Raw genomic sequence first — 108,860 nt, forward strand, 5'->3', positions numbered from 1 at the left:
ATCATGGTCTTTGTCGAGCCGTCCTGGAAGCGTTTGCCGTCGACGTCGAGCCACATTTTGAGGTTCTGCGGGTCGGCGACCTCGTCAGCGGTGACCATCCAGGGACCGGTCGGGCCGAAGGTGTCGCAGCCCTTGCCTTTGTCCCAGGTGCCGCCACGCTCGATCTGGAATTCGCGTTCGGAAACGTCGTTGACGACGCAATAGCCGGCGACGTGGCTCATGGCGTCGGCCTCTTCGATGTAACGGCCGGGCTTGCCGATGACGACGCCGAGTTCGACCTCCCAGTCGGTCTTGACCGAATTGCGCGGGATTTCGACGTCGTCGTCGGGACCGACGATGGCCGAGGTCCACTTGTTGAAGACGATGGGTTCGGCGGGGATGGCAGCACCCGTTTCCGCGGCGTGGTCGGCATAGTTGAGACCGATGCAGATGAACTTGCCGATGCGGCCGACACAGGCGCCGAGGCGCAGGTCTTGCTGCGGCGTCCCGGCTACCAACGGCAGCGTCTCGAGGTCGATGCCGCGCAGGCGAGCGAGGCCTTCGGGCGAAAGCACGTCGCCGGCAATGTCATCGACGGTGCCTGAGAGGTCGCGAACGCGGCCGGAGGCGTCGAGCAGGCCTGGCTTTTCATTGCCCTTGGGGCCGTAGCGGAGCAGTTTCATCTGATATCACCTTGGTTGGAAGAGACCGGAGGCGGCGGGCCGCCTCCGGTGGATTGGATGCGTCAGTCGTAGAGGACTGCTGCGATCTCTGGCTTATCGATGTTCGACTTGTCGTAATAGTAGAAGCCGGTGTCGATGTGCTTTTCGACCGCTTCACCCTTGGCCGCCTTCACCGCGGCCTCGACGGTCTTGTAGCCGATGCCGACGGGGTTCTGGGTGATGGCGCCGGCCATCTGGCCGTCGCGGATCGCCGCCTTCTGCTGGGCGCCCGAGTCGTAGCCGATGATGACGAGCTTGCGGCCCAGTTCCTTGGCGCCGTTGACGACGCCGATGGCCGAGCCCTCGTTGGCGCCGAACATGCCCTTGAGGTCGGGGTTGGCCTGCAGGATCGCCTTGGTGATTTCGGTCGACTTGAGATGGTCGCCCTCGCCATATTCGATTGCGACGATCTCGACCTTCGGGTGGGCTTCCTTCATGCGGTTGACGAATCCGTCGCGGCGATCGATGCCGGTGCGGCTGGTCTGGTCGTGGACGACGAGCGCGACCTTGCCTTCGTCGCCGATCAGCTCGGCCATCTTGTCGGCGGCGAGAGCTGCGGCGGCGATGTTGTTGGTCGAGGCGGTGGCCACCGGGATGTCGCTGTCGACACCGGAGTCGAAGGCGACGACAGGGATCTTGGCGTCCTTGGCCTGTTGCAGGAGCGGGATCGCTGCCTGGCTGTCGAGCGCGGCGAAGCCGATGGCTGCCGGCTTCTTGGCAAGGGCTGCCGCCAGCATGTCGATCTGGCGGTCGACCTGCGATTCCGAATCCGGGCCTTCAAAGGTGACGGTGACGCCGAGATCGGCGGCAGCCTTATCTGCGCCGGCCTTCACGGCCTGCCAGAACTGATGCTGGAAGCCCTTGGAGATCAGCGGGATGTACATCTTGTCCTGGGCCAGCGCGAAGCTCGAGCCGTAGCCCAGGATGGCTGCAGCGCTAATGGCGCCGAGCACGGTGCGTCTAGTGAACATGTTTCCTCCTGATGTTCATTTTCGATGCGAATTGCCTGGAGCGTGTTCGCTCTCTTCTTGGTGTTGGCGCAGCAACGGGCTGCGCGAAGCAAGCCTTCCTCAAAGCCTGCGGCGCCGCAGAATGTCGGTGTAGACGGCGAGAATGATGATCGAGCCGGTGACCACGGTCTGCCATTCCTGGGCGACCGAAAGGATGCGCAGGCCATTGGCGAGCACGGAGATGATGAGTGCGCCGATGAGCGTGCCGATGATGGTGCCGCGGCCGCCCGAGAGCGAGGTGCCGCCGATGACGACGGCTGCGATGGCGTCAAGTTCGTAGCCCTGGCCGAGGGCGGGCTGGGCCGAGTTGAGGCGCGAGGCGATGAGCAGGCCGGCGATGCCGCAGATCGAGCCGGCAAGCGCGTAGACGGCGATCTTCCAGCGGTCGGTGTTGACGCCCGAAAGCCTGACCGCTTCCTCGTTCGAACCGAGTGCGAAGGTGAAGCGGCCGAGAATCGTGCGCTCGAGGACGAAGCTCGTCGCGATGGCGACCAGGAACAGGATCAGCACGCCGTTGGGGATGGGCAGGCTTGGGAGGACGGTGCCGATCAACGAGCCTTGCGAGATCTGGGTGAAGCCGGGCGTGTTGTTGAAATAGATCGGCCGCGTACCGGAGATCACCAGCGACAGGCCCTTGAGGATCAGCATAATGCCGAGCGTGGCGATGAAGGGCGGGATCTTGAGCTTGGCGACGAAGGTGCCGGATAGAGTGCCACTGCAGGCGCCCGCGAGGATCGCGGCCAGCACGCCGAGGCCGAGCGGCATGCCCCAGAAGGTCAGCACCACGCCCGCACAGACGGCGCAGAAGGTCATCAGCGTGCCGACCGACAGGTCGATGCCGCCTGTGATGATGACCAGTGTTGCCGCGATCGCCAGCACGCCGTTGACCGACGTCGCCTGCAGGATGGCGATGATGTTGGACGTCTGCATGAAATTGGGCGAGGCAATGGAGAAGACGACGACCAGTGCAATCAGGCTGGCGAAGGCCAGAAGCCGGTGCTGCGCGCCCGAGAAGCGGGCGCCTGTCGAGACGTTCGCGGTCGATGCTGTCGCACTCATTTGGCCTCTCCCTTTGCCGGCTTATTGTTTTGCTCGCCCCTCAAGGTGGCGAGATGCATGATCTCCTCCTGCGAGGCACCGGAAGGCAGGATGCCGGTCAGCCGGCCTTCGCACATGACGGCGATGCGGTGGCTGAGCCTCAGCACTTCGGGCAGCTCGGAGGAGATGACGATGATGGCGCGGCCCTGCTGGGCCAGCGCGTTCAAGAGCTTGTAGATCTCGTTCTTGGCGCCGACGTCGATGCCGCGCGTCGGCTCGTCGAAGATCAGCACCTCGCAGTCGCGCAGCAGCCATTTGGCGATGACGATCTTCTGCTGGTTGCCGCCTGAGAGCAGGCGCACTTCCTGGCGGTCGGACGGCGTCTTGATGGCGAGCTGGTCGATGTAGCGGACGGCGGCCTGCTGCATGGCCGCTTCCCTGAGCAGGCCGCCGGGGCCGGCAAAGCGGGAAAGGCTCGCGAGCACGACGTTGTTGCGCACGTCCATGCCGGTGGCGAGGCCGAAATGCTTGCGATCCTCCGAGAGGTAGCCGATGCCGGCGCGCACCGCGTCCTCGGGCTTGCGGATGTCGATCTTCTTGCCGTGCATGAAGACGTCTCCGTGGTCGCGACGGTCGGCGCCGAAGATGGCGCGCGCCACTTCGGTGCGGCCAGCACCCATCAAGCCGGCGAAGCCGAGGATCTCGCCCTTGCGGACCGAGAAGGAGACGTCGCGGATCTCGCTGCCTCGGCTGATGTTCCTGACCTCGAGCACGACCTCGGAATTGGAATGGTCGGGCACGACTGGGCGTTCGTCCGACAGCGCGCGGCCAACCATCATGGCGATGATCTTTTCGACCGGGGTCTCGGCTGCGGGAACGGTACCGATGTATTCGCCGTCGCGCATGACGGTCGCGCGGTCGGCGATGCGCTTCAGCTCATCCATCTTGTGGGAGATGTAGACGATGCCGACGCCCTCGGCCTTGAGCCTCGCGATGATGGCGAAGAGCTCGTTGATCTCCGCGTCGTTCAGGGCTGCCGTCGGCTCGTCCATGATCAGCACGCGCGAGCGGTAGGACAGCGCCTTGGCGATCTCGACCATCTGCTGGCGAGCGATCGTCAGCCCGCCGACCGGCGTGCGCGGGTCGAGCTTGAGGTGCATCGAGGCAAAGATCTCGGCCGCATCGGCGTTGAGCCTGGCTTCGTCGAGCAACAGGCCGCCGGCCTTGCGCGGCTCACGACCGATGAAGATGTTCTGCGCCGCCGTCAGATGCGGCATCAGATTGAGTTCCTGGTGGATGATGCCAATGCCGAGGTCTTGCGCCTGGCGCGGCGAGTTGATTTCGACCGGCTTGCCGTCGAGCAGGATCTCGCCGCCGTCACGGCGATAGATGCCGGCGAGAATCTTCATCATCGTCGACTTGCCGGCGCCGTTTTCGCCCATCAGCGCATGGACCTCGCCCGGGCGCAGGTCGAGCTGGGCATTGTGCAAGGCGCGCACGCCGGGGAAGGATTTTTCGATGTCCTTCATCGCAACGAGGGCGGTCATGCGCGGCCTCCCTCGATGCCGTAGAAACGGGCTGCTGTGCCGCCGAGGATCGCCGCGCGCTCTGACTGGCCGAGGCCATCGAGCAGGCGGGCGGTGACCTCGTCCCAGAAGGCGAACGGGGCGGCCAGCGTCAGCACCGGCCAGTCCGAGCCCCAGATCAGCCGATCCGGCCCGAACCAGCCGAGCAGGCCGTCGACGGTGGGGCGCAAGGCAGCCACCGCCGCCTCGGGCGTCGACCGGCTTTCGGCCGGCAGTTCGGTCAGCAGGCCCGAGAGCTTGCAGCAGAGATGCGGATGGGCTGACAGTTCGGCCATACCGAGCTTCCACAGTGCGTGGCGCGGGTCATCGGTGGGAGCGGCGAAGGAGGGCTTGGCGGCATGGTCGATGACGACCGGCAGGTCAGGATGCATCTCGACGAAGCGCCGGAGCGACTCGAGATGCTGGGGCAGCACCAGCGCATCGAAACGCAAGCCAAGACGCTTCAGCGCGGCAACGGTTTTTGCGTTCGGGCGGGTGGCGATCCAGTTGACGTCATCAAGATCCTGCAGCATCGGCCGCACGCCTTTGAAAATCGGATTGGCGGCGAAACGTTCGAGGGTGGTTACGCTGTCTGAAGACGACAGGTCGACCCAGCCGACGATGCCGGCGACATCAGTGTCGTCGCGGCCCTGGTCGAGCAGGAACTGCGTTTCGGCTACCGTTGGCGCTGCCTGGACGAGGATGCGCCTGGCGATACCGGCGGCCCGCGCCAACGGGCGCATGTCGACTGCGCCGAAGTCGCGGTAGATCGGGGCGAGATGAGCGGCGTCTGGTGTCAGCCAGCCATAGTCGCCGCGCTTGAGCGCCCAGTAGTGGCAGTGGCCGTCGATCCTTGCGATCATGGCCGCCGCTCCGCCTAAATCGTGACGCCGCCGTCGACCAGGACCGCCTGGCCGGTGACGAAGCGCGACTCGTCGGACAACAGGTAGACGACCAGCGGCGCGATATCGTCGACGGTGGCGAGCCGGCCGATGGGCTGGCGGGCGATAAAGTCCTTCTCGGCCTGCACCGGATCGGCGGCGGCGGCGATGCGGCCGCGCAGCGAGGGGGTGTCGACGGTGCCGGGGCAGAGCGCGTTGCAGCGGACGCCGCGGCGCACATAGTCGGCAGCCATGCCCTTGGTGAAGCCGATCACGGCTGCCTTGGTGGCGCCGTAGAGCAGCCGGTTGGGGAAGCCTTTGATCGATGAGGCCATGGAGGCCATGTTGAGGATCGACACCGCGCCGGTCTCTTGGGCACGTTCGAGCATGCCGGGTAGGAATGCCTTGGTGGTGCGGTACATGCTCTTGACGTTGAGGTCGAAGCTGAAATCCCAGTCTTCGTCGCTGCAGTCCATGATCGTGCCGTTGTGGACGAAGCCGGCGCAGTTGAAGAGCCCGTCGAGCGGGGACTGGCCGGCGGCGAAGCTTGCTACGGCCTTCGCGTCGCGCACATCGAGACGGTGTGCCTCGATGTTCTTGTGCTCGGCCGAAAGCGCTTTGAGCGCGTCATCATTGATGTCGGTGGCAATGACACGGGCGCCCTCATTGGCGCAGGCCAGCGCGCTGGCGCGGCCGATGCCCTGGGCAGCGGCGGAAATGAAAATGCGTTTCCCGCTTAGTCGCATAACCGTCGCTCCTCCCAGCAAACTGCTTGCGCTTCTGTCTATATACGAACATACTATTCATAAATGAACCGGCCTTGCAATGGGGAATCGTGAAGCCGGTCGACCGGGAGGATTTCGCGTCATGCCAAAAGGGCCGGCAAAGACCGCCAACAGCGTGGACAAGGACGAGCGCTACCGCGCGCCGGCACTGGACAAGGGGCTCGACATTCTCGAGCTGCTGTCGGAGCAGCCGGGTGGCCTGACCCGCGCCGAGATCGGCGAGGCGATGGGGCGCGGACCGAGCGAGGTCTATCGCATGCTCGAACGCCTGGTGGCGCGCGATTTCGTCAGCCGCTCGCCCGAGGGCGATCGCTACGCGCTGACGATGAAGCTGTTCATCCTCGCCCACCGCCACCCGCCGGTGCGCCGTCTGGTGGCCCGCGCCCAGCCGCTGATGGATGCGTTCTCGATCGCCGCCGGCCAGTCATGCCATCTGGTGGCGCCCGACCGTGACGCGGCGCTCGTGGTGGCGCATGCCAGCCCGCCCGGCAACTGGGAATTCGGCATCCGCATCGGCGCTCACATCGATCTTCTGACCACCAGCTCAGGGCACATCCTGCTGGCCTTCCAGGACGAGCATTCGCAATCCGAGGCGGCTGCGCGCTGGGAGGGGACTGCGATGGCCGAAGCGCGGGAAAAGCTGGAGCCGGTGCTGAAGGCCTATCACGAGACGGGCCACCGTGTTGGGCCGAGCCAGCAGATGCGGGCCATCGAGGACATCTCGGTGCCAATCCTGTCGTCCGACGGATTTGCCATCGCGGTGCTGACCTGTCCCTACATACAACGACTTGATGACCGGCAGGCCGATATCGATCAGACGCTGGTGCTGCTCAAGGATGTGGCGGCGAAGCTGTCGCTGTCGTAGGCAGGCAGGGGCTTTAGCTCTGAGCATCGGAGAGTTCTGCGCAACCCATCACCCTCACCCGTAAGGACGGAGAGAAGGTGCCGGCAGGCGAATGAGGGACGGCTGCGCCCCCTTCAAGGGAATTGCTGGCCTTGTGCCAATGAGGGTGGACTTCACGCCCCCGGCGGCACGACGCCCTTGCGCACGGCGAAGTCGGCGTAGAAGCGGCGTTCCTGGGTCTGGATGACTGCGTAGGCTTTCTTGGCGCGCTCGTAGAAGGCGAAGCGTTCGATGCCGACCATCTTCGTGGCCGTGCCCGCGATCAGCTTGCCGACCTCGCGCTGGACCTCGGGGATTTCGTCCGGCTTGCCAACCACTTCCATGCGGCCGAAGGCGTCGTCGACGAAGGTGTCGACCGGCATCACCGACAGCACCGCCTTCATGACGCTGACGATGTCGCCATCGATGCGCAGCGGCCGGCCAAAGACGGTCTGCCTGGCCATCGCGTCGGCCGGAAAATTGGCGTCGGCAATGATCAGGTCGTCGCCGTGCCCCATGGCGCGGAGCACGTAGAGGACGTCGGGGCCGAGCAGCGGGTCGATGCCAAGGAGCATTTTTTCACCTGTGCGGTTGAGGATGCGGAGCGGCTGCCCCTGCACTCCAGAATTGCAGGCCCAGAATTGCAGGCAAGTGAGGCCGCGCGCAAGCCGCCCGTTCTTGCGTTTCCTTCGGGCGGGAAACGGCTCCCGTCGCCCCGGAATCGCCTACGCGCCGCGCACAAAACCTTCGGAGGCGACGAGCAGGTTGCGCGTGTAGTCCTGCGCCACGTTGCGCGTGGCGAGGTCGCCGGCCTGCAGCCGCTCGACCTCCTGGCCGCCCTGCATGACCATCAGGCGTTCGCACATATGGGTGATGACGCCAAGATCATGGCTGACCATGATGAAGGTGAGCTTGCGGTCGCGGCGCACCTGTTCGAGCAGGTTAAGCACTTCGGCCTGGACCGAGGCGTCGAGGGCCGAGGTCGGCTCGTCGAGCAGCAGGATCGACGGTTCGAGGATCAGCGCACGGGCAATGGCGACGCGCTGGCGCTGGCCGCCCGACAGCTGGTGCGAATAGCGGAACCGGAAACTCGAACCGAGGCCGACCTCGTCGAGGGCGCGCAGGATGCGTTTTTCGGTGTCTCCGAAGCCATGGATGTCGAGCGGCTCCAGCAGCAGCCGGTCGACCGTCTGACGCGGATGCAGCGAGCCGTAAGGGTCCTGGAACACCATCTGGACCTGGCGGTAGAACGTCTTGTCCCTGACCTTGCCGAGGCGCTGGCCGGAGACGTCGATGGTGCCGCCGGAGACGGGCGCGAGGCCGGCCACGGCGCGCAGAAGCGTCGACTTGCCCGAGCCGGATTCGCCGACCAGGCCGAAGGATTCGCCTGCGTTGACGGTGAGGCTGACATCCCTCAGGGCGATGAAGTCGTCATAGACGACGCGCAGTCTGTCGATTGAGAGGGCATGGGTCACAGCATCCACTCCGGCTTGCGGTCGAGCACCGGCAGCGGATGCCTGTTCGCGCCAATCCTGGGCATGCAGTTGAGCAGGCCTTGCGTATAGGGGTGTTGGGCCTGCGACAGCTCCGAGGCCTTGAGCTCCTCGACGATCTTGCCGGCATACATGACGATGACGCGGTCGCAGAAGGTCGAGACCAGGCGCAGGTCATGCGAGATGAAGACCAGGCCCATGCCGCGGTCGATGACGAGGCGGTCGAGGATGCGCAGAATGTCGAGCTGGACGGTGACGTCGAGCGCCGAGGTCGGCTCATCGGCGATCAGAAGTTCAGGGCCGGCGATCAGCATCATGGCGATCATGGCGCGCTGGCCCATGCCGCCTGAGACTTCGTGCGGATAGAGATCGAAGACACGCTTGGGATCGCGGATCTGGACCGCAGCCAGCATGTCGAGCGCCTTGTAGCGCGCCTCCGACGTCGAGACCCGCTCATGTGTCTTCAGCGTTTCGACGATCTGGCGGCCGATGGTCATGACCGGATCGAGTGAATATTTCGGATCCTGCAGGATCATGGCGACGCGCTTGCCGCGCAGCGCCCGCCGCTCGCCGGCCGAGGCCTTGAGCAGGTCGATGCCGCTGAACTCCAGCCGCTGTGCCGAGATATGGGCATGCTCTGGCGTGAGTCCCATGATGGCGCGGCCGGTCTGTGACTTGCCGGAACCCGACTCGCCGACGATGCCCAGGCGTTCCTGGCCGAGCGAGAAGGTGACGCCGCGCACCGCCTGCACCGTGCCGGAGCGGGTGGGGAATTGGACGCGCAGGTCCTCGACGTGGAGCAGGTCGCTCATTGGCCGCTGCTCCGGGGATCGAGGGCGTCGCGCAGGCCGTCGCCGAGCAGGTTGAAACCGAGGCTGACGATGAGGATGGCGGCACCGGGTGCGGCGGCAACCCACCACTGGTCGAGGATGAAGCGACGACCAGACGCGATCATCGCACCCCATTCGGGCAGCGGCGGCTGGGCGCCTAGGCCGAGGAAGCCGAGACCGGCGGCAGTTAGGATGATGCCCGCCATGTCGAGCGTGACGCGCACGATCAGCGAGGAGATGCAGAGCGGCATGATGTGGCGCAGCACGATGCGCATCGGCGAGGCGCCCATCAGCTTGACGGCGGCGATGTAGTCGGAGTTGCGCACGGTCAGCGTTTCGGCACGTGCAATGCGCGCATAGGGCGGCCATGACGTCAGCGCGATGGCGATGATGGCGTTGCCGATGCCGGGTCCGAGGGCCGCGACGAAGGCCAGCGCCAGCACCAGCTTGGGGAAGGCGAGGAAGATGTCGGTGATGCGCATCAGCACCGCGTCGACCCAGCCGCCGGCATAGCCGGCGACCGTGCCGACCAGCAGGCCGATGGGGGCGGCGATGACGGCGACCAGCACCACCACCTGCAGCGTCAGGCGCGAACCGTAGATCAGGCGCGAGAGGATGTCGCGGCCCTGGTCGTCGGTGCCGAGCCAGTAGGTAGAGCTCGGTGGCAGCAGGCGGGCGTTCTTGAGGTCGCCGATGTAGGGCGAATAGGGCGCCAGCAGCGGCGCGAAGGCCGCCACGAACAGCAGGCCGAAGATCATCAGCATGCCGATGAGAGCCAGCTTGTTGGCCGCAAAGCGCTGCCAGGTGAGATAGGCGCGGCCAAGTCGGGCTTGCGTCCGCGATTGCGGCCGGTCGGTGAGAAGCCATTCGCGGCGGGTCATAGCGGTGTCACTCATCGGATGCGCGTCCTCGGGTCGAGCATGCGGTAGAGCAGGTCCGACAGCAGGTTGATGCCGATGAAGACCGAACCGATGACGATAGTGCCGCCGAGCACCGCGTTCATGTCGGCATTCTGCAGCGAGTTGGTGATGTAGAGGCCTAGGCCGGGCCAGGCGAAGACCGTCTCGGTCAGCACCGAGCCTTCGAGCAGGCCGGCATAAGAAAGCGCAATGACTGTCACCAGCGGCACGGCGGCGTTGCGCAGCGCGTGGCCCCAGATGATGCGGCGCTCGGACAGGCCCTTGGCGCGCGCTGCGACGATGTACTCCTGGCTCAGCTCGTTCAGCATGAAGGAGCGCGTCATGCGGCTGATATAAGCGAGCGAGAAATAGCCAAGCAGCGAGGCCGGCAGGATGATGTGGGCGAAGATATCCTTGAAGGCGGTCCAGTCGCGATTGAGCATCGCGTCGAGCAGGAAGAAGCCGGTGATCGGGGTGAAGGTGTATTCGAACACCACGTCGATGCGGCCGGGGCCGGCAGTCCAGCCGAGGCGCGCGTAGAACACCAACAGCGCCAGGAGGCCGAGCCAGAAGATCGGCACCGAATAGCCGATGAGGCCGATGATGCGGACGATCTGGTCGGCGAGGCTGTCGCGCTTGACCGCGGCCAGCACGCCGAGCGGAATGCCGACGGCAGCACCGATGATCGTGCCGAGGGTGGCGAGTTCCATCGTTGCCGGAAAGACGCGGCGGATGTCGGCCATGACGGGATTTGTGGTCAGCACCGAAGTGCCGAAATCCCCTGACAGCACGCCTTTCACGTAGAGATAGAACTGCTGGTAGTAGGGCAGGTTGAAACCCATCTCGATGCGCGTGCGCTCGACGACATGCGCCGGCGCGCGGTCGCCGACGATGGCGAGCACGGGATCGATGGGCACGACGCGGCCGATGAAGAAGGTCACGGCGAGAAGACCGAGATAGGTGGTGCCAACGATCACCAGGAAACTGGCGACCGCCTTGAGAATGGCGGAGGCGCGCCGGTTGGCGCGCCTCGCTGGCGTCTGTGTGTCAGCGGTGCTCAATGGTCAGATCCTTTTGCGCACGACCCCCTGAGGTCGGAGGTCATGCGCAGACTCGCATGGTTACAGCGGTGCTTGGCGCGCCCTGAGGACGCGCCGTCGCGAAGGATCATTCCTTGGTCACGGGAGCGACGAAATTCGAGTCGAAATTCGGCCCGAGCTTGTAGTTCTTGACGTTGCCGCGCAGGCCGGCGACCTCGGTCTGCTGGAAGACGAGGACGAACGGGCTGGTGTCGAGGGCTGCCTGCTGCAGTTCCTTGTACATCGTGGCGCGCTTATCGTTGTCGCGCTCAAGCAAGGCGGCCTTGGTCTTCTCGGTCAGCTCCGGCACGTCCCAGGCGTTGCGCCAGGCCAGCGTCTTCACCGTCCCGTCGTCGGCATTGTTCGGGTTGGAGGTGAAGGTCTCGGCGTTGGAGTTCGGATCCCAATAATCCATGCCCCACTGACCGATATACATGTCGTGGTTGCGGGCGCGGTACTTGGTCAGCGTCTGCTTGCCGTCGCCGGGGATGATCTCGAGCTTGATGCCGGCCTGGCCGACGGTCTGCTGGAAGGACTCGGCGATGCCGGTCACCGGTTGGGTGTTGCGTACGTCCATGGTGACGGTGAAGCCGTCCTTCAGCCCTGCCTTTTCGAGCAGTTCCTTGGCCTTGGCGACGTCGAATGTGAAGGGGTTGGAGTCGAGTGCGCCGAGCACGCCCTTGGCCTGGTAGGTCTGGCGGATCTCGCCGATGCCCTTGATCAGGGTCGAACCAATGGCGTCGTAGTCGACCAGATACTTCAACGCTTGGCGCACTTCGGGCTTCGCCAGGTTCGGGTTCTTCTGGTTCATGCTGATGTAGTAGACCGTGCCCTTGGGCGCGCTGGTGGTGGTCAGGTCGGCCTTCTTGGAGATGGCTTCGAGATCGCCCGGCTCGAGATTGCGGGCCACGTCGATGTCGCCGGCCTCAAGCATCAGGCGCTGCGTCGCGCTTTCCTTGACGTGACGATAGATGACGCGGGCAAGGGCTGCCTTTTCGCCGTAATAGTTGTCGTTGCGTTCGAGGACGAGGATCTCGTTGGCGCGCCAGTCGCGGATCTTGAACGGACCCGAGCCGGCATAGCCGGTCTTCAGCCAGCCGTTGCCGAAGTCGTTGTCGAACTTGTAGTCGTCGGTCGGCGTGACCGGAGCGACGTGCTCGAGCACCAGCTTGCTGTCCATGACGGCGCCGACGGTGGCGGTCAGGCAGTTCAGCACGAAGGACGGCGCGTAGGACTTGTCGACGGTGAAGACGAAGGTGTTGTCGTCGGCGGCCTTGGCCTTTTCGGTGACGTTGTCCTTGGTCAGGCCGAACTGGGTGAGAATGAAGGCCGGGCTCTTGTCGAGCTTGACGACGCGCTCGAACGACCAGGCGACGTCCTTGGCAGTGATCGGGTTGCCCGAGGCGAACTTCAGGCCTGGCTTGAGCTTGAAGGTGTAGGTCAGGCCGTCGTCGGAGACGGTCCAGCTTTCAGCGACGCCGGGACGTACCTTGGTGGTGTCGTTGATGTCGAGACGCACCAGCATGTCATAGGCGTTGCCAAGGAATTCGGCCGGGCTGAGTTCGAAGGACTCGGCCGGGTCGAGCGTGATGGTGTCGTCGATGGCCCAGGCCTGGACCAGCGTGTCGGCAGGCGTGACGGCCAGTGCCGGCGCGGAAAGCGCCATGACCGACAGGGCTGCGCCAGCAAGCATCAGACGGAAGTGCCCGTTCATTTTTCCGATAAACATGTCTTTCAGTTCCCCAAGTTGACGAAGTGTTTTTGTCGTTACGCCGCTTCATGCCAGGCCGAGCGCAGAACCCTCAGCCAGTTGTCGCGGCAGATTTTCTTAAGGTCGGCGTCACCGTAACCTGCACCAGAGAGGGCGGCAACGAGCTTCTGCAGGCCGGCGGCGTCGCCGATCTCGGCCGGAATGGTGGCGCCGTCGAAGTCGGAGCCAAGCGCCACGCAGTCGATGCCCATGCGCTCGACCATATAGTCGATGTGGCGGATCATGTCGGAGAGCGGGGTGTCGGCGCTCTTGGCGCCATCCTCGCGCAGCATGGTGACGGCGAAGTTCAGGCCCACCACGCCCTTGCTCTCCTTGACCGCGTCGAACTGCTTGTCGGTCAGGTTGCGGCTGATCGGCGTCAGCGCATGCACGTTGGAGTGGCTGACGATCAGCGGCTTGTCCGAGAGCTTGGCGACATCCCAGAAACCCTTTTCGGTGATGTGTGCGAGGTCGATGGCGATGCCGATGCGGTTGCATTCCTTGACCAGCCGCTTGCCGGCTTCGGTTAGGCCGGGGCCGGTGTCGGGGCTCGATGGGAAGGCGAAGGGCACGCCATGGCCGAAGACGGTGTTGCGGCTCCACACCGGGCCGAGTGAGCGCAGGCCGGCGGCGTAGAACACGTCGAGTGCCGCGAGATCGGCGTCGATCGGCTCGCAGCCTTCCATGTGCAGCACGGCGGCAAACTTGCCTTCGGCTTCGGCCGCCTCGATGTCTTTGGCGTTGCGGCAGATCTTCCAGCCGCCGGCGCGCTCGACGCGGAAAGCAATCGAGGCCATGTCGAGCGCGATGTCGAGCGACGGCGCGCGCTCTAGCGGCTTGCATAGAGGAATGGCATAGTGGCCGTTCTCGTCACGTACTTCGTCGGGCATGCTGGCGGAGGTGATGTAGATGGCGCAGAGACCGCCAGCTAGGCCGCCTTTTGCGGCGCGCGGCATGTCGATGTGGCCCTGATGGGTGCCCTCGATGAACTCGGACACTGGATCGGCGCCCTTGGCGGCATTCTGCCACAACCGGAAAAGCACGTCGTTGTGACCGTCGAAAACTGCCTGCATTACCCACTCCTGTCAGTGGGGGGCAGTTGAAGGATGACAGGCCGGGCGAGTCAACATACCGAAAGGCGTGCCTCCAGGCCCGAAACCCCGGTTCCGCTGGGGAATGCATGCCCAGGACCAACACTAACCCATGCCTGGACCACTCGCGCCTGAAAGGGCCGCTACGGTCCTCAAACAGGCTGGATATCAGGGGTTGGCGGCTGTCGGGCGTCTCGGCGGGTGACGTTGGGGCAGTGCCGTAACCCTGTTGGACGTTGTGTCGTGGCGCTTTTTTGTGCAGGCGGGTCGGGCGCGGTTGATTAGCCGTGCATCACATTGCCGATCCATTCATCACGACAGGACATATTCATTATGACAGAAGGCAGTCTTCTTGATCATGCACTCGTGCGCCTCGACGAGGCGGCAAAACATCTGAACGTCGATGCAGACGTGATCGAGAAACTGAAGTTTGCCCGCGAGACGACCAAGGCGCGCCTGATGATCCGCATGGACGACGGCTCGCGAAAATCCTTCCTGTCGTGGCGCTGCCGCTATGACGACACCCGTGGACCGACCAAGGGCGGCATCCGCTTCCATCCGGAATCGACCGCCGACGAGGTCGAGATGCTGGCCTTCTGGATGACCTTCAAATGCGCTGTCATGAACCTGCCTTATGGCGGCGGCAAGGGTGCGGTGCAGGTCGACCCGCGCAAGCTGTCGAAGGCGGAGCTCGAGCGCCTGTCCCGTTCCTACATCCAGGCCTTCGCCCGCATCATCGGCCCGGACCGCGACATTCCCGCCCCCGACGTCTACACCAACTCGATGATCATGGGTTGGATGGCCGACGAATACAGCCAGATCGTCGGCCAGGCCTCGCCCGCCGTCATCACCGGCAAGCCGCTGGCGCTGGGCGGTTCGCTTGGCCGCGGCGACGCCACCGCGCGCGGCGGCTACTATCTGGTCCGCCATCTCGCCGACGACCTCGGGCTGAAGGGCAGCTTGCGCATCGCCGTGCAGGGTTTCGGCAATGCCGGCCAGCACATCGCCCGCCTTCTCGCCTCTGACGGCCACAAGATCGTCGCCGTGTCGGATTCGGAAGGTGCGGTGCAGGCGTCCGGCGGGCTCGACATCGAGCGCCTCTTCACGGCCAAGAACAGCGGCCGTTCGGTAACCTCGACTGCTGGCCATGGCGGTCACGAGCTGCTCGACGGCAAGGCGCTGGTGGGCGTCGACTGCGATATCCTGGTGCCCTCGGCGCTGGAGAACATGATCCATATCGGCAACGCCGACAGCGTCAAGGCAAGGATCGTGCTCGAACTCGCCAACGGCCCGGTGACCTCGGAGGCAGATGCCGTCCTGGAGAAGAAGGGCGTCGTGGTGCTGCCCGACATCCTGGCCAATGCCGGGGGTGTGACTGTCTCCTATTTCGAATGGGTGCAGAACCGCCAGGGCTTCTACTGGCAGATCGAGGAGATCCACGACCGCCTGCGCGCCATCATGGAGCGCGAGGGTCGTGCCATCTGGCAGGTTTCCCGCAACAAGGAGATCTCGGTGCGCACGGCTGCCTATGTTCATGCGCTCGGCCGTCTTGCCGAGGCGATCGAGGCGCACGGCACGCAGAGCTACTTCGACAGCTAAGACAAGACACGCCGCCGGATCGACATGGCCCGGCGGCGTGGCGCGTTATTTTTCCGTTGCTGCGGGAAAGGTCTAGGCGTACGGCTTGGCTCGAAAGCCTGACTGATCCCCAGACAACCCATGCCTTGCAGGCAGAACCGGCGGCACGACAATGTCCTTCATTCCCGACTGGTCGACCATTCTTCAGTTTGCGGTCGCCACCTTCATCATCGCCATCACGCCCGGCCCCGACATGACCTTGTTCGTCGGGCGCGCGCTGTCGGAAGGCCGCAAGGCGGGCTTTGCCTGCATGGCAGGCGCTATGACCGGCATCGTCATCCACACGACGCTGGTGGCGCTCGGCCTGTCGGCGCTGATCGTCGCCTCGCCGCAGGCCTTCATGGCGCTGAAGATCGTCGGCGCCGGCTATCTGGTATGGCTTGCCTTCCAGGCCATCACCAAGGGCTCGGCGTTTTCGCCTGACACCACCAAGCGCGAGCCGCGCTCGGTGTTCCAGAACTGGGCGACGGGCCTCGGCATCAACCTGCTCAACCCGAAGATCATCCTGTTCTTCATGACCTTCCTGCCGCAGTTCGTTTCGGCCCACGACACCAATGCGCCGGGCAAGCTATTCTTTCTCGGAGGCATGTTCATCGTGCTGTCGCTGCCGGTCGTGGCGCCGATGGTGATCGCCGCAGACAAGTTCGCCGGCCTGCTCAAGAAGAGCCCGCGGGTGACACGCATCGTCGACTATCTCTTCGCTGGCGTGTTCTCGGCCTTTGCGCTGAAGATCCTTACGGCGCAGGCGAAGTAGGGGTGTCCCTGAGCGCGCCGGCGAAGCGGCCGGTGACGAACCAGTAGACGATGCCTCCGACCAGGCCGCTGCCAAGGATCGATACCGGCAGCAACGGGTCGCGATAGGCGAAGGCGCCTTCGCCGCTCTGGTAGGCGAGGCCGATGAAGACCAGTGCCACGAAGCCGCCCGCCAGCGCGTAGAACAGCCAGTCACGCTTGCCGAGCAGTTCGGCAAGCAGCATGACCACGACTGCGGGAACGAAGGCGAAATAGGCGACGAACAAGGCGAAGAAGGGGATGGTGACGACCATCGAGCCGCCTGCCACACCCTCCGGAATGTCAGGGGCGAAGAAGCCGACCGCGCCGAGGAAGATGACATTGAGGAAGGCGCTGGCGGCGAGCGCCGCCGCCGCGTAGCCCAGCACCATGTGGGCGAACTTGCCGAGATAGATGAGGACGCGGCTCACGCCTCGCCGTGCCCTGCGATCATCATCGCTTCGAGCGCCAGGCGCTCGGTCTTCTTCATACGCTCGGATTCCGACTTGAGCTGGCCGCAGGCGGCAAGGATGTCGCGGCCGCGCGGGGTGCGGATCGGCGAGGCGTAGCCGGCATTGTTGATGTAGTCGGCGAACTTCTCGATCGTCTCCCAGTCCGAGCACTGATAGTTGGTGCCTGGCCAGGGGTTGAAGGGGATCAGGTTGATCTTGGCCGGCACGCCCCTGAGCAGCTTGACCAGCGCCTTGGCGTCCTCGAGGCTGTCATTGACGTCCTTCAGCATCACATATTCGAAGGTGATGCGGCGGGCGTTCGACAGGCCGGGATATTTGCGGCAGGCGTCGATCAGGTCGGCGAGCGGATACTTTTTATTGATCGGCACCAGCAGATCGCGCAAATCGTCGTTGGTGGCGTGCAGCGAGATCGCCAGCATGACGCCGATCTCCTCGCCGGTGCGGAAGATTTCCGGCACGACGCCGGAGGTCGACAGCGTGATGCGGCGCTTGGACAGCGCCAGCCCATCGCCGTCGGAGGCGATCAGCAGCGCCTTCTTCACCGCCTCGAAATTGTAGAGCGGCTCGCCCATGCCCATCATGACGATGTTGGACACCTTGCGGCCTTCCGCCGGCACGATGGCGCCAGCGGGGGTGTCGCGGTCGGGGAAATCGCCGAGCCGGTCTCGCGCCGTCATCAGCTGCGCCAGGATCTCTTCCGCCGTCAGGTTGCGCACCAGCTTCTGCGTGCCGGTGTGGCAGAACGAGCAGGTCAGCGTGCAGCCGACCTGGCTGGAGATGCAGAGTGTGCCGCGGCCTTCCTCGGGAATGTAGACGGTCTCGATCTCGACCGGCCGGCCGGCGCCGCGCGGCGGAAAGCGGAACAGCCACTTGCGCGTGCCATCGGCGGAAATCTGCTCCTCGACGATCTCGGGACGCGCGATGGTGAAGTGCTTGGCAAGCTCGGCGCGCAGGTCCTTGGAGATGTTGAACATGTCGCCGAAGTCGGAGACGCCGCGGACATAGAGCCAGTGCCAGAGTTGCTGGACGCGCATCTTGGCCTGGCGTTCGGGGACGACGCCAGAGGTGACGAGAGCTTCCGCGAGTTCCTCGCGGGTGAGGCCGATCAGCGACTCCTTGACGGGCGCAGCAATTCGGGAGCGCAGCGCGTCGCGGGTGGCATCGGTGGTGAGGTCGAGCGAAACGGTCATTCGGGCTCAGCTAGCTATAGATATCGGCAAATGTAGGATTTTGGGGCCACATATCACAGGTCTGGCTCTGCGTCACGTTTTGGCGGCCATGCATTTGTGACTGGGCTTCGTTGCTTGTTAAGGATCGGGCTGCGATGCTACCTGGATGAGCAACATCCTTCACATCGCCCTGGTGGTGCTCGGCGTCAACCTTGCTGCCTTCATCGCGTTTTGGCGCGACAAGCGGCTGGCCTGCGCGGGCGCGCGCCGCATTCCCGAAAAGACTTTGCTGTGGCTTGCCTTCGTCGGCGGCAGCGTGGGAGCGGTGGCAGCGCAGCACCTGTTTCGTCACAAGACTCGCAAGGAGCCGTTCCGCTCGCGGCTCTACGCCATCGTCGCTCTGCACGCGATCGCCGTCACGGCGCTGGCAATCTGGCTGGTCGCGCCGCAATGGGTCGAGGGTCTGATGTCGCTGTCGCGTGGGCCGGAGGTCTCTTGAGCCGTCAAACCAGGGACAGAGCGTAGCGCTGCTCGAGGCGGCCGGTGCGGAGATTTGGCACGGGCGTGCCCGAAGCATGCCAGCCCATGCGTTCGTAGAGCCTCACGGCGCGCTGGTTGTCAGCATAGACCGAGAGCCGGACCTCGCGAAAACATCTTCCGTCCAGCCGTTCCGTCAGTGCGGACAGGAGTTCGCGGCCGGCACCATCGCCCCAGTGGTCAGGATCGACACCGAGATAGTGCAGCTCTGCGGTATCAGGTTCGCCGGGGATCGGGGCGATGGCGGCAAAGGCTGCTGCCCGGCCAGACGCGGTCTCGGCAATCAAAAGCAGAGCGCCTGGACCCAGCACTCTCGCTATCACCGGCCGCGCCTCCTCAAGCGTCGCCGGCTTGTCGTCTCCGTCGCGCGCAGCGGTGGCGCGCGCCCAGATCGATGCCGCGGCGTCGAGATGGGTAGCTGTGCCGTCGATGATCCTCATCGGAACCCCTCAACAAAAAAGCCGGGCGCATGGCCCGGCTTTCGAAACTGACTCGCGCTGCGCCTACTTGCAGGTGGTGATCGACGTCAGTGCCGCCGAAATGCCCTTGAGCGAAAAGACGTAGCTGGTCGGGTTGCCGCGGCCGGACTTGGCGGCGACCTTCATGTCGGCGCCGGTCTTCATCGCTGCGATCAGGGCAGGCTCTTCGGCGGCATTCTCGACCCAGGCCGACTTGCCCTTGGTGAACATGGAGAACGACTTGTCGCCGATCGTGACGGTGACCTTGGAGTTTTCCTGGAAATTGTAGCCGGCAATGAACTGCGGTTCGAACGACACTTTCTGGCCTGGGCGCTGGCTGACGAAGAAGAACATGTCGCCATGGTCGAGCGTCGGCGGCTGCTTGTCGGTCGGCACCGTCAGCACGTAGCAGACCTTGCCGTTCTGCGCCTGGTAGCTGTAGGTGCCCCAGGCATTGTGCTGTCCGATCTTGGTCGCCGACTGGGCCAGCGCGGGCACTGCCGAAACGGCAAGCGCCAGACCCGTAAATGTAGCTATCAATCCGCGCATTGGTTTTCCTGTACTTCAAATGGAGCGGGGGCAGGCCGGCAGCGCGCCCACCCGTTCGCTTCATTTTGATTTAATCTGGGTTACCAAAGGGTGAATCGCCCCACGAAAAGCAACATTCGCCCGCTGGTACCGTGGCCTGTCCCGTCGCGCGCAGGCACGACAGCTTGTCCCTTGCTCGGTTGAAGCCCGAGAAAGCGGCAAGAGTTTGACTTTTCATTTCATGATGAAACTAGGGGTCATGGTAAGCAGGGGAGGCGCTGAAACAGCCCGACCGCGCTCACACGTCCTGCGTCAAGGCTTCCCGCGCTGCAAGCCTGTGGGCGGGGGTGATATGAGCGCGCACGGCTGCAAACGCCGCCGTCAGCACGGCGATGTCGTCGGTGAAGCCGATGCCCACGAGCATATCGGGGACAGTGTCGAAAGGCAGGATGAAATAGGCAAGTGCCGCCAGCAGGATGCCCCTGGCGCGCAACGGCGTTTCCTTGTCCATGGCGCAATAGTAGCCGGCCACCACCTCCTCCATGAAGGGGATGTGGCGGGCTGCGGCCTTGGCCTTGCGCCAGAATTTTTCACGCACCTCGCCTTCGTTCGCGCCGATGCCGGCCGCGTCGTTGCGGAAATGGTCAAATCCGGGGAACTTCACCATCTGGGCAATCTCTCCTTCGGCACAGAATGTGGGAAAGCGCTGCCCCCGCTGCAAGATCGGTCGCTCAGGAACCGAAATAGGCGTTCATACGCTTGGCCAGCTTGAAGTCGAGTTCGGTAAGTCCGCCGGCGTCATGGGTGTTCAGCTTGACGTCGACGGTGTTGTAGACGTTCGACCAGTCGGGGTGATGGTCGAGCTTCTCGGCGGCAAGGGCTGTGCGGGTCATGAAGGCGAAGGCTTCGCTGAAGGTCTTGAACTCGAAGCGTCGCGACATCGACAGGCTGTCGCTGGCAAGTGTCCAGCCGCCGAGCGAAGCCAATCCGTCCTTCAACTCGGCAGGCGTGAGTTTCTCTCTGGTCATTTCGCGCTCCCATGGGTAATCGAGTATCTGTTTCAGAGCGCTCGCTGTCTTCGAATGCAAGAGGCTCTAGGTCTGTTCTAGGCAATTCCTGACGGAACGCCGCTTTCGCGGTTGTCCTGGAATTGCTGCAGCATAGCGCGGGAACGATGGTCGAGAAGCCGGTAAAATCCATCCTGTTCGTCTGCCTGGGCAATATCTGCCGGTCGCCGTTGGCCGAAGGCGTGTTCCGCGCCGTGCTTGCCGAGCGTGGGCTTGAGACGGCGTTTTCGATCGATTCGGCCGGCACCGGGGGCTGGCATGCGGGCTCGGCGCCCGATCCGCGCTCGATCGCCGTCGCCCTGCATCACGGCATCGACATATCCGAGCAGAAGGCGCGCAAGGTGACCTTGGACGACTTCGACGACTATGACCTCATCCTCGGCATGGACGGTTCGAATGTCGACGATTTGCACCGCCTTGCGCCGTCAGGTTCAGTGGCGCGAGTCGAACTGTTCCTCGGCCATGCGACCGGGCGGGCAAAGGATGTTCCCGATCCCTATTATGGCGGCGAGGGCGGCTTTCTCGACGTCTACCGCATGATCCGCGAGGCTTCCGAGGCGCTCGCCAGCCGGCTCGCCGCAAGCGAGTCGACGCCGTTGAGCCGCCAGGCCTCCTCGACGATGTAGGGGCCGCCGCCGACGCTGTCGCGCGACGACATCAGAACGAAGCGGCCGACCCGGAACGGTACGGTGGCGAAATTGCCGCGTGCCGAGAGGTAATGAGCCACGTCGAGCGGGCTGGTGTTGCGCAGCCGGGCGAGCGTGACATGCGGGGTGAATTTGCGCGGGTCGGACGGTACGCCCAGGCGCTTGCAGATGCGTTCGATCTCGGCCTGCAAGGCGTTGAGTTCGGGCGAGGGGGTGACGCCCGCCCATACCGCATGCGGCTTCTTCTGCCCGAAAGCGCCGACACCCGAAAGCGTCAGCGAAAAGCTCGGGCGGTCGACACGGTCGAGCGCCTCGACGATCTCGTCGGCAACATGACCTTCGACATCGCCGATGAAACGCAGGGTGAGGTGATAGTTCTCGACGTCTATCCAGCGGGCGCCTGACAGCCCTCCCCTGAGCAGGGAGAGCGATAAGGCCGCATCACGCGGAACTTCGAGGGCGGTGAAAAGTCGCGGCATGGCCAGGCTCCCTTCTCCTCGAATCGAAATTCGTAGCCTCAGCGAATCATCGATTAGACGGCCGGGCAAGCTGTTTGTTCAGCCGTTGCTGAATAGACAACGTTTGTGACGGACAAGTGTTGCAGCGATGCATGGCTGCCGGTTAACGCCTGATCATTTGCCGGCAATCGCCTTTTCGACAGTCGGCAAGGCGCGCTCGACCATGCGGTCGATACCTGTCGCGTTCGGATGCATGCCATCCTCGAGCAGCAGCTTGGGATCGCCGGCGACGCCGTCGAGGAAAAAGGGATAGAGGGTGGCGCCGTACTTCTCCGCCAGCTTCGGATAGATGCTGCCGAACTGTTCGCCATAGGCGTGGCCGAGATTGGGGGCGGCGACCATGCCGGCCAACAGCACTGGGATTTTGCGCTCCTTCAGCCGCGCAAGCATCTTGTCGAGGTTCTGCTCGACCAATGCCGGGTCGATACCGCGCAGCATGTCGTTGGCGCCGAGTTCGAGGATGACCAGTTGCGTGCCGTCCGGGATCGACCAGTCGAGACGGGACAAGCCGCCGCTGGTCGTGTCGCCGGAGACGCCGGCATTGGTGATCACCACATCGTGACCGCGCCTGCGTAGCGCGGCCTCCAGTTTTTCGGGAAAACCCTCGCCGGGCCCAAGCCCGTAACCGGCCATCAGGCTGTCGCCGAAGCCAACGATGCGGAAAGGTTCCGCCCAGGCGGGAAGCGCGGCCGCAAGCATCAGCAGGGCTGCGGCAAAGAGTTGTTTGAAAGCCATACAGTCAGACCCGATATGACGAAGACGATCCCCGCCCTTCAGTTTCCATATAGGACGAATTTGCCGTGACAGAAGCCGTCATCGAACTGAGGGATGTATCGCTCACACTGGGCCAGGGGGCCTCATCGGTCCACGTGCTGAAAGGCGTGAGCCTGGACGTTGCTGCGGGCGAAGCGACCGGCATCGTCGGCCCGTCAGGGTCGGGCAAGTCGACGCTGCTGATGGTGCTGGCCGGGCTGGAGCGCGTCGACGCCGGCACGGTGAAGATCGCCGGCGAGCTGCTCAACGGTCGCAGCGAAGACCAGATCGCCGCCTTCCGCGGCCGCAACATTGGCATCGTCTTTCAGTCGTTCCACCTCATCCCCAACATGACGGCGCTGGAAAATGTCGCCGTGCCGCTGGAGCTTGCCGGCAAGCGCGATGCGTTTGCCATCGCCGAGCGTGAGCTCGCGGCGGTCGGCCTTGCAGACCGGGTGACGCATTATCCAGGCGAGCTTTCCGGCGGCGAGCAGCAGCGCGTGGCGATTGCCCGGGCGCTGGCGCCGGAGCCGCGCATCCTGATCGCCGACGAACCCACTGGGAATCTCGACCAGGCCACCGGCCGGCAGATCGCCGACCTGCTGTTCGCCAAGGCCGCCGAGCGCGCCATGACGCTGGTGCTGGTGACGCACGACCCGGCGTTGGCCGCCCGCTGCGACCGCCAGGTGGCGATGCGGTCGGGGCGGATCGAGACTGCGACGGTTGCGCCGCTGGCCGAAAAGGTTCGGGCATGAGGGTGGGTGTTGCTGCCGCTGTCGGTTGCAGGGTTGTGCCGGGCGCTGAAAGGTTTGCGGGACAGCGCCCCCCTCTGGCCTGCCGGCCATCTCCCCCACAAGGGGGGAGATCAGCTTTCATCGCGTCCTCGGCCAACTTTCAGTGTCGCAGCAAGAGTGGCGGGAGCGCCGCTTCTAATCTCCCCCCTCTAGGGGGAGATGGCCGGCGGGGCAGAAGGGGGCAACGTAGAGAGCTTAAGCTTCGGAATGAGGCGCTCCCATGCTGAAGGATCTGCCTCTCGCCTTCCGATTCGCCTCGCGTGAGATGCGCGGCGGATTGCGCGGCTTTCTCATCTTCCTGACCTGCATCGCGCTTGGCGTAGCGGCGATCGGCGGCGTCAATTCGGTGGCTCGCGCCATTACCGCGGGTGTTGCCAGCGAGGGCCAGGCGCTGCTCGGCGGCGACATACGTTTCCAGCTGATTCAGCGCGAAGCGACTGATAAGGAGCGCGCATTCCTCGATAGCCTCGGCACGGTTTCGCACAACGCCGGCATGCGCTCCATGGCGCGGCTGGAGGACGGCTCCGACCAGTCGCTAGTCGAGGCCAAGGCGGTCGACGACGTCTATCCGCTCTACGGCCAGCTGTTGACGGAGCCGGCGCTGCCGCGCGCCGAACTGTTCGCCGAAAAGGCCGGGGCCTATGGCGCGGCGGCACCCGATCTGCTGTTCGAGCGCCTAAAGCTCAAACTCGGAGACCGCATCAAGCTCGGGGCTGCGACTTTCGAGCTGAGGGCCAAGCTCGTCACCGAGCCGGATGCGGTGTCCGACGGATTTGGGTTTGCGCCGCGGCTTCTGGTGTCAATGGATGGGCTGACCGCTTCGGGGCTGATCCAGCCCGGGAGCCTGGTCGAGCACGCCTACAAGGTGCGGATGCCGGTGGGCACAAGCGAGGCCGAGGTGACGGCCGTGCGCGAGCGCGCCAACGCCGAATTTGCCGAGGCAGGCTGGAGCGTGCGGACCCGCACCAATGCGGCGCCGGCCCTGTCGGCAAATATCGAGCGTTTCTCGCAGTTCCTGACGCTGGTTGGCCTGACCTCGCTGGTTGTCGGCGGCGTCGGCGTGGCCAACGCCGTACGCGCCTATCTCGACGGCAAACGCGGCGTGATCGCCACTTTCAAGAGCCTAGGCGCATCGGGTGGCTTCGTGCTGTCGGTCTATCTGATCCAGATCCTGCTCATCGCCGGCCTCGGCATCGCCATCGGCCTCGTGCTCGGCGCGCTGATGCCGTTTGCGGCAAGTGCGGCGCTGCAATCGGTCATCCCGGTGCCGGCAGAGGCCGGCGTCTATCCGGCGGCGTTGGCGATGGCAGCACTGTTCGGCGTGCTCGTGACGCTTGCCTTCGCCATCCTGCCCTTGGGGCGGGCTCGCGATGTACCGGCGACGGCGCTGTTTCGCGAAATGGGCTTCGAAGGCCGCGGCATGCCACGCTTCGTCTATGTGGCGACGGCGCTCGGTATTGCCGCAGCATTGGCCCTGCTCGCCATCTGGTTCGCCGGCGACCGGCGCATCGCTACCATCTTCGTCAGCGCGACTGTGTTTTCGTTCCTGGTGCTCAGGGTGGTGGGGCTGGGCGTGCAATGGCTGGCGCGGAAAAGCCCAAGGGTGCGTTCGACGGCGCTGCGGCTTGCCATAGGCAACATCCATCGCCCCGGCGCGCTGACGCCTTCGGTGGTGCTGTCGCTGGGCCTCGGACTGACGCTTCTTGTCACGCTGGCGTTGATCGACGGCAATCTGCGCCGCCAGATATCAGGCAGCCTGCCGGAGCGGGCGCCGAACTTCTTCTTCGTCGACATCCAGCCCGGCGAGGTCGACGACTTCGCCAAACTGGTCGAAACAGAGGCACCCGGCGGCAAGCTTGTGCGCGTGCCGATGCTGCGCGGGCGCGTCATGGCGCTCAACGGTACCGAGGTGCAGAAGCTCAACGTGCCGCCTGAAGGGGCCTGGGTGCTGCGCGGCGACCGCGGCCTGACCTATGCCAAGAACATTCCCGAGAATTCGACGCTGTCGCAGGGCACGTGGTGGCCGGCCGACTATACGGGTGAGCCGCTGGTGTCGTTCTCGGCACAGGAAGGACGCGAGCTCGACCTCAAGCTCGGCGACACGGTGACGGTCAATGTGCTCGGCCGCAACGTGACGGCGAAGATCGCCAATTTCCGTGAGGTGCAGTGGGAAACGATGGGCATCAACTTCGTCATGGTGTTTTCGCCCAACACCTTTGCCGGCGCGCCGCACAGCTGGCTGGCGACGCTGACGGAGCAGAAGGCCGCTCCCGCCGACGAAGCGAAGATCCTGAACGCGGTGACGCGCAGCTATCCGGCGATCACCACGGTCCGGGTCAAGGATGCGCTCGATGTAGTGAACCGGCTGGTCGCCCAGCTCGGCACCGCCATTCGTGCAGCTGCGGGCGTGGCGCTGATCGCCTCGGTGCTGGTGCTGGCCGGGGCGCTTGCCGCCGGCAACCGCGCCCGTATCCACGATGCGGTGATCCTCAAGACACTCGGGGCGACGCGCCGGACGCTGATTGCGGCGTTCTCGCTCGAATACATGCTGATCGGGCTTGCCACCGCCGTCTTCGCACTTGCCGCCGGCGGTGTCGCGGCCTGGTTCGTGGTTGCGCGAATCATGACGCTGCCGTCGCAGTTTCTGCCCGAGGTGGCAGTTGCGACCATCGTCGCGGCCCTGGTGCTGACTGTCGGCTTCGGCCTGGTCGGCACCTGGCGGGTACTCGGCCACAAGGCGGCGCCAGTGCTTAGAACCGAGTAATTCGAGGCGCCTTTCAAGGCTTGATCAAGTGCATTTGTATGAGAAATGTTGTCTCACGTAGCGTTTCACATGGTAACGGGCCTTGTTCTGGCCTGAAATAAGCATCATATTTGGCCACAGGCATGCTGGAGTCCCGCCAGCGGCGCCTGGGCGTATGCCCGACACCCGACGGGGCAGAAGCAACAGAGGAAACCATGTCTGACTTCAGAAATTACCAGACGCGCATGGCGACCACCGGTGCCCGCACTGATGCGTCGATCGATGAAGGCCTGCGCGCCTACATGCTCAAGGTTTACAACCTTATGGGCCTGGGCCTGGTCATCACCGGTATTGCGGCGTTCGCAACGATGATGCTGGCGACCACTAACGACCCGGCGACCGCGGTTGCGACGCTGGGCAACGGCAAGATGCTGACCAGCCTTGGCGTGGCGCTGTACGGCTCGCCGCTCAAGTGGGTGGTCATGCTGGCTCCGCTCGGCATGGTGTTCTTCCTGAGCGCCCGCATCCAGTCGATGAGCGTCTCGGGCGCGCAGACCGCATTCTGGGTCTTCGCCGGCCTGATGGGCCTGTCGCTGTCGTCGATCTTCCTGGTCTATACCAGCGCAAGCATCGTGCAGACCTTCTTCGTGACCGCGGCCGCCTTCGGTGGCCTGTCGCTGTTCGGCTACACGACCAAGCGCGATCTGACGGCCATGGGCACGTTCTTCGCCATGGGCGTGATCGGTCTTCTGATTGCGATGGTGGTCAACATCTTCCTGCAGTCGTCGGCCCTGCAGTTCGCCATCTCGGCGATCGGCGTGCTGGTGTTCGCAGGCCTGACCGCCTACGACACGCAGAAGATCAAGGAAATGTACTTCGAGGGTGACGACGTGCTCGTTGCCGGCCGCAAGGCCATCATGGGCGCACTCACGCTCTACCTCGACTTCATCAACCTGTTCTCGTTCCTGCTGTCGTTCCTGGGCAACCGCGAATAAGCAGATTTCGAGAGTTGGAGCATCCTTTGCGTGTCCAGATGGCCACGCGGCGCTCCAAGCCTGGACCATCAGACTTTGGAAGGGCGGCCAATGGCCGCCCTTTTCATTTGCGCCGAGCTTTGCTCTAGTGGAGGCAGAAAAATGGACTGCCTAAAAAATGAGCATCACAATACGCCACGCGCTTGCTGACGATCTCGACCGGATCGCCGAGATCTATTCGGACGCCGTCGTCAACGGCACCGCCACCTACGAATTGGAGCCGCCGACAAAAGCGGAGATGCACAGCCGCTACGACGCGCTGACTGATGACGGCTACCCCTATCTGGTCGCCGAGCGCGACGGTGCGATCGTCGGCTATGCCTATGCCGGGCCATTCCGGGCGCGGCCGGCCTATCGCTTCATCGTCGAGGATTCGATCTACATCGCGCCCGAGGCCAAAGGTGCGGGCATCGGCAAGGCGCTGATGCAGGCGCTGATCGACGAATGCACTGTCTTGGGCTTCCGGCAGATCGTCGCCGTCATCGGCGACGGCCATGCGGCGAGCGCTTCGGTGAAGCTGCATGAGAGGCTGGGCTTCCATCATACCGGTCGCATGGAAGGCTCGGGCTACAAGCACGGGCGCTGGCTCGACACAGTGTTCATGCAGTTGTCGATGAATGGCGGCGCCACCACGCAGCCGGATCCGAACTCGACGCCGGAGCGCCGCTTTCGCGCCAAGGGCGGCAAGGGCTGAGGCCCGGAGCAGACGGAATACCGCTCGGCACTTTCCTGGAATTGCGCTATGCCGATCCGGAGATCAGCGGCACGAAGCGCACGTCGGCCAGCGCCTCCTCGGGGAAATCGTCGTCGGCCTGCCTGACGATGCGCACCAGCCGCTGATAGCCGAGCGGGCCAAGCGGCATGAGAAGCCGCCCGTCAATCGCCAGTTGCTGTTTCCAGGCCGGCGGCACCGTGCGTGAACCGGCTGCAGAAAGGATCGCATCGAACGGCGCCCCGGCTTCATGGCCACGGGTGCCGTCTCCAAGGATCACCGATACGTTGGCATAGCCGAGCCTCTGCAGGCGCTTTCGTGCCGCATCGGCAAGCACAGGCAGGCGCTCGATGCTGACGACACGCCCGGTGATCTCGGCCAGCACCGCCGCCGCATAGCCGGAGCCGGTGCCGATCTCGAGCACTTTGTGGCCCGGCAGCAGCTTGGCGGCCGAGATCATCAAGGCAACGATGTAGGGCTGGGAGATGGTCTGCCCCTGGGCGATGGGGATTGCCGTATCCTCGTAGGCGTAGTCGCGCAGGTGCTGCGGCACGAAGGCCTCCCGCGGCACGGCCGACATCGCCTCCAGAACGGCAACGTCGCTGATGCCGCGCCGGGCAATCTGGGTTTCGACCATTCTGAGGCGCGCCTGCCGGTAGTCGATCATGGCCTGCCTGCCGATCTCAATTAATCGAGTTCAGGCCTTGAAGTTCCCTTCGCGAGACCTTCCGTAGCGTCCGAAGGATGTTGCGGTGCGACATTCTTGCTGCATTGCACAAAATGCAAGGCACCTATGCAATATCAACACTTTAAAAGCGGGCGCTGCGGAGCTAAATATCAGTCATCGAATTTGTCGGGCCTACCTCCTCCCAGGTTCCGACGAATAGGTCAGTGTCTACCTCCTCCCAGGCGCTGGCCACAAATACGACACCCGCCGGACCTCCTCCCCCGGCGGGTGTTGTTTTTTCAGCCCCTCCCCAAATGCCCAAAAAGACCGACCTGGCCTCCTGCTGCTGGGCCACGGCGATGCAATGCGCCGGACAGCGCGCGTGCTGCAATCAGCACAGTGGCGTTCGGGTGGTCTTACAGGCTATAGGCAGTGCCAAGCGTCTCCCGGCCCAAGCGTCCAGGAGAAACGAAACGATAGCGCTCCGGCCAGCGACGAATGAGAACAACACGCTGACGCCTTGGGGTGGGTGAGGAACGAGGAAAGGAATTCAGCATGAACGTGACCAGCGAAACCGCTGTGCTTCTCGAGCGCCTCGGCGTTGCCAAGGCCGATTTCACCGGTGGCGACCTGATCGTGCGCAGCCCAGTGACGGGCGAACAGATCGGCGCGCTGACGTCGATCTCGACCGACGAAGCCGGCAAGGCCATCGAGCGCGCCGACAAGGCCTTCAAGGCCTGGCGCAACGTGCCGGCGCCGAAGCGCGGCGAACTCGTCCGCCTTCTGGGCGAGGAGCTGCGCGCCGCCAAGACCGATCTCGGCCGCCTGGTGTCGATCGAAGTCGGCAAGATCCCGTCGGAAGGCCTGGGGGAAGTCCAGGAAATGATCGACATCTGCGACTTCGCCGTCGGCCTGTCGCGCCAGCTCTACGGTCTGACCATCGCCACCGAGCGTGCAGGCCATCGCATGATGGAAACCTGGCATCCGCTTGGTGTCGTCGGCGTCATCTCGGCCTTCAACTTCCCCGTGGCCGTGTGGTCGTGGAACGCAGCGCTTGCCTTTGTCTGCGGCAACTCGGTGGTGTGGAAGCCGTCGGAAAAGACGCCGCTGACCGCGCTGGCCTGCGAGGCGATCTTCAAGCGTGCGGCAGCCCGCTTCGGCACCGACGCGCCCGAGGGCCTGTCGCAGGTGCTGATCGGCGACCGCGCGGTCGGCGAAGTTCTGGTCGACAACCCCAAGGTGCCGCTGGTTTCGGCCACCGGCTCGACCCGCATGGGCCGCGACGTCGGCCCGCGCCTGGCCAAGCGTTTTGCCCGCGCCATCCTCGAGCTCGGCGGAAACAATGCCGGCATCGTCTGCCCGTCGGCCAATCTCGACATGGCGCTGCGCGCCATCGCCTTCGGCGCCATGGGCACTGCCGGCCAGCGCTGCACCACCATGCGCCGCCTGTTCGTGCATGACAGCGTCTATGACACGCTCGTTCCGCGCCTGAAGAAGGCCTATGAGAGCGTCTCGGTCGGCAGCCCGCTGGAGAGCTCGGCGCTTGTCGGTCCGCTGATAGACAAGGCCGCCTTCGACGGCATGCAGAAGGCGCTGAAGGAAGCCGGCGAACACGGCGGCAAGATCACCGGCGGCGCCCGCGTCGACCAAGGTCATGACGGCGCCTACTACGTCAAGCCGGCGTTGGTGGAGATGCCCGGCCAGGTCGGTCCGGTTCTCGAAGAGACCTTTGCGCCGATCCTCTACGTCATGAAGTACTCCGATTTCGACGCCGTGCTCGACGCGCATAACGCTGTCGGCGCCGGACTGTCGTCGTCGATCTTCACGCTCGATCTGCAGGAGGCCGAACGCTTCCTGTCGGTCGAGGGTTCCGACTGCGGTATTGCCAACGTCAATATCGGCACCTCGGGCGCCGAAATCGGCGGCGCCTTCGGCGGCGAGAAGGAAACCGGCGGCGGTCGTGAGTCCGGCTCGGACGCCTGGCGTGCTTACATGCGCCGCGCCACCAACACGGTGAACTATTCCAAGGCACTGCCGCTGGCCCAGGGCGTGTCGTTCGACATCGACTAAGCCGCAGCCAAGCCTGCCAAACATCAAGCGCCGTCCGCCAACGCGGGCGGCGCTTTTGTTTGTCGGGTCAGATCGCAAGGTCGGGGACTGTCCAGCCGGCCAGTTCGGCCTGTGCCGACGAGGCGATGGGCAGCAGCCGGCGCGTCTCCAGGTCGAAGCAGATGGCAACCACCTCCATGGTGCCGAAAGCGCGGCCGGAGAACGGATCGAGCATCCAGTTGACGATGTTCATGGTGCGGCCGTCGGCGCGGGCAAGGCCGGAGCGCACCTCCCAGCAGTCACCGCTTTCGGGGAGGTCCTGCAGCCGGATCAGGAATTCGAGTGCTGCGGCGCCGAAATGCGGGCCGCTGCGGTCGCTGTGGCGGGCGCAGAGTTCGCGCAGCGGCGTGATGATGTTGCGGACGCTGTCGGCGACGGCCGCGACGAAGGCTTGCGGCTGCATCCTTCCATGGGGATCGCAGGATTGCTGGAACACCGCGCCTTGGCCGAGAAGGCTCAGCCCGAGGTGTTCGGCTCGGGCGCCCGAGGCCGTCGTCATAGCGGGCAACTCACCCACGCTGCGCGCCATGGCCAGCCTCGGTGTTTCCACCAGTTCGGTCGCAATGCGCGCGGCAAAGGCTTCCGGCCATGGCCGTGCGATACCGTCCACAGCGGCGGCATGGCTGAGCCCGACGCGAAAGGTTGCGGCGCAGTCGCCGGTGGCGCTGTCGAACATCATGGCGACGACCTCGGCCGAAGTGTCACCGAGGGCAGTGAAGCCGGCTGAGATATGCATCGACGTTGCGGCGCGGGCCTCACGCAGGAAGCGAATATGCATGCTTTGGACGGCGAGTGTCGTCGCGGATACGGGGGCGAACAGGTGCGGCAGGCCGGCGAGGCCGAACAGCATGGCGATGGCCTCCATGCAGCGCGCCACATAGAAGCGCGTGTTCATATGGCCCATCTCGTCGCATTCCCAGGTGGCGACGCCGCCGCGCCAAACATCGCGCAGCCCTGACATGCCCGCCGTCATGGACTTCCTCCCCGTGCTTCCCGATCAGGCGTAGCGGCAACTGTCTGCCGGTTCATCGTCGCATCGGACGATGTCCAGGCGGAGCGGCTTCGATGCGGCAGATCAAAGAATTTGTCGCAGCGTGGTCTATTTTCGCTGCGGGGCCATCGATGCTATCAGTGGCCTCCGAAGAATAGGGTCGCGACGCTTGGTCGGATTTCGCCGCAGAGGAACAAGGTTCGGGGTCGCGCTCGCCGCGGCGCTGATGCTTGTCCTGCAGACGGCGGCGGCAGCACTCGCGCTTGGCCAGGGCACGCCGCCGCTCGACATCTTCGGCAATCCGCTCTGCATCACCTCCGCCAGCGGCCACACAGCACCCGCCAAGAGCGAGCATCCGAGCCTGCCCGAATGCTGTACGCTCGGCTGCAATATGTTCTCGATGGCCACCGGCTCGCCGCCGGATGGTGCGGGGTTCCGGGTCGAGCGCCCGCTCGAAGCCAGGATCGTTTTCCAGTCGCCCAGGCTCGATCCATCGATTGCGCCGGAGCATGACCCCGGCAATCCGCGCGCCCCGCCTGTGGCCTGACATGGACTGCCGGATAGAGCTTCTGGCGCAATTCACGACGCATCGCTTTTTTCGTGGAATTGCTCTGGCAGCGGCCGGACGACAACCCCCAATTCAGCCTATCCTGCGCCGCATGCATCGGCGCAACATCACGACACAGGAGTCTTCCATGACCCGTTCCGCTCGCGCCTCTTCGCGCCCGCTTTTCCGCAGCTTCGAAGAGCGCTTCGGCATCGCCGTCTTTGCGCTGCTGATGCTGTTCGCCTCGACCCACCAGCTGCTCGCCCATGGCTTCAAGCTTGGCGATCTCGAGATCGGCCATCCGTGGTCGCGCGCTACCCCTGCCGGCGCCAAGGTCGCGGCCGGTTATTTGACGGTCAAGAACAGCGGCAGCCAGCCGGACCGGCTGGTGTCGATCCAGTCGGACATTTCCGAGAAGGCTGAGATCCACGAGATGGCCGTCGACGCCAAGGGCGTGATGAAGATGCGCCAGATCACCGAAGGTGTCGAAATTCCCGCCGGCGGCGAAGTCGCGCTCAAGCCGGGCGCCTATCACATCATGTTCATCGGCCTGAAGGCGCCGGTCAAAGAAGGCGACAAGTTCTCGGGCACGCTGACCTTCGAGAAGGCCGGCACCGTTACGGTCGAGTTCCAGGCCGACAAGCTGGGCGGCCAGAGCCAGGATCATTCGGGTCACTGACATTATGGGCGCGCGCTTTCCTTCCCTGACCGGGGGCGGCTTTGCCGGCGACGGCGCGCGCCTGCTTGGCCTGATTTTCGGCCTTTTCGTAGCGGCCGCCACCCTTTTCGGTGCGACTGGGACAGCGAGCGCCCACGCTTCGCTGTTGCGTTCGACGCCGGTCGAAGGTGCGGTGGTGCAGACGGCACCTGCCGAGATCGTGCTCGGGTTCAGCGAGACAGTGACGCCGCTCGTCGTCAACCTGCAGTCTCCCGATGGCAGCTCGACACGGCTGACGGCAAGGCTTGCCGGCGCAGACCTGGCGATTGCCTGGCCGGCGTCGAAGGCTGAAGGCACCTATCTCCTGTCCTGGCGCGTCGTGTCCGCCGATGGACACCCTGTTGCCGGTGTTTTGTCCTTTTCGCTCGGCAGCCCGAGTGTCACGCCGCCTCTGGCGCTGGAGCTGAACGACAATTCGCTCCGCCTCGCTATCTGGTGCGCCAGGCTGGTGCTTTATCTCGGCCTGTTCTTTGGCGTCGGCGGCGCTTTCGCGCTCGCCTGGCTCGCGCCGGGCAAACATTTCGGTGTCGGGCCCATTGGTGCGTTTCTGGTGCTCGGCCTCGCTGCGGCTCCTGTCTCCTTCGGCCTGCAGGGGCTCGACGCGCTGGGCGCGCCGCTGTCGATGTTCGGCAGCGCCCTGGCTTGGGAAACGGCTGGGGCGACCAGCTACAGCTTCACGGTGGCCATTGCCTTCATGGCGTTGGCCCTGGCGCTGCTGGCGCTTGCGGTGGAGGCCAAGCTGGCGCGCTTGATATCGCTTGCCGGCCTTGTCGGCGTTGGCGTCGCCCTGGCCGCCAGTGGCCATGCCAGTGCTGCCGCACCACAATGGCTGACCCGGCCGATGGTGTTTGTCCATGGTACCAGCATCGCCTTCTGGGCCGGGGCGCTGTTGCCGCTGGCCTTCGCCTGGCGCGAAGGTGGTGAAAGCGCAAAGGCCGCCTTGCGGCGGTTCTCTGTATCAGTTCCCTATGTCGTGGTGGCGCTGCTGGCAGCCGGCCTCGTGCTGTCGGTCATCCAGGTCGAAGCGCCCGCCGCGCTCTGGCGCACCAGCTACGGGCTGCTTCTGTTGGCAAAGCTCGCGCTGGCCGCAGCCTTGCTTGCGCTCGCCGGCATCAATCGCTGGCGCCTGACCAAACCCGTACTGGCCGAACAGGCCGCAGCGCAGCGCTGGCTGGTGCGCAGCATCGTCCTGGAGACGCTGCTGATGGTGGCGATCCTCGGCGTTGTCGCCGGCTTCCGCTTTACGCCGCCGCCACGCGTGCTGGCCATCGAGGCGGCCGAACCGGCCGCGATCCACATTCATACTGCGGAAGCCATGGCCGATCTCGCCATCAGCCCCGGCCATGCAGGCAGCACGAGCGCTTCCATCGTCATCATGACCGGTGACTTCGGTCCGCTCGATGCGCGGAACGTGGAGTTGCGGCTGAGCCAGCCCGGCTCCGCCGAGATCAAGGCGAAGGGCTACAAACCCGGCGACGGCACCTGGCGGATCGACAGGCTCGACCTGCCGGCAGCGGGCACCTGGGCTGTTGCCATCGATGTCGACATTGCGGAAGGGCAAGCGGTGACGCTGGAGGGGGAGGTTGCCATTCGGCCTGGTACCGGCTGGTAGTCGATACGGACGATGTCGCACCTGTAGCGCCGCCTATCGTCCGGGCATCTTTTGCAAATGCCCGGGAGTGCGCGCATGAAAATCCTTATCATTGGCGGAACGGGCATGATCGGCGGCCACACCGCCAACTATCTCAAGGCCCAGGGCAACGAGGTAGTTCTGGCGGCGCGTAAGCCGGCGCCCGAATCGACGCCGATGGCCGCCTATCCGACGATCTATGGCGACTACACCAAGGGTGACTTCTCGGCCGCCGACCTCGCGCCCTTCGACGGTATCCTGTTTGCCGCCGGCAACGACATCCGCCACCTGCCCAAGGGCGTCGACGAGAACGAATTCTGGACCAAGATGCAGATCGAGGGCGTGCCGACCTTCGTCGAGCTGGCGCGCAAGGCCGGCGTGCGCCGCGTCGTCCATATCGGCAGCTATTACCACCAGGTCATGCCCGACCTCGTTCAAACCAATGCCTATGTGCGCGGCCGCAGCCTGGCCGACGAGGGCGTGCGGTCGCTTGCGACCGACGAGTTCAACGTCTCGACGCTCAACCCGCCGTCGATCGTGGGCTACGTGAAGGGCTTGCCGACCAAGCGCTACGAGACACTGATGGCCTATGCGCGCGGCGAGACGCAGATGCCGATCTTTGCGCCGCCTGGCGGCACCAACTACATGTCGGTGCAGTCGCTGGCCGAAGCCATCTGGGGCGCGTTCCAGCGCGCCGAGAGCGGCAAGGCCTATCTGGTCGGCGACGAGAACCTGACCTTCCAGCAGTATTTCCAGTCGCTGTTCGACGCGGTGGGCAATCCGCACCGTGTCGAGGAGCGCAACGAAGAACATCCGCTGCTGCCTGATATGTTCATCGTGCCAGGCCGTGGCAATATCCTCGCCTACGAGCCGGATCCCGAGGAGACCAAGCTGCTCGGCTATCGCCGCAACGACGTGCAGCGGGCGCTGCGTGAGGTCTTCACCCAGGTGTCCGGCCAGTAGGTCGGCGCAGTGTAAGGAGAGGAAAACATGGCAGACGACCAGGCGGCATTGCTGATGTCGGTCGCGCTTCGGAGCGTGTCCGAACGTTACGCCTTTGCAGTGGACAGCGGCGACGGCGACCTGCTCGCCGCGCAGTTCGTGCCTGGAGGCGTGATCGTGTCGCCGCGCGGTACGTTCGAGGGGCTGGAGCAGATCCGCGGCATCCCCGGGATGCTCAAGCAGCGGTATCTCAAGACCTTCCATGCCGTGCTCAACCAGATGCTGAGCCCGGTCGAGGGCGGCGCGGAGGGCGAAACCTACTGCATCGCCCGCCACTACTTCCGCGATCCGGCCGGCCGCTATCTCTGCTACGAGATGACCATCCGCTACCTGGACCGTTTCGCCCGTACCTCCAATGGCTGGCGCCTGGCGCGCCGCGAACTGGTGGTCCTGGGCACCCATACCTGCGAGGCGCAGGAAACGCCGAACTAGCGCGGATTCAGGTGAGGCCGGCCTGCAAATGGCGGCCTTCTGCGTTTCCGGTGCTCACGGACCTGAATCCGGATCGCGCCGGGGAAAAAATACAGACTGCGGAGGACAGCATGTCGGAGGAACTCTCCATTCTCGGGCTAACCGGCAAGGTGGCGCTGATTTCAGGTGGCGGCGCCGGCATCGGCCTCGCCACGGCCGAGCTTTACGCGCGCGCCGGGATGAAGGTCGTGGTTGCCGAGGTCGATCCGGCGCGGGTGGAAACCGCGCGCGTCGCCTTGGGCGACGCCCATCTCGTCGTCGAGGCCGACGTGCGCAAGGCCGCTGACGTGGCTGATGTGATCGAGGCGGTGAAGATCCGTTTCGGCAAGCTCGACGTGCTGGTCAACAATGTCGGCGACTATCTCGGCTTCAAGAAGCCGTTCGAGCAGTCGACCGAAGACGAGTGGAACGCGCTCTACGGCATCAACCTCCTGCATATGTTCCACATGAGCAAGGCGGCGATTCCGCTGATGCGGGCCGGCGGTGCCGGCGGCAGCATCATCAATGTCTCGACCATCGAAGCCTTCCGCGGCATTCCGCTGACTGTCGTCTATTCGGCCTTCAAGGCAGCGATAACAGGCTTTACCCAGAGCCTTGCCGTCGAGCTCGGCCAGCATGGCATCCGTGTCAACGCCATTGCGCCCGAGACCACCAATTCGGCGCAGATCGTGGCGACGCCGCGCGTGCCGGCTGAGAACCGCGACTATCTCAAGCGCTGGTTCCCCATCGGCCGCTTCGGCGAAGGGGCGGATTCTGCCGGTGCGGCCCTGTTCCTGGCGTCGGATACGCTTTCAGGCTGGGTGTCGGGCACGACCATCCATGTCGACGGTGGTGTGCTCGCGGCGGGTGCCTGGTCGCGCCTGCCTGATGAGGCAGGCTGGACCCATCTGCCCATCATCGAGAGCGACGGCTACACGCCACGACCGCACGCCAGATAGCTGATTGGCCTCAGGCCACGCCCTGGCGTCCGAGCTTCAGGCCGGCAGGCTCCACGCTGCGCGGACCCTGCACCGGCCGTGAAGCCTCTGCGGGGCGGATTTCGCTGCGGCCGACGAGGTTTGCTATCTCCGACAGCGGCTGCGGCCGGCCGAAGAGGAAGCCCTGGACCTCGGCGCAGCCTTCGTTGCGCAGGAACTCGAAATTCTCCTGCTTTTCCACGCCCTCGGCCAGCACTGGGATGTTGAGGTCGTTGGCGAGCAGGATGGTGGCGCGGACGATGGCGGCCGACGCCGTGTCGTTGGCCACGTCCTCGACGAAGGAGCGGTCGATCTTGACCCTGTCGAAGGGGAATATTTGCAGCGTCGACAGTGACGAATAGCCGACGCCGTAGTCATCCATGGCGATCGAGACGCCAAGCGACTTCAGCTGACGCACGACATGCAGCGCACGGTCGCGGTCGTCGATGATGCTGGCTTCGGTGATCTCGAGCTCCAGCCGCGACGGGGCGAGGCCGGTGGACAGAAGTGTCTCGTGGACGAGCCGCGGCAGGTCGGATTGCGTCAGCTGGGCCGAGGCGATGTTGACGCAGATCTTGTAGGGCTTGCGCCAGCGGGACACCTCGGCGCAGGCGGTCTTGAGCACCCATTCGCCTATCGGGATGATCAACCCGTTCTCCTCGGCGATTGGAATGAACACTTCCGGCTCGACGATGCCGCGCTCGCGGTGATGCCAGCGCAGCAGCGCCTCATAGGCGCTGATCTCGCCCGACATCACGTCATGCTGGGGCTGGTAATAGAGCTCGAATTCGTCGCGCTCCAGCGCGTGGCGGAGCTCGATGGCAAGCGCGCTGCGCTCGCGCCGGCCTTCGTCCATCGAGCGGTCGTAATAGCAGACCTTGTCGGTTATCGAGCGCTTGGCGCGGTACATGGCAAGGTCGGCAGCGCCGATGAGATCGTCGCTGTCGGCGGCGTGGTCAGGATAGACGCTGACGCCGACGCTGGCGCCGACCGACAGCGTCTTGGCCTTGTTCTGGATCGGATCGAGCACGCTGTCGATCAGCTTGCGCACGAAGCTGTCGATCTCCTCGGTCGAGGTGATGTCCTGCTTGACGGCGACGAACTCGTCGCCACCGACGCGGGCAACCAGCTCACCTGCGCCGGTCAGGCTTTTCAGCCGGCTGGAGACCGTCTGGAGCAGCAGGTCGCCGGCGTTGTGGCCGTGGACGTCGTTGATTTCCTTGAAGCGGTCGAGATCGACGACGATTACGGCGGCCTTGTTACCGCGCGCCTCGCTGCGCTTGAGCATGGCCGGCAGCTTGTCGGAGAGGAAGGCGCGGTTGGGCAGACCGGTCAGCGGATCATGCTGGGCGGCGTGGCGGAAGCTGTCGACCAGTTCGCGCTGCGACCGTGCGTCCATGACGTAGAGCGTCAAGCCGGTGATGACTGCCATGGTGGCGAGTACCAGCACGGCGAGGAATTCGCTGGAGAAGACCTTCGTCGGAACCGGAATGGACGGATCGGGCACGACGGTTGCCGCACCCATGGCGGTGAAGTGCATGGCGCAGATGGCCAGCACCAGTGCCAGCACGGAGAGCGGCTTGTAGTGGCGCACGCTGCGGCGGGAGGCCAGATGCATGGCCAGGGCCCCGAAGGCCAAGGCGAAGAGAATCGACGCCTCGACCAGCGCCATGTCCCATTCGATCCTGCCGGCGATCTCGAAGCCCCGCATGCCGGTGAAATGCATGGCGACGATGCCGGCGCCAATGACGGCGCCGCCGACTTCGGCCGCCAGCCCGCGCGGCCGGGTCGCGGCCAGATGCAATCCGGCGGCGGTGAAGAAGATGGCGATCAGCAGGGACGCGATGGTCAGGGCCGGATTGAAGGCATGGTCGAACGGCAGCCTGTAGCCGAGCATGGCGACGAAATGAGTGGTCCAGATGGCCGCGCCGCAGGCAATGCCCGAGAGTACGATCCAGCCGGGACGAGACTGTGCCGAGATCCTGACTGCGCGCTCGAAGAGCCGCATGGTCATGGCCGCCCCCGCGACACAGACGATCGCTGCTATGACCACGAACGAATAGTCGTGATCGTAAGCAAGACAGGAAATGACCTTAAACATTGCCACGCCCCCACCGCCGGACAATGCTTGCCGGCCAGCCTTGAGGCGAGTGTCTGCTGTAAAAGTGAAAGAAATCCCTAATGTAGAACTGCTTCCGGCAAGTTATCGCAAAGCTGGCCTGTCGGTTTCACCAGGCTGCACCATCCGGCGGAGCTTGCCGCCACCGGCTGCCGATGCGTCTTCGACCTGATCGCAGCGGTTGCGCTGCCTGCGCTTTTCATCGACAAATGCGTGTCGCATGGTCAAGGGAGCTGGGCATGGCCGAGACTAAGAGCAAGCGTTTCGAAGCGACGCTGACGGCGTTGCGTGGGGTCTTGATCGCAGCCGCGGCATTGGTCGCGTTCTTCTATCCGACGCAGGCGGTGCAATTGCTGGTGCTGGTCGGCGGCGGCCTGCTTCTGGTCGACGGCGTGCTCGGACTGGTGACCATCGACCGTTCGGCCGCCCGGACGACCGGCCATTGGGTGGCGCTCATCCGCAATCTCCTGTCGATCCTCGCCGGCGTGATCGTGCTCGCCAGCGGCCTGCTCGTCAGCGTGTTCACGCTGTCGTTCCTGATCGGCATGGTCGGTCTTCTGGCGCTGCTTGTCGGGCTGTTCGAGATGGCTTCGAGCTTTCTCGATGGGGAACGTCAGACGCGGCTGTGGCCGACGCTGGTCGGTGGCGCCGTCTATGCCGTGTTCGGGCTGGCGCTGATGTTCGTGCCGCTGACGAGCGCTGCAACGCTGATGCGCATCGCCATGGTGCTGATGCTCGCCTATGCGCTTCTGCTGTTCTACCGCGCCTGGCGCACGCGGGCAGGCTCTGTTTGAGCCTGCCAGGGTATTGCGGGAGGACGAGCAGCCGGACCGGGCGATCGGGGCTAGCGCCTGATGGCGCGTCCGACTGCGATGAGGATGCATGCGCCGACGAAGCCGGCGGCCAGGTATCCGATCCAGCCTGTGAGCGCGATGCCCACGAGGCCGAGCAGGGCGTTGGCGACAACAGCACCCACGATGCCAAGAATAATGTTCATGAGGAGGCCGGTGTTGCTCTTCATGAACATCTCGGCGAGCCAGCCAGCCAGGCCGCCAATGATGATAGCTGCTATCCAGCCGACTTGTGCGTTATGCATGTAAGTAACTCCAGTAGCGGCGTTCATTCGCCACTAAAGAAATGCTGGCCTCGCGCGGTTGGTTCCATTTCGGTCACAACTTCCATTTGGGGCTGAAAGTGTTCAGCGCAGCCGATGCGCGCCGCCGAAACCGGTCAGGAAGGCGGTCAAATTGTCTCCCAGCGCGTCGCAGAGGTAGCCGCCCTCCTGAACGATGACGGTGGGCAGGCCAAGACGGGCAATGGCTTCGGCAATCCGCGCAAATCCTGGTGTCGATACCTCGAGCCCGCCGAACGGGTCGCCTTCGAAGGCATCCAGGCCCAGAGCCACCACCAGCGCTTCGGGCGCGAAGGCCTCGATGCGGGCGAGGCCATGGCCAAGGGCGTCGATGAACTCGGCGTCTCCCGACTTCCGCGCAAGCGGCAGGTTAAAGTTGTAGCCGAGGCCGGGACCTTGACCGCGCTCGTCGGCATGGCCCCAGAAGAACGGATAGAAGCTGATCGGATCGACATGTACCGAGACGGTCATGACGTCGGGCCGGGCATAGAAGATGCCTTGCGTGCCGTTGCCGTGGTGCAAGTCGACGTCGAGGATGGCGACGCGTGCCGCTGTGGCGCGGAGCCTCTGCGCGGCGATGGCCGAATTGTTGAAGAAGCAGAATCCGCCGGCGACGTCGGTATACGCGTGATGGCCCGGAGGACGGCACAGCGCATAAGCGGCCGGTTCGCCCGACAGAACCGCTTCTGCCGCGGCCGCGGCGCTCCAAGCACTCCAGCAGGCGCTGTCGAATGTCTTGGCCGAGATCGGGCAGGCGGTGTCGGCCATGTGAAAGCCGGCCTGGCCGACCGGGGAGGCGGGGTAGGTGCCGTTGCGGGCGAAGGGGTGGATGTTGGGGATCACCTCCGGAGAGGCTCCGTCCAGGTGCTGCCAGCGCTCGTATATGTGGGCCAGGAAGTGGATGTATTCGGGAGTGTGGACAGCGGCGATGGGTCCCAGGCCGTAATTGCCGGGCCTTGCCACTGCCGAGCCCGCGGCGCGTGCGCCCGACAGCAGGCGTTCGACGCGCTCGGGCTTTTCCGGATTGGGCTTCAGCGCGCCCGCCGACAGGAAATTCCTGGGGTCGTGGCGCTTCTGTTCCTCGGCGTAGAAGGTCTTCATACTCGCTCCCGATCAGTCCTTTGCTGGCTCGCCCAGGGCGACGAAAGCCGGCCCCTGGGCGATGTAAGATCGCTGGTCGTGCGAATGGACAAGGCCGAGGCCGAGATAGAAGCCATGGGCGCGGACATTGTCTTCATCCACCGCCAGTCGCATGTAGACGCCGCCGCGCTCGCGCGACAGCCGGGCGACATGGCGCAGCAGGCTTTCGCCGATGCCCAAGCTGCGGAAGCCCATGTCGACGAACAGATCCTGGACGAAGACGCCCGGGCGGCCGTACCAGGTCGAGAAGATCGGGAAGAACAGGCACATGCCGGCAAAGGCGCCGTCGGCTTCAGCGATAACGGCCTCGAAGGCCCTGGTGTCGCCGAAGCCGAAACGCCTGAGGTCGTCTTCGGTGCAGGACATCTGTCCGGTTTCGCCGAGATGTTCGGCAATGCCCTCTATGCCCGCCATCAGCAGGGGTGCATCGTCGACGGTGGCTGGTCGGATGAGAATGTTGGTCAAGCGTGCTCCAGTCGCCAGCAGCAGAGCCCATGGCCCGCACTGCGAAGATGTCGAGCGCCATTGATAGCATCGGCGCCTGACAGGGCGATGGAAATTGCTGGTCTGGCCGCAGGGATCGGGCCGCCATGGCCCGATGCGCCCCAAAAGGCAGGTTTGTTCAGGCTTCGACCAGCTTGAGACGCTTGTCGAATACGCCGAGAACACGAGCCAGCTCGTGACCGCGCTTGAGGATCAGGCCACCGGCGGCAATCACGCTGAAAGCACCCTGCTTGCGCGCCAGCTTGGGATCCTTGACGATCTGGTAGAGTGGCGTTTCGCTGGTTCGGCGAAAAACGGAGAAGACGGCGCGGTCGCTCATGTGGTCGATTGCGTAGTCACGCCACTCGTTGGCGGCGACCATGCGGCCGTAAAGCCTGAGAATCTGATCCAGTTCCCGTCTTTCGAAAGCCACCGGAAGGTCGAGCCGCTCCCGGCGGGCCTCATGAAGCGGGATCAATACTCCGGATGTCTCTGCATCCTCCGCTCCGGCACCGCGATCGGTCATCAATCGTTCCTTTTGCAGATTCTGACCTAAGGAGAAGGTCGCGCTTTCGGGCCAAAATTGCAACCCCCGGCTAAGAATCGCGGGCCGGAAAGGCCTTTCGACAAGGTTACCGCGACGGTAACGATTGCGAGACAAACTGTTGGAATTGGTGATGATGTGCCACATTCCTGCCGTTTTTTATCCGCGCTGACGCCCCAATGTCCGACGAATTTACACCCGTTGCCTGAGACGGTTCGGTCCGGCACTGGCTCGTAAACCCCAAGCCCCCCGCCCACGGGCCCGAGTCGGATCGAACCAACCTCGGTTCTCCTTTTGGATAGACCAGGTGCGACGATCCCAAGATTCACGGCCGATGCCAGTCCAGCTGGTGTCGGCCTTTTTACATCCGCTGCTGTAAGACGGTGGGACGGCGCACGATCGCCGCGCCGAGAATGGGCCCTGGCAGCCCGTCCTTGCCGACGGCCTGAAGCAGTACGGCACAGCCGCCCTTCTTTTCCACCTCGCTCTTGGGCAGCTCGAAGCGCTGGGCTTTGCCGTGCCACATGCCGGCGGTGTGGAAGTCGGTCACGGCGTTCCAGTAGGTGACGCGGCGGCCCTTGTTCTCGCCGCGCTGCAGGTCGACGGCCATCGGCGGTTGGAAATGCACCACGATCACATGTGCGGGCCCGCCCGCTCCGGCAGCCTCGCCGACATCGATGGTGAAGGTGTCGCTGTTCTGCGTGACCTTGAGGTCGACGCTCATGCCCTGGCCGGTCTGGTTCAGATTGTCGAGGGCCGCGGTCACGTCCTCGCGCTTGGCGCCGCTGACATGGGTGCGGCCGTTGATGACGGCTTGCGGCGTGTAGACCGAGCGCGACCCGAAGGCGCGCATGTAGCCATATTGCCGGTCGGTGTTGTCCTTGCTGCCCAACTGGTCCTGCCAGCCGAGATAGTCCCAATAGGTTACGTGATAGGCGAGCGCCACCATGTCATTCTTGGCGGCGAATTCGGCGAACAATTCGTCGGCCGGCGGGCAGGAATTGCACCCCTGGCTGGTGAAGAGTTCGATCACGCCGCGGGGGCGATCGTTGGGGTCGGCCTTGGCCATGCCGGCAAATCCGGCCACGGCCAGCGCCAGCGCTGCCAGCCGAAAATATCTGCGAGACTCCATGACCAATCCAAATCCTCGGCCGGCGGCACCGGCTTTTTCTTGTCGTTGGCGGAATATGTGGCAGATGCGCCATTCAACGGGAAGTCACGTTGAGGTGAAACTTTTTGCTTTTCGAATATTCCGTAACGTCATGTCTGCGGAACGAAATTTGTTATCGAAACGCTCGACGCGGGCGTAAAGTTGGGGTGGGGGGAACTTGCGATGCTGGAACAGCTCGGCCAACATATCGACCTCTATTGCGAGCGCCTGGGGCCGGGCCTGTGGGCCGAGCCATTGAACGCGCTGAGCAACCTTGCCTTCTTCGCCGCCGGGTTCTGGGGCGTCCGTGAGGCGCGCCGGCTCAAGGCCGGCCTGTTTGCAGAGGTGCTCGGCTGGTGGGTGGTGGCCGTCGGCGTCGGCTCGACGCTGTTCCACACCTTCGCCACCGAAGGTACCAAATGGGCCGACATCCTGCCCATTGCCGGTTTTACGCTCGCTTACACCCTGTTCAACCTGCGCCGCTTCGCCGGCATGAAATGGCCGGCGGCGCTCGCCATTTTTTTCGCCTTCTATCTGGTCGTCGGCACGGCGACCGCCATGGTGCCCGACTGGCTGCGTCAGGCCTCCAACGGCACGACAGGCTATTTGCCTCCATTCCTGGCACTGGTGTTCTTCGGTGGCGTGGTGATCGCCCGCGGCAGCCCGGCCGGCTGGTACAACATCGTTGCAGCCATCATCTTCCTGGGGGCGGTCACCTTCCGGGTCATGGACCCGCTGGTGTGCGACGTGTTGCCTGTTGGCACACACTTCATGTGGCATGTGCTGAACGGGCTGATGCTCGGCGTGCTGATGGCCGCGACCACGCGCTACGCGAAGCCACGTATGAGCCAAGCGCCGGCGATGCAGGTGATGCGGGCCTAGAGCGTTTCCGCTTTTCTTCGAATCGCGAAAACACTCTATCTTTTTTGTTTTGACGCAATTCCGGGCGGAAAACCGCTACGCACTTTTCCTGGAATTACTCCAGGCCGACTCAGGCGCTTGACGCAGCCGCTGCCTGCGGCGCGACCGCGTGACGCTCGGCCCATGCGTCGAGCCACTCGGCGCCCTGCATTTCGATCAGCCGCGACGAGGTGCGGTCGAACTCGAAGGCCTCATGGCCACGCTTGCCGACATAGAGCTTGTCGGGTGTCGCAGCGGCGCTGACCACCAGCCTGATGTGCTGGTCGTAGAGCGTGTCGACCAGAAGGATGAAGCGTTTGGCCTCGTTGCGGTTGGCTTCTGCCATCACCGGCACGTGGTCGACGAAGATCGTCTTGTAGTGCGCTGTTATCGCCAGGTAGTCGCGCGCCGCCAGCGGCTTTTCGCACAGATCGGAGAAGGCAAAGCGGGCGCAGCCGTCGACAGCTGCGGGGACCGCTACCTTGCGGCCCTTGACGGTGACTGTTGCAGGCTCGGCGGGCGCGCCATGGGTGACCTTGGTCCAGGCCTTGTCCATGTCGCGGTCGGCCGTCTCGCCGAGGGGGCTGAGATAAACAGGCACGCGGTCGAGTTTTTCGAGCCGGTAGTCGGTGTCGGCGTCTAGGTTCAGCACATTGGCGTTCTGCTCGATCAGGCCGATGAAGGGCAGGAAGAGCTGGCGGTTGAGGCCATCGCGGTAGAGATCGACAGGGGCGACGTTGGAGGTCGCGACCAGGACCACGCCGCGGGCAAACAGCGCCGCAAACAGGCGCGACAGGATCATCGCATCGGCAATGTCTGTGACCGAGAATTCGTCGAAGCACAGAACCCAGGCGTCTTCGGCGAGTTCGGCCGCGACAGGGGGGATCGGGTCGTCGTCGCGAGAGGTGCCGTTCTTCCGCGCCGCCCGCTGTTTCTGGATGCGGTCGTGCACGTCGGCCATGAAGTCGTTGAAATGGACGCGGCGTTTGTGCTTGACCGGCACGAGCTCGAAAAACATGTCCATCAGCATGGTCTTGCCGCGGCCGACGCCGCCATAGACATAGAGCCCCTTCACCGGGACATGCTGGGGCTTGCGCTTGGCAAAGAGCCAGCCGAGCGCGCTCGACTTGCGCGCCAGCCTTTTGTCGGAAATTTCGTCGATCAGCCGGTCGAGGGCGGCGACAATCGCGAGTTGGGCAGGGTCGCGGCGGACACTGCCCAGTTCGACGAGGTGATCGTAGCGCTGCCTGACGGTCACATGGGTCTGCAGGCCGTCACGCAGGTGCATGGTTCACTCTGACTGCTACGAAGGCCGCGTCAGCGGTTCAGCGAAATCGGCAGGCCGTTCGAGGTCTGCCCGTCGAAGCGACCGGCGCCCGACGAATAGAGCTTGGCCAGCGGCGAGCCGCCTTCATCGTAGAGCGTCAGCTGCTTGCCGGCGACGTTCCACGACTTCACACCGTCGATGGGGGCCGGGCAGCGCAACGGGCCAGCGCGGAAGCCCTGGCCGAACTTGGTCTGCGGTGTCGCCACCTTGCAGCTCTGGCCCGAAACCGAAGCGCTCCACACGCCAGCGACGCTGGATGCGGTGAGGTCGGGCGCGTTGGCGGCAGCGGCACCGCCGTCAGCCGGAAGGGCTGCGACCTGCGTCTGCTGCTGGGGAGCTGCCGGGAACTGCGAGGCGCCGGGGGCAACCGGCGGCGGCAACTGGCCGCTGGTCACGGTGCCTGCCGGTGCAGCCGGCAGCGGGGCCGGCTGGGAATCCATCGACGAAAGGCGCGTACTGGTGCAGCCGGCGGCCGTCATCAACGCCACCAGCGATGCGGCCAGCAGGCCGGTTTTCGAAAAAGCCATTGCAGTCCCTCCGTGGGGCAGTTCTGGGGGCGCCCCCGCGCAATCGATAGCTCGCCTCTAAAGCGGCGAAGTTGGCAGAATTTCAACCGGATATGGTTAAAATAGGGTTTGCGTCGGAACTTGTTGCAAAATTGTCGCAGCGATGTGTTCGGCCGGCAAGACTGGTAATTCGACGATGTTTCCGCCATATAGGCGCCGAACAGCCAAGAGAATTCTGCGCCATGGCCAATGAGGCCCCTTTCGCCAAGATGAACGGGCTCGGCAACGACATCATCGTCGCCGACATGCGTGGTCGTGCGGACCGTGTTACGCCTGCTGCGGCGATTGCGCTGGCGGCCGATCCGGCGACCAAGTTCGACCAGATCATGGCGATCCACGATCCGCGCACGCCGGGTACCGTAAACTACATCGAGATCATCAATTCCGACGGCACCCACGCCCAGGCCTGCGGCAACGGCACGCGCTGCGTCGTGCAGGCGCTGGCTGCCGAGACCGGGCAGAAGGTGTTCACCTTCGAGACGGTCGCCGGCATTCTCAACGCCGAGGAGCATGAGGACGGTTCGATCTCGGTCGACATGGGCATTCCGCGCTTCGGCTGGCAGGACATTCCGCTGGCCGAGGAATTCCGCGACACGCGCGCCATCGAGCTGCAGATCGGGCCGATCGACGAGCCCGTGCTGCATTCGCCCTCGGTCGCTTCGATGGGCAATCCGCACGCCATCTTCTGGGTCGACAAGGACGTCTGGTCCTATGACCTCGACCGGTTCGGCCCCCTGCTCGAAAATCACCCGATTTTCCCTGAGCGCGCCAACATCTCGATCGCCCAGGTGACCTCGCGCGAGACGCTGAACCTGCGCACATGGGAACGTGGCGCCGGCCTGACGCTGGCCTGCGGCTCGGCCACCTGCGCTGCTGCTGTGTCGGCCGCGCGCACCGGACGCACCGGCCGCACTGTGACGGTGACCGTGCCGAGCGGCGGTACGCTCAGGATCGACTGGCGCGCCGACGACCATGTGGTCATGACCGGCCCGGCCGAGTGGGAGTTCTCCGGCAGCTTCGACCCGGCCACCGGCGCCTGGCGCCGCGACCAGCAGGACGTCGCCTGATGGCGGTCGACGTCGTTACCTTCGGCTGCCGCCTCAACACCTATGAGTCAGAGGTGATGAAGCGCGAGGCCAAGGCCGCGGGGCTTGAAGAGCTCAAGGGCGGCGCTGTGATCTTCAACACCTGCGCGGTGACGAGCGAGGCTGTGCGCCAGGCCAAGCAGTCGATCCGCAAGGCGCGGCGCGAAAATCCGGACGCACGCATCATTGTCACCGGCTGCGCGGCGCAGACCGATCCGGCGGCCTTTGCCGACATGGCCGAGGTGGATCTCGTGCTCGGCAACGAAGAGAAGCTCAAGGCGCACAACTACCGGGCGCTGCCTGATTTCGGCGTCAACGACTTCGAGAAGGCGCGGGTCAACGACATTTTCTCCGTGCGCGAGACGGCGGGCCACATGGTCGATGCCATCGAGGGCCGGGCGCGTGCCTTCGTGCAGGTCCAGAACGGCTGCGACCACCGCTGCACCTTCTGCATCATCCCCTATGGGCGCGGCAATTCGCGTTCGGTGCCGATGGGGGCGGTGGTCGAGCAGATCAAGCGCCTTGCCGGCAATGGTTATGCCGAGGTTGTGCTGTCGGGCGTCGACATGACCAGCTACGGCGCCGACCTGCCGGGCGCTCCGCGTCTCGGCAAGCTGGTCAAGACGATCCTGCGCCAGGTGCCCGATGTGCAGCGCCTGCGCCTCTCGTCCATCGATTCGATCGAGGCCGACGAGGACCTGCTTGAGGCCGTCGCAACTGAGATGCGCCTGATGCCGCATCTGCACCTGTCGCTGCAGTCGGGCGACGACATGATCCTCAAGCGCATGAAGCGCCGCCATCTGCGCGATCAGTCGATCCAGTTCTGCGCCGATGTTCGCAGACTGCGCCCCGACATCGTCTTTGGCGCCGACATCATCGCCGGCTTCCCGACCGAAACCGACGAGATGTTCGAGAATTCGATCCGTATCGTCGAGGAGTGCGGGCTGACCCATCTCCACGTCTTCCCGTTCAGTCCGCGCGAGGGCACGCCCGCCGCGCGCATGCCGCAGGTCCGCCGCGACATCGTCAAGCAGCGCGCCGCACGCCTGCGCGCCGCCGGCGACGTTGCATATACGCGTCATCTCGAAAGCCTCAAGGGTTCGCGCCAGAAGGTGCTGGTCGAGCGCGAAGGGCTCGGGCGCACGGAAGGCTTCACCCTCGTTGGGCTCGACCGGGGCACGGCAGGCGAAATTCTGGAAGTCGACATCGCCGGGCATGACGGCGAGCGGCTGACCGCGGCACCGGCCGCCGCGCGCGCGGCCTGACGAAAGCGACCGCATGGCATTCGGGTTCATCAAGAAAGTTTTCTCCTTCGGCAAGAAGGACGCTGTGCAGCAGCCGGCCGAGGACGAGATCCTGCCGCCGCTGAATTTTGAGGCGCTCGATGCGCTGAAGCCGGCGGAGGACGCGCTTGCCGCTGCGGAAACGCCAATGGCCGAGACGCAGGCCGCTCCGGTCGAGGAACCGAAGCCGGAGCTGGTTCCAGTCGTCGCGCCTGAACCGGCGGAGCTGCCGACGCCGGTCGAGCCTGCGCCGCAGCCCGTTCTGCCTGACGAGCCGCAGCCTGAGCCGGACGTGCCCGCCATCGAGCCCGAGAAGCCGTCCGAACAGCCCGTGCCTGCGCCGATACCGGTCGAGCCGGAGCCCGCGCCGGTCGAAGTTCCGGTTCCGCCGGTTGAGCCGTCCGAACCTGACCTGCCCGAGGAAGTTCCGGCGCAACCAGAGCCCCAGGCGCCCGAGCCAACGATGCGTGCTCCCGAGCCGGGGCCGGTCGTTGAAGCGGCCGCGCCGAGCACCGCCGAGGCGTCCCCCTCTGGTCCTTCGGGCCATCTCCCACGCAAGGGGGAGCCGACCGCCACTCCGGTCGCCGACGAAGTGTCGAAACCCGCGGAAACTGTTGCGGCACGCCCTGTCGAGGCGCCCGAGCCGGTCGTTGTAGCGCCTGAGCCTGCTCGGACAGCGGTCGAGGATGAGCAGCCGATTGCCGCGTTGCGCGAAACTGTTGCAAAGCCTGCGCCTGCGGAGCCGGAGCTGGCAGCGCCTGTGTCGGAGCTAAAGCCTGCCGCCGGCAAGGTCACCGTCCAGAAGAAAGTCGAGCAGAAGGCCGAAATCGCCGAAGCGGTCGCCGCGCCTGCGCCGCGCCAAAGCTGGTTCCAGCGCCTGCGCCAGGGGCTGTCGCGCTCGTCCAAGGAATTGTCGGGCAACATCGCCGGCATCTTCACCAAGCGAAAGCTCGATGAAGACACGCTGCAGGACCTGGAGGACGTGCTGATCCGCGCCGATCTCGGCGTCGAGACGGCCCTTCGCGTCACCGATGCGCTGGCGTCGAGCCGCTATGGCAAGGATGTTTCGGACCACGAGGTCCGCTCGATCATGGCAGTCGAGGTCGAGAAGGTGCTGAAGCCGGTGGCGCTGCCGCTGGAGCTCGACCTGTCGCACAAGCCGCATGTCATCCTGGTCGTCGGCGTCAACGGCACCGGCAAGACCACCACCATCGGCAAGCTCGCCGCCAAACTCACCGACGGCGGGCTGTCGGTCATGCTCGCCGCCGGCGACACCTTCCGTGCCGCTGCCATCGAACAGCTGAAGATCTGGGGCGAGCGCACCAAGTCGCCCGTCATCGCCACCAAGCTCGGCGCGGACGCCGCCGGCCTTGCCTATGACGCCTTCGAAAAGGCCAAGGAGGCCGGATCGGACGTGCTGATCATCGACACGGCCGGGCGCCTGCAGAACAAGGCTGAGCTGATGGCCGAGCTCGAGAAGATCGTTCGCGTGCTGGGCAAGCTCGATCCCGATGCGCCACATACGGTGCTGCAGACGGTCGACGCCACCACCGGCCAGAACGCGCTCAACCAGGTCGAGATCTTCCGCAATGTCGCAGGTGTGAACGGCCTGGTGATGACCAAGCTCGACGGCACGGCGCGCGGCGGTATTTTGGTCGCAATCGCCGCCAAACATAAGCTGCCGGTCTATTTCATCGGCGTCGGCGAACAGGTCGACGATCTCGAACCTTTCTCGGCAAGCGATTTCGCCAAGGCGATCGCCGGCGTTGCCTGATCGGGCAAGCCCAGCGACGCGGTAGCAAGGAAGCCAATGAACGCCCCTATTCTCGAACGCGACCCCGCCGACCCGCAACGCAAGAAGCAGGAGGTCAGCCCGATGCTCAAGCTGGTGCTCGAGCTCGGGCCGCTGGTGGTGTTCTTCTTCGCCAATGCGCGCGGCGAGTGGCTGGCGTCGCATTTTCCGACGCTTGCCGAGCTGGGCGGTCCGATTTTCATCGCCACCGGCCTGTTCATGGCAGCGACCGCGATCGCGCTTGCGGCTTCATGGATGCTGACCCGCTCGCTGCCGATCATGCCGATGATCTCGGGCGTGGTGGTATTCGTGTTCGGGGCGCTTACGCTCTATCTGCAGGACGACATTTTCATCAAGATGAAGCCAACCATCGTGAACACGCTGTTCGGCACGATCCTGCTCGGCGGCCTGTTCTTCGGCAAGTCGCTGCTCGGCTACGTCTTCGATTCTGCCTTCAAGCTGGATGCCGAGGGCTGGCGCAAGCTGACTTTCCGCTGGGGGCTGTTTTTCCTCTTCCTCGCCGTGGTCAACGAGGTGGTGTGGCGGTCATTCTCGACCGACACCTGGGTGGCGTTCAAGGTTTGGGGCATCATGCCGATCACGGTGCTGTTCACCTTCAGCCAGATGCCGCTTATCATGCGCCACTCGATCGAGGAACCGGCGCGCAAATAGCGCGCGAGCCAAGCGATCGTTTAACACCTCATTAAGGTGGCATGCGCCCAGTGCATTGCTGCATTGCAGCATCTTATTTTGCGGCGCAGCAGTTCCTATGTCATGTTCGGATCGATCAGGGAGGTCGGTTCAAGCCGCATTGGGCGGCAGACGAAAGGAACGCAAGATGTTGTTCGACAACCTTCTGACCCGCGCGCGCCAGAGCGCCGCCAAGCGCAAGCAGTACAAGCGTCTCGTTGCCGAGATCGACAGCTTCTCGGGCCGCGATCTGGCCGACATGCGCGCCGACCGCAGTGAGATGCTGTATCAGGCCTACAAGCACGTCTACGGCTAAGGCCGAGGCAAGAATGTCCGGCCGGCGTCTGACCGGCCGTTGCGACAAGGCGCAAGGGCACCCTAGGGGATGCCGCAAGCGCCTTTTCTGTTTCAGGCGTGCCGTCCGGCTCAGTGCGCCGGCTTTGTTGCCGTCACGCGTGCATGGGCCCGCTTTAGCCAATAACCGAAGATCGCCGCGGTGATGAAGGCGATCAACCCGTAGATCGCTGCCGGAATCGCCATGGTCGCGTTGTTCAGCAAAAGCGGGCTCAGCGCGATGGCAATCGCTAGCGTGCCGTTGTGGATGCCGATCTCCATGCCGATTGCCGTTGCCTGGCGCTTTTCGATGCCGGCGGCGCGCGGGACGAAGTAGCCGACGCCGAGGCTGACCAGGTTGAAGGCAAGTGCCGCTGTGCCGACGATCGGCCCCCAGATGTTCAGCGTCTCCCACTCCTGGATCAGCGCCACGGCAACCACGGCAAACAGGAACAGCATCGAGAAGATCTTGACCGGCCGTGCCATGCGCTCGGCAAAGGCAGGCCAGCGGCTGCGCAGCCACATACCGATCAGCACCGGGCCGAGCACGATGACGAACACCTGCACCACCTTGGCAAACTGCAGCGGGATCGCCTGCTCGCCCGACATGAAGTGCGCCAGCGACCAGTTGACGATCAGCGGCAGGGTGAGGATCGACAGCGCCGAATTGATCGCCGTCAGCGTGATGTTGAGCGCCACGTCGCCATCGGCCAGGTGGCTGTAGAGATTGGCCGAGGTGCCGCCCGGGCTTGCCGCCAGCAACATCATGCCGACCGCCAGTGCCGGTTCGAGGCCGAAGGCATAGACGATGCCCAGGCAGGCGAGCGGCAGGATGACGGTCTGGCAGAGAAGCGCGACGATCACCGCCTTGGGTTTTTGCAGGACGTTGCGAAAATCATCTGATGTCAGCGACAGGCCGAGGCCGAGCATGATGACACCGAGTGCCAGCGGCAGAAAGATGACGAGCGCGGAACTGTCTTGCATTGACGTCTCCCCCGACAGCCGCTTGCCGCGCCATGGCGGCGCGCCTCTCCCCTACGGCTGTATGAGAACGTAGTGCAAATCCTGGCGATTCGCACGTGTCGCAAAAATGCGGATGCTTCCGGCTATTGCTGCGCCGCGAGCGCCTTTTCGATGGCCGGCATCAGGGTCGTGGTGACAGCCTCGGGCGACAGCGGGCCGACATGCTTGAAGGCGACCTTGCCGTCCTTGCCGACGAGGAAGGTTTCCGGCACGCCATAGACGCCCCAGTCGATTGCCGTGCGGCCATTGGGATCGACGCCGATCGCCTTGTAGGGGCTGCCGAGATCGCCGAGGAAACGGCGGGCATTCTCCGGCTTGTCCTTGTAGTTCAGGCCGGCGATGGAAAAGCGCTGGTCCTTGGACAGTTCAAGCAGAACAGGGTGCTCCTCCCGGCAGGGCGCGCACCACGACGCCCAGACATTGACCAGCGTTACCTTGCCGGTGAAGTCGGCGGAGTTCAGCCCGGGCACCTGCATGCCCTCGAGCGGAGGCAGTTCGGTCTTCGGCGCCATCTGACCGATCAACGCCGACGGCACGACCGAGAGGTCGCGGCCGGAGAGCAGCTGCATCAGGAAGACGCCTGCCAGCAGCAGAAAGATCAGCAGCGGCAGCAGCACGAAGATCCTGCGTGGCCGTGCCGGTTTCTGGCTTTCGATGCTCATGCCTTGGCCCCGCTCTTGTCGGACCGGCGGCGGTGGCCGGCGGCCTCCAGCTCGGCCATCTCGCGCTTGCGGGCACGCTGGTCGGCGAGTATCCACAGGACCAGGCCGGCAATCGCCACTGATGAAACCGCATAGGCGGCGGTGACATAGAGGGCGTGGACGCTCATCGGGCTGTCATCCCAGGGCAAATCTTGATCATGTCGATGTTTCCGACCATGCGCCTCGTTTAGCCGGGGCAGGGCGTGGGTGCAATCGGACGCCGCGCCGCAGCAAGCCAATTGAAGCGAACGTGATCAGTCGGTGCCCGAGCGCAGCGCCACCGCCGCCGCGAATGGCCCGATGACGGCAAGGAACATGGTCAGCGCACAGAGGATGAGGAACGGCGGCGTAAACGGGTCGGGATCGTTGACCGCGCCATAGGCTGCCGTAACGCCGAAGATCAGCACCGGGATGACCAGCGGCAGGATCAGCACCGAGATCAGCAGCCCCCCGCGCGGCAAGACGACGGTGACGGCGGCCCCTGTCGCGCCGATGAAGACGATGGCCGGCGTGCCGACAAGCAGGGTAAGTGCGGCAGCACCGATGCCCACCGGCTCCATGTTCATGAACAGGCCGAGCAGGGGCGCGGCGATGACCAGCGGCAATACGCTCGCCGTCCAGTGCGCCAGGCATTTGACGAACACGGTGAGTGCCAGCATGTGGCGGTCGGCATTGAGCACCAGCAGATCAAGCGAGCCATCCTCGCGGTCGGCCTGGAACAGGCGGTCGAGGCCGAGCAGGCTGGCAAGCAGGGCGCCGATCCAAAGGATCGCCGGGCCAATGCGAGCGAGCAGGTTGAGGTCGGGGCCGACGCCGAAGGGGATGGTGACGACGACGGCGAGAAAGAACAGCACACCCGTCAGCGCCCCACCGCCGGCGCGGACGCCCATTCGGAGATCGCGGAGGTAGAGGGCTAGCATGGGGGAGCTCCGGCGATCTGCGCGGAGAGAGGAGTGCGAAGAAGCGCTAAGCCCTCAGACATGCACCCGCCCCATCTCCAGGGTCTTCACGCCCTCCAGCCCGAGCGGCAAATGCGTCGCGGCGACGACGATCCCGCCAGCCGCGCAATGATCCCGCATCAACCCTGCGAAACGCGCGTCCGAGGCCTTGTCCAACCCTGCCGTGGGCTCGTCGAGCAGCCAGACCGGGCGGTGGCTGATGAGCAGCTTGGCGATTGCGGCGCGGCGCTTCTGGCCGGTGGAGAGATAGCCGAAGGGCAGGTGGCCGAGGTCGTCGAGGCCGACATGCTCCAGCGCCTGGCCAATGCCGAGCTGTCCGTTGCCGGCAAAGCTTTGCCAGAACTCCAGGTTCTCGTTCACGGTCAGCGCCGCCTTCATTGCGTTCTGGTGGCCGAGATAATGGCAGGCCGCGGCAACCGTGGAAAAATCCTCGCCGCCGCCCTCCACGGTGATTCGCCCCGAAGCATGCGGCAGGAGCCCGGCGATCACGCGCAGCAAGGTCGACTTGCCCGAACCGTTGGGGCCGGTGACGACAAGCGCCTCGCCATCGGCGAGCGCAAAGCCGATATCGGCAAAAACCGCCTCGCCGCCGCGTTCACCGCTGAGATTTTCGGCGATAAGCCGCATACTTCCCCCGTCGCCGAGACTATTTCGCTGTCGCTTCGCGTCGCAGCAAAATAGGCGAATCTCCGTCTAGAACTATTCTAGGAAATTCTCTATATGCCACTCGACCATGCCAGCGGTCGGCATGGAAACAGAATTTGCGCCGAACCAGCGCACGCGCCGCCTTGAACGGCTCGGGTTGCTTGGGACCGGACAGCGGAAATGGCCGTACCCGCACCTTTGCGCGTGATTGCATGCCCATCGGAGTCCGTTCCCTTTCAGGCTGAACAGACAAGGATGGATGCTCGTGTCCAAATCTCTAGATAGTTTCAATTGCCGTCGCACGCTGACCGCAGGCGGCGCGGATTACGTTTATTACAGCCTCATCGAGGCTGAGAAGAACGGCCTTACCGGCGTTTCGCAGCTGCCCTATTCGATGAAGGTGCTGCTCGAGAACCTGCTGCGCAACGAAGACGGTCGCACCGTCACCAAGGAAGCCATCCAGGCCGTTGCCGGCTGGCTGGTCGACAAGGGCACCGCCGGCGTCGAGATCGCCTACCGCCCGGCCCGCGTGCTGATGCAGGACTTCACCGGCGTTCCGGCCGTGGTCGACCTCGCCGCCATGCGTGACGGCATCAAGACCCTCGGTGGCGACCCCGAGAAGATCAATCCGCTGGTTCCTGTCGACCTCGTCATCGACCACTCGGTCATCGTCGACGAATTCGGCACCCCGCTGGCCTTTGCCCGCAACGTCGAGCTCGAATACGAGCGCAATGAAGAGCGCTACAAGTTCCTGAAGTGGGGCCAGCAGGCGTTCCGCAACTTCCGCGTCGTGCCGCCCGGCACCGGCATCTGCCACCAGGTCAACCTCGAATACCTCGCCCAGACCGTCTGGACGAACACCGAGGATGGCGAAACGACCGCCTATCCCGACACCTGCGTCGGCACCGACTCGCACACCACCATGATCAACGGCCTGGGCGTGCTGGGCTGGGGCGTGGGCGGCATCGAGGCCGAGGCCGCGATGCTCGGCCAGCCCGTCTCCATGCTGCTGCCCGAGGTCATCGGCTTCCGCCTGACCGGCAAGCTCAAGGAAGGCGTCACCGCCACCGATCTGGTGCTGACCGTCACCCAGATGCTGCGCAAGAAGGGCGTCGTCGGCAAGTTCGTCGAGTTCTTCGGCCCCGGCCTCAGCAACATGACGCTGGCCGACCGCGCCACCATCGGCAACATGGCGCCTGAGTATGGAGCGACCTGCGGCTTCTTCCCGGTTGATGCCGAGACCATCCGCTACCTCAACATGTCGGGCCGCGCCGAAAACCGCATCGCACTCGTCGAGGAATATTCCAAGGCGCAGGGCATGTGGCGCGACGCCTCTTCGGCCGATCCTGTCTTCACCGACCTGCTCGAACTCGACATGGCGTCAGTCGTTCCCTCGATGGCCGGCCCGAAGCGTCCCGAAGGCCGCATCCCGCTCGACGGCATTGCCTCGGGTTTCGCGAGCGCACTGGAAGCCGAGTACAAGAAGACCGTCGACACTGCCAAGCGCTACGCCGTCGAGGGCGAAAACTTCGACCTCGGCCATGGCGACGTGGTGATCGCGGCGATCACGTCCTGCACCAACACCTCGAACCCGAGCGTGCTCATCGGTGCAGGCCTGCTCGCCCGCAACGCCAACCGCGTCGGCCTGAAGCAGAAGCCGTGGGTCAAGACCTCGCTGGCGCCCGGCTCGCAGGTCGTTGCCGAGTATCTCGAGAAGGCCGGCCTTCAGAAGGAGCTCGACCAGATCGGCTTCAACCTCGTCGGTTTCGGCTGCACGACCTGCATCGGCAACTCCGGCCCGCTGCCGGCGCCGATCTCCAAGACCATCAACGACAAGGGCCTGATCGGTGCGGCCGTGCTCTCGGGCAACCGCAACTTCGAAGGCCGCGTGTCGCCCGACGTGCAGGCCAACTACCTGGCCTCGCCGCCGCTGGTGGTCGCCTATGCGCTTGCCGGTTCGGTGACCAAGGACCTTACGACCGAGCCGCTGGGCGAGGATCGCGACGGCAACCCGGTCTTCCTGAGGGACATCTGGCCGACCAGCGCCGAGATCGACCAGTTCATCGCCGAAAACGTCACCCGCGAGCTGTTCGCCCGCAAATATGCAGACGTCTTCAAGGGCGACGAGAACTGGCAGAACGTCAAGGCGCCTGAAGGCCAGACCTACGCATGGGACGACAAGTCGACCTATGTGCAGAACCCGCCTTACTTCGTCGGCATGGGTTCGAAGCCGGGCCAGATCGGCAAGATCGAGGGCGCGCGCGTGCTCGGCCTGTTCGGCGACAAGATCACCACCGATCACATCTCGCCGGCCGGTTCGATCAAGGCGGCGTCGCCTGCCGGCAAGTACCTGACCGACAACGGCGTCGGTGTTGCCGACTTCAACCAGTACGGCACGCGTCGTGGCAACCACGAGGTGATGATGCGCGGCACGTTCGCCAACATCCGCATCCGCAACCACATGCTGGGCGAGAACGGTCGCGAGGGTGGCTACACCTTCCACTATCCGTCGAAGGAAGAAATGCCGATCTACGATGCTGCCATGCAGTACCGCAGCGAAGGCGTGCCGCTGGTGATCTTCGCCGGCGTCGAGTACGGCAACGGCTCGTCGCGCGACTGGGCTGCCAAGGGCACCAACCTGTTGGGCGTGCGCGCGGTCATCGCTCAGTCCTTCGAGCGCATCCATCGCTCGAACCTTGTCGGCATGGGCGTGATCCCCTTCACCTTCGAAGAGGGCACGACCTGGAAGACGCTCGGCCTGAAGGGCGACGAGCAGGTGACGATCGACGGCCTCGAGACGATCAAGCCACGCCAGAAGATGGTCGCCAAGATCACCTTCGCCGATGGTTCGACGAAGGATGTGCCGATCCTCTGCCGCATCGATACGCTCGATGAGCTCGACTACTTCAAGAACGGCGGCATCCTGCAGTACGTTCTGCGCGACCTCGCCGCGTAAGCGGCACTCGCGATTCATGTGAAACAGCCGCCGGAGCTTGCGCCCCGGCGGCTTTTTTTGTCCAGGGCAAGCTGACCGCCGTTGCCGGTGCGCGCTTGCCTTGCGGCCCGTGCCTTCCTACAGACGATGAAGCGCAACTACGGGCAGGCGGGCAAGATGTCGCTGATTTCTGTCGCCATTCTCTTTCTTGCCGGCTTGCTGTCCGGCATCGTCAACGCCATCGCCGGTGGCGGCACCTTCCTCACCTTCGGTGCCATGACCATGCTTGGCATCCCGCCGATTTCCGCCAATGCCACCTCGTCGATTGCCCAGTTCCCCGGCTACATCACCTCGACCTGGGCCTATATCGACGACATCAGGCTGATGTGGCGCGGCGCCATCGCTTTCGCCGTCATCTCGGCAGTGGGCGCGCTGGCTGGCGCGCTGATCCTGCTCTCGCTCGACAATGTCGCCTTCGGAGCGTTGGTGCCATGGCTGTTGCTTGCGGCAACCGCCCTCTTCGCCGCCGGGCCCTGGCTGCGCCCGTCGAAGCTCGCCGAGCGTCCCGAAGGCGCGCCGGCATCGCTTGCCGGGCGCATTGTCCAGTTCTTCACCTCGATCTATGGCGGCTTCTTTGGCGCTGGTATGGGCGTGATGATGCTGGCAACCCTGGGCCTCACCGAGGGCGGCGACTACCACCGGCTCAACGCGCTGAAGAACATGCTGTCCATCGTCATCGCTGCGGTCGCCATCGTCATCTTCGCCTCGGGCGGGGTTGTGGCCTGGACGGCAGCGGCGGCCATGGTGCCCGGCGTGGCGCTAGGTGGCTATGCCGGCGTCTGGGTCGCGCGCCGCGTGCCACAGGTTTTCGTCCGCGCTTTCGTTGTCGCGGTCGGGCTGTTCCTGGCTTTTCATTATTTCATGAAGGGCTGAAGCGCCGCCGCTTCTTCCTTCTCCCAGTTCACGGAAGAAGGTGCCGGCAGGCAGATTCGGACTGAGCGCCTAGCGCTTCTTCTCCACCCGTCCAGCCCAGAGGTCCGGGCGTCGTGCTTGCGTCAGCTTCTCCGCCTCGGAGCGCCGCCATTTGGCGATCTTGCCGTGATTGCCCGAAGTCAGGACCTCGGGGATCGCATGTCCTTCGAACTCCTGCGGCCTTGTGTAGTGCGGGTGCTCCAGGAGACCGCCTTCGAAGCTTTCTTCCTCACCTGATACTTCGTTGCCCATTACGCCGGGCAGGAGCCGCACAACCGCGTCGAGCAGCACAAGCGCCGCCGGCTCGCCGCCGGAGAGGATGAAATCGCCAATCGAGATTTCTTCAAGCTCGCGCGCGTCGATGACGCGCTGATCGACGCCTTCGAAGCGGCCGCACAGGATCACCGCGCCGGGCCCGGCGGCCAGCTCGCGCACGCGCTCCTGGGTCAGCGGCTTGCCGCGTGGGCTCATCAGGATACGCGGGCGCTGATCGCCGTCCGGCGAGGCATGGTCGATAGCCCTAGCGATGATGTCGGCGCGCATCACCATGCCGGCGCCTCCGCCGGCGGGGCTGTCGTCCACGGTCCGGTGTTTGTCTGTGGCGAAGTCGCGGATCTGAACTGCCTCCAGCGCCCAGTCACCGCGCTCCATTGCACGGCCGGCCAGCGACACCCCCAACGCCCCCGGAAACATCTCCGGATAGAGCGTGAGCACCGTTGCGCGAAACATCAGCGATTGCCCCCCGCATCCCTTGGACCGCGCGGGCGAGGTCGGGTGTCGAACTCGCCCTCTTCAGGCGGGGGGCCGAGCTCGTCGTCTTCGCTCTCTACCAGCCCGGCCGCGGCTGTGTCGATGCCGACAAAGCCACCCTTGATGTCGACCACGGGAACGGCCGCCTCGGTGAACGGAATCAGCACGCCCTTGCGGCCCTGATACTGGATGTCGAGGATGTCGCCGCCGCCGAAATTCTGCACGGCGATCACTTTGCCGACCTTGGCTCCGGTCTCGTCGCGCACCTCAAGCCCCATCAGGTCGGTGTGGTAGAACTCGCCGTCGTCGGCATCGTCTGGCAGCGCCGAACGGTCGATGAACAGCTCGAGATTGGTCAGCGCTTCCGCCGCATTGCGGTCGTTGACGCCCTTGAAGCGCACCACCACCACTTCGTTGGCCGGGCGGATCGAAGCGATTTCCAGGCTGCGGCCGTCCTTGGTGTAAAGCAGCCCGTAATCGGCCAGCGCCAGTGGATCGCCGGTGAAGGTCTTCACCCTGAGTTCGCCCTTGATGCCGTGGGCGGCGCCGATCACGGCCATCTGTACTGGATTTTCGAGCTTGGCCATGGCCGCTTCACCGCTTGCTAACTTGGTCTGGTTCACACTGACTTATTCAATCGGACCCCCGCTGCCAATGCAGGAATTCCTCGTCGTCGCAAAACCCGACCTGCAGGCGGCTCGCCAGCGCTGGCTGAAGGGGCTTGCCGGCGAGCGCCGGTTGTCGGCGTTGACCGTCGATGCCTATGAGCGCGACACGCGCCAGTTCCTGCAATTTCTGACCGGGCACAACAGCGGCCCTCCAGGCATTTCAGATATCAGCGACCTGCGCCCGGCTGACCTGCGCGGCTTTCTTGCCGCTCGCCGAAGCGACGGCGCCGGCGCGCGCACGCTTGGCCGCGGCCTTGCAGGAGTGCGCTCGCTTTTACGCTTTCTGGAGCGAGAAGGGCTGGTCAACGCCGCCGGCTCCGCTGCATTGCGCGCGCCAAAACAGCCGAAATCGCTGCCCAAACCTCTGACCGCGGTCGATGCCAAGCGGGTCGTCTCGGCAGGCGAACAATTGGCCGAGGAGCCGTGGATTGCCGCCCGCAACGCGGCCGTGTTGACGCTGCTCTATGGCTCGGGCCTGCGTATTTCCGAGGCGCTCGGGCTTTCCGGCGCCGAGCTTGTCTCGCCTTCCGACACGGTGCTGCGCATCTCGGGCAAGGGCGGCAAGACCCGGCTGGTGCCTGTCCTGCCGGTGGCGCTTGCGGCCGTTGCCGAATACCGCAAGCTTTGCCCCTATCACCTAAGCGCTGAAGCTGCATTGTTCCGCGGCGCTCGCGGCGGGCAGCTCGATCCTGCCATCATCCAGCGCGAGATGCGCAAGCTGCGCTCGGCGCTCAACCTGCCGGATACGGCGACGCCACACGCGCTGCGCCATTCCTTCGCCACCCATCTGCTCGGCCGTGGCGGCGATCTCAGGACCATCCAGGAGCTGCTCGGCCATGCCAGCCTTTCGACCACCCAGGTCTATACCGGCGTCGACACGGCAAGGCTGCTTGAGATCTACGATGCGGCCCACCCGCGCGCCTGACCGAGTTCGAGCCGGACAATTGTCACCACGGCATTAACCGTTTTGCCGCTTTTGACGGCTACACAGGCACAATGAAACGCTTCGTCGCCATCGCCGACCGTGCCTCGCTGCCTGCGCTGAAGCTGCTCGCAGCTGTCAACGTGCTGTTCTTCATCCTGTTCTTCGCCATTGCCTTTCTGGTATCGGGCAAGGCCCATGCCGAGGCACCTGCCTGCAAGGGCAAGGACATGCTGGCCGAGCTTCAGACGAGCGATCCGGCGCTGCTCGCAAAGATCGAAGCGGAGGCCAGGGCGACCATCAACGGCGAAGGACTTTTGTGGAAGCTGGAGAAGCCGGGCCAGAAGCCGTCCTGGCTCTATGGTACCATGCATGTGACCGATCCGCGCGTGACCGAGCTGGAGCCGGCGGCACAGACAGCCTTCGACGCCGCGCACACGCTGGTCATCGAGACGACCGACGTGCTCGACCAGCAGGCCATGCTCGCCTCGCTGATGAAGCAGCCCGAACTGATGATGTTCACCGACAACACAACGCTGACGTCGCTGATGACGCCTGATGAGGTGGCGACGGTGAACGCGGCGCTTGAGGCACGCGGCATCCCACCCGGTAGCGTCACCAAGATGAAGCCATGGATGCTCTCGGCGATGGTGGCACTGCCCGCCTGCGAACTCAGTCGCAAGGCCGCCGGCGCGCCTGTACTCGACATCCTGCTTGCCCAGAAGGCCAAGGCCGCCGGCAAGGACGTCAAGGGCCTGGAAAGCGCTGCCGACCAACTGTCGGCCGTGGCCTCGCTGCCGATCGAGTTCCACATCAAGGGTCTGGTCGAGACGCTCAAGCTCGGCGACCGCATGGACGATGTCATCGAAACGATGGTCGTGCTCTACCAGCGCGGTGACATCGGCATGTTCTGGCCGTTGTTCCGCAACGCTCTGCCGTCGGGCGGCAAGGATGATGAGTCCGGCTATGCCGCCTTCGAGGAAGCAATGGTCACCAGCCGCAACAAGACCATGGTCGAGCGCGCCGGGCCGCTGGTCGGCGCTGGCGATGCCTTCATGGCGGTCGGTGCGCTGCATCTGCCCGGCCCAGACGGCCTGGTCGACCTGTTCCGCAAGGCCGGTTACACGGTTACGGTCGCCGACCGCTGATCTAGCCTTTCGCCACCTGCGCCAGCATCGCCGGCACGATGATGTTGTGGAACGGCATGACGATGGCGAGATAGACGCGCCCGAACAGATTGTGCGGTCTGACCAGCGTCGAGGCGCTGATTTCCTGTCGGCCTTCGCCGAGTTCCTTGATCTCGACCAGAATCCGGAAATCGAGATGGCTGTCATCCAGCCCGAGAACCATGCGCGACTGCGATTGGCTCAGCACCGGAAACATTCCTTTGCGCCCGAGCTGCGGCGACAGCTCCGCCTCGCGCGTCTTCAGCCCGAACGGCCAGACCAGCAGGTTGCGCAGCGCCATCAGCGCCCTGATCCAGGCTGGCCGTTTGCCAAATGCACGCCCGGCTGCGGTATCCGCATCTAGAGATTGTCCTGATACCACGATGACAAAACGGTCGGCGAAGCTGGCGCCGGGCAGGACGTCTGTGGAGGTCGGGCTCGGCACGGCAGGCATGTCGTCTATCCCCGATTGCTGGACTGGTTGCAGCCTAATCCTGTTCCTGGGGCTTGGCGGCGTGGCGAAACGCCGCCTGGGCAGGTTCACTTCCAAATTTTCACAGCAATGTGAAACCGAACGCCATTTCGCGCGTTGATTGCGATGTTCACGCAATGATTGCGGAGCGCATCTGAGGGAGATCTCAATGGTGAACAATCCAGACTCGGGCCCCGGCCAGTCCAGTAGGGGCAGCACATGGCTGATCGCCGTCATCATCGTGTTGCTCGCTGCAGTGGCCTACTACGTCTTCGCGCCGCGGCACGCGGCAACGCCCCCGGCCGCCGAGCCCCCAGCCAGCAGCGCACCTGCGCCCAAGCCGGCTGAACCGGCACCGTCGACCTCGGCGCCGGCACCTGCTCCGGCTGCGCCCGCACCAGCACCGGCAACCCCGGCCCCAGCCACGCCGGCTCCGTCTGGCGGCACCACCACGACGCCTGCACCTTCGGGTGGCGCCATGGCTCCGGCTCCCGCCCCGGCAGCACCCGCAAACTGAGCTTACCCTCAAATACAAACGGCCCGCTCATCGAGCGGGCCGTTCCTGTTTCAGGCGCGTGGCGCAATCTTACATATGTCCAGACTTACATGTGAATCGGCTTGAAGAAGGTGGCCAGGGCCGCCTCCTTGACCGCTTCCGACATGGTCGGGTGGGCATGGCAGGTGCGGCCGAGGTCTTCGGACGAGCCGCCGAATTCCATCAGCACCGCCGCCTCGTGGATCATCTCGCCGGCACCGAAGCCGACGATGTGCACGCCCAGCACCTTGTCGCTGTCCTTGTCGGCCAGCACCTTCACGAAGCCATCGGTGTGCAGCATGGCCCGCGCCCGGCCGTTGGCGGTGAACGGGAATTTTCCGACCTTGTAGGCGACGCCGGCTTTCTTGAGCTCTTCCTCGGTCTTGCCGACCGAAGCAACCTCGGGGCTGGTATAGACCACGCCCGGGATGACGTCGTAGTTCACGTGGCCGGCCTGGCCGGCGATGATCTCGGCGACCGCGACGCCCTCGTCCTCGGCCTTGTGCGCCAGCATCGGGCCGACAACGACGTCGCCGATGGCATAGATGCCGGCAACATTGGTGCGCAGGTGACCGTCGGTCTTGACCCGGCCGCGCTCGTCCATCTCGACGCCGGCTTCCTTGAGGCCGAGGCCGTCGGTGTAGGGCTTGCGGCCGGTGGCGACCAGCACGACGTCTGCCTCAATGGTTTCCGCCGCGCCGCCCTTCACCGGCTCGAAGGTCACTGTCGCGCCCTTCTTGGCCTTGGCGGCACCAGTCACCTTGGAGCCGAGCTTGAACTCGAAGCCCTGCTTGGCCAGCATGCGCTGGAACTGCTTAGCGACGTCGCCGTCCATGCCGCCCAAGATGGTGTCGAGATACTCAACCACGGTCACCTTGGCGCCGAGGCGGGCCCATACCGAGCCGAGCTCGAGGCCGATGACGCCGCCGCCTACCACCACCAGGTGCCCGGGCACCTTTTCCAGCGACAGCGCGCCGGTCGAGGACACGATCACCTTCTCGTCAAAGGCGACATCGACGCCGGGAATGCCGGCGACGTCGGAACCAGTGGCGATGACGATGTTTTTGGTCTCGAGTTCCTGGGTCTTGCCATCAGCGCCGGTGACGCCGACCTTGCCGGCGCCCAACACCTTGCCTGTGCCCTGGAAGCTGTCGATCTTGTTCTTCTTGAACAGGAACGACACGCCGTTGACGTTGGAGGCGACGGTGGCGTCCTTGTGCGCCATCATCTTGGTCAGGTTCACCTTGGGCGCGCCGATCTCGATGCCGAGCGTGTCGAACGAATGCTGTGCCTCGGCCAGCATCTCCGACGCGTGCAGAAGCGCCTTGGAGGGAATGCAGCCGATGTTCAGGCAGGTGCCGCCGAGGGTCGCGTTCTTCTCGACCACGGCGACCTTCAAGCCGAGCTGCGCTGCCTTGATAGCGCACACATAGCCGCCTGGGCCCGATCCGATCACGACGACGTCATATGCCATTTTCTTGTCCTTCTCCTGGGGGCGGTCAGCGGCCGCCGCTCACGTTCAAAATCGAGCCCGTCGTATATGAGGCTGCATCCGACAAAAGCCAAATGACAGCCTGGGCAACTTCTTCTGCCTTGCCTTCGCGTTTCATCGGAACGAGGCCGCGAATGGCGGCGATCCGGTCCGGCTGTCCGCCCGAGGCATGGATTTCGGTATCGATGATGCCGGGGCGCACCGCATTGACGCGCACGCCCTCGGTGGCGACCTCCTTGGCCAGCCCGATGGTGAAAGTGTCGATGGCACCCTTGGAGGCGGCATAGTCGACATATTCGCCGGGCGAGCCGAGCGAGGCCGCAGCCGATGAGATGTTGACGATCGAGCCGCCCGCGCCGCCATGCTGGCTCGACATGCGCTTCACCGCCTCACGGGCGCACAGGATCGAGCCGACAACGTTGATGCGCATCATGCGCTCGAGCCTTTCGGCGCTCATCTCGTCGACGCGCGCCTTCATGTCGACCACGCCGGCATTGTTGACGAAGGCATCCAGCCTGCCGAAGGTCTTGTCCACCTTGGCGAACATGGCGAGTACGTCGGCTTCGTTGCCGACATCGCCCTTGATGGCGATGGCCTCGCCGCCTGATGCCTCCAGCTCGGCCACCAGGGTCTGCGCTGCAGCCGCGTTGGAGGCATAATTGAGGGCCACGCGATAGCCGGCAGCAACAGCCAGCCTGCAGATGGCAGCACCTATGCCGCGGCTGCCGCCCGTGACCAGCAGGACTTTGCCAGCAGTGCTCATTCCTGGCACCCGGCTATCTCGAACACGTCCCACGGCACTTTCGAGAACCCGTCGGGCCCATAGGCCGCCGACATGCGCAGCGAATGGCCGAGATCCGAGAAGATCAGCCTTTTCGGCGCCGGAGCCCCGATGCGCTCGCGCGGCAACAGTCCGACATTACCCTCGGCGTCGACGCTGTAGATGACGCCCTGCCACACCGTGCAGGCGTCCAGTTCCTCGCCGGTCACGTCGCCTTCGGGGCAACGGTGCATCAGCATGCCGTTCGGCCGCGCCACCCCGTCCGACCACATCACCACGCCATCGAGCACGGTGTCGTTGTCGAGCACCATCTTGAAGCTGTTGGTGACGGTGGCCGATTGCAGCGTCGGCCGAAAATCGATCGATGCCGCCTTGTCACGGTCTTCATAGACGGCGAGCTCGATCGGGCATGCGGCATTGGCCGTCGTCGCCGACAGCATCGCCACAGCCGAGATGAGCGCTGCAATACGCATCAGCCGGCCTGCACGGTGGCGAGCTTCACGCCAAGCCCGATGAAGATCATGCCGGTTGCCTTGTTGAACCAGCGGCCCCAGGAAACGAAACGCTCGCGCACCGAAGCCATGGTGAAGAACATCGACACGCCGACGAACCAGGCAATCAACACCACGGCCATCAGCAGGCCATAGACGCCCTTCACCGCTGCAGGGGTCTCGTGACTGACCATGGCCGTGAACAAGGGCACGAAGAACAGCACCGCCTTGGGGTTCAGCGCGTTGGTCACGAAGCCCATCAGGAAGCAGCGCATTGCCGAAACGGTTTTGACGTCATCACTGCCTTGCGGCATGTCGACGGCAGCGAGTTCCATCGGCCCGGCGCGCAGCGCCTTGATGCCGAGATAGACGAGATAGGCGGCGCCCGCCCATTTCAGCATGGAAAACAACAGCAGCGACTTCGACACGATCAGCCCGATGCCGAGGATGGTGTAGCTGACGTGGAACAGCAGCGATGTGCCAATGCCGAAGCTGGTGATGATTGCCGCGCGCCGGCCATGCACCACGCTCTGGCGCACGACCATGACGAAGTCGGCGCCGGGCACCACCAAAAGCACCGAGAACACGGCCAGCAGGCCGGCAAATTCGAATGCGTATTGGGTCACTGCTTCACCCCGTCCGTATTGGCGGCCAGCAGGGCGTTGCCCAGGGGCGCGTTGAACGCCCAGACATGGCCGAACGGATCCTGGATTTTGGCGTAGCGAGCGCCCCAGAACATGTCGTCGGGCTGCATGATAACCTTGGCGCCGGCAGCGACAGCGCGCTCGACCGCGGCATCGACTTCGCCTGCTAGTTTCAGGTTGATGTTGACGGTCATGCCGGCACCGCCCCTGGTCAGCGGCGACAGGACGTCTGCGCCGAATTCGGGAAACTCGTCGTGCAGCATCACTTCGCTGCCGAACATGGCGAGGTTGGCATGCAGCACGCGCATGCCGTCGTCGGCCAGCTGCTCGAAGGTCTCGACCGCGTCGAACGCCCTCTCATAGAAGGCGATCGCGGCCTTGCCGCCCTTGACGCAGAGATGCACCTGGATCGGGGGAATGTCGGGTTCGAAGGCCATATACGGTTCCTGTTGGCGCTAGGAATTTGAGCACAGGGCAAAAGCACGCTCCTGCCCATGTGCACAAGTGCCAGCACCGCTTTGCGCCGCAGCCACGTCGTTCCCCGTCCCGGTCTCAGCTCATCAGCCGGATCAGCATCATCACCAGCCCGACGATCGAGGCGAGCCAGACGACCGTGCGCAGAACTGGCACGCCCGCGGCGTATAGGACGACGTAGACCACGCGCGCTACGATCCACAGCATCGCACCCGTTGCCGCGATGCCGCCGGTCTTGCCGGTCAGCGCCAGTGCCAGCACCAGGGCGATGAAGGCCGGATAGGTTTCGAGCAGGTTGTGCAGCGCGCGCAGCAGCCTTCCGGCGACAACGCTTTTCGAGACGCGATTTTCGTCGCGGGCACTGAACAGATATTTCGGGCCGAGATCGCCGGTGGCAGAGGCCTGGGCGATCACCTGTGCAAGCAACAGTGCCGTGCTCCAGCCAAGCACCCAGATTTCAGTCGATGCTGCAACAGCTTCCATATGCGTTGTCCCCTCGAAGCGAGGCGATTGGCGCCTCGCCATGATCAGTTACAAGCGAAAGTCGTTTATCGGCCGGTCATTTCGACCGGCCACGAAGAATAATCTTCCCTGTGCAGCAGCCGCAACTCAGAGATCGAGAACCAGGCGCTCCGGATCTTCCAGGCTGTCCTTGACGCGGACCAGGAAGGTCACGGCTTCCTTGCCGTCGACGATGCGGTGATCGTAGGACAGCGCGAGATACATCATCGGGCGGATGACGATCTGGCCACCGACCACGACCGGACGATCCTGGATCTTGTGCATGCCGAGGATGCCCGACTGCGGCGCGTTCAGGATCGGGGTCGACATCAGCGAGCCGTAGACGCCGCCGTTCGAGATGGTGAAGGTGCCGCCCTGCATGTCGGCGACCGACAGTTTGCCGTCGCGCGCGGCGAGGCCGAGGCGACCGATTTCCTTCTCGATCTCGGCGATCGACATCTGGTCGGCATCGCGCACGACAGGAACCACCAGGCCCTTTTCGGTGCCGACGGCAACGCCGACATGGGCGAAGTTCTTGTAGATGATGTCGGTGCCGTCGATCTCGGCGTTGACGGCCGGGATTTCCTTCAGCGCGTGCGTCACGGCTTTGGTGAAGAAGCCCATGAAGCCGAGCTTCACGCCGTGCTTCTTCTCGAAGATGTCCTTGTACTTCGAACGCAGCGACATCACCGCGCTCATGTCGACCTCGTTGAAGGTGGTCAGCATGGCGGCCGTCGACTGCGCCTCCTTGAGGCGGCGGGCGATCGTCTGGCGCAGCTTGGTCATGCGCACGCGCTCTTCGCGCGGGGCATCTTCAGTGCTCGACGGGGCGCGTGCAACGACAGGGGCGGCAACCGGAGCTGCGGCAGGCGCCGAAACGCCCTTGGCGATGGCTTCGAGCACGTCGCCCTTGAGCACCTGGCCACGCTTGCCCGAACCGGCGACCTGGTCGACCGACAGGTTGGTCTCGGCGAGCAGCTTGGCTGCGGCCGGTGCCGGCGGCATCTTGCGCTCTTCGATGGGGGGAGCGCCGGCGACCGATGCGGTCTGGGCGATGGCTTCCTTGACGGTCGAGGGAGCATTCGGTGCGGAGGCCTGGGCGACTGCGGCGGGCTTCGGAGCGGCCACAGCACCGTCGGCAGCGCCGATGGTGCCGAGCAGCGCGCCGACGCCGACGGTCTCGCCTTCCTTGACGGCCAGTTCGACCAGAACGCCGGCGGAAGGCGCCGGCACTTCGATGGTGACCTTGTCGGTTTCGAGTTCGACCAAGGGTTCATCGACGACGATCACGTCGCCGGCTTTCTTGAACCACTTGCCGATGGTTGCCTCGGAAACGGATTCGCCGAGGGTAGGGACACGGATTTCGGTAGCCATTTTTTGCCTGTCCGTTCTTTGTTTATTCGCCGAGGGCGTCGTCGAGGAATGCCTGGAGCTGCGCCAGGTGCTTGGACATCAGGCCCGTCGCCGGGGAGGCGGCGGCCGGACGGCCGGTGTAGCGCACGCGCTGGTGCTTGGCGTCGATATGGGCGAGCACCCATTCCAGATACGGGTCGATGAACGACCACGCGCCCATGTTCTTGGGCTCTTCCTGGCACCACACCATCTCCGCGTTGCGGAAACGGCTGAGTTCGGTGATCAGCGCCTTGGCTGGGAACGGATAGAGCTGCTCGACGCGCAACAGGTAGATGTCGTCGATGCCGCGCTTCTCGCGCTCCTCGTAGAGATCGTAATAGACCTTGCCGGTGCAGAGCACGACGCGGCGGATCTTCGAATCCTTGACCAGCTTGATCGGCTCGTTGCCGAGATACTGGGCGTCGTCCCACAGCAGGCGGTGGAACGAGCTCTCGCCCGAGATCTCCGACAGCGAAGACACGGCGCGCTTGTGGCGCAACAGCGACTTCGGCGTCATCAGGATCAGCGGCTTGCGGAAGTCGCGCTTCAGCTGCCGGCGCAGGATGTGGAAGTAGTTGGCCGGCGTGGTGACGTTGGCCACCTGCATGTTGTCTTCGGCGCAAAGCTGCAGGAAGCGCTCGAGGCGCGCCGAGGAGTGCTCGGGGCCCTGGCCTTCATAGCCATGCGGCAATAGACAAACGAGGCCCGACATGCGCAGCCACTTGCGTTCACCAGACGAGATGAACTGGTCGAACACCACCTGGGCGCCGTTGGCGAAGTCGCCGAACTGGGCTTCCCAGAGCGTCAGCGCCTTGGGCTCGGCGAGCGAATAGCCATATTCGAAGCCGAGCACGGCCTCTTCCGAGAGCATCGAGTTGATGACCTCGTAGCCGGCCTGTGCCGCCGACAGGTTGTTGAGCGGGATGTAGCGGTTTTCGTCGCGCTGATCGTAGAGCACGGTGTGGCGCTGCGAGAACGTGCCACGCTCGGAATCCTGACCCGACAGGCGGATCGGATTGCCGTCCAGCAGGATCGAGCCGAACGCCAGCGATTCCGCTGTTGCCCAGTCGAGGCCTTCGCCCGTCTCGATTGCCTGGCGGCGGTTTTCGAGGAAGCGCGCGATGGTGCGGTGGACTTCGAAGTCCTTCGGCACTTCGGTCAGCTTCTTGCCGATTTCCTTCAAAGTCTTCACCGGTACCGCGGTCTTGCCACGGCGCAGTTCGTCCTGGTTGTCGGCGGCGCGCAGGCCAGACCACTGGCCATCGAGCCAGTCGGCCTTGTTCGGCTTGTAGGCCTGGCCTGCCTCGAACTCGGTCTCGAGGTTGGCGCGCCAGTCGGCACGCATCTGGTCGACGTCGGCCTGGCCCAGCAGGCCTTCGTTGATCAGCTTGTCCGCATAGACCTGCACCACCGTCTTATGGGTGCGGATGTTGCGGTACATGATCGGCTGGGTGAAGCCCGGCTCGTCGCCTTCATTGTGGCCGAAGCGGCGGTAGCAGAACATGTCCACGACGACAGGCTTGTGGAACTTCATGCGGAATTCGGTCGCGACCTTGGCCGCGAAAACGACAGCTTCCGGATCGTCGCCGTTGACGTGGAAGATCGGCGCCTCAATCATCTTGGCCACGTCGGACGGGTAGGGCGACGAGCGCGAGAAACGCGGGTTCGTCGTGAAGCCGATCTGGTTGTTGATGATGACGTGCAGCGTGCCGGCGACGCGGTGGCCGCGCAGGCCCGACAGGCCGAGGATTTCGGCGATCACGCCCTGGCCGGCGAACGCAGCATCGCCATGCAGCAAGAGCGGCATGACCTTGGCGCGCTCTTCCTGCGGCACGATCTCGCCACGGGCGCGGCCGAACAGCTGGTCCTGCTTGGCGCGGGCCTTGCCCATCACCACGGGATCGACGATCTCGAGATGCGAGGGGTTGGCGGTCAGCGACAGGTGCACCTTGTTGCCGTCGAACTCGCGGTCCGACGAAGCGCCGAGATGGTACTTCACGTCACCAGAGCCTTCGACGTCGTCAGGCGCATAGGAGCCGCCCTTGAACTCGTGGAACACGGCGCGGTGCGGCTTGGCCATGACGTTGGTCAGGACGTTGAGGCGGCCGCGGTGAGCCATGCCGAGCACGACCTCCTGCAGGCCGAGCGAACCTCCGCGCTTGATGATCTGCTCGAGCGCCGGGATCAGCGACTCGCCGCCGTCAAGGCCGAAGCGCTTGGTGCCCTTGTACTTGACGTCGATGAACTGCTCGAAGCCCTCGGCTTCGATCAGCTTCTGCAGGATCGCCTTCTTGCCTTCGGCGGTGAAGCTGATTTCCTTGTCCGGACCCTCGATGCGAGCCTGGATCCACGCCTTCTCCTCGGGATCGGAGATGTGCATGAACTCGACGCCGAGCGTCGAGCAATAGGTGCGCTTCAGGATCTCGAGCATCTCGCGGATGGTCGCGTATTCGAGCCCGAGCACATGGTCGATGAAGATCGGCCGGTCGTAGTCGGCGGCGGTGAAGCCATAGGCCTCCGGCGACAGCTCGTTATAGTCCTCGAGCGGCTTGGCGATGCCGAGCGGATCGAGATTGGCGTGCAGGTGGCCGCGCATGCGGTAAGCGCGGATCATCATGATGGCGCGCACGGAATCGCGCGTCGCCTGCATCACGTCGATCGGCGAGACCTTGACGCCATCGGCGGCCGCCTTGTCCTTGACCTTCTTCTCGACGACCTTCTCGACCAGGCCCCAGTTGCCGTCGAGCGCCGACACCAGTTCGCCATTGGCCTGCAGCGGCCAGCTCGGCCGCGACCAGGACGCGCCCTTGGCGTTCTTGCGGATGTCGCCGGCGTCGTCCTTCAGCGCGCCGAAGAAGTCGCGCCATTCCTGATCGACCGATTCAGGGTCGTCGAGATAGGCGGCGTGCAGCGCCTCGATGTAGTCGGCGTTGCCGCCATAGAGGAAGGAAGTGAGGGAAAATTGGTCGTTGGCCTGATCTGATCGTGCCATCTGATTTCGGAGCTCTGCTCCGTCTCCTTGTTTTGGTCCTTCGCGCCGTGCCGCCCTGCCGCCGCGTCGCCCCTTGAGGGGGAAGCGCCGACGCCCTCCCCCCGCGCTGTGCAGGGAGAGGGCATTTCAGGTGAGATGTCTGGCGGGCTTGCGCCGCGAAAGACTCCTTCTCAATTCGAGCCGTCAGGCCCTTTTCAGCCCTTGATCGCCTCGACCAGCGTGGTGCCGAGACGTGCCGGCGATGGCGACACGCGGATGCCCGCTGCCTCCATGGCCGCGATCTTGTCCTCGGCGCCGCCCTTGCCGCCCGAGATCACTGCGCCGGCGTGGCCCATGGTGCGGCCTTCCGGTGCGGTGCGTCCGGCGATGAAGCCGGCCATCGGCTTCTTGCGGCCGCGCTTGGCTTCGTCGATGAGGAACTGCGCTGCGTCCTCCTCGGCCGAGCCGCCGATCTCGCCGATCATGATGATCGACTTGGTCTCGTCGTCGGCCAGGAACATCTCGAGCATGTCGATGAATTCCGTGCCCTTGACCGGGTCGCCGCCGATGCCGACGGCGGTCGACTGGCCGAGACCGGCGTTCGTCGTCTGGAACACCGCCTCATAGGTAAGCGTGCCGGAGCGCGAAACAACGCCGACCGAGCCCTTGCGGAAGATGTTGCCCGGCATGATGCCGATCTTGCACTGGTCGGGGGTGACGATGCCAGGGCAGTTCGGGCCGATCAGGCGCGAGGTCGAGCGGTCGAGGCGCGCCTTGACCTTGATCATGTCGGTGACCGGAATGCCCTCGGTGATGCAGACGATCAGCGGGATCTCGGCTTCGATCGCCTCGATGATCGCTTCCGCTGCACCTGCCGGCGGGACATAGACCACGGACGCATTGGCGCCGGTCTTTTCCTTGCCTTCGGCAACCGAAGCGAAGATCGGCAGGGTCTCGCCCTTGGCGCCGGTCCAGTTTTCGCCGCCCTTCTTGGGGTGGATGCCGCCGACCATCTTGGTGCCGTGATAGGCCAGCGCCTGTTCGGTGTGGAACGTTCCGGTCTTGCCGGTCAGGCCCTGCACCAGGATCTTGGTGTTCTTGTCGATGAGAATGGACATGGATCAGTTCCCCTTCACCGCAGCGACGATCTTCTTCGCCGCGTCGTCGAGGTCGTCGGCCGACGTGACGTTCAGCCCGCTCTCGTTGATGATCTTCTTGCCGAGTTCGGCATTGGTGCCTTCGAGGCGCACGACCAGCGGAACCTTGAGGCCCACTTCCTTGACCGCCGCGATCACGCCCTCGGCAATGACATCGCACTTCATGATGCCGCCGAAGATGTTGATCAGGATGCCTTCGACCGCGGGATCCGCGGTGATGATCTTGAACGCCGCCGTCACCTTCTCCTTCGAAGCACCGCCGCCGACGTCGAGGAAGTTGGCAGGCTCGGCGCCGTAGAGCTTGATGATGTCCATCGTCGCCATGGCGAGACCGGCGCCGTTGACCATGCAGCCGATGTTGCCGTCGAGAGCGACATAAGCGAGGTCATACTTCGAGGCCTCGATTTCCTTGGCGTCTTCTTCGGTCGTGTCGCGCAGCTCGACCACGTCGGCGTGGCGGAACAGCGCGTTGTTGTCGAACGAGATCTTGGCGTCGAGAACGCGCAGGCGGCCGTTGGTCATGACGATCAGCGGATTGATCTCGAGCAGGCTCATGTCCTTCTCGACAAAGGCCTTGTAGAGGATCGGGAACAGCTTCTCGCCGTCAGCCGCTGCCTCGCCCGTGAGCTTCAGGGCGCCGTTCAGCGCCTTGAGGTCGGCGGCCGTCACGCCCGCTTCCGGGTCGATGGCGACGGTGATGATCTTCTCGGGCGTGTCATGGGCGACAGCCTCGATGTCCATGCCGCCTTCGGTCGAAACCACGAAAGCAACGCGGCCGACGGTGCGGTCGACCAGGATCGACAAATACAGCTCGCGATCGATGTCAGCGCCGTCTTCGATGTAGAGGCGGTTGACCTGCTTGCCGGCCGGGCCGGTCTGCTTGGTCACCAGCGTGTTGCCGAGCATCTCCTTGGAGAAGGCGACAACTTCCTCGATCGACTTGGCGAGACGCACGCCACCCTTGGCGTCGGGCGACAGTTCCTTGAACTTGCCCTTGCCGCGGCCGCCGGCGTGGATCTGGCTCTTCACGACGTAGAGCGGACCGGGAAGGCTCTTGGCCGCAGCCTCGGCTTCCTCGACCTTGAAGACCGGCACGCCGTCAGCGACGGGCGCACCGAAACCCTTGAGCAACTGCTTGCCCTGATATTCGTGGATGTTCATCGAAAACCCCTTACTTCTTGCCGAGGTTCGGCGCGATCGCCACGCAGGCGTCGCAGAGGCCCTTCACGGCCTCGACCGACTTCTCGAACATCTTCTGCTCGGCCTTGTTGAAATCGATCTCGATGACGCGCTCGACGCCACCGGCGCCGATCACGACAGGAACGCCGACATACATGTCCTTGATGCCGTACTGGCCCGACAGGTGCGCAGCGCAAGGCAGCACGCGCTTCTTGTCCTTGAGATAGGCTTCGGCCATGGCGACCGCCGACGAGGCCGGCGCATAGTAGGCAGAGCCGGTCTTGAGCAGGCCGACGATCTCGCCGCCGCCCTTGCGGGTGCGCTCGACGATGGCGTCGAGCTTCTCCTGGCTGGTCCAGCCCATCTTGACGAGGTCGGGCAGCGGGATGCCGGCAACGGTCGAATACCGCACCATCGGCACCATGTCGTCGCCGTGGCCGCCCAGCGTCATCGCCGAGACGTCTTCGACCGAAACCTTGAACTCGTCGGCCAGGAAGTGGCGGAAGCGGGCCGAGTCAAGCACGCCGGCCATGCCGACGACGTGGCTCTTGGGCAGGCCCGAGAATTTCTGCAGCGCCCACACCATGGCGTCGAGCGGGTTGGTGATGCAGATGACGAAGGCGTTCGGGGCATATTTCTTGATGCCGGCGCCGACCTGCTCCATGACCTTCAGATTGATGCCCAGAAGGTCGTCGCGGCTCATGCCTGGCTTGCGCGGCACGCCAGCGGTGACGATGCAGACGTCAGCGCCCTCGATGCCGGCATAGTCGTTGACGCCGACATAGCGGGCGTCGAAGCCGTCGACCGGCGCGGACTCGGCGATGTCGAGGCCCTTGCCCTGCGGAATGCCTTCGGCAATGTCGAAGAGGACGACGTCGCCGAGCTCCTTGAGACCGATCATGTGGGCGAGCGTGCCGCCGATCATGCCCGAGCCGATGAGGGCTATCTTGTTGCGTGCCATGAAGGAATTTCCCTTTGCCTTTAACGACGCCGTGACGGCGGGTGTGGAACAGGTTTGGGCCAGACAGGCCGCAGGATGCAGCCAGAAAATAGCGGCTCGCAATAGCTCCGTGGCCAAAAAAATTCAACCGATTATTTCCAACCCAACTAATTCAATCGGTTAGAAACAACGGGATTTACGTAAACGTCAAAGTTTTGTGACGAAAATGCAAACAAAATATGAAGAGGGGCGGCGATGACCGGCATCCAGATCCGCAGACTCCTGCCCGGCGAGGAATTGCTGCGCCGCACCTGATGTCTTCGACGGCCCCGTCGATCAGGCCCGGCTGGGCGCCTGCCTGGCGCAGCCGGGCTACCTGCTCTTCGTCGCCCTCGATGATGGCCGAGATGTGGCGCAGGCCGCGGCCATGATCCACCATCACGCCGACGGGTCGCCGGAACTCTATGTCTGTACAATCGGCGTCTCTGATCGATGCCCTCTTTGCTGCTGGCCGCGCTGAAGCCTGGCTCGGCACCGATCCCGACAACCTCCCCGCCCGCGCCCTCTACGAAAGACGCAAGGAGCCGGCAGAGCCGGTGGAGATGTTTGTCATGTATGCGTATGACTTGAGAGCTGAGAGGTGAGAGCCCGAAAGACCGGTCTCTCCGCCATCGGCTTAGGGGAGCTGCCGCGGACCGGCGGTTTTCATGCATGCACGCCATGCGCGTAAAAAAGACGCTGCCAAGGCGTGACAAATGGCGGAAATGGCGCTATGTGCCCGTCCGAACCGGGCGAAAAATCGTCCAGTCCCGTCAACAATGACGGTGTAGTCGCCACTGCCGGAAGGCCCGAAAGGGAGTGAAGGCATAGCCGAGCGGTCATTGGAACTGCAAGGCGAGTGTTGGGCGCTCTGGCTGTCGGAAGAACAAGAAGTGGATTTTTGAGATGGATATCATCCGCCAGCTCGAGGCCGAACAGGCCGCCAAGATCGAAGCCAAGCGCACCCTGCCCGAATTCCAGCCCGGCGACACCGTTCGCGTGCTGGTTCGCGTCACCGAAGGTTCGCGCACCCGCGTCCAGGCCTATGAAGGCGTTGTGATCGCTCGTTCGGGCGCCGGCTTCCAGGAAAACTTCACCGTCCGCAAGATCTCCTATGGCGAAGGCGTGGAGCGCGTGTTCCCGGTCTACTCGCCGATGATCGAGGGCGTCGAGATCGTCCGCCGCGGCAAGGTCCGTCGCGCCAAGCTGTACTACCTGCGGGACCGTCGCGGTAAGTCGGCTCGTATCGTCGAGAACACCGGCGTTCGCGCCCGCAAGCTGAACGACGCCGAGCGCGACGCAGCCAACGCCGAGAAGGCCCGCATCGAGGCCGAGAAGGTCGCAGCCGCCGAGGCGCTGGCCGCCGAGAAGGCCGCTCAGGAAGCCGCCGAGAAGAAGGCTGCTGCCGAGGCCGCCAAGGCTGCCGAAGCCACCGCCGAGTAATCGCTGGCGCTACCAGGTTTCGAAAGGGCGGCTTCGTGCCGCCCTTTTTTGTTTCGGGAGGACGAAAGGTGACCCAAAGAGAATTCGTCGTCCGCAGGCTGGTGGCGGGCGAGGGTGCTGCCCTGAGGCGCCTGCGCATGGCAGCACTCGAAAACGCGCCGCTTGCCTTCAGCTCGAGCCCGGAAGACGAGGCGCACCTGACCGACGCCGATTTCGAGGCGCGGACCAGCCTGCCCGAGCCGGATGCGGTGTATGGCGTTTTTGGTGGCGGCGAGCTGGTAGGCGTCGCGACCTTCATTGGCGAAAAGCGGCGGAAGACACGGCACAAGGGCGCGATGTATGGCGTCTATGTCGATCCTCGGTGGCGCGGCACAGGTGCCGCGCGGGCGCTGGTGCAGCGGGTCATCGATCACGCGACCGAACGCGGCCTTGCGGTACATGCCCATGTGATCGCCGACAACGATCCGGCGTTGCGCCTCTATCTCGGGCTCGGCTTCAAGCCCTTTGGCCGCGAGCCGAAGGCCCTGTTCTGGGACGGGCGGTTCCATGACGAGGTGCTTCTGGTCTTCGGCGCGGACTGAACCCGGCTTTCCGCAGAAGCGACAAAAATCGCAACAAAGACCGGTGCAGGGACCGGTTTGGCGCATCGTCCATGCTTGCAAGCCTATCCGGGACGGCTAAAGTCTCGCGCAACTGACCGGCGCCGCCGGTCCTGTGTTTTTCGGGGATCAGACCATGAATAGCCTCAAATTCGCGCTGGCCGGCGCCTTCGCCCTCATGCTTTCGCCCTTTGTCGCCCAGGCCCAGAGCCTGCCCGACCTCGGCGGCAAGACCGTCACCGTGGTGACCGAGAACGCCTATCCGCCGCTGCAGTTCATCGACCCCAAGACCGGCAAGCAGATCGGCTGGGAATATGACGCGATGGACGAGATCGCCAAGCGCCTGAACTTCAAGATCGAGTACCAGAACACCAGTTGGGACGCGATGATCCAGGCGGTCTCGGACGGCCAGTACCAGATCGGCATGACCGGCATCACCATCAAGGACGAACGCAAGGAAAAGGTCGACTTCTCCGATCCCTATATGCGTTCGCAGCAATTCATGCTGGTGCGCGCTGACGAGAAGCGCTTCACCGACGCCAAGAGCTTCGGTGCCCTCAAGGACGGCCTGATCGCGGCGCAGCCGGGCACCTCGCCCTTCTACACCGCCGTCTACGAAATCCTCGACGGCAACGAGCAGAACCCGCGCATCAAGCTGTTCGAGACCTTCGGCGCTACCGTGCAGGCACTCAAGGCCGGCGACGTCGACCTGGTGCTGACCGACAGCGTCGCGGCGCAAGGCTATGTCGATGCCTCGGAAGGCAAGCTCAAGGTGGTGGGCGAGGCTCTGGGCAGCGAGGACTTCGGCTTCATCTTCAAGAAGGGCTCGGATCTGGTTCAGCCGATCAACGCGGCGATTGCCGCGCTCAAGGCCGATGGCACCTTCGACGCGCTGAACAAGAAGTGGTTCCTCGACTACAAGATGGGCCAGTGATTGCGCTGCCGTCTCCGCTTCGCGGCGGAGACGGCAAACGTCCGGTCAGGCACCGGCTCCGTAGCGGCTGGCACCGGCGTGGTCGACGACATAGAGCCATGTGCCGTCTGCCTGCCTGCGGACGATCTCGGCGGTGAAGCCGGAATAGAGGGTCGTGCCTTCCTCATCGACGATTGCAAAATCGGCGCGCAGCAGCGCCAGGTCGCCATGTTCGACACAGAAGGTGTTTTGCGACCTCATCGTGCCGGGCATGCGCACCAGCCGCTCAAGTTCCTCGGCTATTGCGGCTTTGCCGGCAAAGCCGGCGCCGCCAGGATCGACCAGCAGCCGGGCATCGTCCTCGTAAAGCGCCAGCAGAGCCTCGACAGCGCCGCTGTTGCGGATGGCGGCAAAGGTTTCGTTCATGTCGGCTGGCCGGTAGACTTTCAATGACATTGGCTTTCTCCTTTGCTGCGGACGAAAACATGCCGCTTCAGAACTATCCAAACGGGTATCCCAAATGAATGCAGACATGACCGCGACCAGCGAGCGCGAGGCGCCGATGCCACGGCGGCCGGAGGTGTGCCCGGTCGAGGACTGGCTGTCCTTTCTCGGTCATCGCTGGAACGCGCTGGTTTTGTGGCAGCTGTCGGTCGGCCCGAAGCGGCACGGCAACCTGATGGCACAGCTTCCCGGCATCACCGCCAAGGTGCTGTCGGAGCGGCTGGACGGCCTGTTGGGGCGCGGGCTTGTCGAGCGCGGAGCAGTCGCTGCCTTCCCGCGCGGCGTCGTCTACTCGCTGACGGCGGGCGGACGCCGGGTGGTTGCCCTGCTCGACCAGTTCGAGACGCTGCCGCATTCCTTTGCCGGCCCGCGGCAGGGCGCAGCATGAGCCAGTATCCGGTCAAGAAGGATGATTTTCCTTGGTGGCTGGTGGCTGCCGTGGTCATCGGTGTGGCTTCGGCGGTGACGATCGCGATCAGCGACGTCTACACCCAGATTCTCGGAACATTGGTCAAAGGGCTTTGGGTGACGCTTTTCGTCACCATAGTCGCCTTTGCCATGGCCTCCGCGCTGGGTCTGTTCATCGCCTTGCTCGGACTGTCGAACTCGAAAGTGCTGCGCCAGGTCTCGCGCTTCTATGTCGAGATTATCAGAGGGCTGCCGATCCTGGTGCTGCTGTTCTGGATCGCCTTCGTCGGCGCACCGGCATTCGTGGTTGCTTGGAATTGGGTGACCATACCGCTGCAGTCGGCAGGGTTGATCGAGCCGATGCAGGTACGCGACTTCTCACTTTTGTGGCGAGCGATTATCGCGCTGACGATCGCCTATTCGTCCTTCATCGCCGAAATCTTCCGCGCAGGCATCCAGGCTGTCGACGTCGGCCAGATCGAGGCAGCGAAGGCGCTGGGGCTGTCGCGCTACCAGCGCTTCCGTCTGATTGTCTGGCCGCAAGCGTTCAGGACCATCTTGCCGCCCTATGGCAACGACTTCATCGCCATGGTGAAGGATTCTTCGCTGGTCTCGGTGCTGGGCGTCGCCGATATCACGCAGATGGCCAAGGTCTATGCCTCGGGCTCGTTCCGTTTCTTCGAAACCTATTCCATCGTAGCCTATGTCTATCTGCTGCTGACCGTCGGGCTGTCGCTCAGCCTGAGGGCGCTGGAGCGGCGGATGCGGAGGGATTTCAAGCCATGACCGACGAGGCCGACAAGACCGCGCTCGACATGGTCTATGCGGCGGAGACGGAAACGCAGCTGGCCGCTGCCTATGCGGGCTGGGCCAATGGCTACGACATGGAGACGGCGGCTCTCGGCTACTGCCTGCCTTTCGTGATTTCGGCATGGGTGGCGCGGCATGTGCCCAAGGGCGAAGGGCCGTTGCTCGACGCCGGTTGTGGCACGGGGCTGTCGGGGCCGTATCTTGGATCACTCGGGTATGGCGAGATCGAAGGGCTCGATCTTTCCGAGGCGATGCTCGAGCTGGCGCGGGCGCGCGGCGGCTACGGAGCGCTGACCAGGGCGGCACTTGGCGGGCCGTTGCCATGGGCCGACGGGCATTTCGCCGCCGTCTTCTCGACCGGCGTGTTCACCGCAGGCCATGCACCGGCGTCCAGCCTGGACGAGCTGACGCGGATCACCAGGCCGGGCGGCTTCGTCATTTTCACAGTGCGCGATGTCGTGCTGGACACAGGCGGTTTCCGTGAAAAATTCGCCGGGCTCGAGGCTGCGGGCAAATGGCTGCCGGTCGAGGAAAGCCAGCCGTTCCGGGCTTTTGCCGTGGCCGAACCGTATGTGATGGTGCAGGCATTCGTCTTCAGGGTCGCCTGACTTCAACGATGTCTGAAATGTCGCGCGTCATTCGGCCCCTGCGACCGGATGGCGGATTGCTGGCGCAGGCTTGCCGGTCAACTCTCCGGCCATGTCACAAATCAGCCGCCTGTTCGCCGATCCCCTGTCCCGCCTGCGTCTTGCCGGCCTTGTCGAGGGCACCACGCTTGTGTTCCTGGTGCTGGTCGCGGTGCCGCTGAAGCATCTCGCCGGCTATCCGCAAGTGGTCAGCGCCGCCGGGCCGGTGCACGGCGTCGCCTTCGTGTTCTACGTCGTGGCTCTCGTCGACAATTTTTCCGGCGGTGGTTGGACGGTGCGGGAGATGCTGCGCACCGGGCTTGCCTGTTTCGTGCCCTTCGGCACCTTCCTCAACGAGCGCTATCTCGCCGCCCGGGCGGCCGCCGGCCAATGAGCTACCTCATCATCAAGGCGCTGCATGTCGTGGCGATGGTTGCGTGGATGTCAGGCATGATTTTCGTGCCGCTGACCCTTTCGCGCATGCAGGCGGCCGGCAATATCGACGGCAAGCAGGTGGCGCGCCTGCAGAGCGGCTTCAGCCGGGTGGCGACGCCGGCCATGCTGGCGGTCTGGGCGCTGGGGCTCTACCTCGCCTACAGCGCCGGCCTGCTTGGCGATGCCTGGCTGCACGCCAAGATGGCGCTGGTCATGGCGATGTCGGCATTGCACGGCGTGCTGGCCGGGCAGCTTCGCCAGCTGGCGGGCGCGCGGCTGGCCAAGCCGGCAAAGCTGGTCCTCAAGCTGCATTGGCTTGTCGGAGCGCTGCTTGTGGCCATCGTCGGACTGGCTATCGTCAAGCCGTTCTGATGGAACCTGCGTTGCGATGACGCGTTGGGGGCTGAACCAAACGGAGCCGCCATTGGAACAGCTCGTCGAAGAATTCGGCCATCCGACCTACACTTCATTTCCTGTCATCGTGGCACGCATGCTGCTGGCTGCCGCATTCGGCGCGGCCGTCGGCTTCGAGCGCGAATGGCGCAACCGGCCGGCCGGTTTGAGGACGCATATTCTCGTCTGCGTGGCCGCGGCCACCTTCGCACTGCTGACGATCGAGATCGTGCATGCGCCGATGTTCGGGCCCGAGGTGTTGAAGGACGGTGCGAAGGTCGACCCGATCCGCGTGGTCGAGGCAGTCACCGCAGGCGTCGCTTTCCTTGCCGCAGGTGTGGTGTTCTTCAGCCGGGGCGAGGTGCAGGGGCTGACGACGGGAGCCGGTATGTGGCTGGCCGGTGCCATCGGTCTCGCCGCCGGGCTCGGCCTCTGGCAGATCGCTGCCTTCGTCACCTTGCTTGCGCTATGCGTGCTTGGCCTGCTGCACAGCTTGGAGGTCAAGTTCGACCTCAGCGAGGACAAGCGCGACGAGAAGCCCGGCGTGCGCAATCCGGCCAAGGGCAAGGCTGGCTAGTCAGCCGTCACTTTCGCCGCCTGACCGGGCCGGCGCATCGTCGCGAACCTTTTCGAACAGCTGCCGCAGCGACCGGCGCAGCCTTTCCATTTCCTCCGGGCTGGTCAGTTCGGCCCAGCGGTCGTCGACCTTGCGCCCGGTGGCGGACGCGATCGGGCGCACCGCCTTACCGCGTTCGGTGAGGAAGACCAGCCGGCCGCGGCGATCGTTGGGGTCGGGCCGCCGCTCGACATAACCAAGCTTCTCCAGCTCCTCGACGGCCTGGGTCATGGTCTGCTTGCGCACATGGGCGAGCTTGGTGAGTTCGCTGACCTGGATGCCCCCTGGCGGGGTGAAGGTGAAGACGTTGGCGTGCGGCGGGCGAATGTCGCCAAAGCCTGCGGCATCGAGGGCCGTGTCGACGGCCTGGGTCCAATGCTGGTGGACGAGACGCAGCAACAGGCCGAGCGGCGGATTTTCCGGGATCGTTTCTTTCAAGATGGACAGGTACCTGACTAATTGATATTAGACAGGTACCTTACTATTTAGCGGTCAGAAAGGAAAGCGGATGCCTGAGATCAATGTCCTCGACTCGACAATCTCTTATGCGGATGTGGGAAGCGGTGTGCCGTTCGTGTTCCTGCACGGCAACCCGACCTCGTCGCATCTTTGGCGCAACGTGCTTCCCGGTATCGGAGAAGGCGTGCGCCGTCTTGCGCCCGACCTGATCGGCATGGGCAGCTCCGGCAAGCCTGACATTGCCTACAAATTCGACGATCACGCCCGCTATCTCGACGCGTGGTTCGAGGCGATGGGGCTGGAGGAGGTCGTGCTTGTCGGCCACGACTGGGGCGGGGCGCTGGCCTTCTACTGGGCGGCACGCCATCCCGGGCGGGCCCTGGGGATTGCGGTGATGGAAACCATCGTGCGTCCGATGACGTGGGCCGACTTTTCCGACAGCGCCAGGCCGCGTTACGAAACGCTGCGCGGCGCAGGCACCGGCGAGACCAAGGTGCTGGATGAGAATTTCTTCATCGAGTTCGCCCTGCGCGCCACCGTGCTCAACGACCTGAGCGACGAGGATCTCGACGTCTATCGCAGACCCTATCCGACGCGCGAAAGCCGGCGGCCGCTGCTCGAATGGCCGCGCGCCATGCCGATCGAGGGCGAACCGGCCGACGTGATTGCCCGCATCGAGGCCTATGATCGTTGGCTGGCCGTGAGCGGCGACGTGCCCAAGCTGCTTCTGACCTTCGAAGGCTCGCCCGAGACGCTGATGATCGGGGACGAGATGATCCGCTGGTGCGCCGACAACATCGCCAGCCTGGAGATCGGCAATTGCGGTCCGGCCCGGCACGCAGCGCCCGAGGACCAGCCGGAGGCGATTGCCGCCGCCATTTCGGGCTGGGCCGACCGGCACGGGCTTCGCAACCGCAAAGCTGCGCTGGCCCACACTGCATAGTGGCTCGTGCCGGAATCCTGCTGGCCGGCTCCGCCGCTTGGGCCAGCAGGAGCTTGTGATTGCCGGGACGTCAAAAGATTGATATTGAGCCGCTTATGGAAGAACTGTTTGGAGATCCGGCCTACAAGGGTTTCGTGCTGCAGGACCACAAGCGCCTGCCGTCGCGTTTCTTTGCCCGGATCTCAGGCGCGCTGACCAGCCGACTTATCTAGTCGCCTGCGCCGAGCCGACGGGCCCTTGGCGCGCCCTATTGCCTTCCCCAGTTTCATATCGACGGATCCAAAGCCATGAGCGCACCGCGTACCCTCTACGACAAGATCTTTGACGACCACATCGTCGACCGCCAGGACGACGGCACTTGCCTGCTCTACATCGACCGCCATCTCGTCCACGAGGTGACCAGCCCGCAGGCCTTCGAAGGTCTGCGCATGGCCAACCGCAAGGTCCGTCACCCCGAAAAGACGCTCGCAGTCGTCGACCACAACGTGCCGACCTCGCCGGATCGCAAGAACGGCATCAAGAACGAGGAAAGCCGCATCCAGGTCGAGGCACTGGCCAAGAATGCCGCCGACTTCGGCGTGGAATATTACTCCGAGAACGACAAGCGTCAGGGTATCGTTCACATCGTCGGCCCCGAGCAGGGTTTTACCCTTCCGGGCATGACCATCGTCTGCGGTGACAGCCATACCTCGACGCATGGTGCTTTCGGTGCCTTGGCGCACGGCATCGGCACGTCCGAGGTCGAGCACGTGCTGGCCACCCAGACGCTGATCCAGAAGAAGGCCAAGAACATGCTGGTGCGTGTTGACGGCCAGCTGCCTGATGGCGTCACCGCCAAGGACATCGTGCTTGCCATCATCGGTGAGATCGGCACTGCCGGGGGCACCGGCTACGTCATCGAATACGCCGGTGAAGCGATCCGTGCGCTGTCGATGGAAGGCCGCATGACGATCTGCAACATGTCGATCGAGGGCGGTGCCCGAGCCGGCCTGATTGCACCCGACGAAAAGACCTACGCCTACGTCCAGGACAAGCCGCGCGCGCCGAAGGGCAAGGCGTGGGACATGGCGCTGGAGTACTGGAAGACCCTGCACACCGACGAAGGCGCGCATTTCGACAAGGTCGTGGTGCTCGACGCAGCATCGCTGCCGCCCATCGTCACCTGGGGCTCGTCGCCCGAGGATGTCGTTGCCGTCACCGGCGTGGTGCCGGATGCAGAGGTGATCGAGGACGAGAACAAGCGCAACTCCAAGAAGCGCGCGCTCGACTATATGGGCCTGTCGGCCGGCACCAAGATCACCGACATTGCCATCGACCGCGTCTTCATCGGCTCGTGCACCAATGGCCGCATCGAGGATCTGCGCGCTGTGGCCAAGGTGGTCGAGGGCAAGAAGGTGGCCTCGACCGTCAACGCCATGATCGTGCCGGGCTCTGGCCTGGTGAAGGAGCAGGCGGAAGCCGAAGGCCTCGACAAGATCTTCGTCGAGGCCGGGTTCGACTGGCGCGAGCCGGGCTGCTCGATGTGCCTCGCCATGAATGATGATCGCCTCAAGCCGCATGAGCGCTGCGCCTCGACCTCGAACCGCAACTTCGAGGGCCGTCAGGGCTTCAAGGGCCGTACCCATCTGGTGTCTCCGGCAATGGCCGCTGCCGCTGCGATCGCGGGCCACTTCGTCGACATCCGCGACTGGAACTGAGCACAACGGAAACAAATTAGCGTATCGATCAAAAGGCGGTGGGCGCGAGCCTGCCGCCTTTTCAATTTGTTGAGGATGACTTGAAGGTTACGTGCGCAGCCAGGTCACGTTAACGTCTTTTTCTCGCTGATATGGTTTGGTTCGTCCCTAGGAGACGACTTCAGACGATGAGCGGTGCAGAGTTCATTCTCGCGATCAACGTGTTCGTTGCCGGCCTGCTGGCCGCGTCGTTCATGGCGATCTCGATCTATGACGCCAGGCGCGTTTCCGCGCGCTGGTTTGCGCTGTGCTATTTCACCGGCCTGATCTACATCGCCACCGAATTCGCGATCCCGTGGTTCGAAAACACCCGGCCGATCGCCACCGCCAATTTCGTTGCTTTCCTTGCGACGCTCATCATCATGAATGTCGGGCTGGCGCGCCGCTACGAGATGGCGGCGCCATGGCGCTCGATGCTGCTGTTCCTGGCGCTGGCGACGGTTGCCGTCTACGCGACCCAGGCACTGCCGCGCGATTCGCTGCTTCGGATGATGACTTACCAGACGCCCTACGCTATCGCGCAGGCGGTGGGGGCGGCGATCGTGCTGCGCTCGCGCGGCAAGTTGAGCCAGTTCGACTACGGCCTCGCCGCCGTGCTTCTGGCGAGCGCGCTGCAGTTCTTCTCCAAGCCCTATCTGGCGCTGGCTGTCGGCGGGCCGGGTTCGGATCCGCATCTTTATCTGCAGAGCACCTATGCGATGATCTCGCAGGCGTTGGGCACGATCTTCGCGTTGTCCATCGCGCTGACGCTGCTGGTGATCCTGGTGCGTGACATCGTTGCCGAGGCGACGCACAAGTCGGAGACGGATGCGCTGTCAGGGCTGCTCAACCGCGGCGGCTTCCAGCGGCGCGCCGGCATCGCGCTGCGCGAGGCTGAGCGCCATGGCCTGCCGGTGACACTCGTCATCTCCGACCTCGATCACTTCAAGTCGATCAACGACACCTATGGCCACGCCTCTGGTGACCGGGTCATCGAGGCCTTCGCCCGCTTCATCCACGAATCCAAGGTGGGGCACCACATTGCGGGTCGCATAGGCGGCGAGGAATTCGCCATCATTCTGCCGGGCACGCATCTGGCGGCGGCACGGCTGTTCGCCGAAGGTGCTCGCAGCGCCTTTTCGGCGCTGGCGATTGACGGGCTGCCGTCGAACCGGCGCTTTACCGCGAGTTTCGGCGTCGCCCAACTGATAGCCGGCGAAGTGATCGACCAGCTGATGCGCCGGGCGGACGCCGCACTCTACGAAGCCAAGAAAGACGGGCGCGATTGCGTGCGCGTGGCGCCGGGCAGTTTTGCCGAGGTGCAGGCCGAGACCAACGTCGTACCATTCGGCGGCAAGCCGCCGGCCTGAGCCCGATCAGGCGTCAGTAGCAGCGCAGGAAGGGCTGGGGGATCTCGCCCTCGGAGAAGCCATACATGTAACTGCGGCCCTTGAGCAGCATAGGCGGGCTGTAGCAATGGCGTCCGGCCTGGTCGCCCTGCTGGTCGAGATAGATCACCTTGGGGCCGGTGGCGCCGGTGTAGGCGGCGAGCTTGCGGGCCGAATGGCCCTGGCCGACGACGATGCGCTTGTAGCCGGCAGCACCTTCGACCACGAGATTTCCGAAAGAATCGGCATAGACACGATCCTGCGACCAGCCGCCCGACAGAGCCGGCGAAGATATGGCCAGTGCTGCCGCAAACGCCAGCGGCGTGGTCGCCAGAAATGCCAATACAGGACGCATCGTGCTCTCCATGCTGGCCGGCTAAACGAAACCGGATGCTGCGGTGCAGCTTAATCCTTTCTTTACCTTTGTTAAGGGTCGGGTACAAAAGATTAATAAGTATGGTTAATTTTCTCCTTAGGGCGGGCTGCGACTCGGCTGGCGGGTGGGCGGGGCCGACGCGAAAGTTGCCGTAATCCCAACGAGATGGAGCGAATGGATGCGCAACGGCTACCCACGCGGGTGGTGCTCGCGTCTCTTCAATCGATTGAAGCCGCGATGTGACTAAATAGGTGCGCCAGAACGGTTTTCCGACTTTGACGCGGTGCAAAAAGCGCATTAGAAAGCCCGCAGTTCGACGTCGCAAAACTGTGCGACGACGCCGTATTCAAGCCACGCTCGGACGCAGACCCGGGGGAGCCATGAGCAAATCACAAGCAACCCAATCGCGAGCGCGGCCGCTTTCGCCGCATCTCGGAATCTATCGGCCGACTGTCACCATGACGACGTCGATCGTTCACCGCATTACCGGTTGCGCGCTGTATTTCGGCACGCTGCTGGTTGCCTGGTGGCTGATCGCTGCGGCGACTTCCAGGGAATACTTCGATTTCGTCAGTTGGGTGTTCGGCAGCTGGATCGGCCAGCTCGTGCTGTTCGGCTACACCTGGGCGCTGATGCAGCACCTGCTTGGCGGCGTCAGGCACCTGATCTGGGACACCGGCGTCGGCCTCGAGAAGCACACGGCTTCGAAGATCGCCTGGGCGACGGTGTTCGGTTCTGTCGTGCTGACGCTGCTCGTCTGGATCGTCGGCTACATGCTGCGGGGAGCATAAGATGAGCGGCTCGAGCAACGATATGCGCACGCCATTGGGCAAGGTGCGCGGCCTGGGTTCCGCCCGCGAAGGCACCATGCATTTCTGGCGCCAGCGCCTGACCGCGGTCGCCAACATTCCGCTGATGCTGTTCTTCGTCGGCCTGCTGATTGCCCTCAATGGCGCCGATTACGATGCCGTGCGCGCTTCGCTGGCCAATCCGTTCGTGGCGCTGGTGATGGCGTTGGTGCTGATCTCGGGCCTCTACCACATGCGGCTCGGCATGCAGATCGTCATCGAGGATTACGTGCATGGCGAGGGCGGCAAGCTCGTCCTCCTCATGCTGAACACCTTCTTTACCATTGTAGTCGGCGCGGCCACGTTGTTCGCCCTGCTCAAGATTGCATTCGGAGGCTGATACGGTGGCCAGCAAGTCCAGCGGAGCATCCGCCTACACATTCGTCGACCACAAGTTCGATGTCGTCGTCGTCGGCGCCGGCGGCGCCGGCCTGCGGGCCACGCTCGGCATGGCCGAGCAGGGTCTGAAGACGGCCTGCATCACCAAGGTTTTCCCGACCCGTTCGCACACGGTCGCGGCACAGGGCGGCATCGCCGCCTCGCTCCAGAACATGGGACCCGATTCCTGGCAGTGGCACCTCTATGACACCGTCAAGGGCTCGGACTGGCTCGGCGATGTCGACGCCATGGAGTATCTGGCGCGCGAAGCGCCGGCTGCGGTCTACGAGCTTGAGCACTACGGCGTGCCGTTCTCGCGCACCGAAGACGGCAAGATCTACCAGAGGCCGTTCGGCGGCCACATGATGAACTATGGCGACGGTCCGCCCGTGCAGCGCACCTGCGCTGCCGCCGACCGCACCGGCCACGCCATCCTGCACACGCTCTATGGCCAGTCGCTGAAGAACAATGCTCAGTTCTTCATCGAGTATTTCGCCCTCGACCTGATCATGGAGCCGGATGGCACCTGCACCGGCGTCGTGGCCTGGAACCTCGATGACGGCACTATCCATCGCTTCTCGGCCAAGATGGTCGTGCTGGCCACCGGCGGCTACGGCCGCGCCTACTTCTCGGCAACGTCGGCGCACACCTGCACCGGTGACGGCGGTGGCATGGCCGCACGCGCCGGCCTGCCGCTGCAGGACATGGAGTTCGTGCAGTTCCACCCGACCGGCATCTACGGCTCGGGCTGCCTGATCACCGAGGGTGCCCGCGGTGAAGGCGGCTACCTGGTCAATTCCGAAGGCGAGCGCTTCATGGAGCGCTATGCACCGTCGGCCAAGGACCTTGCGTCGCGCGACGTGGTTTCGCGCTGCATGACGCTGGAAATCCGCGATGGTCGCGGCGTCGGCAAGAACAAGGATCACATCTTCCTGCATCTGGACCACCTCGATCCGGCGGTCCTGCATGAAAGGCTTCCCGGTATCTCGGAATCGGCAAAGATCTTCGCCGGCGTCGACGTGACCCGCGAACCGATCCCGGTGCTGCCGACGGTCCACTACAACATGGGCGGCATCCCGACCAATTTCTGGGGCGAGGTGCTGAATCCGACCAAGGACAATCCGGACCGCGTGTCGCCCGGCCTGATGGCCGTCGGCGAGGCCGGCTGCGCCTCGGTGCACGGGGCCAATCGTCTTGGCTCGAACTCGCTGATCGATCTCGTGGTGTTCGGCCGTGCTGCCGCCATCCGCGCGGGTGAGGTCATCGACCGCGATGCGCCGATTCCTTCGCCGAACGAGGCTTGCGTCGAAAAAATCATGGCGCGCTTCGACCGCCTGCGGAACGCCAATGGCTCGACGCCGACGGCGGTGCTGCGCGAGAAGATGCAGAAGGCCATGCAGGAAGACGCTGCCGTGTTCCGCACGCAGGAATCGCTCGAGCAGGGCTGCAAGCGCATCTCCGAGATCTGGGGCGAGCTCAAGGACGTCAAGGTCTTCGATCGCTCGCTGATCTGGAACTCGGACCTGGTGGAGACGCTGGAACTCGAGAACCTGATGGCCAACGCCATCGCCACCGTCTATGGCGCCGAAGCCCGCAAGGAAAGTCGCGGTGCGCATGCCCGCGAGGACTTCTCCTCGCGCGACGACGCCAACTGGCGCGTGCACACGCTGGCCAATGTCGCGGAGGACGGCAAGGTGACGCTGACCTACCGGCCCGTGCACACCGAGCCGCTGCTCAAGGAAGAAGACGGCGGCATCAGCCTCGCCAAGATCGCGCCGAAGGCGCGCGTGTACTGAGCCATGGCGCTGCCGGCGGCAGGATATTCACCAACGCCGCTTGCGGCCAAGCTCGGCCTCAAGGACGGGCAGAGCGTGGTGTTTGTCGACCTGCCGGACGAACTCGGCGAACTGGCTTCGTCGCGCGACTTTGCGGCGAAGAAGCTGACGGGCTGGTCAGGTCTTGCTGAAGCCGGAGGCGGGCATGACGTGGTCCATGCCTTCACCAGGCGGCGTGCCGACCTCGACGACAGTGCCGAGACATTCAAGAAGATGATCGCGCCCGACGGCGCGGTCTGGATCTCCTGGCCCAAAAAGGCAGCGAAGATCGCGACCGACGTGACGGAAGACGTCATCCGCGAGGTGGTGCTGCCCAAGGGGCTTGTGGACGTAAAAGTCTGTGCCGTGGACGCCGTGTGGAGCGGGCTCAAGCTCGTCATCCGCAAGGAATTGCGCGCCAAGATGTGAGGAACCGATCGTGGTCGAACTGACACTCCCCAAGAACTCGCAGGTGAAGCCGGGCAAGACCTGGCCCAAGCCGGAGGGCGCGACCAATCTGCGCGAATACCGGATCTATCGCTGGAACCCCGACGATGGCGAGAACCCGAGCATCGACACCTATTTCGTCGATGTCGACGATTGCGGCCCGATGGTTCTGGATGCGCTGCTCTACATCAAGAACAAGATCGACCCGACGCTGACGCTGCGCCGCTCATGCCGCGAAGGCATCTGCGGCTCCTGCGCGATGAACATCGACGGTTCGAACACGCTGGCCTGCACCAAGGGTTGCGACGACATTTCCGGCGCGGTGAAGATCTATCCGCTGCCGCACATGCCTGTCGTCAAGGACCTGGTGCCCGACCTCACCAACTTCTACGCCCAGCACCGCTCGATCGAGCCATGGCTGAAGACGGTGTCGCCGGAGCCGGCGAAGGAATGGCTGCAGAGCCATGAGGACCGCCAGAAGCTCGACGGCCTCTATGAGTGCATCCTGTGCGCCTGCTGCTCGACGTCGTGCCCGAGCTACTGGTGGAACGGCGACCGCTATCTCGGCCCGGCCGTGCTGCTGCAGGCCTATCGCTGGCTGATCGACTCCAGAGACGAAGCCAAGGGCGAGCGCCTCGACAATCTCGAGGATCCGTTCCGGCTCTATCGTTGCCACACGATCATGAACTGCGCCCAGACCTGCCCGAAGGGTCTGAACCCGGCCAAGGCGATCGCCGAAATCAAGAAGATGATGGTCGAGCGGCGCGTTTAGTTCGGCGATCGATTGTCGGCTCCGCGCCTGTGGTGTTGCGGCAGCCGAGATCAAGCAGATGATGGTTGAACGCCTGAAGTGAGGCTATAGCGGCTGATATGACGGACACGGACCTTCCCAATCTCACTGCGGTCGAAGCACGCGTGCTCGGCTGCCTGATCGAGAAGAAGGAATTGACGCCCGACGTCTACCCGATGACTTCGAATGCGCTGGTGTCTGCCGCCAACCAGAAGACGTCGCGCGAGCCGGTCATGGCCCTGGAAATGGTCGACATCACCAGGGCGCTCGCTTCGTTGCAGGCGAAGGGACTGGCGAAGCAGCAGTTTGCCTCGCGGGTCGAGCGCTACGAACATCAGATGGCCCAGAAGTTCTCGCTGACACGCAACCAGAGTGCTGTGGTCGGAATGCTTCTGCTGCGCGGACCGCAGACCGTCTATGAGTTGCTCGCCCGCACCGAGCGCATGGCGAACTTCGCCGATGCCGACGCTGTGCGCGGCGAACTCGACATGCTGATCGGCCGCCGGCCGGCGCTGGTCAAGGAGATCGGCCGCGCCCCCGGCCAGCGCGAGGATCGCTTTGCGCATCTGTTGTCAGGCGATGTCGACGTTGCCGCCGTCGCCACTGTTGCGAGCCGAGCACCGAGCACGGCCTCACCCGCCGTGTCGGAGCTTGAGGAACGCGTTCGCCTTCTGGAAGAAGAAGTGGCGGCGCTGAAGGCGCGGCTCGACGCTGTCGGCGGATAAGCGCTCGGCGAACGACAGCGGGTCCGCATCGCTGACCGCTTGGTCGACCTTGTTCCTTTGCATCTGCTATAGCGCTCCGTGTTGATTGGCACGCGAGGGGTGGCAGATTTGATCGATCGGCATTTTCCAGCATCGATGGATCCGGCAATTGTGGCCGAGATCGACAGCCGCCTGGCGGATGTCGCACGTCGTCACCATGTGTCGATTCCCCTGGCAGTCGAGAGCGGCAGCCGGGCTTGGGGGTTTCCATCGCCCGATAGCGACTATGATTGCCGATTTGTGTTTGTCAGGGCGGCCAGCGAGACTTTCACGCTGTTCCCCGAGCGCGATGTCATCGAAATGCCGTTGACTTCGATCCTTGACGTCAACGGCTGGGAGCTTTCCAAGGCCCTGAAGCTGTTGCTCAAGGGCAATGTGGTCGTGGTCGAGTGGCTGACGTCCCCCTTGACCTACCAATGCGACACAACGTTTCGCGAGGCGTTCGCCAAGCTTGCGGACCAGGTCGCTGATCGTGCGTTGACAGGGCGACACTATTACCACCTGGCGGCCAATCACCTCGAACGTTTCCTGGCAACACCGGAGCGGGTGCCGCTCAAGAAGCTTTTCTATGCCTTGCGCCCCTTGATGGCCCTGAAATGGCTGGACGAGAATCCGAACTCGGCAATCGCACCGATGAACTTCCCAACCCTCTGCGCAGGCGTGACTCTTGAACCTGCCGTCGTCGGGGCCATTGATGAATTGATGGCACGCAAGGCCGAAACCCGCGAACTTGGCGAAGGGGAAATACCAGCGCCTATACGGGCTTTCCTGGCTGCGGAGTATCCGCGTGCGCAGACATGGCGAGATGGGGCTGAGGCGCGCCGTCCGGGCAGCGAACGACTTCTCGATGATTTTTGGCGGGAATGGAGCCACAGGCTTGCCCCATCGAACTGATCTGCCGCGCATAGTGGCCTGATACTGGCGAGGCTATGCTGCCCCTTGATCCGCCCGCCGGCACCTTCTCCCCGCGGGCGGGGAGAAGGAAGCTGAGCTGTCTTACGTCCATGCAGCCTCGACGATCTCGCGGGCCATGGCTTCGGCGACAGCGTCGGTGGTGCGGCCTTCGCGTTCGGCGCGCTGGAAAATCCTGGTCAGCGTGCCGGCGATTTGTTCGACGCGCGGCATGACTGCCTCGACATGATAGCCGCCTTCGGTCATTTCGGCTGCGACATTGATGACGCCGCCGGCGTTGATGACATAGTCGGGGGCATAGAGGATGCCGCGCTCGACCAGGCGTTTGCCGTCTTCCGCCGTCGCCAGCTGGTTGTTGGCGGCACCGGCGACGATCCGGGCCTTGAGCAGCGGGATGGTCTCAGCCGAAAGCATGCCGCCGAGTGCGCAGGGCGCAAAGATGTCGACATCGGCGGCAACGATCGCGTTGCCCTCGACAACCGTCGCGCCGAACTTTTCGGCGGCGCGGGCGGTGCGCGTGGCATCTAGGTCGGAGACGGTCAGCACGGCACCTTCGGCATGAAGCTTCTCACACAGCGACCAGCCGACCGAACCGAGGCCCTGGACGGCGACGCGGATGCCTTTGAGCTCGTCGCTGCCGGTGCGGTGGCGTAGTGCCGCCTTGAGGCCGAGGAAGGTGCCTTGGGCCGTAAACGGTGAGGGGTTGCCGCTGCCGCCCTTGGTGGTGCCGCTGACATTGGGTGCACGCTCGGCGAGGAAATCGGCGTCGGCGAGCGTCATGCCCACGTCTTCGGCCGTGACATACTGGCCCTCGAGTGCCACCAGCATCTCGGCATAGGCCTCGAGCATGGCAGGCGTCTTGTCGGTCTTCGGATCGGCGATGATGACCGCCTTGCCGCCGCCGAGCGGCAGGCCGGCGATGGCCGACTTGAAGGTCATGCCGCGCGACAGGCGCAGCGCGTCCGTGACGCCAGCCTCGAAGCTGACATGCGGCCAGATGCGAGTGCCGCCGAGCGCAGGTCCGAGCACTGTCGTGTGGATGGAGACGATGGCGGTCAGGCCGCGCACGGCGTCGCGGCCGAGCCAGACCTGCTCGTGGGCGTCGAAGCCGGGGATACGGGCGGCGTCCGCGGTGATGTCGGTGATTTCGAGGGTGGTGGCGCCGGAAAGCTTGGCCTGGCGCGGTTCGGTGACGTTCAGCATGAGGGTTCCTCCCGGTGGGCTGGTCCCCTCCAAAGCTAAACATTTCGAGCGATCTTTGGTTTCGAAGACGGGCAGCGACGCGACCGTGCATTGCGCCCAGGTGCCTCGTCGCGCAACAAACGAAAAATCCGGCTTGCGAAGAAAAAGTAGGCCGGGCGCGGGTCTGCCCCCCTGCGCCCGGCCCGCTGGACTGCCAGCGGCCATGCCACTGCCCTGGCATGGGGTGCTGTAGCCAGACCTCCTCCTGCGCCGCACCAGGGGTGCCGCGGCAGGGCCGCCTCGATGGGCGACAGGACTGTCGGTCCGCCGCTACCGGTCCGAGGTGTCCTTTGGTTCTTCAGGTTCGCGCCGCGGCCTCGCTTCGGCCTGCTTGGGAACCTTGGTGCCGAGTGCCATGGGGGCGAGGAAGGCACGCGGGTTGAAGCCCGCCGCAGCCAGCGCTGCGAGCGTCTTGAGAAATTGAAGGTGGTGCATGTCCGATTTCCTCGTACCGCCAGGACTGGACCCGCTTCGATTTGCGAGGGGAAATTAGACGGCGGGCGATGCCGTTTCTTGGACTGGGCGGCCCCTTTTTCGGGTTTCGGCGGTACGGGCTTGACCTATTCTTCGGCGCGAAATAGAAAGACGTCCTGCCCGCCTTGGTTGTATCTTGTTGAATAGGCCAATGACCGATTCCGACGGGCAGAACGTCTCCTTCCATATGCTTTCCGATGACCTCCCGGCGCAGGAGCGGCTTGCCGTGCTGCGCGAGGTCTATGGGCGCACGATCCTCAGGGCCGAGCTGGCGCCGGTAAACGATGCGCCTGTTCACATGGACATGCGGGTGCGGCTGCTGCCGGGCGTCGGCATCGCCACCGGCACCGCCTCGCCGATAAGCGTCGGTATCGGCAAGGAGATGATCGACAATGACGACGTCATCCTGCTGGCGGCGATTTCCGGCGGCAGCCATATGCAGATCGGCAGCTTCGAGGAAAGCATCCGTCCCGGCTGCGCGATGTTCGTGCCGGGCGGACGGGTGGGCGCGAACGTCACGCGTCCCGGCTTCACATACGTAAACCTACGATTCGAGCGGAAGGCGCTGCAGCCGCTGCTCGGAGACGTGTCGAAGATGATGATGCGGCCCATCCCGATCGACCAGGGCCCGATGCAACTTCTGATCAGCTACGCAACGGCGCTGCAGAAGCTGGATGTCGCGCTGCCGGGCAATATGGCGCGGATGGCAGCGAGCCACCTTCTCGACCTGACGGCGCTGACGCTGGGGGCTGCACGCGATGCCGAGCAGGTGGCGCTGGGGCGCGGCTTGCGTGCGGCGCGGCTGGCTGCGATCAAGGCCGACATAACGGCACGCAGCGACCTGCGCGGACTGTCGGCCGAGGCGATCGCCGCCGAACACAAGCTTTCGCCACGCTATGTGCGCAAGCTGTTCGAGAGCGAGGGGCTTTCATTCACTGAGTTCGCGCTCGGCCAGAAGCTGCGGCGAGCGCACCGCATGCTGGCCGATCCAAGATGGGCACAGCGCAGCATCACCGACATCGCCTATGAGGCCGGGTTCAACGACCTGTCCTATTTCAACCGGGTGTTCCGCCGGCGCTTCGATGCGACGCCCTCGGAGGTGCGGGCGGACGGCTTGGCCGCCTGAACGATGGATGCGGGCGCCGGATCGCTCCGACACCCGCACAGGATTGGCATCAGGCGAGCTTTGCGTCGAGCGACACCTTGATGGCGCCGAGCGCCTTGGAGACCGGGCAGTTCTCCTTGGCCTTGGAGGCGAGTTCCTGGAACTTGGCGTTGTCGATGCCCGGCACCGTGCCGACCAGGGTCAGCGCGCTTTCGGTGATGCCTGTGCCGGGGATGAGCGTCACCACCGCCTTGGCGTCGAGCTTGGCGGCGGGCGTGCCGTTCTCGGCGAGGAAGTGCGACAGCTGCATGGCAAAGCAGCCGGCATGGGCGGCGGCGATCAGCTCCTCGGGGTTGGTGCCCGACTTGCCGGTCTCGTCCTCGAAACGGGCCTTGAACGAATAAGGCTGGCCCTTGAGCGCACCGCTCTGGGTGTCGAGGGTTCCCGAGCCTTCCTTCAGATTGCCTTTCCAGACGGCATTGGCACTGTGGTTCATGACGTTCTCCATGATTTCTGACGGGGCCAGGTGCGGCAACCGGGTGAGACTATAGCGCCGGCTGCCGCGCCCGCCAGCTTCAAGGCTGAAGGAAAGGCGCGCCCGCAGAAAAAACTGTCTCGCCAAAATGTCTGGATATCGCCCGTCGCATCGTCCTTGGGGAGCCGCAGCATGTCGTTGCGGCTGCCGGAGGATGAGATGCAGATGCTGCCGCATGGCAATCTGGGAAAAGGAATAGTCGGGGCGCATGCTCCCGACGGATGTCATGTGCGGTCATCGGGCGTTGGCCGGATGCTCCTGGCGTTCGGCATCATCCTTGTGCTGGCTTTGCTTCTGGACGCGACGACATTGCGGCCAGTCGCCCGGTCCGCACCGCAGGTGATAGGCTTTCCAATACTGCAAGGGAGCGTGGGATGAAATATCTTTGCCTGGTTTATCATGAGGAACAGCAGCTTGGTGCGCTGTCGCGGGACGCTGCGGCGAAGCTCGACGCGGATTCGCTCGCCTATGACCGGATGCTGGAAAGAAGTGGCAAGCTGATCGCGGCAGAAGCTCTGCAATCGGTTAAGACGGCAAAGACCGTCAAACGCCGCAACGGCAAGAAGCTAGTGACCGACGGCCCGTTCGCCGAGACCAAGGAACAGCTGATCGGTTTCGTGATGATAGAGGCAGCCGACCAGGAGGAAGCCCTGGAGATCGCCTCGAACATTCCCCTTGCCGCCATGGGCCAGATCGAGGTGCGGGCGATCTACGATATTCCGGGATCGTAGGGGCACTTCGACAAGCTCAAGATGTGGGCTCTCGACGGCGCCGGTGTTCGGCGCGCCGCCTACCTTGGTATCGGGAGATCGGACAAGTATCGAAGGCGGAAACGGTCCTCTGGATCGGTCCCGGTTTCACTGGCGTTCCGACGTGAATCTCCAACGCGCGCCTCTCGGGCTGCTCGTTCACGAGAGGGAGTGATGAATATTTCTGAAACCTAAAAGAATAATAGCGTCAATTTTTTGCGGCAACGTTGGCGCGTTGAAGTCATTGACGATTTTACCTATGCTTACCCGGCATCAAGGGGGCCTGATTATTCTGCTCGGCTTGCTGGGCGGTGCGGCGTTCTGGTGGTACAGGATCCGTTACTTGAGTGAGGCTGCAAGCGAAGTTGCCGATGCGGTTGGTCGGGTGCGCGGCTCGGTTCGGCGTAAGCAACTGCGGAAGCAGGCAGAACTCTCACCCCTGGCGACCATTGATGATCCGGTTGTCGCGGCGGCCACGCTAATCATTGCCATCGTCACGGAAGGCATGGCGATTGCGCCGGACCGCGAAAACGTCATCAGGTCCGCGATCTCGGAAATTACCAATGTCGGGAAGGCCGATGAGGCGGTCATCTATGGAAAGTGGGCGGCGTCTCAGATCGACGATGCGAACGTCGTTATTGACAAGCTCGGGCCATTTCTACGGGATTGCCTCAACGAAAGCGAACGGCACCACGTCCTGGATATGATCCGCGACGTTGCCGCCGCTGGAGGCTCGCTCCCGCCCTTGCTCGATCGTCGTGTGCAGCGCCTTCGCCAGAAGTTCGGTTTTCAGGTCAACTAGGACTTGCCTTAGAGTTTTTCCGCTTTTCCACGAGTTGCGGAATCCCTCTATATCTATTGCTATTGCGCAAATCCGGACGGAAAACCGCTGCCCACTCTTCCCGGAATTGTCCTAGATCGCCTCCCCCCTGAGCAGGCGGGGTGTCTCGCCGGTCATACCGGAGGCCTGGCGGATGAAATATTCCTTCAGGCGAGGCACGCGGTCGACGAGGCCGAGGCCAATATCTCTGATGGCGCGGACCGGGGCGATGTCGTTGGAGAACAGGCGGTTGAGCACATCAGTCGTCACGCCCATGCGCACGGTGTCGAAGCGGCGCCAGGTCTCGTAGCGCTCCAGCACGTCCATGGCGCCGATGTCCTGTCCCAAGCGGTCGGCCTCGACGATGGTCTCGGCAAGGGCGGCTGCGTCCTTGAAGCCGAGATTGAGGCCCTGTCCGGCGATGGGGTGGATGCCGTGGGCGGCGTCGCCAGCGAGCGCGAAGCGCGGTGCGACGAAGGCCCGCGCCAGCGTCAGGCCGAGCGGCCAGGCGCGCGGCTTGTCCTCGACGCGGATCTCGCCGAGCTTGAGGCCGAAGCGCTGCTCCAGCTCGATCTCGAAGACGAAGGGGTCGCCCTTGACCAGCTTGTCGGCGTCCTCTGTGCGTTCGTTCCAGACGATGGAAGAGCGGTTGACGCCGTCGCGCGGCTTGAGCGGCAGGGTGGCGAAGGGACCGGCGGGCAGGAAATGCTCCTCGGCGCGGCCCTCGTGCGGACGCTCGTGGGCAACAGTGCAGACGATGCCCGACTGGCCATACTCCCAGCGCACCGTCTTGATGCCGGCCATGTCGCGCAGCTTGGAATTGACGCCGTCGGCGGCGACGAGCAGGCGAACGTCGATGCTGATGCCGTCGGCGAGATGCACCTTGGTGGCGGTCGTGCCGGTTTCGAAGGACTGGACGGCGACGCCCTCGATGATGTCGATGCCAAGCTCGGCGGCGCGGCGGCGCAGGGCGCCGTTGAGCACCTTGTTCTCGACCATGTGGGCGAAGGGCTCGCCGGGCGCGATCTCGCCGTCGAAGGTAAGGAACACCGGTCGTACCGGGTCGGCAGCCTTCGAATCGGTGATGATCATGTCCATGATCGCCTGCGCCTCGGGCTCGATCTCGGCCCAGCAGCCGAGTTGGTCGAGCATGCGGCAGGCGGCGGCGGCGATGGCCGAAGCTCGGCCGTCCTTGCGCCAGACCTCGGCGGGGGCGGCGTCGACGACGGCGATGTGCAGGCTCGGGCGCGACTGCTTCATCGACACGGCAGTGGCCAGCCCGACATAGCCGGCACCGGCAACCAAAACGTCGAGTTGCGTCGGTTTGCTCTGGTCCGTGGCCATGGCCGCTCTCCTCTTATCCGGCTGCCGCCTTGACTCGGCGGGGGCTTCCTGCTGGAAACCGAACGTCTTCCGACCCGAAAGGGGAAAACATGCCTGCCGCCATACAAGAGCTTCTCAGCATTCTCAATCTCGAGCAGCTGGAACACAACCTGTATCGTGGTCGCAGCCCGAAGGTTGCATGGCAGCGCGTCTTTGGCGGCCAGACCATCGCCCAGTCGCTGGTGGCGGCCCAGCGTACCGTCGAGGAAGACCGGCATGTGCACTCGCTGCACGGCTATTTCATGCGTCCGGGCGACATCAACGTGCCGATCGTCTACGAGGTCGATCGCATCCGCGACGGCTCGAGCTTCACCACCCGCCGGGTCGTTGCGATCCAGCACGGCAAGGCGATCTTCTCGCTCGAAGCCTCGTTCCAGCTCGACGAACCCGGCCTCGAATACCAGATGCCGATGCCACTCGATGTGCCGGCACCCGAGACGCTGAAGTCGCAGCGCGAGCTGCTCGAGGAAGCGCCTCACGTGCCCGACATGATCCGCATGTTCTGGGCCAAGGAGCGGCCGCTGGAGCTGCGCCCTGTTTATGCCGAGCACTATTCGAGCCGCGACAAGCTGCCGCCGCTACAGAAGGTGTGGATCCGGCTGACCGGGCCGGTGCCGAACGACCGGCCGACGCGCGCGGCCGTGCTTGCCTATCTTTCCGACATGACGCTGCTCGACACCGCGACCTTCGCGCATGGCCGCGGCATCTTCGATCCCGACATCCAGGCCGCCAGCCTCGATCACGCCATGTGGTTCCATCGCGAGCATTCCCTCGATGGCTGGCTGCTCTACACCCAGGACAGTCCGTCGACGTCGGGCGCCCGTGGCTTCACCCGTGGCGCGCTCTACGCCCAGGACGGCACACTGATCGCTTCGGTGGCGCAGGAAGGTCTGATCCGCCTGCGCACAAAGCCTGCAAAATAGGCATTTTAGTCTTTTTGCTCATTCTATGAGCAGGTGAATTGCTGCACGTGCGAAGACCTGCGCGCGCCTTCGCTTTATTCCTCTTTAAATACATATAGTTAGCCAGTGTCGGCCCAAACTGGCACGGAGCTTGAATCACCTTTTGCACTCACCGGTGGCTTTCGGGTCCGTCGGCGACGTCTGCAATCGCGGGGGACCCGCACCAGCAAGGGGTGAAACCTGATGAAAATCGTGATGGCTATCATCAAGCCGTTCAAGCTCGACGAGGTGCGTGAAGCGCTCACCAATGTCGGCATCCAGGGCCTGACGGTCACCGAAGTCAAAGGCTACGGGCGCCAGAAGGGGCATACCGAGATCTATCGCGGTGCCGAATATGCCGTGAGCTTCCTTCCCAAGATCAAGATCGAAGTCGCCGTTTCGACCGACCTCGTCGAAAAGGCCGTCGAGGCGATCACCGCCGCCGCCAAGACCGGCCAGATCGGCGACGGCAAGATCTTCGTCTTCGGCATCGACCAGGCCGTGCGCATCCGCACCGGCGAAACCGACACCGACGCGCTGTGAGCGGCCAACCAATTCTCATGGAGACCTCAATGCAAATTCCAACCTCATTGAAGACGGCGGCGCGGGCGGCCCTTGTCGGCACGCTCGCCCTGACCGCCCTGGGAACGGTCGTGGCCTTCGCCCAGGAAGCCGCACCCGCGGCCGCCGATGCCGCTGCCGCCGCGCCGGCAGCGGCCGACGTGATGGAGAAGGGCGACGTCGCCTGGATGATGACGTCTTCGCTTCTGGTGTTGTTCATGGCGCTGCCGGGCCTGGCTTTGTTCTATGGCGGTCTGGTGCGCGCCAAGAACATGCTGTCGGTCCTGATGCAGTGCACGATGATCGTGGCGCTGGTGATCGTGATCTGGACGCTCTACGGCTACTCGATGGCCTTCGGCGACGCGCCCAGCCCTTACTGGGGCGGTTTCGGCAAGGCGTTCCTGGCCGGCGTGACGCCTGAAAGCATGGCGGCGACCTTCACCAAAGGCATCGTCATTCCCGAATTCGTCTTCATCTGCTTCCAGATGACGTTCGCCTGCATCACGCCGGCGCTGATCGTCGGCGCTTTCGCCGAACGCATCAAGTTCTCGGCCGTGCTGCTGTTCGTGGCGCTTTGGGTGACCTTCGTCTACTTCCCGATCGCCCACATGGTCTGGGATTCGGACGGCCTGATCTATGGCTGGGGCGCGCTTGATTTCGCTGGCGGCACCGTCGTTCACATCAATGCAGGCATCGCCGCTCTTGTCGGCGCCCTTCTGGTCGGCAAGCGCACCGGCTATGGCAAGGACAACATGGCCCCACACTCGATGACGCTGACCATGGTCGGCGCCTCGATCCTGTGGGTCGGCTGGTTCGGCTTCAACGCCGGCTCCAACCTCGAGGCCAATGGCGGCGCAGCACTTGCCATGATCAACACCTTCACCGCGACCGCCGGTGCCATCATCGCCTGGGTGCTGATCGAAACCTTCGCCCGCGGCAAGGCCTCGATGTTGGGTGCGGCCTCGGGCATGGTCGCCGGCCTTGTTGCCGTCACCCCGGCCGCCGGCTTCGTCGGCCCGGTCGGCGCCATCGTGCTCGGCGCTATCGCTTCGGCCATCTGCTACTTCTTCGTCGCCGTGGTGAAGATCAAGCTTGGCTATGACGACTCGCTCGACGTGTTCGGCATCCACGGCGTTGGCGGCATCGTCGGCGCCATCGGCACCGGCGTCTTCAACGCCAAGGCGCTGGGAGGCGTCGGCTACGGCACGCTGTCGATGGGCGAACAGGTGTGGACGCAGTTCCTCGCCGTCTGCGTGACCGTCATCTGGTGCGGCATCGGTTCGCTGGTGCTCTACAAGCTGGTCGACCTTCTCGTCGGCCTGCGTCCGACTGTCGAAGCCGAACGTCAGGGCCTCGACCTCACCTCGCACGGCGAAGTGGCCTACCATTCGTAACGGCTCCGGCGGTTTGAACGAACCGCCGCATCCTCCCTATCCCGTCGTGCCCGCCACAAGCGGTCACGCCTTTTGGGGCCCGGAACGATCCGGGCCTCCTTTTTTGTCCAGGGATATCAGGCGCTCAGCTGAACAGCGCCTTCACGCGAGGCCACCAGCCGATGGCGGCGCGCACCTGCCGGGCGGCACTGCCACCCCTGACGGCATCGCCGAAATGGCAGTAGCAGACGATATTGTGCAGCTGCCGGTCGGACAGGTCGAAGAACCGCCTGGCTTCGCCATAGCTGTCGTCGTTGAGTCCGGCGGCACGGAAGGCAGGATCCTCGAACGCCACTGTTATGGGCGACCCCTGGGCGCGCATGGTCAGCCGCGCCTCGGGCGGGGCGTATTCGGTGCCGGAAAGCGTGCCCAGACGGCGTTCCGGCTGCCTCTCCAGAAGGTCCGCCCAGCGCTCGAGGCGCTCCTTGCGCGTCATCGGCAGGTAGGGAGTGGCAGTTTGGATTTCAGCTAAGGCCTGCAGTTGCTCGATGCTTTGATGCTTCATCGTCGCCTCCTGGCACGGATTGTTGCTGATCTCTGGGAGATATGGCGCACCCCGGCGGCGGCAAGGCTTGACATTGGCGGCCCATGCAAAAACCCGGAGAGACCTCGCAGCCAAAGGCCGGTCGGCTCGGCCCATTTCAGCGGGCCGTGATGCGCATCGTCATGAACGATGGCTTAACCTTAATGCGGCCTTAACCTTCCCCTCGATAGTCTGGATTCCGAATCTGCCCGCGATGCGTCCGCGCGTGGGTCATGGCATCTATGGACGGGGACAAGCATGCGTTCTGGGGTTTCCTCACCGCTCGCGCTGACCGAAACGGGGCACGGCATCCAGGCATTCGCACGACGCCAGGCCGGCCGCGCCGCGGGGCTTGGCCTGTTCGCCTTCGTTGCCTTCGGCCTGGCCGCGCTTGGCACATGGAACGTGGCCGATCCGAGCTTCAGCCATGCCACCGACAATCCCGTCACCAACGCCATGGGCTATTCCGGCGCGGTGTTCGCCGACCTCGCCATGCAGTTCTTCGGGCTGGCAGCGGTGGCGGCACTCGTTCCGGCCGTCATCTGGGGTGTGCTTTTCGCCACTGCCCGCGGTGTCGACCGCATGCCGAAGCGTGGCCTTGCCTGGTTCGGCTCGGCGCTGCTGGCTGCGGCCATCGCCGGCTGCGTCGGCGCGCCGCCCACCTGGCCGCTGCCGACCGGTCTCGGCGGCGTGTTCGGCGACATGGTGCTGAACATCCCTGGCCTGTTCATCGGCGGCTACCCCACCGGACTGGTGGCGACCGTCATCGGCGTGCTGCTGATTGCGCCCGCGCTGTGGCTGTTTGCCTATGGTGCTGGTCTGCTCAACCGCGAGAACGGCTTTGCCGCCGTACACGCCAAGCCCAAGCCCGACATGCGGGAGCAGGATTTCGCCAGCTTCGACGATGAGGATGACGACGACAGCGAAGGCGTGCTGGCGCTCGGCGCCATCACCCATTGGTGGCTGTCCGCCAAGGCCTGGATGCGTCGCCGTGCCGCCAGGCGGCGCGAGGAGGATGGCTTCGACATGCCGCCGGTCAAGCGCGAAAGCGCCTGGCGGCAGGCTGCCGAGCGCGTCGAGAAGGCCGAGCGCGCCGAAGCGCGGGTCACGCCCGCCGGCCGCGCCCGCGTCGAGCCCGAATTCTTTGCCCAGATGGTGCAGGAACGCGGCGCCTCGATCGACCCCGACGATCAGGATGTGTTCGGCGACGACGACGATTTCGACATGCCGCAGGGTGGCGCGCAGGTGCAGAATTTCCGCACGCCTGCCTCGGCGGGACCGGCTTCGGCGCGCGTGGCAGCACCCGCGCCGCGGCCCGCTCCCGGCGCCCGCGTGCAGCGCGAGGCACAGACGTCGCTGATCGGCTCCGACACGTTCGAGATGCCGTCGCTGCACTTCCTGGCCGAGCCCAAGAACGTGGCGCGCGATCCGAGCCTGTCCAAGGATGCGCTGGAGCAGAATGCGCGTCTGCTCGAGGGCGTGCTGGAGGATTTCGGCGTAAAGGGCGAGATCATCCATGTCCGCCCGGGACCCGTGGTCACGCTCTATGAGCTGGAGCCGGCCCCTGGCATCAAGTCGTCGCGCGTCATCGGCCTTGCCGACGACATTGCCCGTTCGATGAGCGCGATCGCGGCCCGCGTCGCCGTCGTTCCCGGCCGCAACGCCATCGGCATCGAACTGCCCAACGCCAAGCGCGAGACGGTTTACCTGCGCGAGATCATGGCCAGCCGCGATTTCGAGACGACCAAGGCAAAGCTGGCGCTTGCGCTCGGCAAGACCATCAATGGCGAGGCTGTCATCGTCGACATCGCCAAAATGCCGCACGTGCTGGTGGCCGGCACCACCGGTTCGGGCAAGTCGGTGGCGATCAACACCATGATCCTGTCCTTGCTCTACCGCATGACGCCACAGGAATGCCGCCTCATCATGATCGACCCGAAGATGCTGGAACTGTCGGTCTATGACGGCATCCCGCATCTTTTGACGCCCGTCGTCACCGACCCGAAGAAGGCGGTGGTGGCGCTGAAGTGGACGGTGCGGGAGATGGAAGACCGCTACCGCAAGATGTCCAAGGTCGGCGTCCGCAACATCGACGGCTTCAATGCGCGAGTGGCCGCGGCCGACAAGAAGGGCGAGAAGATCTCGCGCACGGTGCAGACCGGCTTCGACCGCCAGACCGGCGAGGCGATCTACGAGACCGAGGATCTCAACCTCGAGCCGATGCCCTACATCGTCGTCATCATCGACGAGATGGCCGATCTGATGATGGTTGCCGGCAAGGACATCGAAGGCGCTGTCCAGCGCCTTGCCCAGATGGCCCGCGCGGCCGGCATCCACGTCATCATGGCGACGCAGCGTCCGTCGGTCGACGTCATCACCGGCACGATCAAGGCCAACTTCCCGACCCGCATCTCCTTCCAGGTCACGTCGAAGATCGACAGCCGCACCATCCTTGGCGAGCAGGGCGCCGAACAGCTGCTCGGCATGGGCGACATGCTCTATATGGCGGGCGGCGGTCGCATCCAGCGCGTCCACGGCCCGTTCGTCGCCGACGACGAGGTCGAGAAGGTGGTTGCCCATCTCAAGCTGCAGGGCGTCCCGGAATATCTCGACGCCATCACCGAGGACGACGGCGAAGGCGACGACGACCAGCCCTCGGGCAAGGGTGGTGGCGGTGGCGGCAATTTCGAGGATTCGGACGATCCCTACGATCAGGCGGTGGCGGTCGTGCTGCGCGACGGCAAGGCGTCGACCAGCTACATCCAGCGCCGGCTCGGCATCGGCTATAACCGTGCCGCCTCGATCATCGAGCGGATGGAGAAGGAAGGCATCGTGGGCGCGGCCAATCACGCCGGCAAGCGCGAGATCCTTGTTCCGACCGAAGACGACAAGATGTAGAATCCTCGGAACCGGCGATCACGTTTTCGCGTTCGGTGGGCGCTCGATGAACCATGTCAAACTTCAGCCCTACTAAGTGCCGATAGAACCGTCCAACTGGAATGAGAGAGTTACCGGCATGAACGATGACATTCGCACCCCGACCCGCCGGCGCCTGCTTGGCCTGGCGGCTGCGATCGCGCTGACCGCAACCCCGCTGATCGCGCTTCAGGCCCCGGCCCAGGCACAGGCAACCGACGCTGCGCAGCGCATCGCCGACCATTTCTCCAGCGTGCGCTCGATGTCTGGCGAGTTCGTCCAGTTCGGCCCGCGCGGCGAGCAGACCGGCGGCAAGTTCTTCCTCGAACGCCCCGGCAAGATCCGCTTCAACTACGAGGCGCCGTCGAACTTCAAGGTGATCTCGGACGGCCAGTCCGTCGTCATCCTGAACTCGAAGATGCGCACCTCCGACCTCTATCCGCTGTCGAAGACGCCGCTGAAGCTTCTGCTCGACGACCGCATCGATCTCAGCGGCAACAAGGTGAAGAGCGTCACCGAGGAGGACGACCTGACGACCATCAAGCTTTCCGACAAGCAGGTGTTCGGCAATTCGACCATCACCATGATGTTCGATCCCAAGTCCTACGACCTGCGCCAGTGGACGATCACCGATACTCAAGGCAAGGACACCACCGTCATGGTGTTCAACGTCAAGGTGGGCGGCTCCTTCCCGGCCGACACGTTCAAGATCGACTACAAGCTCAACCGCGAGCTCAACGCCCGCAAGAGCAACGACTGAGAAGCCGGCTCCGTCCAGCCGGTCATCTGATGCGGCTGGGTGCGTTGTCGGGCTCTTGCCTCGAACCTGCGCGCCTTAGTTGTGGACAGCGGCGCCGATGGTGCCGCTTTTGCCATCGCGACTTGTCACGGCCATCTGGCGCTGTCAGGTTCCGCGCCGAAGTCAGCCGGAACCTGCCATGCCCTTCTCCATCGCCACCTGGAATATCAACTCCGTGCGCCTGCGCATGCCGCTGGTCGAGCGCCTGCTGCTTGAGCGAGCACCCGATGTCCTGTGCCTGCAGGAGACCAAATGTCCCGACGACCAGTTTCCGTCGGCGGGATTCCGCAAGCTTGGCTACGAGCACATCGCCTTCCACGGCCAGAAGGGCTATCACGGCGTGGCGACGGTGGCGCGGCGGCCGCTGGAGATCGTGGAGAAGCGCCGCTTCTGCGAGATCGACGACAGCCGCCACCTGTCGGTGCGGTTCGACGCCGGCGGCAAGAAGGTGACGTTGCATAATTTCTACGTGCCTGCCGGCGGCGACGAGCCCGACACTGAAATCAATCCGAAGTTCCGCCACAAACTCGACTTCGTCGCCGAGATGAACGCCATCCGCGCAGCGCATGACGATGGCTCGGCCTCGGTGCTGGTCGGCGACCTCAACATCGCGCCGCTGGAACATGACGTGTGGTCGCACAAGCAGTTGCTCAACGTCGTCAGCCACACGCCTGTGGAGACCGAAAACTTCGAAGCGATGCGCAAGGCCGGCGAGTGGGTCGACCTGATGCGCCTCAACGTGCCGGACGATGAGAAGATTTACACGTGGTGGAGCTATCGCGCCAAGGACTGGGAAATCTCCAACCGCGGCCGCCGCCTCGACCATGTCTGGTCTTCGCCCAACCTCGCGCCAAGCCTCGCCGGCATCGAAATCCTGCGCGAGGCGCGCGGCTGGGAACGGCCGTCGGATCATGTGCCCGTGATCGCGCGGTTCGACCTGGACTGACGGATTCAGGTGAGGCTACTCCGACTGGCTGACTATCCCGTGCGCACAGCCATTGCGATGGCAAGACAGCGAGCAATCTCCGCGTCACGCCAAGACATTCCAGACCTGAACGCGGTGCGGCCGGGCGCTACTTGCCGAACCTGGGCGCCATGCTCTCGATGCGCGCGATCATGTCCTGGAGGTCTTCGAGGATATGCTGGTGCAGGCTGGCGGCGACCTCGGGGTATTCCTCGAGGATGCGGTGGAACATCTTGCGGTTCAGGCGGATGATTTCCGAATCGACCTCGGCGGCGGCACTGGTAAGGCGGCGGGTGTCGGCGATGAGGGCCAGTTCACCAAGCATGGCGCCGGCGCCGGCCGAGCCCATGTCGGCGCGCACGCCTTCGATCTCGCGGTAGAGCGCGATGCGTCCCGAGATGACGACATAGGCCGAATCGGCCTCGTCGTCCTCGCGATAGAGCTTGCGTTCGGCGGGGAGATGGATGTTCTCCGCGCCGAAGGCCAGCAAACGCAGCTGTTCTTGGGTGAAGCCCTCGAACAGCCTCACGCCGGACAGGATGCGGATGTCATCATCCAGCGCCATTATGTCCCCGACTTCTCAGACCGGCTCCCCTCCCAATCGTTTGCCGGCGGCCCCGCTGCGCCGGTAAAAAAGCCGATCAGGGAACCAGCTTGTATCCGCCGCTTTCTGTCACAAGAATTTCCGCATTGGAAGGATCGCGCTCGATCTTCTGGCGAAGCCTGTAGACATGTGTTTCGAGCGTATGGGTGGTGACGCCCGAATTGTAGCCCCAGACCTCTTCGAGAAGGACGTCGCGGGTGACCACTTTCTGGTCGGCGCGGTAGAGATATTTGATGATCGAGGCCTCTTTCTCGGTCAACCGGACCTTGCCGCCGCGCGCGTCGATGAGCAGCTTCTGGCTCGGCTTGAACGTATAGGGGCCGACGGAGAAGGTGGCGTCTTCGCTCTGCTCGTGCTGGCGCAGCTGGGCGCGGATGCGGGCGAGCAGGACGGCGAAGCGGAACGGCTTGGTGACATAGTCGTTGGCACCCGCCTCGAGGCCGAGGATCGTGTCCGAATCAGTGTCGTGGCCGGTGAGCATGATGATGGGGGCCTTGTAGCCGCCCTTGCGCAGGATCTTTACCGCCTCGCGCCCATCCATGTCGGGCAGGCCGACATCCATGATGAGCAGATCGATCAGGCCGCCGCGCGCCGTGGCGACGCCCTTGGCGGCGCTCGCCTCCTCAAGGACTTCGAACTCCTCGTAGAGCGCCAGCTGCTCGACCAGCGTGCTGCGCAGATCGTCGTCATCGTCGACGATGAGGATGGTGCGTGAGGTCATGGATCAATCCGTGTTTAAAATCAGTATTCTGTTGACCGTAGACTATGGATGCGGAAGCTGATCGCCACAACCGTCGACGGGGTGATTTGTTCCGCCTGCGATCATACAAGAAAATTCGAAGGCGCAATTGGGGCGGGCGAGATTTTGCGACAAGGCATTTCCACGATAATTGTGCGGGCCAAGCCCGGTTGTGCGACCAAGGGGCTCTTGCAGGCGGG

General features: G+C 64.3%; 118 protein-coding genes (2 of these 118 only partly in view). 57 read left to right on the top strand and 61 right to left on the bottom strand.

Annotated elements, in window-relative coordinates; all coding sequences use genetic code 11:
- The 6 genes from NDO48_RS07345 to NDO48_RS07370 all read right to left on the bottom strand — a co-directional run.
- Positions 1-662 carry the 5' portion of a fumarylacetoacetate hydrolase family protein gene (locus NDO48_RS07345; RefSeq protein ID WP_267321234.1) on the bottom strand. Its footprint begins 193 nt before the window's first position, so the window shows 662 of its 855 coding nt (coding positions 1-662); its start codon is at positions 660-662; its stop codon lies beyond the left edge, outside the window.
- 62 nt (positions 663-724) lie between these two features.
- Positions 725-1,672: an ABC transporter substrate-binding protein gene (locus tag NDO48_RS07350; RefSeq protein WP_018430404.1), complete on the bottom strand. Its 948-nt coding sequence runs from the start codon at positions 1,670-1,672 to the stop codon at positions 725-727.
- Positions 1,673-1,771: 99 nt separating this feature from the next.
- Positions 1,772-2,770, bottom strand: a complete 999-nt coding sequence (locus tag NDO48_RS07355) for an ABC transporter permease (RefSeq protein WP_267321235.1) — start codon at positions 2,768-2,770, stop codon at positions 1,772-1,774.
- Positions 2,767-4,296: a sugar ABC transporter ATP-binding protein gene (locus NDO48_RS07360; protein WP_267321236.1), complete on the bottom strand. Its 1,530-nt coding sequence runs from the start codon at positions 4,294-4,296 to the stop codon at positions 2,767-2,769. Before NDO48_RS07360 ends, NDO48_RS07355 begins: the two co-directional genes overlap by 4 nt.
- On the bottom strand, positions 4,293-5,177 hold the full coding sequence (locus tag NDO48_RS07365) for an amidohydrolase family protein (RefSeq protein WP_267321237.1): 885 nt from the start codon (positions 5,175-5,177) through the stop codon (positions 4,293-4,295). The genes NDO48_RS07360 and NDO48_RS07365 overlap by 4 nt, the downstream gene beginning before the upstream one ends.
- Before the next feature lie 14 nt (positions 5,178-5,191).
- Entirely contained in the window at positions 5,192-5,941 is a 750-nt protein-coding gene (locus NDO48_RS07370) for an SDR family oxidoreductase (RefSeq protein ID WP_267321238.1), read from the bottom strand.
- 121 nt (positions 5,942-6,062) lie between these two features.
- On the opposite strand from NDO48_RS07370, the gene NDO48_RS07375 reads away from it, so the two are divergent.
- Positions 6,063-6,845 (top strand): IclR family transcriptional regulator, encoded by a 783-nt coding sequence (locus NDO48_RS07375; protein WP_267321239.1) that lies wholly within the window; start codon positions 6,063-6,065, stop codon positions 6,843-6,845.
- Between the two features lie 152 nt (positions 6,846-6,997).
- Here NDO48_RS07375 and NDO48_RS07380 read toward each other — a convergent pair whose 3' ends face one another.
- From NDO48_RS07380 to NDO48_RS07410, 7 genes are all read right to left on the bottom strand, one after another.
- Entirely contained in the window at positions 6,998-7,438 is a 441-nt protein-coding gene (locus tag NDO48_RS07380; RefSeq protein ID WP_267321240.1) for an RbsD/FucU family protein, read from the bottom strand.
- A gap of 150 nt (positions 7,439-7,588) precedes the next feature.
- Positions 7,589-8,338 carry an ABC transporter ATP-binding protein gene (locus tag NDO48_RS07385; protein WP_267321241.1) on the bottom strand — a complete coding sequence of 250 codons (750 nt, stop codon included), beginning with the start codon at positions 8,336-8,338 and terminating at the stop codon, positions 7,589-7,591.
- Positions 8,335-9,168: an ABC transporter ATP-binding protein gene (locus tag NDO48_RS07390; RefSeq protein ID WP_267321242.1), complete on the bottom strand. Its 834-nt coding sequence runs from the start codon at positions 9,166-9,168 to the stop codon at positions 8,335-8,337. Before NDO48_RS07390 ends, NDO48_RS07385 begins: the two co-directional genes overlap by 4 nt.
- Complete coding sequence (gene nikC / locus NDO48_RS07395) at positions 9,165-10,082, bottom strand: nickel transporter permease (protein ID WP_026227681.1); 918 nt, start codon at positions 10,080-10,082, stop codon at positions 9,165-9,167. Before nikC ends, NDO48_RS07390 begins: the two co-directional genes overlap by 4 nt.
- Complete coding sequence (locus NDO48_RS07400) at positions 10,079-11,089, bottom strand: ABC transporter permease (protein WP_085941135.1); 1,011 nt, start codon at positions 11,087-11,089, stop codon at positions 10,079-10,081. The genes nikC and NDO48_RS07400 overlap by 4 nt, the downstream gene beginning before the upstream one ends.
- 163 nt (positions 11,090-11,252) lie before the next feature.
- The gene (locus NDO48_RS07405; protein WP_026227680.1) at positions 11,253-12,893 is read right to left on the bottom strand and encodes an ABC transporter substrate-binding protein; all 1,641 of its coding nucleotides are present in this window, start codon (positions 12,891-12,893) and stop codon (positions 11,253-11,255) included.
- A gap of 38 nt (positions 12,894-12,931) precedes the next feature.
- Positions 12,932-13,987 carry a dipeptidase gene (locus NDO48_RS07410; protein ID WP_018430392.1) on the bottom strand — a complete coding sequence of 352 codons (1,056 nt, stop codon included), beginning with the start codon at positions 13,985-13,987 and terminating at the stop codon, positions 12,932-12,934.
- 351 nt (positions 13,988-14,338) lie between these two features.
- On the opposite strand from NDO48_RS07410, the gene NDO48_RS07415 reads away from it, so the two are divergent.
- Positions 14,339-15,604 (top strand): Glu/Leu/Phe/Val family dehydrogenase, encoded by a 1,266-nt coding sequence (locus tag NDO48_RS07415; RefSeq protein ID WP_018430391.1) that lies wholly within the window; start codon positions 14,339-14,341, stop codon positions 15,602-15,604.
- A gap of 151 nt (positions 15,605-15,755) precedes the next feature.
- Entirely contained in the window at positions 15,756-16,397 is a 642-nt protein-coding gene (locus NDO48_RS07420; protein WP_018430390.1) for a LysE family translocator, read from the top strand.
- Here NDO48_RS07420 and NDO48_RS07425 read toward each other — a convergent pair.
- Positions 16,378-16,845 carry a hypothetical protein gene (locus NDO48_RS07425; protein ID WP_018430389.1) on the bottom strand — a complete coding sequence of 156 codons (468 nt, stop codon included), beginning with the start codon at positions 16,843-16,845 and terminating at the stop codon, positions 16,378-16,380. The two genes, NDO48_RS07420 and NDO48_RS07425, sit on opposite strands and share 20 nt — an antisense overlap.
- Positions 16,842-18,077: a 23S rRNA (adenine(2503)-C(2))-methyltransferase RlmN gene (rlmN, locus tag NDO48_RS07430; RefSeq protein WP_018430388.1), complete on the bottom strand. Its 1,236-nt coding sequence runs from the start codon at positions 18,075-18,077 to the stop codon at positions 16,842-16,844. Before rlmN ends, NDO48_RS07425 begins: the two co-directional genes overlap by 4 nt.
- Positions 18,078-18,222: 145 nt before the next feature.
- Here rlmN and NDO48_RS07435 point away from each other — a divergent pair, with 145 nt between their 5' ends.
- Positions 18,223-18,555, top strand: coding sequence for a DUF1294 domain-containing protein (locus tag NDO48_RS07435; protein WP_018430387.1), 333 nt, complete (start codon positions 18,223-18,225; stop codon positions 18,553-18,555).
- Between the two features lie 4 nt (positions 18,556-18,559).
- Here the strand turns inward: NDO48_RS07435 and NDO48_RS07440 are convergent, their stop codons facing one another.
- The 4 genes from NDO48_RS07440 to NDO48_RS07455 form a co-directional block, all read right to left on the bottom strand.
- Entirely contained in the window at positions 18,560-19,033 is a 474-nt protein-coding gene (locus NDO48_RS07440) for a GNAT family N-acetyltransferase (RefSeq protein WP_018430386.1), read from the bottom strand.
- A gap of 63 nt (positions 19,034-19,096) precedes the next feature.
- Positions 19,097-19,600 carry an invasion associated locus B family protein gene (locus NDO48_RS07445; RefSeq protein WP_026227679.1) on the bottom strand — a complete coding sequence of 168 codons (504 nt, stop codon included), beginning with the start codon at positions 19,598-19,600 and terminating at the stop codon, positions 19,097-19,099.
- 277 nt (positions 19,601-19,877) lie between these two features.
- Positions 19,878-20,246, bottom strand: a complete 369-nt coding sequence (locus tag NDO48_RS07450; protein ID WP_018430384.1) for a YkvA family protein — start codon at positions 20,244-20,246, stop codon at positions 19,878-19,880.
- Between the two features lie 64 nt (positions 20,247-20,310).
- Complete coding sequence (locus NDO48_RS07455; RefSeq protein ID WP_026227678.1) at positions 20,311-20,607, bottom strand: 4a-hydroxytetrahydrobiopterin dehydratase; 297 nt, start codon at positions 20,605-20,607, stop codon at positions 20,311-20,313.
- Between the two features lie 146 nt (positions 20,608-20,753).
- On the opposite strand from NDO48_RS07455, the gene NDO48_RS07460 reads away from it, so the two are divergent.
- A complete protein-coding gene (locus tag NDO48_RS07460) occupies positions 20,754-21,272 on the top strand; it encodes a low molecular weight protein-tyrosine-phosphatase (RefSeq protein ID WP_018430382.1) in 519 nt (172 codons plus the stop codon).
- Here NDO48_RS07460 and thpR read toward each other — a convergent pair.
- Together thpR and NDO48_RS07470 are read right to left on the bottom strand one after the other, a co-directional pair.
- A complete protein-coding gene (gene thpR, locus NDO48_RS07465) occupies positions 21,176-21,772 on the bottom strand; it encodes an RNA 2',3'-cyclic phosphodiesterase (protein WP_026227677.1) in 597 nt (198 codons plus the stop codon). The two genes, NDO48_RS07460 and thpR, sit on opposite strands and share 97 nt — an antisense overlap.
- 153 nt (positions 21,773-21,925) lie before the next feature.
- A complete protein-coding gene (locus NDO48_RS07470) occupies positions 21,926-22,546 on the bottom strand; it encodes an arylesterase (protein WP_018430380.1) in 621 nt (206 codons plus the stop codon).
- A 65-nt stretch (positions 22,547-22,611) separates the two neighbouring features.
- On the opposite strand from NDO48_RS07470, the gene NDO48_RS07475 reads away from it, so the two are divergent.
- From NDO48_RS07475 to NDO48_RS07490, 4 genes are all read left to right on the top strand, one after another.
- A complete protein-coding gene (locus NDO48_RS07475) occupies positions 22,612-23,319 on the top strand; it encodes an ABC transporter ATP-binding protein (protein ID WP_018430379.1) in 708 nt (235 codons plus the stop codon).
- Between the two features lie 259 nt (positions 23,320-23,578).
- The gene (locus NDO48_RS07480) at positions 23,579-26,122 is read left to right on the top strand and encodes an ABC transporter permease (RefSeq protein ID WP_018430378.1); all 2,544 of its coding nucleotides are present in this window, start codon (positions 23,579-23,581) and stop codon (positions 26,120-26,122) included.
- A gap of 194 nt (positions 26,123-26,316) precedes the next feature.
- A complete protein-coding gene (locus tag NDO48_RS07485) occupies positions 26,317-27,096 on the top strand; it encodes a Bax inhibitor-1/YccA family protein (RefSeq protein WP_026227676.1) in 780 nt (259 codons plus the stop codon).
- 157 nt (positions 27,097-27,253) lie between these two features.
- The gene (locus tag NDO48_RS07490) at positions 27,254-27,829 is read left to right on the top strand and encodes a GNAT family N-acetyltransferase (protein WP_018430376.1); all 576 of its coding nucleotides are present in this window, start codon (positions 27,254-27,256) and stop codon (positions 27,827-27,829) included.
- Positions 27,830-27,875: 46 nt separating this feature from the next.
- Here NDO48_RS07490 and NDO48_RS07495 read toward each other — a convergent pair whose 3' ends face one another.
- Positions 27,876-28,514 carry a protein-L-isoaspartate(D-aspartate) O-methyltransferase gene (locus NDO48_RS07495; RefSeq protein WP_018430375.1) on the bottom strand — a complete coding sequence of 213 codons (639 nt, stop codon included), beginning with the start codon at positions 28,512-28,514 and terminating at the stop codon, positions 27,876-27,878.
- 555 nt (positions 28,515-29,069) lie between these two features.
- On the opposite strand from NDO48_RS07495, the gene NDO48_RS07500 reads away from it, so the two are divergent.
- Positions 29,070-30,584, top strand: coding sequence for an aldehyde dehydrogenase family protein (locus NDO48_RS07500; RefSeq protein ID WP_267321243.1), 1,515 nt, complete (start codon positions 29,070-29,072; stop codon positions 30,582-30,584).
- A 67-nt stretch (positions 30,585-30,651) separates the two neighbouring features.
- Here the strand turns inward: NDO48_RS07500 and NDO48_RS07505 are convergent, their stop codons facing one another.
- Positions 30,652-31,596 carry an acyl-ACP thioesterase gene (locus NDO48_RS07505; RefSeq protein ID WP_018430373.1) on the bottom strand — a complete coding sequence of 315 codons (945 nt, stop codon included), beginning with the start codon at positions 31,594-31,596 and terminating at the stop codon, positions 30,652-30,654.
- 244 nt (positions 31,597-31,840) lie between these two features.
- On the opposite strand from NDO48_RS07505, the gene NDO48_RS07510 reads away from it, so the two are divergent.
- The 6 genes from NDO48_RS07510 to NDO48_RS07535 all read left to right on the top strand — a co-directional run bounded on the left by NDO48_RS07510 (position 31,841) and on the right by NDO48_RS07535 (position 36,920).
- Positions 31,841-32,161: a hypothetical protein gene (locus NDO48_RS07510; protein ID WP_040457115.1), complete on the top strand. Its 321-nt coding sequence runs from the start codon at positions 31,841-31,843 to the stop codon at positions 32,159-32,161.
- A gap of 148 nt (positions 32,162-32,309) precedes the next feature.
- On the top strand, positions 32,310-32,840 hold the full coding sequence (locus tag NDO48_RS07515; RefSeq protein WP_026227673.1) for a copper chaperone PCu(A)C: 531 nt from the start codon (positions 32,310-32,312) through the stop codon (positions 32,838-32,840).
- Between the two features lie 4 nt (positions 32,841-32,844).
- Positions 32,845-34,491, top strand: a complete 1,647-nt coding sequence (locus tag NDO48_RS07520; RefSeq protein WP_018430370.1) for a copper resistance CopC/CopD family protein — start codon at positions 32,845-32,847, stop codon at positions 34,489-34,491.
- A 75-nt stretch (positions 34,492-34,566) separates the two neighbouring features.
- Positions 34,567-35,472 carry an NAD-dependent epimerase/dehydratase family protein gene (locus NDO48_RS07525; protein ID WP_018430369.1) on the top strand — a complete coding sequence of 302 codons (906 nt, stop codon included), beginning with the start codon at positions 34,567-34,569 and terminating at the stop codon, positions 35,470-35,472.
- A 27-nt stretch (positions 35,473-35,499) separates the two neighbouring features.
- Positions 35,500-35,943 carry a nuclear transport factor 2 family protein gene (locus NDO48_RS07530; RefSeq protein ID WP_018430368.1) on the top strand — a complete coding sequence of 148 codons (444 nt, stop codon included), beginning with the start codon at positions 35,500-35,502 and terminating at the stop codon, positions 35,941-35,943.
- A gap of 110 nt (positions 35,944-36,053) precedes the next feature.
- Complete coding sequence (locus NDO48_RS07535) at positions 36,054-36,920, top strand: SDR family NAD(P)-dependent oxidoreductase (protein WP_081623573.1); 867 nt, start codon at positions 36,054-36,056, stop codon at positions 36,918-36,920.
- A 10-nt stretch (positions 36,921-36,930) separates the two neighbouring features.
- Here NDO48_RS07535 and NDO48_RS07540 read toward each other — a convergent pair whose 3' ends face one another.
- Positions 36,931-39,039 carry a putative bifunctional diguanylate cyclase/phosphodiesterase gene (locus NDO48_RS07540; protein ID WP_267321244.1) on the bottom strand — a complete coding sequence of 703 codons (2,109 nt, stop codon included), beginning with the start codon at positions 39,037-39,039 and terminating at the stop codon, positions 36,931-36,933.
- A 257-nt stretch (positions 39,040-39,296) separates the two neighbouring features.
- Here NDO48_RS07540 and NDO48_RS07545 point away from each other — a divergent pair, with 257 nt between their 5' ends.
- Positions 39,297-39,851, top strand: coding sequence for a DUF308 domain-containing protein (locus NDO48_RS07545; RefSeq protein WP_018430364.1), 555 nt, complete (start codon positions 39,297-39,299; stop codon positions 39,849-39,851).
- A 50-nt stretch (positions 39,852-39,901) separates the two neighbouring features.
- Here NDO48_RS07545 and NDO48_RS07550 read toward each other — a convergent pair whose 3' ends face one another.
- The 5 genes from NDO48_RS07550 to NDO48_RS07570 all read right to left on the bottom strand — a co-directional run bounded on the left by NDO48_RS07550 (position 39,902) and on the right by NDO48_RS07570 (position 43,488).
- Positions 39,902-40,153, bottom strand: a complete 252-nt coding sequence (locus NDO48_RS07550) for a GlsB/YeaQ/YmgE family stress response membrane protein (RefSeq protein ID WP_018430363.1) — start codon at positions 40,151-40,153, stop codon at positions 39,902-39,904.
- Positions 40,154-40,255: 102 nt separating this feature from the next.
- The gene (locus NDO48_RS07555) at positions 40,256-41,290 is read right to left on the bottom strand and encodes a histone deacetylase family protein (protein ID WP_018430362.1); all 1,035 of its coding nucleotides are present in this window, start codon (positions 41,288-41,290) and stop codon (positions 40,256-40,258) included.
- A gap of 12 nt (positions 41,291-41,302) precedes the next feature.
- Positions 41,303-41,794, bottom strand: coding sequence for a GNAT family N-acetyltransferase (locus NDO48_RS07560; protein ID WP_018430361.1), 492 nt, complete (start codon positions 41,792-41,794; stop codon positions 41,303-41,305).
- Between the two features lie 157 nt (positions 41,795-41,951).
- On the bottom strand, positions 41,952-42,338 hold the full coding sequence (locus NDO48_RS07565; RefSeq protein ID WP_026227671.1) for a DUF2794 domain-containing protein: 387 nt from the start codon (positions 42,336-42,338) through the stop codon (positions 41,952-41,954).
- A 379-nt stretch (positions 42,339-42,717) separates the two neighbouring features.
- On the bottom strand, positions 42,718-43,488 hold the full coding sequence (locus tag NDO48_RS07570) for a DUF1223 domain-containing protein (RefSeq protein WP_018430359.1): 771 nt from the start codon (positions 43,486-43,488) through the stop codon (positions 42,718-42,720).
- 201 nt (positions 43,489-43,689) lie between these two features.
- On the opposite strand from NDO48_RS07570, the gene NDO48_RS07575 reads away from it, so the two are divergent.
- A complete protein-coding gene (locus NDO48_RS07575; protein ID WP_018430358.1) occupies positions 43,690-44,388 on the top strand; it encodes a ceramidase domain-containing protein in 699 nt (232 codons plus the stop codon).
- Positions 44,389-44,497: 109 nt separating this feature from the next.
- Here the strand turns inward: NDO48_RS07575 and zapE are convergent, their stop codons facing one another.
- Both zapE and NDO48_RS07585 read right to left on the bottom strand, forming a co-directional pair.
- Positions 44,498-45,694, bottom strand: coding sequence for a cell division protein ZapE (gene zapE, locus NDO48_RS07580; protein ID WP_018430357.1), 1,197 nt, complete (start codon positions 45,692-45,694; stop codon positions 44,498-44,500).
- A gap of 29 nt (positions 45,695-45,723) precedes the next feature.
- Positions 45,724-46,260, bottom strand: coding sequence for an AprI/Inh family metalloprotease inhibitor (locus NDO48_RS07585; protein WP_018430356.1), 537 nt, complete (start codon positions 46,258-46,260; stop codon positions 45,724-45,726).
- 221 nt (positions 46,261-46,481) lie between these two features.
- On the opposite strand from NDO48_RS07585, the gene dapF reads away from it, so the two are divergent.
- The 5 genes from dapF (at position 46,482) to NDO48_RS07610 (ending at position 51,465) form a co-directional block, all read left to right on the top strand.
- Entirely contained in the window at positions 46,482-47,366 is an 885-nt protein-coding gene (gene dapF, locus NDO48_RS07590) for a diaminopimelate epimerase (RefSeq protein ID WP_018430355.1), read from the top strand.
- On the top strand, positions 47,366-48,649 hold the full coding sequence (mtaB, locus tag NDO48_RS07595; protein ID WP_018430354.1) for a tRNA (N(6)-L-threonylcarbamoyladenosine(37)-C(2))-methylthiotransferase MtaB: 1,284 nt from the start codon (positions 47,366-47,368) through the stop codon (positions 48,647-48,649). The genes dapF and mtaB overlap by 1 nt, the downstream gene beginning before the upstream one ends.
- A gap of 13 nt (positions 48,650-48,662) precedes the next feature.
- Positions 48,663-50,441, top strand: a complete 1,779-nt coding sequence (gene ftsY, locus NDO48_RS07600; protein ID WP_018430353.1) for a signal recognition particle-docking protein FtsY — start codon at positions 48,663-48,665, stop codon at positions 50,439-50,441.
- Between the two features lie 36 nt (positions 50,442-50,477).
- Complete coding sequence (locus NDO48_RS07605) at positions 50,478-51,131, top strand: septation protein A (protein ID WP_018430352.1); 654 nt, start codon at positions 50,478-50,480, stop codon at positions 51,129-51,131.
- A gap of 166 nt (positions 51,132-51,297) precedes the next feature.
- The gene (locus NDO48_RS07610; RefSeq protein ID WP_018430351.1) at positions 51,298-51,465 is read left to right on the top strand and encodes a hypothetical protein; all 168 of its coding nucleotides are present in this window, start codon (positions 51,298-51,300) and stop codon (positions 51,463-51,465) included.
- A gap of 110 nt (positions 51,466-51,575) precedes the next feature.
- Here the strand turns inward: NDO48_RS07610 and NDO48_RS07615 are convergent, their stop codons facing one another.
- The 5 genes from NDO48_RS07615 to ccmA all read right to left on the bottom strand — a co-directional run bounded on the left by NDO48_RS07615 (position 51,576) and on the right by ccmA (position 54,792).
- Positions 51,576-52,466: a bile acid:sodium symporter family protein gene (locus tag NDO48_RS07615; RefSeq protein WP_018430350.1), complete on the bottom strand. Its 891-nt coding sequence runs from the start codon at positions 52,464-52,466 to the stop codon at positions 51,576-51,578.
- A gap of 122 nt (positions 52,467-52,588) precedes the next feature.
- Entirely contained in the window at positions 52,589-53,167 is a 579-nt protein-coding gene (locus NDO48_RS07620; RefSeq protein WP_267321245.1) for a DsbE family thiol:disulfide interchange protein, read from the bottom strand.
- Complete coding sequence (ccmD, locus tag NDO48_RS07625) at positions 53,164-53,334, bottom strand: heme exporter protein CcmD (RefSeq protein ID WP_018430348.1); 171 nt, start codon at positions 53,332-53,334, stop codon at positions 53,164-53,166. Before ccmD ends, NDO48_RS07620 begins: the two co-directional genes overlap by 4 nt.
- Positions 53,335-53,460: 126 nt before the next feature.
- On the bottom strand, positions 53,461-54,126 hold the full coding sequence (gene ccmB / locus NDO48_RS07630; RefSeq protein ID WP_026227669.1) for a heme exporter protein CcmB: 666 nt from the start codon (positions 54,124-54,126) through the stop codon (positions 53,461-53,463).
- Positions 54,127-54,180: 54 nt separating this feature from the next.
- A complete protein-coding gene (gene ccmA / locus NDO48_RS07635; protein WP_018430346.1) occupies positions 54,181-54,792 on the bottom strand; it encodes a heme ABC exporter ATP-binding protein CcmA in 612 nt (203 codons plus the stop codon).
- Between the two features lie 277 nt (positions 54,793-55,069).
- Between ccmA and acnA the strand changes: the two genes are divergently transcribed.
- Positions 55,070-57,766 carry an aconitate hydratase AcnA gene (acnA, locus tag NDO48_RS07640; RefSeq protein WP_018430345.1) on the top strand — a complete coding sequence of 899 codons (2,697 nt, stop codon included), beginning with the start codon at positions 55,070-55,072 and terminating at the stop codon, positions 57,764-57,766.
- Positions 57,767-57,922: 156 nt separating this feature from the next.
- A complete protein-coding gene (locus tag NDO48_RS07645) occupies positions 57,923-58,678 on the top strand; it encodes a sulfite exporter TauE/SafE family protein (protein ID WP_267321246.1) in 756 nt (251 codons plus the stop codon).
- Positions 58,679-58,747: 69 nt separating this feature from the next.
- Here the strand turns inward: NDO48_RS07645 and trmD are convergent, their stop codons facing one another.
- Both trmD and rimM read right to left on the bottom strand, forming a co-directional pair.
- On the bottom strand, positions 58,748-59,449 hold the full coding sequence (gene trmD / locus NDO48_RS07650) for a tRNA (guanosine(37)-N1)-methyltransferase TrmD (RefSeq protein WP_267321330.1): 702 nt from the start codon (positions 59,447-59,449) through the stop codon (positions 58,748-58,750).
- Positions 59,446-60,054, bottom strand: coding sequence for a ribosome maturation factor RimM (gene rimM / locus NDO48_RS07655; protein WP_267321247.1), 609 nt, complete (start codon positions 60,052-60,054; stop codon positions 59,446-59,448). The genes trmD and rimM overlap by 4 nt, the downstream gene beginning before the upstream one ends.
- A 67-nt stretch (positions 60,055-60,121) precedes the next feature.
- On the opposite strand from rimM, the gene NDO48_RS07660 reads away from it, so the two are divergent.
- Positions 60,122-61,060, top strand: coding sequence for a tyrosine recombinase XerC (locus NDO48_RS07660; protein WP_018430341.1), 939 nt, complete (start codon positions 60,122-60,124; stop codon positions 61,058-61,060).
- A 71-nt stretch (positions 61,061-61,131) separates the two neighbouring features.
- A complete protein-coding gene (locus NDO48_RS07665; protein ID WP_267321248.1) occupies positions 61,132-62,205 on the top strand; it encodes a TraB/GumN family protein in 1,074 nt (357 codons plus the stop codon).
- A gap of 1 nt (position 62,206) precedes the next feature.
- On the opposite strand, the gene NDO48_RS30455 is transcribed toward NDO48_RS07665, so the two are convergent.
- The 13 genes from NDO48_RS30455 to mdh all read right to left on the bottom strand — a co-directional run bounded on the left by NDO48_RS30455 (position 62,207) and on the right by mdh (position 75,273).
- The gene (locus NDO48_RS30455) at positions 62,207-62,935 is read right to left on the bottom strand and encodes a DUF2867 domain-containing protein (RefSeq protein WP_323848093.1); all 729 of its coding nucleotides are present in this window, start codon (positions 62,933-62,935) and stop codon (positions 62,207-62,209) included.
- 24 nt (positions 62,936-62,959) lie between these two features.
- A complete protein-coding gene (locus tag NDO48_RS07675; protein ID WP_267321249.1) occupies positions 62,960-63,175 on the bottom strand; it encodes a hypothetical protein in 216 nt (71 codons plus the stop codon).
- 122 nt (positions 63,176-63,297) lie between these two features.
- Positions 63,298-64,704 carry a dihydrolipoyl dehydrogenase gene (gene lpdA / locus NDO48_RS07680; RefSeq protein ID WP_018430337.1) on the bottom strand — a complete coding sequence of 469 codons (1,407 nt, stop codon included), beginning with the start codon at positions 64,702-64,704 and terminating at the stop codon, positions 63,298-63,300.
- A gap of 25 nt (positions 64,705-64,729) precedes the next feature.
- Positions 64,730-65,485 carry an SDR family oxidoreductase gene (locus NDO48_RS07685; RefSeq protein ID WP_018430336.1) on the bottom strand — a complete coding sequence of 252 codons (756 nt, stop codon included), beginning with the start codon at positions 65,483-65,485 and terminating at the stop codon, positions 64,730-64,732.
- Positions 65,482-65,976 carry a hypothetical protein gene (locus NDO48_RS07690; protein WP_018430335.1) on the bottom strand — a complete coding sequence of 165 codons (495 nt, stop codon included), beginning with the start codon at positions 65,974-65,976 and terminating at the stop codon, positions 65,482-65,484. The genes NDO48_RS07685 and NDO48_RS07690 overlap by 4 nt, the downstream gene beginning before the upstream one ends.
- Positions 65,976-66,620, bottom strand: a complete 645-nt coding sequence (locus NDO48_RS07695) for a LysE family transporter (RefSeq protein ID WP_018430334.1) — start codon at positions 66,618-66,620, stop codon at positions 65,976-65,978. Before NDO48_RS07695 ends, NDO48_RS07690 begins: the two co-directional genes overlap by 1 nt.
- Positions 66,617-67,075, bottom strand: a complete 459-nt coding sequence (locus NDO48_RS07700) for a VOC family protein (protein ID WP_018430333.1) — start codon at positions 67,073-67,075, stop codon at positions 66,617-66,619. The genes NDO48_RS07695 and NDO48_RS07700 overlap by 4 nt, the downstream gene beginning before the upstream one ends.
- Positions 67,076-67,190: 115 nt before the next feature.
- Entirely contained in the window at positions 67,191-67,595 is a 405-nt protein-coding gene (locus NDO48_RS07705; protein ID WP_267321250.1) for an MAPEG family protein, read from the bottom strand.
- A gap of 126 nt (positions 67,596-67,721) precedes the next feature.
- Entirely contained in the window at positions 67,722-68,987 is a 1,266-nt protein-coding gene (odhB, locus tag NDO48_RS07710) for a 2-oxoglutarate dehydrogenase complex dihydrolipoyllysine-residue succinyltransferase (RefSeq protein ID WP_018430331.1), read from the bottom strand.
- 22 nt (positions 68,988-69,009) lie between these two features.
- Complete coding sequence (locus NDO48_RS07715) at positions 69,010-71,997, bottom strand: 2-oxoglutarate dehydrogenase E1 component (RefSeq protein ID WP_018430330.1); 2,988 nt, start codon at positions 71,995-71,997, stop codon at positions 69,010-69,012.
- Positions 71,998-72,191: 194 nt separating this feature from the next.
- Positions 72,192-73,094 (bottom strand): succinate--CoA ligase subunit alpha, encoded by a 903-nt coding sequence (gene sucD, locus NDO48_RS07720; RefSeq protein WP_018430329.1) that lies wholly within the window; start codon positions 73,092-73,094, stop codon positions 72,192-72,194.
- Positions 73,095-73,097: 3 nt separating this feature from the next.
- Complete coding sequence (sucC, locus tag NDO48_RS07725) at positions 73,098-74,294, bottom strand: ADP-forming succinate--CoA ligase subunit beta (RefSeq protein WP_018430328.1); 1,197 nt, start codon at positions 74,292-74,294, stop codon at positions 73,098-73,100.
- Between the two features lie 10 nt (positions 74,295-74,304).
- Positions 74,305-75,273, bottom strand: coding sequence for a malate dehydrogenase (gene mdh / locus NDO48_RS07730; RefSeq protein ID WP_018430327.1), 969 nt, complete (start codon positions 75,271-75,273; stop codon positions 74,305-74,307).
- A 924-nt stretch (positions 75,274-76,197) separates the two neighbouring features.
- On the opposite strand from mdh, the gene rplS reads away from it, so the two are divergent.
- From rplS to NDO48_RS07745, 3 genes are all read left to right on the top strand, one after another.
- Positions 76,198-76,734 (top strand): 50S ribosomal protein L19, encoded by a 537-nt coding sequence (gene rplS / locus NDO48_RS07735; protein ID WP_018430324.1) that lies wholly within the window; start codon positions 76,198-76,200, stop codon positions 76,732-76,734.
- 68 nt (positions 76,735-76,802) lie between these two features.
- Entirely contained in the window at positions 76,803-77,315 is a 513-nt protein-coding gene (locus NDO48_RS07740) for a GNAT family N-acetyltransferase (protein ID WP_026227665.1), read from the top strand.
- Between the two features lie 154 nt (positions 77,316-77,469).
- Positions 77,470-78,267: a transporter substrate-binding domain-containing protein gene (locus tag NDO48_RS07745; protein WP_018430322.1), complete on the top strand. Its 798-nt coding sequence runs from the start codon at positions 77,470-77,472 to the stop codon at positions 78,265-78,267.
- A gap of 45 nt (positions 78,268-78,312) precedes the next feature.
- On the opposite strand, the gene NDO48_RS07750 is transcribed toward NDO48_RS07745, so the two are convergent.
- Positions 78,313-78,702, bottom strand: a complete 390-nt coding sequence (locus tag NDO48_RS07750) for a nuclear transport factor 2 family protein (protein ID WP_267321251.1) — start codon at positions 78,700-78,702, stop codon at positions 78,313-78,315.
- 76 nt (positions 78,703-78,778) lie between these two features.
- Between NDO48_RS07750 and NDO48_RS07755 the strand changes: the two genes are divergently transcribed.
- From NDO48_RS07755 to NDO48_RS07780, 6 genes are all read left to right on the top strand, one after another.
- Entirely contained in the window at positions 78,779-79,138 is a 360-nt protein-coding gene (locus NDO48_RS07755; RefSeq protein ID WP_267321252.1) for a winged helix-turn-helix transcriptional regulator, read from the top strand.
- Positions 79,135-79,944 (top strand): amino acid ABC transporter permease, encoded by an 810-nt coding sequence (locus NDO48_RS07760; RefSeq protein ID WP_267321253.1) that lies wholly within the window; start codon positions 79,135-79,137, stop codon positions 79,942-79,944. The genes NDO48_RS07755 and NDO48_RS07760 overlap by 4 nt, the downstream gene beginning before the upstream one ends.
- Complete coding sequence (locus NDO48_RS07765) at positions 79,941-80,576, top strand: class I SAM-dependent DNA methyltransferase (RefSeq protein ID WP_267321254.1); 636 nt, start codon at positions 79,941-79,943, stop codon at positions 80,574-80,576. The genes NDO48_RS07760 and NDO48_RS07765 overlap by 4 nt, the downstream gene beginning before the upstream one ends.
- A 91-nt stretch (positions 80,577-80,667) precedes the next feature.
- Positions 80,668-80,988: a DUF3817 domain-containing protein gene (locus NDO48_RS07770; RefSeq protein WP_018430317.1), complete on the top strand. Its 321-nt coding sequence runs from the start codon at positions 80,668-80,670 to the stop codon at positions 80,986-80,988.
- Positions 80,985-81,401, top strand: a complete 417-nt coding sequence (locus NDO48_RS07775) for a CopD family protein (protein WP_018430316.1) — start codon at positions 80,985-80,987, stop codon at positions 81,399-81,401. Before NDO48_RS07770 ends, NDO48_RS07775 begins: the two co-directional genes overlap by 4 nt.
- 52 nt (positions 81,402-81,453) lie before the next feature.
- Positions 81,454-81,999 (top strand): MgtC/SapB family protein, encoded by a 546-nt coding sequence (locus tag NDO48_RS07780; protein ID WP_267321255.1) that lies wholly within the window; start codon positions 81,454-81,456, stop codon positions 81,997-81,999.
- On the opposite strand, the gene NDO48_RS07785 is transcribed toward NDO48_RS07780, so the two are convergent.
- Positions 82,000-82,476, bottom strand: coding sequence for a MarR family winged helix-turn-helix transcriptional regulator (locus NDO48_RS07785; protein WP_267321256.1), 477 nt, complete (start codon positions 82,474-82,476; stop codon positions 82,000-82,002).
- Positions 82,477-82,546: 70 nt separating this feature from the next.
- Here NDO48_RS07785 and NDO48_RS07790 point away from each other — a divergent pair, with 70 nt between their 5' ends.
- From NDO48_RS07790 to NDO48_RS07800, 3 genes are all read left to right on the top strand, one after another.
- Entirely contained in the window at positions 82,547-83,440 is an 894-nt protein-coding gene (locus NDO48_RS07790; RefSeq protein ID WP_267321257.1) for a haloalkane dehalogenase, read from the top strand.
- A 287-nt stretch (positions 83,441-83,727) separates the two neighbouring features.
- Positions 83,728-85,137 (top strand): 3-isopropylmalate dehydratase large subunit, encoded by a 1,410-nt coding sequence (leuC, locus tag NDO48_RS07795; protein WP_018430311.1) that lies wholly within the window; start codon positions 83,728-83,730, stop codon positions 85,135-85,137.
- A 167-nt stretch (positions 85,138-85,304) separates the two neighbouring features.
- Positions 85,305-86,525 carry a sensor domain-containing diguanylate cyclase gene (locus tag NDO48_RS07800; protein WP_267321258.1) on the top strand — a complete coding sequence of 407 codons (1,221 nt, stop codon included), beginning with the start codon at positions 85,305-85,307 and terminating at the stop codon, positions 86,523-86,525.
- A 13-nt stretch (positions 86,526-86,538) separates the two neighbouring features.
- On the opposite strand, the gene NDO48_RS07805 is transcribed toward NDO48_RS07800, so the two are convergent.
- Positions 86,539-86,898 (bottom strand): hypothetical protein, encoded by a 360-nt coding sequence (locus NDO48_RS07805; RefSeq protein WP_026227662.1) that lies wholly within the window; start codon positions 86,896-86,898, stop codon positions 86,539-86,541.
- A gap of 401 nt (positions 86,899-87,299) precedes the next feature.
- On the opposite strand from NDO48_RS07805, the gene sdhC reads away from it, so the two are divergent.
- From sdhC to NDO48_RS07840, 7 genes are all read left to right on the top strand, one after another.
- A complete protein-coding gene (gene sdhC / locus NDO48_RS07810; RefSeq protein ID WP_026227661.1) occupies positions 87,300-87,710 on the top strand; it encodes a succinate dehydrogenase, cytochrome b556 subunit in 411 nt (136 codons plus the stop codon).
- 1 nt (position 87,711) lies between these two features.
- Positions 87,712-88,107, top strand: a complete 396-nt coding sequence (gene sdhD / locus NDO48_RS07815; protein WP_267321259.1) for a succinate dehydrogenase, hydrophobic membrane anchor protein — start codon at positions 87,712-87,714, stop codon at positions 88,105-88,107.
- Positions 88,108-88,111: 4 nt separating this feature from the next.
- Positions 88,112-89,941 carry a succinate dehydrogenase flavoprotein subunit gene (gene sdhA / locus NDO48_RS07820; RefSeq protein ID WP_018430306.1) on the top strand — a complete coding sequence of 610 codons (1,830 nt, stop codon included), beginning with the start codon at positions 88,112-88,114 and terminating at the stop codon, positions 89,939-89,941.
- Positions 89,942-89,944: 3 nt separating this feature from the next.
- The gene (locus tag NDO48_RS07825; RefSeq protein WP_018430305.1) at positions 89,945-90,388 is read left to right on the top strand and encodes a DUF3052 family protein; all 444 of its coding nucleotides are present in this window, start codon (positions 89,945-89,947) and stop codon (positions 90,386-90,388) included.
- 10 nt (positions 90,389-90,398) lie between these two features.
- Positions 90,399-91,178, top strand: coding sequence for a succinate dehydrogenase iron-sulfur subunit (locus NDO48_RS07830; protein ID WP_018430304.1), 780 nt, complete (start codon positions 90,399-90,401; stop codon positions 91,176-91,178).
- Positions 91,179-91,276: 98 nt separating this feature from the next.
- Positions 91,277-91,921, top strand: coding sequence for a YceH family protein (locus tag NDO48_RS07835; protein WP_267321260.1), 645 nt, complete (start codon positions 91,277-91,279; stop codon positions 91,919-91,921).
- Between the two features lie 99 nt (positions 91,922-92,020).
- Positions 92,021-92,854 (top strand): nucleotidyltransferase domain-containing protein, encoded by an 834-nt coding sequence (locus tag NDO48_RS07840; protein ID WP_267321261.1) that lies wholly within the window; start codon positions 92,021-92,023, stop codon positions 92,852-92,854.
- Between the two features lie 102 nt (positions 92,855-92,956).
- Here NDO48_RS07840 and NDO48_RS07845 read toward each other — a convergent pair whose 3' ends face one another.
- Together NDO48_RS07845 and NDO48_RS07850 are read right to left on the bottom strand one after the other, a co-directional pair.
- Positions 92,957-94,075, bottom strand: a complete 1,119-nt coding sequence (locus NDO48_RS07845; RefSeq protein WP_267321262.1) for a Glu/Leu/Phe/Val family dehydrogenase — start codon at positions 94,073-94,075, stop codon at positions 92,957-92,959.
- 309 nt (positions 94,076-94,384) lie between these two features.
- Positions 94,385-94,549 carry a hypothetical protein gene (locus NDO48_RS07850; RefSeq protein ID WP_267321263.1) on the bottom strand — a complete coding sequence of 55 codons (165 nt, stop codon included), beginning with the start codon at positions 94,547-94,549 and terminating at the stop codon, positions 94,385-94,387.
- A 190-nt stretch (positions 94,550-94,739) separates the two neighbouring features.
- On the opposite strand from NDO48_RS07850, the gene NDO48_RS07855 reads away from it, so the two are divergent.
- Entirely contained in the window at positions 94,740-95,714 is a 975-nt protein-coding gene (locus tag NDO48_RS07855) for an AraC family transcriptional regulator (RefSeq protein WP_018430299.1), read from the top strand.
- A gap of 49 nt (positions 95,715-95,763) precedes the next feature.
- Here the strand turns inward: NDO48_RS07855 and NDO48_RS07860 are convergent, their stop codons facing one another.
- Positions 95,764-96,189, bottom strand: a complete 426-nt coding sequence (locus NDO48_RS07860; protein WP_026227660.1) for an OsmC family protein — start codon at positions 96,187-96,189, stop codon at positions 95,764-95,766.
- Positions 96,190-96,360: 171 nt separating this feature from the next.
- Here NDO48_RS07860 and NDO48_RS07865 point away from each other — a divergent pair, with 171 nt between their 5' ends.
- The 3 genes from NDO48_RS07865 (at position 96,361) to NDO48_RS07875 (ending at position 97,779) form a co-directional block, all read left to right on the top strand.
- Positions 96,361-96,606: a hypothetical protein gene (locus NDO48_RS07865; RefSeq protein WP_267321264.1), complete on the top strand. Its 246-nt coding sequence runs from the start codon at positions 96,361-96,363 to the stop codon at positions 96,604-96,606.
- Positions 96,603-96,959: a YciI family protein gene (locus NDO48_RS07870; protein WP_018430296.1), complete on the top strand. Its 357-nt coding sequence runs from the start codon at positions 96,603-96,605 to the stop codon at positions 96,957-96,959. The genes NDO48_RS07865 and NDO48_RS07870 overlap by 4 nt, the downstream gene beginning before the upstream one ends.
- Positions 96,960-97,236: 277 nt before the next feature.
- On the top strand, positions 97,237-97,779 hold the full coding sequence (locus NDO48_RS07875) for a hypothetical protein (RefSeq protein ID WP_267321265.1): 543 nt from the start codon (positions 97,237-97,239) through the stop codon (positions 97,777-97,779).
- Positions 97,780-97,890: 111 nt separating this feature from the next.
- Here the strand turns inward: NDO48_RS07875 and NDO48_RS07880 are convergent, their stop codons facing one another.
- A complete protein-coding gene (locus NDO48_RS07880) occupies positions 97,891-99,141 on the bottom strand; it encodes a ubiquinone biosynthesis hydroxylase (RefSeq protein WP_018430294.1) in 1,251 nt (416 codons plus the stop codon).
- Between the two features lie 89 nt (positions 99,142-99,230).
- Here NDO48_RS07880 and NDO48_RS07885 point away from each other — a divergent pair, with 89 nt between their 5' ends.
- From NDO48_RS07885 to NDO48_RS07895, 3 genes are all read left to right on the top strand, one after another.
- Positions 99,231-100,103 carry an acyl-CoA thioesterase gene (locus NDO48_RS07885; protein ID WP_018430293.1) on the top strand — a complete coding sequence of 291 codons (873 nt, stop codon included), beginning with the start codon at positions 99,231-99,233 and terminating at the stop codon, positions 100,101-100,103.
- Between the two features lie 222 nt (positions 100,104-100,325).
- Complete coding sequence (locus NDO48_RS07890) at positions 100,326-100,664, top strand: P-II family nitrogen regulator (protein WP_018430292.1); 339 nt, start codon at positions 100,326-100,328, stop codon at positions 100,662-100,664.
- A gap of 29 nt (positions 100,665-100,693) precedes the next feature.
- Positions 100,694-102,076: an ammonium transporter gene (locus NDO48_RS07895; RefSeq protein WP_026227659.1), complete on the top strand. Its 1,383-nt coding sequence runs from the start codon at positions 100,694-100,696 to the stop codon at positions 102,074-102,076.
- A 124-nt stretch (positions 102,077-102,200) separates the two neighbouring features.
- Here the strand turns inward: NDO48_RS07895 and NDO48_RS07900 are convergent, their stop codons facing one another.
- The gene (locus NDO48_RS07900) at positions 102,201-102,620 is read right to left on the bottom strand and encodes a hypothetical protein (RefSeq protein ID WP_267321266.1); all 420 of its coding nucleotides are present in this window, start codon (positions 102,618-102,620) and stop codon (positions 102,201-102,203) included.
- A 276-nt stretch (positions 102,621-102,896) separates the two neighbouring features.
- Here NDO48_RS07900 and NDO48_RS07905 point away from each other — a divergent pair, with 276 nt between their 5' ends.
- The 3 genes from NDO48_RS07905 (at position 102,897) to xth (ending at position 107,299) form a co-directional block, all read left to right on the top strand.
- Positions 102,897-105,536: an FtsK/SpoIIIE family DNA translocase gene (locus tag NDO48_RS07905; RefSeq protein ID WP_018430289.1), complete on the top strand. Its 2,640-nt coding sequence runs from the start codon at positions 102,897-102,899 to the stop codon at positions 105,534-105,536.
- Positions 105,537-105,654: 118 nt separating this feature from the next.
- On the top strand, positions 105,655-106,314 hold the full coding sequence (locus tag NDO48_RS07910; RefSeq protein ID WP_018430288.1) for an outer membrane lipoprotein carrier protein LolA: 660 nt from the start codon (positions 105,655-105,657) through the stop codon (positions 106,312-106,314).
- Between the two features lie 178 nt (positions 106,315-106,492).
- Positions 106,493-107,299 carry an exodeoxyribonuclease III gene (gene xth / locus NDO48_RS07915; protein ID WP_018430287.1) on the top strand — a complete coding sequence of 269 codons (807 nt, stop codon included), beginning with the start codon at positions 106,493-106,495 and terminating at the stop codon, positions 107,297-107,299.
- Positions 107,300-107,426: 127 nt separating this feature from the next.
- On the opposite strand, the gene NDO48_RS07920 is transcribed toward xth, so the two are convergent.
- Positions 107,427-107,882 carry a Crp/Fnr family transcriptional regulator gene (locus NDO48_RS07920; RefSeq protein WP_018430286.1) on the bottom strand — a complete coding sequence of 152 codons (456 nt, stop codon included), beginning with the start codon at positions 107,880-107,882 and terminating at the stop codon, positions 107,427-107,429.
- 76 nt (positions 107,883-107,958) lie between these two features.
- Positions 107,959-108,642 (bottom strand): response regulator transcription factor, encoded by a 684-nt coding sequence (locus NDO48_RS07925; RefSeq protein WP_018430285.1) that lies wholly within the window; start codon positions 108,640-108,642, stop codon positions 107,959-107,961.
- Positions 108,643-108,813: 171 nt separating this feature from the next.
- On the opposite strand from NDO48_RS07925, the gene NDO48_RS07930 reads away from it, so the two are divergent.
- On the top strand, positions 108,814-108,860 hold the 5' end (the start) of the coding sequence (locus NDO48_RS07930; protein ID WP_026227657.1) for a L,D-transpeptidase family protein. The gene runs 457 nt beyond the window's last position; 47 of the gene's 504 nt are visible here — the first part of the coding sequence; its start codon is at positions 108,814-108,816; its stop codon lies off the right edge, out of view.

Source organism: Aminobacter sp. MET-1 (genome assembly GCF_026521175.1).
Classification (GTDB): Bacteria; Pseudomonadota; Alphaproteobacteria; order Rhizobiales; family Rhizobiaceae; genus Aminobacter.

Excerpts from the sequence above, each read along its gene's own strand:
- NDO48_RS07900 (WP_267321266.1), bottom strand. The coding sequence starts at position 102,620 with ATGAAGCATCAAAGCATCGAGCAACTGCAGGCCTTAGCTGAAATCCAA.
- NDO48_RS07890 (WP_018430292.1), top strand. The coding sequence starts at position 100,326 with ATGAAAATCGTGATGGCTATCATCAAGCCGTTCAAGCTCGACGAGGTG.
- NDO48_RS07375 (WP_267321239.1), top strand. The coding sequence starts at position 6,063 with ATGCCAAAAGGGCCGGCAAAGACCGCCAACAGCGTGGACAAGGACGAG.
- NDO48_RS07645 (WP_267321246.1), top strand. The coding sequence starts at position 57,923 with ATGTCGCTGATTTCTGTCGCCATTCTCTTTCTTGCCGGCTTGCTGTCC.
- NDO48_RS07450 (WP_018430384.1), bottom strand. The coding sequence starts at position 20,246 with ATGGTGAAGTTCCCCGGATTTGACCATTTCCGCAACGACGCGGCCGGC.
- NDO48_RS07620 (WP_267321245.1), bottom strand. The coding sequence starts at position 53,167 with ATGAGCATCGAAAGCCAGAAACCGGCACGGCCACGCAGGATCTTCGTG.
- rplS (WP_018430324.1), top strand. The coding sequence starts at position 76,198 with ATGGATATCATCCGCCAGCTCGAGGCCGAACAGGCCGCCAAGATCGAA.
- NDO48_RS07775 (WP_018430316.1), top strand. The coding sequence starts at position 80,985 with ATGAGCTACCTCATCATCAAGGCGCTGCATGTCGTGGCGATGGTTGCG.
- NDO48_RS07690 (WP_018430335.1), bottom strand. The coding sequence starts at position 65,976 with ATGCGTATTGCAGCGCTCATCTCGGCTGTGGCGATGCTGTCGGCGACG.
- NDO48_RS07800 (WP_267321258.1), top strand. The coding sequence starts at position 85,305 with ATGAGCGGTGCAGAGTTCATTCTCGCGATCAACGTGTTCGTTGCCGGC.
- NDO48_RS07415 (WP_018430391.1), top strand. The coding sequence starts at position 14,339 with ATGACAGAAGGCAGTCTTCTTGATCATGCACTCGTGCGCCTCGACGAG.
- NDO48_RS07575 (WP_018430358.1), top strand. The coding sequence starts at position 43,690 with ATGCTGGAACAGCTCGGCCAACATATCGACCTCTATTGCGAGCGCCTG.
- NDO48_RS07665 (WP_267321248.1), top strand. The coding sequence starts at position 61,132 with ATGAAACGCTTCGTCGCCATCGCCGACCGTGCCTCGCTGCCTGCGCTG.
- NDO48_RS07925 (WP_018430285.1), bottom strand. The coding sequence starts at position 108,642 with ATGACCTCACGCACCATCCTCATCGTCGACGATGACGACGATCTGCGC.
- NDO48_RS07705 (WP_267321250.1), bottom strand. The coding sequence starts at position 67,595 with ATGGAAGCTGTTGCAGCATCGACTGAAATCTGGGTGCTTGGCTGGAGC.
- acnA (WP_018430345.1), top strand. The coding sequence starts at position 55,070 with ATGCTCGTGTCCAAATCTCTAGATAGTTTCAATTGCCGTCGCACGCTG.
- ccmA (WP_018430346.1), bottom strand. The coding sequence starts at position 54,792 with ATGCGGCTTATCGCCGAAAATCTCAGCGGTGAACGCGGCGGCGAGGCG.
- sdhD (WP_267321259.1), top strand. The coding sequence starts at position 87,712 with ATGAGCGGCTCGAGCAACGATATGCGCACGCCATTGGGCAAGGTGCGC.
- NDO48_RS07750 (WP_267321251.1), bottom strand. The coding sequence starts at position 78,702 with ATGTCATTGAAAGTCTACCGGCCAGCCGACATGAACGAAACCTTTGCC.
- NDO48_RS07875 (WP_267321265.1), top strand. The coding sequence starts at position 97,237 with ATGCTTACCCGGCATCAAGGGGGCCTGATTATTCTGCTCGGCTTGCTG.
- ftsY (WP_018430353.1), top strand. The coding sequence starts at position 48,663 with ATGGCATTCGGGTTCATCAAGAAAGTTTTCTCCTTCGGCAAGAAGGAC.
- ccmD (WP_018430348.1), bottom strand. The coding sequence starts at position 53,334 with ATGAGCGTCCACGCCCTCTATGTCACCGCCGCCTATGCGGTTTCATCA.
- NDO48_RS07565 (WP_026227671.1), bottom strand. The coding sequence starts at position 42,338 with ATGACCGATCGCGGTGCCGGAGCGGAGGATGCAGAGACATCCGGAGTA.
- NDO48_RS07610 (WP_018430351.1), top strand. The coding sequence starts at position 51,298 with ATGTTGTTCGACAACCTTCTGACCCGCGCGCGCCAGAGCGCCGCCAAG.
- sucC (WP_018430328.1), bottom strand. The coding sequence starts at position 74,294 with ATGAACATCCACGAATATCAGGGCAAGCAGTTGCTCAAGGGTTTCGGT.
- NDO48_RS07615 (WP_018430350.1), bottom strand. The coding sequence starts at position 52,466 with ATGCAAGACAGTTCCGCGCTCGTCATCTTTCTGCCGCTGGCACTCGGT.
- NDO48_RS07410 (WP_018430392.1), bottom strand. The coding sequence starts at position 13,987 with ATGCAGGCAGTTTTCGACGGTCACAACGACGTGCTTTTCCGGTTGTGG.
- NDO48_RS07365 (WP_267321237.1), bottom strand. The coding sequence starts at position 5,177 with ATGATCGCAAGGATCGACGGCCACTGCCACTACTGGGCGCTCAAGCGC.
- ccmB (WP_026227669.1), bottom strand. The coding sequence starts at position 54,126 with ATGCTAGCCCTCTACCTCCGCGATCTCCGAATGGGCGTCCGCGCCGGC.
- NDO48_RS07805 (WP_026227662.1), bottom strand. The coding sequence starts at position 86,898 with ATGCGTCCTGTATTGGCATTTCTGGCGACCACGCCGCTGGCGTTTGCG.
- NDO48_RS07845 (WP_267321262.1), bottom strand. The coding sequence starts at position 94,075 with ATGCTGAACGTCACCGAACCGCGCCAGGCCAAGCTTTCCGGCGCCACC.
- NDO48_RS07685 (WP_018430336.1), bottom strand. The coding sequence starts at position 65,485 with ATGAGCACTGCTGGCAAAGTCCTGCTGGTCACGGGCGGCAGCCGCGGC.
- NDO48_RS07550 (WP_018430363.1), bottom strand. The coding sequence starts at position 40,153 with ATGCATAACGCACAAGTCGGCTGGATAGCAGCTATCATCATTGGCGGC.
- NDO48_RS07760 (WP_267321253.1), top strand. The coding sequence starts at position 79,135 with ATGAGCCAGTATCCGGTCAAGAAGGATGATTTTCCTTGGTGGCTGGTG.
- NDO48_RS07860 (WP_026227660.1), bottom strand. The coding sequence starts at position 96,189 with ATGAACCACAGTGCCAATGCCGTCTGGAAAGGCAATCTGAAGGAAGGC.
- NDO48_RS07535 (WP_081623573.1), top strand. The coding sequence starts at position 36,054 with ATGTCGGAGGAACTCTCCATTCTCGGGCTAACCGGCAAGGTGGCGCTG.
- NDO48_RS07495 (WP_018430375.1), bottom strand. The coding sequence starts at position 28,514 with ATGATCGACTACCGGCAGGCGCGCCTCAGAATGGTCGAAACCCAGATT.
- leuC (WP_018430311.1), top strand. The coding sequence starts at position 83,728 with ATGAGCGCACCGCGTACCCTCTACGACAAGATCTTTGACGACCACATC.
- NDO48_RS07355 (WP_267321235.1), bottom strand. The coding sequence starts at position 2,770 with ATGAGTGCGACAGCATCGACCGCGAACGTCTCGACAGGCGCCCGCTTC.
- NDO48_RS07745 (WP_018430322.1), top strand. The coding sequence starts at position 77,470 with ATGAATAGCCTCAAATTCGCGCTGGCCGGCGCCTTCGCCCTCATGCTT.
- NDO48_RS07755 (WP_267321252.1), top strand. The coding sequence starts at position 78,779 with ATGACCGCGACCAGCGAGCGCGAGGCGCCGATGCCACGGCGGCCGGAG.
- NDO48_RS07920 (WP_018430286.1), bottom strand. The coding sequence starts at position 107,882 with ATGGCGCTGGATGATGACATCCGCATCCTGTCCGGCGTGAGGCTGTTC.
- NDO48_RS07540 (WP_267321244.1), bottom strand. The coding sequence starts at position 39,039 with ATGTTTAAGGTCATTTCCTGTCTTGCTTACGATCACGACTATTCGTTC.
- NDO48_RS07455 (WP_026227678.1), bottom strand. The coding sequence starts at position 20,607 with ATGACCAGAGAGAAACTCACGCCTGCCGAGTTGAAGGACGGATTGGCT.
- rlmN (WP_018430388.1), bottom strand. The coding sequence starts at position 18,077 with ATGACCGTTTCGCTCGACCTCACCACCGATGCCACCCGCGACGCGCTG.
- NDO48_RS07360 (WP_267321236.1), bottom strand. The coding sequence starts at position 4,296 with ATGACCGCCCTCGTTGCGATGAAGGACATCGAAAAATCCTTCCCCGGC.
- NDO48_RS07905 (WP_018430289.1), top strand. The coding sequence starts at position 102,897 with ATGCGTTCTGGGGTTTCCTCACCGCTCGCGCTGACCGAAACGGGGCAC.
- NDO48_RS07895 (WP_026227659.1), top strand. The coding sequence starts at position 100,694 with ATGCAAATTCCAACCTCATTGAAGACGGCGGCGCGGGCGGCCCTTGTC.
- lpdA (WP_018430337.1), bottom strand. The coding sequence starts at position 64,704 with ATGGCATATGACGTCGTCGTGATCGGATCGGGCCCAGGCGGCTATGTG.
- NDO48_RS07765 (WP_267321254.1), top strand. The coding sequence starts at position 79,941 with ATGACCGACGAGGCCGACAAGACCGCGCTCGACATGGTCTATGCGGCG.
- NDO48_RS07770 (WP_018430317.1), top strand. The coding sequence starts at position 80,668 with ATGTCACAAATCAGCCGCCTGTTCGCCGATCCCCTGTCCCGCCTGCGT.
- NDO48_RS07380 (WP_267321240.1), bottom strand. The coding sequence starts at position 7,438 with ATGCTCCTTGGCATCGACCCGCTGCTCGGCCCCGACGTCCTCTACGTG.
- sucD (WP_018430329.1), bottom strand. The coding sequence starts at position 73,094 with ATGTCCATTCTCATCGACAAGAACACCAAGATCCTGGTGCAGGGCCTG.
- NDO48_RS07790 (WP_267321257.1), top strand. The coding sequence starts at position 82,547 with ATGCCTGAGATCAATGTCCTCGACTCGACAATCTCTTATGCGGATGTG.
- NDO48_RS07370 (WP_267321238.1), bottom strand. The coding sequence starts at position 5,941 with ATGCGACTAAGCGGGAAACGCATTTTCATTTCCGCCGCTGCCCAGGGC.
- NDO48_RS07445 (WP_026227679.1), bottom strand. The coding sequence starts at position 19,600 with ATGCGCGGATTGATAGCTACATTTACGGGTCTGGCGCTTGCCGTTTCG.
- NDO48_RS07440 (WP_018430386.1), bottom strand. The coding sequence starts at position 19,033 with ATGAGGATCATCGACGGCACAGCTACCCATCTCGACGCCGCGGCATCG.
- NDO48_RS07585 (WP_018430356.1), bottom strand. The coding sequence starts at position 46,260 with ATGGCTTTTTCGAAAACCGGCCTGCTGGCCGCATCGCTGGTGGCGTTG.
- NDO48_RS07510 (WP_040457115.1), top strand. The coding sequence starts at position 31,841 with ATGCTTGTCCTGCAGACGGCGGCGGCAGCACTCGCGCTTGGCCAGGGC.
- NDO48_RS07545 (WP_018430364.1), top strand. The coding sequence starts at position 39,297 with ATGGCCGAGACTAAGAGCAAGCGTTTCGAAGCGACGCTGACGGCGTTG.
- NDO48_RS07390 (WP_267321242.1), bottom strand. The coding sequence starts at position 9,168 with ATGAGCGACCTGCTCCACGTCGAGGACCTGCGCGTCCAATTCCCCACC.
- NDO48_RS07480 (WP_018430378.1), top strand. The coding sequence starts at position 23,579 with ATGCTGAAGGATCTGCCTCTCGCCTTCCGATTCGCCTCGCGTGAGATG.
- NDO48_RS07490 (WP_018430376.1), top strand. The coding sequence starts at position 27,254 with ATGAGCATCACAATACGCCACGCGCTTGCTGACGATCTCGACCGGATC.
- NDO48_RS30455 (WP_323848093.1), bottom strand. The coding sequence starts at position 62,935 with ATGATGACGGCGATCAGCCATGTGCTGCCCCTACTGGACTGGCCGGGG.
- NDO48_RS07835 (WP_267321260.1), top strand. The coding sequence starts at position 91,277 with ATGACGGACACGGACCTTCCCAATCTCACTGCGGTCGAAGCACGCGTG.
- NDO48_RS07500 (WP_267321243.1), top strand. The coding sequence starts at position 29,070 with ATGAACGTGACCAGCGAAACCGCTGTGCTTCTCGAGCGCCTCGGCGTT.
- mdh (WP_018430327.1), bottom strand. The coding sequence starts at position 75,273 with ATGGCACGCAACAAGATAGCCCTCATCGGCTCGGGCATGATCGGCGGC.
- NDO48_RS07525 (WP_018430369.1), top strand. The coding sequence starts at position 34,567 with ATGAAAATCCTTATCATTGGCGGAACGGGCATGATCGGCGGCCACACC.
- NDO48_RS07570 (WP_018430359.1), bottom strand. The coding sequence starts at position 43,488 with ATGGAGTCTCGCAGATATTTTCGGCTGGCAGCGCTGGCGCTGGCCGTG.
- NDO48_RS07460 (WP_018430382.1), top strand. The coding sequence starts at position 20,754 with ATGGTCGAGAAGCCGGTAAAATCCATCCTGTTCGTCTGCCTGGGCAAT.
- NDO48_RS07605 (WP_018430352.1), top strand. The coding sequence starts at position 50,478 with ATGAACGCCCCTATTCTCGAACGCGACCCCGCCGACCCGCAACGCAAG.
- NDO48_RS07470 (WP_018430380.1), bottom strand. The coding sequence starts at position 22,546 with ATGGCTTTCAAACAACTCTTTGCCGCAGCCCTGCTGATGCTTGCGGCC.
- NDO48_RS07825 (WP_018430305.1), top strand. The coding sequence starts at position 89,945 with ATGGCGCTGCCGGCGGCAGGATATTCACCAACGCCGCTTGCGGCCAAG.
- nikC (WP_026227681.1), bottom strand. The coding sequence starts at position 10,082 with ATGAGTGACACCGCTATGACCCGCCGCGAATGGCTTCTCACCGACCGG.
- xth (WP_018430287.1), top strand. The coding sequence starts at position 106,493 with ATGCCCTTCTCCATCGCCACCTGGAATATCAACTCCGTGCGCCTGCGC.
- NDO48_RS07675 (WP_267321249.1), bottom strand. The coding sequence starts at position 63,175 with ATGGCGCCACCCGAAGGTGCAGGCGTCGTGGTGGTGCCGCCAGACGGA.
- NDO48_RS07850 (WP_267321263.1), bottom strand. The coding sequence starts at position 94,549 with ATGCACCACCTTCAATTTCTCAAGACGCTCGCAGCGCTGGCTGCGGCG.
- odhB (WP_018430331.1), bottom strand. The coding sequence starts at position 68,987 with ATGGCTACCGAAATCCGTGTCCCTACCCTCGGCGAATCCGTTTCCGAG.
- dapF (WP_018430355.1), top strand. The coding sequence starts at position 46,482 with ATGGCCAATGAGGCCCCTTTCGCCAAGATGAACGGGCTCGGCAACGAC.
- NDO48_RS07485 (WP_026227676.1), top strand. The coding sequence starts at position 26,317 with ATGTCTGACTTCAGAAATTACCAGACGCGCATGGCGACCACCGGTGCC.
- NDO48_RS07520 (WP_018430370.1), top strand. The coding sequence starts at position 32,845 with ATGGGCGCGCGCTTTCCTTCCCTGACCGGGGGCGGCTTTGCCGGCGAC.
- NDO48_RS07505 (WP_018430373.1), bottom strand. The coding sequence starts at position 31,596 with ATGACGGCGGGCATGTCAGGGCTGCGCGATGTTTGGCGCGGCGGCGTC.
- NDO48_RS07350 (WP_018430404.1), bottom strand. The coding sequence starts at position 1,672 with ATGTTCACTAGACGCACCGTGCTCGGCGCCATTAGCGCTGCAGCCATC.
- NDO48_RS07885 (WP_018430293.1), top strand. The coding sequence starts at position 99,231 with ATGCCTGCCGCCATACAAGAGCTTCTCAGCATTCTCAATCTCGAGCAG.
- NDO48_RS07420 (WP_018430390.1), top strand. The coding sequence starts at position 15,756 with ATGTCCTTCATTCCCGACTGGTCGACCATTCTTCAGTTTGCGGTCGCC.
- NDO48_RS07865 (WP_267321264.1), top strand. The coding sequence starts at position 96,361 with ATGTCGTTGCGGCTGCCGGAGGATGAGATGCAGATGCTGCCGCATGGC.
- NDO48_RS07435 (WP_018430387.1), top strand. The coding sequence starts at position 18,223 with ATGAGCAACATCCTTCACATCGCCCTGGTGGTGCTCGGCGTCAACCTT.
- zapE (WP_018430357.1), bottom strand. The coding sequence starts at position 45,694 with ATGCACCTGCGTGACGGCCTGCAGACCCATGTGACCGTCAGGCAGCGC.
- NDO48_RS07715 (WP_018430330.1), bottom strand. The coding sequence starts at position 71,997 with ATGGCACGATCAGATCAGGCCAACGACCAATTTTCCCTCACTTCCTTC.
- NDO48_RS07660 (WP_018430341.1), top strand. The coding sequence starts at position 60,122 with ATGCAGGAATTCCTCGTCGTCGCAAAACCCGACCTGCAGGCGGCTCGC.
- mtaB (WP_018430354.1), top strand. The coding sequence starts at position 47,366 with ATGGCGGTCGACGTCGTTACCTTCGGCTGCCGCCTCAACACCTATGAG.
- NDO48_RS07880 (WP_018430294.1), bottom strand. The coding sequence starts at position 99,141 with ATGGCCACGGACCAGAGCAAACCGACGCAACTCGACGTTTTGGTTGCC.
- sdhC (WP_026227661.1), top strand. The coding sequence starts at position 87,300 with ATGAGCAAATCACAAGCAACCCAATCGCGAGCGCGGCCGCTTTCGCCG.
- NDO48_RS07700 (WP_018430333.1), bottom strand. The coding sequence starts at position 67,075 with ATGGCCTTCGAACCCGACATTCCCCCGATCCAGGTGCATCTCTGCGTC.
- NDO48_RS07555 (WP_018430362.1), bottom strand. The coding sequence starts at position 41,290 with ATGAAGACCTTCTACGCCGAGGAACAGAAGCGCCACGACCCCAGGAAT.
- NDO48_RS07855 (WP_018430299.1), top strand. The coding sequence starts at position 94,740 with ATGACCGATTCCGACGGGCAGAACGTCTCCTTCCATATGCTTTCCGAT.
- NDO48_RS07405 (WP_026227680.1), bottom strand. The coding sequence starts at position 12,893 with ATGTTTATCGGAAAAATGAACGGGCACTTCCGTCTGATGCTTGCTGGC.
- thpR (WP_026227677.1), bottom strand. The coding sequence starts at position 21,772 with ATGCCGCGACTTTTCACCGCCCTCGAAGTTCCGCGTGATGCGGCCTTA.
- NDO48_RS07870 (WP_018430296.1), top strand. The coding sequence starts at position 96,603 with ATGAAATATCTTTGCCTGGTTTATCATGAGGAACAGCAGCTTGGTGCG.
- NDO48_RS07515 (WP_026227673.1), top strand. The coding sequence starts at position 32,310 with ATGACCCGTTCCGCTCGCGCCTCTTCGCGCCCGCTTTTCCGCAGCTTC.
- rimM (WP_267321247.1), bottom strand. The coding sequence starts at position 60,054 with ATGGCCAAGCTCGAAAATCCAGTACAGATGGCCGTGATCGGCGCCGCC.
- NDO48_RS07910 (WP_018430288.1), top strand. The coding sequence starts at position 105,655 with ATGAACGATGACATTCGCACCCCGACCCGCCGGCGCCTGCTTGGCCTG.
- NDO48_RS07530 (WP_018430368.1), top strand. The coding sequence starts at position 35,500 with ATGGCAGACGACCAGGCGGCATTGCTGATGTCGGTCGCGCTTCGGAGC.